Genomic DNA, 113996 nt, shown 5'->3' on the forward strand with positions numbered 1-113996 from the left:
GCTGAAGAGATTCCAAATCGCTACGCTGATAGTGAATCTGCGCGTCATCCGTCAGTTCAGCCGCGCGGGCCAGCATTTTTTCTGAGATATCGACGCCCGTAACGTCGCAAGCGCCCAGCTCGCGCGCCACGCGGCAGAACCAGCCGTAGCCGCAGCCGAGATCGATAACCGATTTTCCGGTTAAATCCGGCAGCATCGCCTTAAGCGCAGGCCATTCCGGCGCGCCGTCCAGCCCCTGCACCGAGCGCGGAAGCTGAGCGTAGCCTTCGAAAAATGCCGGATTATCGTAGATGTTTTGTGCCATGGCAGATCCCTCTTTAAGAATGTGCCTGGCAGTATACTGCATTGTCGGGTGGCGGCTTCGCCTTACCCGACCTACAAAATCTCCGAACCGTAGGCCGGGTAAGCGCAGCGCCACCCGGCTCGCTTTTAGCCAACAACGCCCCAGACAAGGTTCCCCTTGTGGAACGTCGCAGTGCGCGGAGAAATGCGCGCCACCGCCTCGGCGGAGCAGGAGGCGTCCACCAGCACAAAGCTGGCGTCATCCTGCGCTTTCGGCCAGACGCGTTCACCTTTATCGTTCAGCGGCAGCACGTCGCCGGTGGCGATGCCGAGCGTGCGAGAGAGCGTCTGCTCGTTCGGGCGAATATAGAGCTGGGCGTAGAGATTGGCTTTCTCCAGCATGTCCCCGAGACCGTACGGTGACCAGTGGTCGATCACGCTGTCGGTGCCCGTCATCACGAACACGCCCTTCTCCCGCAGCTGCTTCAGCGGCATGTGCAGGGTGCCAATCGGCACGGTGGAGGCGATGGTCACCTGCTGCGCCGCCATGCGGGTGGCTATCTCATCCACCTGCTGCTCGTTGAGCGTCGCCAGTGCGAAGGCGTGGCTGATGGTCAGCTTACCCTTCAGCGCCGGCGTTTTCTCCACGGTTTCCACCATGTAATTCACCGCCGCCACGCCCGCCGGGCTGGTTTCGTGCAGGTGAATATCCACCCCTTTGTCGTAGTCCAGCGCAATCTGGAACATGGTATCGAGCGATTTTTCCATCGCGCCGTCAACGCTGGTTGGGTCCAGCCCGCCCACGTAGTGCGCCCCGGCCTGCATCGCCTCGCGCATCAGCTTTTCAGAGTTGGAGAGCAGCAGACCGTGCTGCGGGAAGGCAACGATTTCGCAGTCGAAACCTGCGCTGCGGCGCGCCAGCACCGCCTGCAAATTCTCCAGGTTTTTCAGGCCGGAAACCGGCTCAATATTGCAGTGGCTGCGGGCAATCGTGGATCCTTTCGACTGGATCAGGTCGATCAGCTTTTCCGCGCGCGCCTGAGTGTAAGGCTGTAACTCCGGCAGCAGCGTCTGCTCCAGGCGGATCATGTCCTGAATAGTGGTGCCCGCCGGGCGGTTGAGCGACCGCCACGGGCCGCCGTAAAAGGTTTTATCCAGATGGATGTGCATGTCGCGCATCGCCGGAAGCATCAGTTTCTTACCCGCGTCGTAGTGCGGCAGCGCGGCGTCGGCGTGGCTGTTGTTATCGCGAAGGGCGACGATTTTACCGTCTTTGATCTCCAGCGTTTTCAGCTCGGTGCGAGTGCTTGTCGCCACGTTGCCGTCGACGTTGAACCCGGCCTCCAGCAGCACGTTGTCCAGATAGTAATGTTTTGCGGTGATGTTCATCGGTTTCCCCGTCTCGCAGGTTGCCTTTGCAGTATCGGCAGCATACGCGACGGAGCCGGTTGCGCCAAACAGCGCGCAGGCGGTGACCATTTTGCCGCTCTGGCTGATAAACTCGCGGCGGCTTTTGTTTTCACTCATCTTATCTTCCTTCATTAACAATGTGGGTACCCGTTTCACCGCGCAGCGCCGCGGGCAGGCAGTCCGGCGAGGTGATGATCACGCGCCTGCCGCCGTGGCGTAAAAACGCCAGCGAGGCGACGATTTTGGGCAGCATGCTGCCCGCCGGAAAGTGACCTTCGTTCATGTAGCGCGTCATCTGCGCCACGCTGACGGTGTCCAGCGCCTGCTGGTCTGGCTTGCCGAAGTTAACGCAGACTTTCTCCACGCCGGTGGTTATCACCAGCACGTCGGCGCAGATCTCACGGGCCAGCAGCGCGGTGGAGAGATCTTTATCGATAACCGCATCGACGCTCTGATAGTCCCCCTGCTCGCTGCGCACTACGGGAATGCCTCCGCCGCCCGCGCCGATGACCACAAAACCCTTCTGCGTTAGCGCCTTAATCGCATCCGCCTCGACGATGCGCAGCGGCTGGGGTGAGGCCACCACGCGGCGATAGCCCCGGCCTGAATCCTCGACAAAATGCCAGTCCGGGTGCGCGAGCTGTAGCTCGTCGCGCTGCGCCTCGCTGAAGAACGCGCCGATCGGTTTTGTCGGGTGCGTAAAGCCGGGATCGTTTTTATCCACCTCCACCTGAGTAACGACCGTGACCGCCTTTTGCTCGCCGCGCGCCGCCAGGCGGTTGTTGAGCGCCTGCTGGATGAGGTAGCCGATACCGCCCTGGGTATCCGCCACGCAGTTTGCCAGCGGGGTCAGCGGCAGCCCTTCCCGCTCGTGGGCGATCTCGGCGCGGCGCAGATCCAGCCCCACCTGCGGACCGTTGCCGTGGGTGAGGACGATGTCATAGTCGGAGGCCAGCATTTCGAGCACCGACTCGGCCACCGCTTTGACCGCCTGCGCCTGATGTTCAATCGACTGGCTGGCGTTGTCTTTGATGATGCTGTTGCCGCCGATGGCGACGACCATAAGCTCTTTCATACGTTTTCCTTCGCAACAGTAACTTCAGCGCTCGCAACTTCACGGCTGTCGAGGACATGCTTCACCACGAACATCCCGCCCATCATCAGGTAGGCCGTGACGAACATCAGGGAACTGCCCTCGGCAAAGCCCACAACCGGCGCGTGGATCACGCCAAACAGCGCCAGCAGCGCCCCACCTGCGGCGGCGACGGCTCCGCGCAGCGGTTTGTTGATGATGGCGAAGATAGCGATACAGCCCCAGTGCATGCTGGCGAGCGGCGCGCCGTTGCCGAGGTGCATCAGCCCCTCGTAGTAAATCCCTTTGCTGTGCAGCACGTCGGTGCCAATTTTCGCCGCGCTGGTTCCCGCCGCGCTCATCACGCTGTTCATCATGGTCAGCGCCCAGTTAGCGATCCACGGGAACAGGCAGATAAAGATGACGGGCACCTCCACTTTCGGCGTTTCCCGCACCACCTGGTTGGCGGTGACGACGCCGATAAACACCAGAATCGGCACGATAGCGGTCATCGGTATGATGGCGAGCATAAAGGCCCCCAGCCCGAACAGCGGCACGATGAACATGGTCACGCCGGACGCCAGCGTGTAGCCGATGCTCGCCCCCATCGCCTTCCAGCCGGGATGGCCCACGTAGACCGTGACCGGGAACGGGTTGCCCATCAGGCAGCCGAGCATGGAAGCCAGGCCGTTTGCCAGCATTACCTTGCGGGTCGGGTACTCATCCCCCGCCGCGTGGGCGCTTTCGATGTTCTCCAGGTCAAAGATGTAGTTCGCCAGCCCCAGCGGCACAGCGGACGCCAGATACGGCAGCGCGTGCGGCAGGCCCTGCATAAAGCTGTCCACGTGAACCTCCGGCGGGTTAAAGCCGAAGGAGGACATAGACGCCTTGATGGCATCCGGGCTTTGCAGTCCGGAAATCCACGCTAATGCCGTTCCGGCAATCAGCAGCAGCAGGCCGGTCGGGATTTTGGCGAAAATCGGCTTTTTACCGAACCAGTTAATGAAGATCAGCAGCAGGACGATGAACGACACGGTGGGCGCTTCGAACGCCTGCAACATTGGGTTCATCGCCAGCAGCAGCAGGCCAAGACCGGACAGGCACGACAGCAGCACGGTACGCGGGATCATCTTGCGAATGGTCTCACCCAGGAACGAGCCGCCCGCGAGGATCATCGCTTCCACAAAGCACCACACCAGGCCAATCTGAATCGCGAAATCCGCATCCCCGGTTTGCTGGTAGACGGGCATCAGCACCAGGAAGGTCACGGTAAAAATCGAGGGTGCGCTCGGGCCGGACGGCAGCGCGGTGACGTCCGTACGTCCGGTGGCGCGCGCCATTTGCAGGCCAAACCATGTGTAGCATAAGCTCGCTACCAGCACCGCCAGCCCGAAGGCCGGCGCGATGCGTCCATAAACAATCTCCTTCGGGATGCCGACGACAAAAATGAGCAACCCCATCATGGTCAGCAAATTGGTCAGGTTGTTGGTCATCAACCCGAAATAGGCCGCCCAGTCACCTCTTTTCCACTCCAGTTTCATGTTTTTCATGGATGCATACCTTATAGAACGTAGCGATCGCGGAAGGTCAACAGCGCATTTTCAAAACAGCTAAACGGCGGGTGAACGATGCCCGCCCCAATCATGCCGATGCCCGCGTCCTTGTGGGCTATGGCGGTATTGATCACCGGCAGAATGCCGCTGCCCGCCACTCTGGTGATGTCGATGGCGGTTGGAATGCCCATAAACGACAGCAGCGGAATGGTGACGTTCGGGTTCTCGCCGAGGGTGATTTCGCGCATCTGGCGGGAGAAGTCGATGGCTTCCTCCACCGTGCCGCCCACCAGCGCAACGATGGCCGGCGCCGTCGCCATCGCAAAGCCGCCGATGCCGAAGGTTTCGGTGATGGCGCTGTCGCCAATGTCCAGTCCGGAGTCTTCCGGCTTATAGCCTGCGAACATCGGGCCAATCACCTGCTGCGCCGGACCGGTAAACCACTGCCCCGGCAGGCCGGAAACGCGCAGGCCGAACTCGTAGCCGTTGCGCGCCATGGTAGTCACGACGGTGCTGTACTCAATGCCGTGGGCGGCATCCAGCGCGGCCTTACACATCGCCATCCACGTCGGGCCGGAGAAGTAGTCGCTGCTGGCGACAAACTCGAACACCTCACGCTGCTGCTCCACCGGATAGCCCGCCTGGATCAGCCCCGGCGTCAGGGCCTGGATCAGCAGCGTGGTGCCCGCGTTGTTGCGGTTGTGGCACTCGTCGCCCATGTGCAGCGCCTGGGCCAGCATCAGGCGCAGGTCGATTTCGCCGATGATGTTCATCGCGTCGCGCAGCATCGGGCCGAGCACGTCGCGCATCCAGTTCAGGCGGTCGATCACGCTCTGGTCGTTGGCGCCCATGCGCAGGATCTTCGCCATCTGCTCGCTGAGGTTGGTGAACGCCCGGTTGCCGTAGGTTTTGTTCTCAACGATGTGCATAAACATCGAGGCGGAGGTGACGCCCGCCATGGAGCCCACGCAGTCGTGCTCGTGGCACGGCGAGAAGGTGATGTCGCCTGAAGCCGCCAGCCTTGCCGCGTCCTCCAGATCCGTCGCCAGCCCTTCAAACACCAGCGCACCGGTAACCGCGCCCTTCATCGCCCCGCACATGTTTTCCCAGGAAACCGGCGGACCGGCGTGCAGAATGGTGGTGCGGGTCATGCCCGGCACCACGTTAATCGCCTGGTCATAGCCCACCAGCACCGGATGGGACTGAATAATGCGCTCAAGGGCGATTTTGTTCGCGGCGGCGATCTTCTCCGCCAGTGGTTTCTCTGCCAGCTGGTCGAGCGCCTCCACCACCTGCATATTGCCCTGCCCCGGCGGCGTCCAGTCGAGCTGGGTCACGGGAACGTGCTGCTTTTTGAGGTCGTCGCTGAACATCGCAATGCCGACGTTAATGACGTTAAGCGGCTGGTTGAATAAAGTGGTCATTATGCTTTCTCCCCTTTGCAGACAAATTCGCGTGCCAGTAATCCGGTGTTGGTGCTGCTGCTGGCCCAGATGACGCCTGCGTCGGTCAGCCGCTGGCACTGCTGCGCCAGCGACTGCGGATCCTGGTCGGTGCCGAGCACGTAGCCGAGGATCTCCAGCGGACGGTTATCGGCTTTCGCAATGGCCTGTGCCTCTTTGATCGCCTCGATCATCACCCCCACCGGATCCTCGTGTGCGCCAAAGCCGAGCACGAAGTCCATGACGATGACGCCCACCTGCGGATCGCGCGCCTCCTGTAGCAGGCGGCTGATGCGGTTGGTCGGGTCAATCATTGGGTGCGGTTTGCCGTTGGTGAAGTCGTCGTCACCGAAGTCAAGGAAGGTGTGGGCCTGGCTGACGCTGATGTCCTTCAGGCGCTTAGCCGGATCGGGCTGGATATTGCTCCAGACATCGTCGAATTTCTCCAGCGCAGCGAACATCGCTTCGTCGCACAGGGTGCCGCCGCAGAACAGGCCGCGAATGTACTTCTGCTGCGGCGTCAGGCGGGCGCGCACCTCTTCAATCAGCGGCCAGTTGAGCGGGTGTAAATCCAGGGCCTCTTTTTTAACGCCGGTAAGCAGCACCGCTTTCAGCGCCGCCTCTTTGGTGCCACGGGCAAACTGCAAGCCGTCTTCATCGGCGGGCGGGTCGTTGCGGCCAAGGAAACAGACGACCACGGGCTTGCGGCAGGCGCGCGCGCGGGCCAGCACTTTCCCGGCCACCGCGGGTGCAGGCGGCTTGGAGATGAGCGCAATCACCTGGGTGCCCTCATCCGCCTCAAGCATGTCAATGGCGTCGAGCATCATCAGGCCGCCGATTTTCTCGCTGAGATCGCGCCCGCCGGTGCCGATCAGCTGCGACACGCCGCCGCCGAACTCGTGAATGCGTACGCTCAGCTCCTGGCTGCCGGTGCCGGAGGCGCCCACAATCCCAATCGGCCCGCGACGTACCGCGTTGGCGAAGCACAGCCCTGCACCGTTGATGATGGCGGTCCCGCAGTCCGGCCCCATCATCAGCAGCCCTTTCTCATGCGCCAGCTGCTTCAGCGCCAGTTCGTCGTCCAGCGACACGTTATCGGAGAACAGCATGACGTTAAGATCGTTTTCCAACGCCTGACGCGCTTCGCGGGCGGCAAAGGTGCCGTTGACGGAAATCACCGCCAGGTTGCTGTCCGGGCGATGGGTTTTGGCGCTGGCAATCGTCGCGTAGCGTGCTTCATGGGCGCCGCTGCTCGCTTTGCGGGTAAATAAGGCTTCTATTTCCGCCAGCGTTTCATCGTTCGCCGCGTCGCCTTTAATCACGATCATCAGGTCGCCATTTTTGGCTTCTGCTAATTCCGGCGTGAGCAGCCCGAGATTTTTCAGAACGCCTTTATTCATTTCCGTCGCCATCGCCACAAATGCCTGTTCGACGCCCGGCAGTTTATTGGCTTTGGTGGAAACCGACATTAAGGAAACCGAATCAAAATACGTGTTCTTTTTTATGACGATTTTGGTTGGCATTATTTTCACCTGTTTAAGATAAAAGGGGGCCGCCGTCGCGCAGAATGCACGTCGGTAAAAAAACTTTTTGAATTAACGGCCAGCCGGAAAAGGCTGGCCAATTGCGCTATGCGCCTGCCGCCAACAGCAGGTCTGCTATCGCGTTGAAGCCTTTTTCCCGCGCCAGTTCGAGCGGGGTTTTGCCGTATTTATCGGTCATGTGCGGATTCGCGCCGTGATCCAGCAGCAGCTTCACAATTTCCTGCTGCTTTGCGCCGCCGTCGTTTAACACGATGGCTTCAAGCAGCGGTGTCCAGCCGACAAAATTGGTGTGGTTGACGTTAATATCGGTTTTTTCCAGCAACTCGCGCACGATTTCAACGTGCCCTTTTTCACTGGCAGGAGTTATACCCACGCCGCCAAAACGCGTCAGACGGTCGAGATCCGGCTCCGCTGGAAGAACAATGCGCAACAGGGTTAAATCATTCGTCAGGCAGCTAATCAGGAAGGGGTTAAAGCAGGTCTGGTCCTGTTTATCAATATCCGCCCCAGCGGCAATTAAAAATTCCACGCAGGCGTAATGCTTTTTCAGGCTGGCAATAATAATGGCGGTTCTTTTCTGGCGGTTGGTCGCGTTAATATCCACGCCTTTCTTCAGGCAGGCTTTTAGCGCATCGATATTGCCCTCTTCTGCCGCCAGCAGAAATTCTGTAACCAGTGCAGTTGCAGACATATTAAGACTCCCTATGTGTCACTTCTGATGACCTGAGAATAGCAACAGGCTGTTCATAAAAGAATCCGCTTAAAAATGATTCATCGACACGCATTTCATTGTTGAGTTAAATTCAACGGTCAGGCAAAAACGTGCGTCTGTGCAACCTTTTTCTTATGTTTTACCGCGTTCAGGCACCTCAGGCTGCATTATCCTTATGGCTGAAAAAACCTTACATGACGCGGCCCTGCGTAAAAAGCCAGAACTGTGACCGGCATCAAATTTGATGTAACGTCGTTGTTAAAATATGTTCAAAACTGATGGTCACCCGGAGCCATAATATGAATTCCATCTTTACCGAAGAGAATTTGCTGGCCTTCACCACCGCGGCGCGTTTTGGCAGTTTTAGCAAAGCTGCTGCCGAGCTGGGCGTGACCACCTCCGCCATCAGCTACACCATTAAACGCATGGAGACCGGGCTGGACGTGGTGCTGTTTGTACGCAACACGCGCAGCATTGAGCTGACCGAATCCGGCTTTTACTTTTATCGTAAAGCGACCGACCTGCTGAATGACTTTCACGCCATCAAGCGCGGGATTGATACCATTTCGCAGGGCATTGAGACGCGGGTGCGCATCTGCATTAATCAGCTTTTGTATACGCCACGCCATACCGCGCGTTTGCTCCAGGTGTTGAAAAAACAGTTTCCCACCTGCCAGATCACGGTGACGACCGAGGTGTACAACGGCGTCTGGGATTCCATCATTAATAATCAGGCCAACATTGCCATTGGCGCGCCGGATACGCTGCTGGACGGCGGCGGGATCGATTACACCGAAATAGGCGCAATCCGCTGGGTATTTGCCATCGCCCCGACGCATCCGCTGGCGTTCGCCCCTGAGCCCATTTCTGAAAGTCAGCTGCGTCTGTATCCCAATATCATGGTCGAGGACACTGCGCACACCATCAACAAGAAGGTCGGCTGGCTGCTTCATGGCCAGGAGGCGATTCTGGTACCGGACTTCAACACCAAATGTCAGTGTCAGATCCTGGGTGAAGGTATTGGATTTTTACCGGAGTATATGACGCGGGAGGCGGTAGAGGACGGGCTGCTGGTGACGCGGCGGATCAATAATCCGCGCCAGGACTCGCGCATGCTGCTCGCCACGCAGCATGCGGCGACCGGTCAGGTCACGCGCTGGATCAAACAGCAGTTTGGCCCCGAGGGCGCGCTGACCCGGATCTACAGTGACTTACTGTGGCGTATTTAGCTTTTCGTCTGAACCCAAAACGCGTGGATAAGGCCCGGGAAGTAACCCAGGATGGTCAGAAGAATATTCAGGATAAACGCCCAGCCCAGTCCCTTGCCAAGCAGCACGCCCAGCGGCGGGAGAATAATCGTAAAAACAACACGCCAAAAACCCATAAAAACTCCGTGCAAGCTAACCAATTGAAAAGTATAAAAGACACAACTCTAAGCGTAGCCAGTTTACGGGTAACTGCCATTCGGCACTCGCGTTTTTACCTGCCTTTACCCTCTTTACACTGGCTTAAACCTTGCCTTAAATGCTCTACTGTTCTGAAAATGACCGTAAGGAAACACAATGTCCCTTCCCCTTATTACGCCCCGGCAGGCAAGCACGATGATTGCAAAGGGCGCTAAACTCATCGATATTCGCGACGCCGACGAATTTGCCCGCGAGCATATTCCGGCGGCGCACTCCATCCCGCTGGATTCGTTACCCGGCGGGCTAAACCCAGCATCGGGAGAAACGGTGATTTTCCACTGTCAGTCCGGCGCGCGAACCTCAAACAATGCCGCTCGTCTTGCCCGGGCAGCGTCCCCTGCAAACGCCTTTGTGGTTGAGGGGGGTATTCAGGGCTGGAAGCAGGCCGGGCTGCTGACCGTTGAAGACAGATCGCAACCCCTTCCGCTGATGCGTCAGGTGCAGATCGCCGCCGGGCTGCTGATCCTCTGCGGTGTGGTGCTGGGCTACAGCGTCTCCAGCGCCTTTTTCCTGCTGAGCGGTTTTGTGGGCGCCGGGCTGCTGTTTGCCGGTGTGACGGGTTTTTGCGGCATGGCGCGACTGCTAAAAGTGATGCCGTGGAACCGGCGTACCTGATAAGGGGTATTTGCAAGATTAAACTGTACCCCGCCCCCGGACGTGGGCTATGGTGAAGATCATAACAACGTTAGGAGGTGCTATGTTTTCTGTCGGCGATTATGTTCAACCGCGTCAGGGCGGTCCGAAACTGAAAGTACTCGAAGTGAATGGTGAAAATATTGTGGCCGTACAGGCCAGCAATGAGCAGGGCGAGAAATATAACCTGAAAGCGGCGGACGTGGTTCTGTACTCCGAAGAAGGTGACTTTGGCGTCTGCTGAGTCAATAACCGGGCGGAATACACCGCCCGAATTATCATCAGATCAGAAAATCGTCCAGAGATTTACCGTTTGCCAGCGCGTTCGCAATGGGCTTTGGCGTACGTCCCTGACCGGTCCACGTTTTCTCTTCACCGTTCGCATCGATGAAACGATATTTCGCCGCACGCGCTTTACGTTTTTTAGCCGGCTGGCCCGCATGAGCCAGTTCACCGCCTAACAGATCGCTCGGGGAAATACCGTCAGCCTTCATCAGTTCCAGCAGAGCATTAATTTTTTCCTGCTGCTCAGCGCGTTGACGCTCTAATTCAGCCTGCTCGCTGCGTTTTTCTTCCGTGACCATCCGGACTTTTTCCAGCATTTCTTCCAGAACATCCATGGATAATTCACGCGCCAGCGCCCGGAGCGTACGGATATTATTAAGATTCTGTAACGTTAAAGCCATAATAATGAGAAACCTTTCTTCGTGTGTATAACATAAATCAGGCAACAGAATAATTGATTTTTGTTCTGATATCTACCCATCCTGTCGTTTTGACATTATTGTAAATGTTTTAGAATATCCCGTTAATATAACCCGGAATTATCCGTCAGTTATAATGCGTAATATATCGTCCTGCACCTGGTCAAAAACGCTTGTTTAAAACCGTTCAAAAAACCGCCCTTAAACGCTCGTACAACAAAGGTTTCACGCGTGCTCAGATAAGCTAATGGATTGATTTCTTTTAACAAAAACGTTGATGGGAAAGAAAATAACGAAGCGCGCAAAAAACAGACGACTTTAGAGAATTTTATGGACAAAGCGCCACTAAATAAAGATTAATCACTACTTGTTAGTTAAAAGCCAGAGAGATACGCTATACACTCAAAACAAACCAACCTAAAGCACTAAACGCCGCAGGTAAAACGCCACTTTTTTGTCCTGTTCGAGGAGTTCAGACATGTTCTCACCGCAGTCTCGCCTGCGCCATGCGGTAGCGGATACCTTCGCGATGGTCGTTTACTGTTCCGTCGTGAACATGCTGATTGAAATATTTCTGTCGGGAATGTCCTTTGAGCAGTCCCTCTCGTCGCGCCTGGTGGCCATTCCGGTGAATATTATGATCGCCTGGCCGTACGGACTGTATCGCGATGCGGTGATGCGTTATGCCCGGCGTATTAGCCCAGCAGGTTGGGTAAAAAACCTGGCTGACGTGCTGGCCTATGTAACGTTCCAGTCCCCGGTGTATGTGGTTATTTTGCTGACGGTGGGCGCAGACTGGCATCAAATTGCCGCCGCGGTAAGTTCGAATATCGTGGTATCAATGCTGATGGGTGCGGTGTACGGTTACTTTCTGGACTACTGCCGTCGCCTGTTTAAAGTCAGCCCCTATAGCCAGGCCAAAGCGTAAGGTGAGGCGACTGGCACGTGCCAGTCGCAGAGTTATTGTACGTCGCCAAACAGCCCTTTCAGGAACCGCTCCAGCGCCATACGCGAGCTGAAACCGTGCGGAATACCATAATGTTCATGCGTCTCGCCGCCTAAATAGAGCGGAAATTGCTGATAATGATCGCAGGTTTTAATATCCGAGGCGGGCTCAGCAAATGACAGGCTTCTGTCTTTTAGTGTCGGGTGAATAATGAGAGCAGTACGCCCCATTCTTGCTTCACGGTTAACGTAAACATAATTCTCGCCACGGCGATATCCGTACGCTTTTGATGTTACCTCATCCATGGTGAACCCTTCTTTTTCAAGAACGCGCGCCACCTCATCGGGTCGTAAATACATATCTCTTCCTCATTATCATACCTGCCGGGCAACCTTACAGTATTCAGCATTAGCAGGGCTTTCAGAATATTCCATAAACTGCCCGATAAGCCGTGACTGGCTTCAGATATTAAATTTCTGAACTAAACTAAACGGGAACACAAATTATGGAGGATCGTATGTTTAACAGACCGAACCGAAACGATATTAACGACGACACCCAGGATATTCGTAATGATGTCAGCCAATTAGCTGATACGCTGGAAGCGGTGCTGAAATCCTGGGGCTCTGATGCGAAGGATGAAACAGATGCCGCGAAACGTAAGGCTCAGTCTCTGCTGCGTGAAACGCGCGCAAGGATGAATGGCCGCTCACGTACCACCCAGGCGGCCTGCGACATGGCCAGCTGCGCCACCACCTTCGTACGTGAAAAACCGCTGTGTACGCTGGGAACGGTGGCGGCGGTCGGTATTTTTGTCGGCGCCCTGCTTAGCCTGCGTAAGTAAGCGCGAGTTCTTAGCCCCGGTTGCCCCTGGCGCCGGGGCTTTTCTTTGCCGGAAAGCCTGAAGAACATGCACAGCCCGCCCTGCCCCGCCGGGCTCATCATTAGGGTCTTATCAATCTAAATTTCCCATATCTTGTGTGGTTGAAACTTATCGCAACTACATCTAGTATTCCCTTTAGACAGATACACACAACATGACGCGTTTACTCGCGCCGTTCTCTCATTCTAAATGGAAATACGAATCATGAGCATTATTATTTACACTCGTAACGATTGTGTTCAGTGCCACGCCACGAAACGGGCGATGGAGAGCCGCGGCGTGGCATTTGAGATGGTCAATCTTGATCAGGTGCCCGACGCGGCTGACATCCTGCGTGCGCAGGGTTTTCGTCAGCTTCCGGTGGTGGTTGCCGGTGATACCAGCTGGTCTGGCTTTCGCCCGGACATGATCAACCGTCTTGCCGCTCAGGCCGTCAGTGCATGAGCAGGCTGGTCTACTTTTCCAGCAGCTCGGAAAACACGCTTCGGTTTATGGAGCGCCTCGGGCTGCCTGCGATACGCATCCCGCTGAACGAGCGGGAGCGTATTCAGGTAGACGAACCTTACATACTGGTGGTGCCGAGCTATGGCGGCGGCGGCACCGCGGGGGCTGTTCCCCGTCAGGTGATCCGCTTTCTGAACGATCCCCATAACCGACAGCTGATTCGCGGCGTGATTGCGGCGGGCAATCGCAATTTCGGCGAGGCCTTTGCCCGCGCCGGGGATGTCATCTCTCAAAAATGCGGCGTGCCGTATCTCTATCGTTTTGAACTGATGGGGACACAGCAGGACGTAGAGAACGTGCGTAAAGGAGTGAACGAATTTTGGCAACGACAACCGCAGAACGCGTGATTCAGGCGACGCCGGATTACCACGCATTAAACGCAATGCTTAACCTCTACGACCGCGAGGGGCGCATTCAGCTTGATAAAGATCGTGAGGCGGTGGACGCCTTTTTTGCCGCCCACGTACGCCCGAACAGCGTTACCTTTGGCAGCCAGCGGGAACGTCTCGACTATCTGGTAAAAGAGGGATATTACGAAGAGCGCGTCCTGACCCGCTACGATGGCGCCTTCGTGGAGGCATTGTTTGCACGTGCGCACGCCAGCGGTTTTCGCTTCCAGACGTTTCTTGGCGCATGGAAGTATTACACCAGCTACACCCTGAAAACCTTCGACGGCAAACGCTATTTAGAAAGCTTTGAAGATCGGGTGGTCATGGTGGCCCTGACGCTGGCGCAGGGCGATGAAGCTCTGGCCGAAAGGCTGACGGAGGAGATCCTCTCAGGCCGCTTCCAGCCTGCCACGCCAACCTTCCTTAACTGCGGCAAAGCCCAGCGCGGCGAGCTGGTCTCCTGCTTCCTGCTGCGTATTGAAGACAATATGGAGTCGATTGGCCGTGCGGTGAATTCGGCGCTACAGCTGTCGAAACGCGGCGGCGGCGTGGCGTTTCTGCTCTCAAACCTGCGGGAAGCGGGCGCGCCAATCAAACGCATCGAAAACCAGTCTTCCGGCGTCATCCCGGTGATGAAGATGCTGGAAGATGCCTTCTCCTACGCCAACCAGCTTGGCGCACGCCAGGGTGCGGGCGCGGTTTACCTGCACGCGCACCATCCGGACATCCTGCGTTTTCTGGATACCAAACGTGAAAACGCCGACGAAAAAATCCGCATCAAAACCCTTTCGCTCGGTGTGGTTATCCCGGATATCACCTTTAAGCTGGCCAAAGAGAATGCCGACATGGCGCTGTTCTCGCCGTATGACGTTGAACGGATCTACGGCAAAGCGTTTGGCGACGTGGCGATAAGCGAGCTTTATGACGAGCTGGTTGCAGACGATCGCATCCGCAAGAAGTACATCAACGCCCGCGATTTCTTCCAGACGCTGGCGGAAATTCAGTTTGAGTCCGGCTACCCGTACATCATGTACGAGGATACGGTTAACCGCGCCAGCCCGATTGCCGGGCGCATCAACATGAGCAACCTGTGCTCAGAGATTTTGCAGGTCAACAGCGCCTCCACCTACGACGAAAACCTCGACTACGCGGACATCGGCAAAGATATCTCCTGCAACCTCGGGTCGCTGAATATTGCCCACACCATGGATTCGCCAGATTTTGGCCGCACGGTGGAGATCGCCGTTCGCGGGCTGACGGCGGTATCGGACATGAGCCACATTCGCAGCGTGCCGTCCATTGAGGCGGGCAACGCCGCGTCGCACGCCATCGGCCTTGGACAGATGAACTTGCACGGCTACCTGGCGCGGGAAGGCATCGCCTACGGCAGCCCGGAAGGGCTGGATTTCACGAATCTCTATTTCTACACCATCACCTGGCATGCGCTGCATACCTCAATGATGCTGGCGCGCGAGCGCAGCCAGCGGTTCGCAGGCTTTGAGCAGTCGCGCTACGCCAGCGGGGAATATTTCAGCCAGTATCTGGAAGGCGACTGGCAGCCGAAAACCGAAAAAGTGCGCGCGCTGTTTGACCGCGCCGGCATTACCCTGCCGACGCGCGAGATGTGGCAGCAGCTGCGCGACGACGTGATGCGCTACGGCATCTATAACCAGAACCTTCAGGCGGTGCCGCCGACCGGCTCTATTTCCTATATCAATCACGCCACGTCGAGCATTCACCCGATCGTGTCGAAAATTGAAATTCGTAAGGAAGGCAAAACCGGGCGCGTCTACTACCCTGCCCCGTTTATGACCAACGACAATCTGGCGCTCTATCAGGACGCCTATGAGATCGGGCCGGAGAAAATCATTGATACCTACGCCGAGGCGACAAAACACGTGGATCAGGGGCTGTCGCTGACGCTCTTCTTCCCGGATACCGCCACCACGCGGGATATCAATAAGGCGCAGATTTATGCCTGGAAAAAAGGCATCAAAACGCTGTACTACATTCGCCTGCGCCAGCTTGCGCTGGAAGGTACCGAAATTGAAGGCTGCGTGTCCTGCGCGCTGTAAGGAGAAAGGATGAAACTGTCACGCGTGAGTGCCGTTAACTGGAACAAGATTCAGGACGATAAAGACCTGGAGGTGTGGAACCGCCTGACCAGCAACTTCTGGCTGCCGGAAAAGGTGCCGCTCTCCAACGATATTCCGGCCTGGCAAACGCTCAGCCACGCCGAGCAGCAGCTGACAATCCGCGTCTTTACCGGCCTGACGCTGCTGGACACGATTCAGAATACCGTGGGTGCCCCCGCGCTGATGAGCGATGCGCTGACGCCGCACGAAGAGGCGGTGATGTCGAATATCAGCTTTATGGAGGCGGTCCATGCCCGCTCCTACAGCTCGATTTTCTCGACGCTCTGCCAGACCAAAGACGTGGACGCGGCCTACGCCTGGAGTGAAGAGAGCGCGTCATTGCAGCGGAAGGCGGAGCTGGTGCTGGAGTATTATCGCGCCGACGAGCCGCTGAAGAAGAAGATCGCCAGCGTGTTCCTGGAATCTTTTCTCTTCTATTCCGGCTTCTGGCTGCCCATGTACTGGTCGAGCCGGGGCAAGCTCACCAATACCGCCGATTTGATTCGCCTCATTATCAGGGATGAAGCGGTACACGGGTATTACATCGGCTATAAGTACCAGAAAGGGCTGGAAAAAGTCAGCGCAGCGAAGCAGGAAGAGCTGAAGGGATTTGCGCTCGATTTGCTGATGGATCTGTACGACAACGAGCTGAGCTATACCGAAGAACTGTACGCCGGAACGGGCTGGGAAGAGGACGTAAAAGCGTTCCTCTGCTACAACGCCAATAAGGCGCTGATGAACCTGGGCTACGAGGCGCTTTTCCCGCCGGAGATGGCGGAGGTGAACCCGGCGATCCTCGCGGCGCTGTCGCCCAACGCGGATGAAAACCACGACTTCTTTTCCGGGTCCGGCTCATCGTACGTGATGGGTAAAGCGGTGGAGACGGAAGATGAGGACTGGGATTTTTAATGAGTGAATTAACGTTCGTTAATTAAATATAAAGTTCATTATTCCCGGCCGAATATTTCACTACGTACTACACTGTAATTTCCACGTCATATTCGCCTGAATCACACCGATTCAGGCGGAATTTCCCCATGCAGCAGCAAAAAATTGAGAAAAATTCAAACCGCCCTCAGCCCTTTATTCATGGGAAATTCAGCCGTTTCGCTTGTGGCAAAATTCCGACCTCATGCCCGCTCAGGGTTGTCTCAGATTCTGAGTATGTTAGGGTAATGCCAGTTAACTATTTACCATGGTAATCATATCGACATAAACAAATAACAGGACACTCTCTATTGCATGGCAATTAAATTAGAAGTGAAAAATCTTTATAAAGTATTTGGCGAGCACCCGCAGCGTGCTTTCAAATATATTGAGAAAGGCCTTTCGAAAGAGCAAATTCTGGAAAAAACCGGGCTATCGCTTGGCGTTAAAGACGCCAGTCTGGCCATTGAAGAAGGCGAGATTTTTGTCATCATGGGATTATCCGGTTCGGGTAAATCCACTATGGTTCGCCTTCTCAATCGCCTGATTGAACCCACCCGCGGACAGGTGCTGATTGACGGCGTGGATATCGCCAGAATCTCAGACGCAGAACTCCGCGAGGTGCGCAGAAAGAAAATTGCGATGGTGTTTCAGTCATTTGCGCTGATGCCACACATGACGGTGCTCGATAATACCGCCTTCGGCATGGAGTTAGCCGGCACGCCCGCTCAGGAACGTCAGGAAAAAGCCCTTGATGCGCTGCGTCAGGTTGGGCTGGAAAATTACGCTCATGCCTACCCGGATGAGCTGTCGGGCGGCATGCGTCAGCGCGTGGGATTAGCCCGCGCATTAGCCATTAATCCAGATATTTTATTAATGGACGAAGCTTTCTCGGCGCTCGATCCCTTAATTCGCACCGAGATGCAGGATGAGCTGGTAAAATTACAGGCCAAACATCAGCGGACCATCGTGTTTATTTCTCACGATCTGGATGAAGCCATGCGTATTGGCGACCGAATTGCCATTATGCAAAATGGCGAGGTGGTGCAGGTTGGTACGCCGGATGAAATTCTCAATAATCCGGCAAATGATTATGTGCGCACCTTCTTCCGCGGCGTGGATATTAGCCACGTATTTAGTGCGAAAGATATTGCCCGCCGAACGCCAAACGGCATTATTCGAAAAACGCCAGGTTTTGGCCCGCGCTCCGCGCTGAAGCTGTTGCAGGATGAAGACCGTGAATACGGTTATCTGGTTGAACGCGGCAATAAATTTGTCGGCGTTGTCTCCATCGACTCTCTGAAAACCGCCCTGAGCGAAAACCAGGGAATCGATGCGGCGTTGATTGACGCTCCGCTTGCCGTGGACGCCGAAACGCCGCTCAGCGAGTTGCTCTCTCATGTGGGTCAGGCGCCTTGCGCCGTGCCGGTTGTCGGGGAAGAACAACAGTACGTTGGCATCATTTCAAAACGGATGTTGCTACAGGCTTTAGATCGCGAGGGGGCAAACAATGGCTGATCAATCAAACCCATGGGGTACCACTGACGCTGCGGACAGCGCGGCGCAATCTGCCGATGCGTGGGGTTCCACGCCCGCACCTGCCGACGGCGGCGGCGCGGCGGACTGGCTCAACAGCGCACCTGCGCCTGCGCCTGAGCATTTCAATATTATGGATCCGTTCCACAAGACGCTGATCCCGCTGGACAGCTGGGTGACGGAGGGGATCGACTGGGTCGTTACCCACTTCCGCCCGGTGTTCCAGGGGATCCGCATCCCGGTGGATTACATCCTGAACGGCTTCCAGCAGCTGATGCTGGGCATGCCTGCGCCCGTGGCGATAATCCTGTTCTCGCTGATCGCGTGGCAGTTCGGTAGCGCGGGGATGGGCGTCGCCACGCTGATCTCTCTGATCGCCATCGGCGCGATTGGTGCGTGGTCTCAGGCGATGATTACCCTGGCGCTGGTGCTGACCGCCCTGCTCTTCTGCATTGTCATCGGGCTACCGATGGGGATTTGGCTGGCGCGCAGCCCGCGGGCCGCGAAAATTATTCGCCCGCTGCTGGATGCGATGCAGACCACGCCGGCGTTCGTTTACCTGGTGCCTATCGTCATGCTGTTCGGTATCGGTAACGTGCCGGGGGTAGTGGTGACCATAATCTTCGCCCTGCCGCCAATTATTCGCCTGACGATCCTGGGCATTAACCAGGTGCCTGCGGATCTGATTGAGGCCTCGCGCTCGTTCGGTGCCAGCCCGCGTCAGATGCTGTTCAAGGTTCAGCTTCCGCTGGCGATGCCGACCATTATGGCAGGCGTGAACCAGACCCTGATGCTGGCGCTGTCCATGGTGGTAATCGCCTCGATGATTGCCGTTGGCGGTTTAGGCCAGATGGTACTGCGCGGTATTGGCCGTCTTGATATGGGGCTGGCGACCGTTGGCGGCGTCGGGATTGTGATCCTCGCCATCATTCTTGACCGCCTGACCCAGGCTGTCGGTCGTGATTCACGCAGTCGCGGCAACCGTCGCTGGTACACCACCGGCCCTGTCGGGTTACTCACCCGCCCCTTTACAAAATAAGGAACAACGATGCGACATAACGTACTTTTTGCCACAGCGTTTGCGACCTTTCTCTCCACCAGCGCGTTTGCCGCTGACCTGCCGGGCAAAGGCATTACCGTGCAGCCGGTGCAAAGCACCATTTCGGAAGAGTCCTTCCAGACGCAGCTCGTCAGCCGCGCGCTGGAGAAGCTGGGCTATACCGTAAATACCGCCAGCGAAGTGGATTACAACGTGGGCTACACCTCGATTGCCTCCGGTGATGCCACCTTTACCGCCGTGAACTGGCAGCCATTGCACGACGATATGTTTGCTGCCGCAGGCGGTGACAAGAAATTCTATCGCGAAGGCACCTTCGTGACCGGCGCGGCGCAGGGCTATCTGATCGACAAGAAAACCGCCGACCAGTACCACATCACCAATATTGAACAGCTGAAAGATCCGAAGATCGCCAGACTGTTCGACACCAACGGTGACGGCAAAGCGGACATGATGGGCTGTTCACCGGGCTGGGGCTGTGAAGCGGTGATTAACCACCAGAACAAAGCGTTCGATCTGGCGAAAACCGTCGACGTGAGTCACGGCAATTACTCCGCGATGATGGCCGACACCATCGCCCGCTTTAAAGAGGGCAAGCCGGTGATCTACTACACCTGGACGCCGTACTGGGTGAGCGACGTGCTGAAGCCGGGCAAAGACGTGGTGTGGTTGCAGGTGCCCTTCTCCTCCCTGCCGGGCGAGCAGAAAGATATCGACACCAAACTGCCGAACGGCATGAACTATGGCTTCCCGGTGAACACCATGCATATCGTGGCGAACAAAGCCTGGGCAGAGAAAAACCCGGCTGCGGCGAAATTGTTCTCGGTGATGAAGCTGCCGCTGGCGGACATCAATGCCCAGAACGCGATGATGCACGCGGGTAAATCATCCGAAGCCGATATCAAAGGCCACGTGGATGGCTGGATCAAAGCCCACCAGCAGCAGTTTGATGGCTGGGTGAAAGAGGCGCTTGCGGCGCAGAAGTAAAAATACAACATAACCTTACCCCTCACCCTAACCCACTCCCCTTTGGGGAAAGGGCTGGGGTGAGGGGGATAACCGCACAAACACACACATAACAATCCCCCAACATTCTCAATCATTGGTTATTATGTTTCCGGAAAATAATCACTTAACTCACAATTCCTGAAACTAATGACAAAAACATCTCAGGGGCTTAGCCCCGCGCTCATCCTTTTAATGTCCGTGGCAACGGGTCTGGCAGTCGCCAGCAACTATTACGCGCAGCCTCTGCTTGATACTATCGCGCGCGCCTTCGATCTTTCCGCCAGCTCCGCCGGCTTTATCGTCACCGCTGCGCAGCTCGGCTATGCGGCAGGGCTGCTGTTCCTGGTGCCATTGGGCGATATGTTTGAGCGCCGGATGCTTATCGTCTCTATGACGCTTCTGGCGGCAGGCGGGATGTTGATCACTGCCAGCAGCCAGTCGTTAACGATGATGATTATTGGCACCGCGCTGACCGGCCTGTTCTCGGTGGTGGCGCAAATTCTGGTTCCCCTCGCCGCTACGCTGGCGTCCCCGGAAAAACGCGGCAAAGTGGTCGGCACTATCATGAGCGGCCTGCTGCTGGGCATCCTGCTGGCGCGAACCGTTGCCGGGCTGCTGGCGAGCCTCGGCGGCTGGCGCACCGTCTACTGGGTGGCGAGCGTGCTGATGGTTATCATGGCGCTGGCGCTGTGGCGCGGCCTGCCGAAAGTGAAGCAGGAGAATCACCTGAACTATCCCCAGCTTCTCGCCTCCGTTTTCAGCCTCTTTACGCAGGATAAACTCCTGCGCACGCGCGCCATTCTGGGGTGTCTTACCTTCGCCAACTTCAGCATCTTATGGACGTCGATGGCATTTCTGCTCGCCGCACCGCCGTTTAACTACTCAGAAGGGGTGATTGGCCTGTTCGGGCTGGCAGGCGCGGCTGGCGCGCTGGGCGCACGCCCGGCCGGTGGGCTGGCCGACAAAGGCAAATCTCATATGACCACCTCCGCCGGGCTGGTGTTGCTCCTGCTCTCCTGGGCGGCCATCTGGTACGGACACGTCTCAGTGCTGGCGCTGATCGTCGGTATTCTGGTGCTCGACCTCACCGTGCAGGGCGTACACATCACCAACCAGACCGTTATTTACCGCGTGAAGCCGGACGCACGTAACCGCCTGACGGCCGGATATATGACCAGCTACTTTATCGGCGGCGCGGCGGGCTCGTTGATCTCAGCCTCCGCGTGGCAGCATGCGGGCTGGACGGGCGTGTGCGCCATTGGCGCCATCGTCGCGGCGATAAATCTGCTGGTGTGGTGGCGCGGCTACCACCGGCAGGAAGCAATTCACTAAGTTTTACATTGCTTTGGGCCCCCTGGGGTGTAAAGGGGACCTGCATCTGTTAATGTAACGGTAATCATTTATCCCAGAAATTTTACTGTGGGTGACATATTTACTACCGGCATGAATAGTTCAGACCCCTGTCCTCACATCCCCTCTTTCGCGGGTATACACCCCACGCTTTCTGTGCTCACCGGGTCACGGATTTACCCGGCGCTTTCTGATGGTGACATTCGTTTGGCGGATATAACCGCACAAATAATTCATTTACATTATTTGTCACTATCGTTACTATATCGGCTGTAATTAATGAGGTTATGCCCAAAATGGATAGTTCGTTTACGCCCATTGAACAAATGCTTAAGTTCCGCGCCAGTCGTCATGAGGACTTCCCGTATCAGGAGATCCTGCTGACCCGCCTGTGCATGCACATGCAGGGTAAGCTGCTGGAAAATCGTAATAAGATGCTGAAAGCGCAAGGGATTAACGAGACGTTATTTATGGCGTTGATTACCCTTGAGTCTCAGGAAAACCACAGCATTCAGCCTTCTGAACTGAGCTGCGCGCTGGGTTCATCCCGTACCAATGCCACCCGTATTGCTGATGAGCTGGAGAAGCGCGGCTGGATCGAACGCCGTGAAAGCGATAACGATCGCCGCTGCCTGCATCTGCAACTGACCGAGAAAGGTCACGAATTCCTGCGCGAAGTGCTGCCCCCGCAGCATAACTGCCTGCACCAGCTCTGGTCCGCCCTCAGCACCGCCGAGCGCGACCAGCTTGAGCACATTACTCGCAAGCTGCTCACCCGTCTGGATCAGATGGATGAAGATGGCGTCATTCTTGAGGCGCTGCGCTAACGCGACGATCCGCTCAACCATCCAGATTTCAAAAGAAAAACTGACAGGCCAGCACGTGAAACTGCTGGCCTTTCTGACAACAGGTCGGCTCAGCCGATGTGAAAATAAAAAGATCGTGGAGAACAACAATGAGCGCAAATGCGGAGAACACTCCCCCGCAGCAACCGGTTAACAAGAAGGGCAAACGTAAGAGCGCCCTTATTCTGCTGACCTTGCTCTTTATTATTATTGCCGTGGCATATGGGATTTATTGGTTTTTAGTATTGCGTCATGTTGAAGAGACAGACGATGCATACGTGGCAGGGAATCAGGTTCAAATCATGGCACAGGTGTCGGGCAGCGTGACGAAAGTCTGGGCTGACAACACCGATTTTGTAAAAAAAGGGGATGTGCTGGTCACGCTCGACCCGACCGACGCCCAACAGGCGTTTGAAAAAGCACAGACGGCGCTGGCCTCCAGCGTTCGCCAGACCCGCCAGCTGATGATCAACAGCAAACAGCTTCAGGCCAGTATCGACGTGCAGAAAACGGCCCTGGCCCAGGCGCAGAGCGACCTCAAGCGTCGTGTTCCTCTCGGCACCGCCAACCTGATTGGCCGTGAAGAGTTGCAGCACGCCCGCGATGCGGTGGCCAGCGCACAGGCGCAGCTGGACGTGGCTATTCAGCAGTACAACGCTAACCAGGCGATGGTGCTGGGCACCTCTCTGGAAAACCAGCCGGCGGTGAAACAGGCGGCGACCGAAGTGCGCAACGCATGGCTTGCCCTGCAACGTACCAAAATCGTCAGCCCGATGACCGGCTACGTTTCCCGTCGTTCCGTACAGCCCGGCGCGCAGATTGGCACCACCACGCCGCTGATGGCGGTCGTTCCGGCGAATAATCTGTGGGTGGATGCGAACTTCAAAGAGACCCAGCTGGCGCATATGCGTATCGGCCAGACCGCAACCGTGGTCAGCGATATCTACGGCGATGACGTGAAGTACACCGGTAAAGTGGTCGGTCTGGACATGGGGACCGGCAGCGCGTTCAGCCTGCTGCCTGCGCAGAACGCCACCGGCAACTGGATCAAAGTGGTACAGCGCCTGCCCGTGCGTATTGAACTGGATGCCAAACAGCTGGCGGACCATCCGCTGCGAATTGGCCTTTCCACGCTGGTGACGGTTGATACCGCCAACCGCGACGGTCAGATCCTCGCAAATCAGGTGCGCAGCACGCCAGCTTATGAAAGTAACGCCCGTGAAATTAGCCTCGATCCGGTTAATAAGCTGATCGATGACATCGTGAAGGCAAACGCCGGTTAATCCGAAGGTGAGCGTTATGCAACAGCAAAAGCCGCAAAAACCGCTGGAGGGGGCGCAGCTGGTCATTATGACCATTGCGCTGTCGCTGGCGACATTCATGCAGGTGCTGGACTCCACCATCGCAAACGTGGCGATCCCAACCATCGCCGGGAACCTTGGCTCATCGCTGAGCCAGGGGACCTGGGTCATTACCTCGTTCGGGGTGGCGAACGCCATCTCCATCCCCATTACCGGCTGGCTGGCGAAGCGCGTCGGTGAAGTGAAGCTGTTCCTCTGGTCGACGATCCTGTTCGTGCTGGCCTCCTGGGCCTGCGGGATGTCCAGCAGCCTGACGATGCTGATATTCTTCCGCGTCATCCAGGGGATTGTCGCCGGGCCGTTGATCCCGCTGTCGCAGAGTTTGCTGCTGAACAACTATCCGCCCGCCAAACGCTCCATCGCGCTCGCGCTGTGGTCGATGACGGTGATTGTCGCCCCGATTTGCGGGCCTATCCTCGGCGGTTACATCAGCGATAACTATCACTGGGGCTGGATCTTCTTCATCAACGTGCCCATCGGTGCGCTGGTGGTGCTGATGACGCTACAGTCTCTGCGCGGTCGCGAAACGCGAACCGAACAGCGGCGGATCGACGGTATCGGTCTGGCGCTGCTGGTGGTCGGCATCGGCAGCCTGCAAATCATGCTCGACCGGGGTAAAGAGCTGGACTGGTTCGCCTCTACGGAAATCATCGTGCTGACGGTGGTCGCCGTGGTCGCCATTAGCTTCCTGATTGTCTGGGAGCTGACGGACGATAATCCGATAGTCGATCTCTCGCTGTTTAAATCGCGAAATTTCACCATCGGCTGCCTCTGTATCAGCCTCGCCTATATGCTCTACTTCGGCGCGATTGTTCTGCTGCCGCAGCTGTTGCAGGAGGTGTACGGCTATACCGCAACCTGGGCGGGGCTGGCCTCCGCGCCGGTGGGGTTAATTCCGGTTCTGCTGTCGCCGATTATTGGCCGTTTCGCCCATAAGCTCGACATGCGCAGGCTGGTGACGTTCAGCTTCATCATGTACGCCGTGTGCTTCTACTGGCGCGCGTATACGTTCGAACCGGGAATGGACTTTGGCGCCTCCGCGTGGCCACAGTTTATTCAGGGCTTTGCCGTGGCGTGCTTCTTTATGCCGCTGACCACCATTACGCTTTCCGGCTTGCCGCCTGAGCGGATGGCGGCGGCATCAAGCCTGTCGAACTTTACCCGTACGCTGGCGGGCTCCATCGGGACCTCGATTACCACCACGTTGTGGACCAACCGGGAATCGATGCACCACGCCCAGCTGACCGAAGCGGTGAACCCGTTCAACCCTAACGCTCAGCAGATGTATAGCCAGCTTGAGGGGATGGGCATGACGGAGCAGCAGGCGTCCGGCTGGCTTGCCCAGCAGATCACCAACCAGGGGCTGATTATCTCGGCAAACGAGATATTCTGGATATCGGCGGGGATCTTTATCGTCCTGCTGGGGCTGGTGTGGTTTGCCAAACCACCGTTTGGTGCCGGTAGCGGCGGCGGCGGTGCGCATTAACCCTGAGAGACGGTTGCTCGATGGCGCTACGCTTACCGGGCCTACGAACGTAGGCCGGATAAGGCGTAGCCGCCATCCGGCAAAAAACCGCACCGTGTCCAACACGCGACAGCGATTGTCAGTTCCGATAAAGCAGCGCGCCTGAAATCGATTCACGATAGTGAAAAGACAACAGGAGCGCATCATGCTGAATACACCCGCCGACAAATACCAGCCTTACCCAACCGTTTCGTTGCCCGATCGCCGCTGGCCGGGGCAACGCATCTCCCATGCTCCGCGCTGGCTCTCGACCGATTTGCGCGACGGCAACCAGGCGCTGGCCGAGCCGATGGACAGCGCGCGCAAGCTGCAATTCTGGGATCTGCTGCTGGCCTGCGGGTTTAAGGAAATAGAAGTCGCCTTCCCCTCCGCCTCGCAGACGGACTTCAACTTTGCGCGTCAGCTGATTGAAGAGAACCGCATCCCGGATGACGTCACCCTTCAGGTTTTAACGCAGGCGCGGGAAGATCTTATCCATCGTACTTTCGAATCCATGCGCGGCGCGAAGCAGGCCACCGTTCACTTGTATAACGCCACCGCCCCGCTGTTTCGCCGTCTGGTGTTCGGCATGGAGAAAGCGCAGATCGTCGAGCTGGCGACGCGCGCCACGCGGCTTATCCGTTCACTGTGTGAAGAAAATCCCGACACCCGCTGGCAGTACGAATACTCCCCGGAAACCTTCTGCTTTACCGAGCCGGCGTTTGCGCTGGAGATTTGTGAAGCCGTTGCGGAGATCTGGCAGCCTTGCGCGGCACGTCCGATGATCGTCAACCTGCCCGCGACCGTCGAAGTGAGCACGCCGAACGTCTATGCCGATCAGATTGAGTATTTCTGCCGCCACTTCAGCCGCCGCAGTGACGTCTGTATCAGCGTGCATCCGCATAACGATCGCGGAACGGGCGTCGCCAGCGCGGAGCTGGCGGTGATGGCCGGGGCCGACCGCGTGGAAGGCTGCCTGTTTGGTAACGGTGAGCGCACGGGCAACGTCTGCCTGGTAACGCTGGCAATGAATCTCTACAGCCAGGGCATTAGCCCCAATCTGGACTTTAGCGATATGAATCGTGTGGTCGAAACGGTAGAGACCTGCAACCAGCTGCCCGTCCATCCGCGCCATCCGTGGGCGGGTCGGCTGGCCTATACCGCCTTCTCCGGCTCGCACCAAGACGCCATCAAGAAAGGTTTCGATGCCCGCCAGCCTGGCGAGCGCTGGGAGATGCCTTATCTGCCCGTCGACCCGCAGGATATTGGTTGTACCTATGAAGCGGTGATCCGCGTGAACAGCCAGTCAGGAAAAAGCGGGAGCGCCTGGCTGATTGAGCAAAATCACGGCCTTAAGCTGCCTCGCGCCCTGCAACAGGATTTTAGCCAGCACGTGCAGCAGGAAACGGATAACCATGGAAAAGAGATGACGCAAAATGCGCTCTGGCAGCTGTTCCGCGCCCGCTACGGCCTGGTGACGCCCCCGCAGCTGGCGCTGCAATCGTACCGCAGCGACAGCCAGCAGGACGGCGAGCTGCGGCTGACGGCAAGCGTCGCTACGCAGGGGGGTACGCGACAGCTGGAAGGTCAGGGAAACGGTCTGCTCTCCGCCGCCGCTCAGGGTCTGAGCCGCTGGATCAACGCCCCGTTTGTGATTAAGGATTACCACGAACATACGTTAGGCGAACGCAGCGACAGCCGCTCGGTGGCCTATATCCGCTGCCTGTTCCAGGACGGCACCAGCCGCTGGGGCGTGGGCATTGACAGCGACGTGGCGCGCGCGTCGCTTCAGGCGCTCTTCAACGCGATTAGTCGTTCTTAAAGTAGTCGCTGGGTGAGAGGCCCATCACCCGGCGAAACATCGCCGTAAAGGCGCTGTGGCTGCCGTAACCCAGATCCAGCGCCACGCGCAGTACCGGCTGGCCCTGCGCCAGCCGCACTAAGGCTTCCAGCAGTCGCGCCCTTCTCACCCACTCGCCGTAGCTCAGGCCCGTCTGCTGCTGAAAATGACGGTTCAGGGTACGCTCGCTCATGCTCATCCTGTTCGCCGCCTGCATACCGCTCCAGCTCTCCCCTGGAGCCTGTTTAATCTGCTGGCAGAGGTGGCGCAGCGGTTCGCTTTCCGGCTCGGGCAGGTGAAACGGCAGCACCGGCATGAGGCGAATCTCATCGAGGATTAGCTCATAGACACGTTCATCGCGGCTTCCGGGCGCGTAAGATTCAGGAAGCGTAAGGGAGGTCAGGATCAGCTCACGCAGCAGGGGCGATATCTGCACGATCTGACAGGTCGCCGGGAGATCGGCGCGCGCCAGCGGATCGATAAACAGCGTGCGGGCGGCAACGTTGCCGGTGATGCGCAGGGCGTGCTGCGTACCCGCAGGTAGCCAGACGCCGCGACCGGGCGGCACCACCCAGCAGCCGGATGCGGTGTCGACCCGCACAACGCCGGTGAGGCTATGCAGCAGCTGCGCGCAGTCATGCTGATGCCACGGCTCGCTATCGCCATGAGCATAATCATGCGAAAACGGCACAAGCGGGCGTTGGGTAAAGGAGAAGGTGGTGGTTGTTGTCATCAGGATTGTAGGCCCGGTCAGCGAAGCGCCACCGGGCATCAACGGGCACAATACTAAATGTGCAGTTCCTGAAGTTTTTCTTTTGGCAGGGCCAACTCGTCGTTGCTGTTTACACGAACATCACGTTCGATGATATGACGGGCAATGTCCTGGGCTTCTTCCAGAGAGTGCATCTGGTAAGTGCCGCACTGGTAAACGTTCAGCTCAGGGATCTGGTTCTGCTCTTTCACCTTCAGCACGTCTTCCATCGCCGCTTTCCACGCATCCGCAACGCGTTTCTCTTCCGGCTGACCAATCAGGCTCATGTAAAAACCGGTGCGGCAGCCCATCGGAGAGATATCGATGATCTCCACGCCGTTGCCGTTCAGGTGGTCGCGCATGAAGCCAGCGAACAGGTGTTCCAGCGTGTGAATGCCTTTCTCCGGCATCACTTCTTTATTCGGCACGCAGAAGCGCAGGTCGAAAACGGTGATCGTGTCGCCGTGCGGCGTGTTCATGGTCTTCGCCACGCGGACTGCTGGTGCTTCCATACGGGTATGGTCGACAGTAAAGCTATCTAATAACGGCATACGTCACCTCCGATAGTGATTTTTTTAAAATAAACTGAACTCTTCTACAGAATGCGCGTCTGAGTATATGAAAGACGCGCATTTGTTATCATCATCCCTGAATTCAGAGATGTATATTTTGGCCACAGCGATGTGGCCTTTTTCTTTTGGTTCAAGCCTGCTTCGCCAGAAACGCCTCAAACGACTCCGTATCCGCCGCTTCGATCGCTTTCTGACGCACAACGGATGCATCGCGCTCTGCCACAAAATCCGCTTCGCTCAGAACCTCTAACGGCTCCTGCATCAGCATCTCACGGTACTCCGCTGACAGTGAACGTCCTGTGCCGCCAATTCCCTGCTCAATCATAGAACGCAGAATGCGTGCCGAGAACGTCAGTTCCGGGTTATCAAAGCTTTCAACCAGTTCGTCGCAGACCTTCTGGTATGCTTCGCCGCCGTACACGCTATCCAGCGTCTGGGCAACGCGCTTCAGGTCCCTGAACAGATCTTTCCCCACCTTAGACAGCGGGAACTGTGCCGTTTCACAGCCAATCCCTAACGTCAGGCCCGGCTTACGCCCTTCCAGAATCACGCGATTCCAGTTGGTACGGGTACACAGCAGCTCGTCGGAACTCATTTCCGGCGCATCCGCCAGGACGCACCAGACCATAAACAGATCGAGGAAGCGAACCTGCTGCTCGTCAACGCCAATCGGCGAGAACGGGTTGATATCCAGCGAGCGCACTTCAATGTATTCAATCCCGCCGCGCTGTAGCGCATCCGACGGCGTTTCACCGCTGCGCGTTACGCGCTTCGGACGAATCGGCGCATACAGTTCGTTCTCAATCTGCAATACGTTGCTGTTGATTTGCAGGCGCTTGCCGTCTTTTTCGAGGCCGATTTTTTCGTACTCTTCAGACGGAGTTTTGATCGCCCGCTTCAAGCCTGCCACATAGTCGTGCAGATCGTTAAACGTAATTCCGAGATTACTTTGCGATTTATTGGTATAGCCAAGGTCGCTCAGGCGAAGAGAGGTCGCGTACGGCAGGTAATACATGCCACACTCGGTCTTCTCGAACGGCAGCGTGGTCGGTTTCCCTTGCAGGAACGATGAACAGATGGCCGGCGACGCGCCAAACAGATACGGAATAACCCAGCCAAAACGGTAATAGTTGCGGATCAGGCGGAAGTAGCCCGCAGAGATCGCGTCTTTATCCGTTTCACCGCATTTCGCCTGCCAGAACGCCATCGGCAGAGAGAAATTGTAGTGCACGCCAGAGATCGTCTGCATCAGTGCGCCGTAGCGGTTTTTCAGGCCTTCACGGTACAGCGTTTTCATCCGCCCCACGTTAGAGGTGCCGTACTGCGCCAGCTCGATATCCTGCCCCTGCTCGATATAGCACGGCATGCTGAGCGGCCACATACGCTCGTCGCCGAGGTTGCGGGCGGTAAAGCGATGCACATCGCGCATGATCGTCAGCATATGATCAATATCACCGTCTACCGGCGTGATGAACTCCAGCAGCGCTTCGGCGAAATCGGTTGTGATCCATTTATGTGTCAGCGCCGAGCCTAACGCCTTCGGGTGTCCCGTTGTCGCTAAGCTACCATCCGCATTTACGCGCAGCGTTTCGCGCTCAAGCCCACGCTGAATCCCCTTCAGTGCCTGAGGGTGGTTTTCCAGCCAGGCCAGCGCCTGTGATACGTCCGGGATCAATTTGACCTCCCGCCTGTCAAAAAATTGTCACTCAGCATAATTGTAATGGTTGACGATTGAAGGTCGCGAATTCATTCCACCAATTAGTGCCACCACGTCATACCCTGTAGTGTTACCCATGCCAATAAAACATAGCGTAACGCCTTGCCAAGGCACAAAAAAAAGAGCACCGGTCCCCAGGAGATGCGCATCCATCCCGCCAGCAGACACAGTAAATCGCCTATTACAGGCATCCAGCTTAATAACAGCGTGGCAGCGCCATAGCGTTTTAGCCAGCCCACTGCCTTTTCCTGCCAGCGAGATTTTTCGCGTAGCGGAAAGAAACGTCCAAGAATAACGTTAGTCAGCCCTCCAAGGCTATTACCCATTGTTGCTATTAAGACCAGCAACCAGGGCTGACTCACGCCGGATAACAGCATCGCCACCAGTACCACTTCCGAATTCCCCGGCAAGAGGGTGGAGCTTAAAAAACTGCTGGCGAATAATGAAGCAAGTGACAGCGCGTCACTCACAGTAAGCGAACGTCCACCGCCGCCATTCCGGCATCACGCGCGGCCTGGAGACCAAAGTCGGCATCTTCAAACACAACGCATTTTGCAGCCGGGACACCCATTAATTCTGCGCAGAGCAGGAAGGTGTCAGGAGCGGGTTTGTGATTTTTAACGTGATCGGCGGCCACGACGGCAGAAAAATAGTGGCGCAGGCCAAGATGGTTGAGTAGCGCTTCAGCAATCGCGCTCTCGCTGCCCGTGCCGACAGACATAGGACGACGCCCGTGCCACGCTTTGACGACGTCAATGAGCGGTAATGGCTGCACGGTGTCCAGCAGTATGGCTTTTACCGCGTCGGTTTTTTCACGCGCGAGCAGGTGCGGGTCGAGATCGGCCTGATTCAGCTCAATCACGGCCTGTGCGATACGCCAGGTGGGCGATCCGTTGAGGGCAATCATCGCCTGTAGATCGAAACGCATACCGTAACGAGCAAGAACGTCGGTCCAGGCCTGGCGATGCGTGGGTTCGGTATCCAGGAGGGTGCCGTCCATGTCGAAGATCAAACCGTCATACTGTGCGTACATCGTGCTCTCGCTAACCGATTAACAAAGCATTACTTTATCGTAAAAGGGGATTTTTGTCGCTGACTGAGAGTGTGATTGCTGACGGAACGTCGAAGGAATAAACAAAGAAGGAGAATATGGTGCATCCGGGAGGATTCGAACCTCCGACCGCTCGGTTCGTAGCCGAGTACTCTATCCAGCTGAGCTACGGATGCATCGGGAAATGCTTTTAGAAACAGTAAATGGTGCATCCGGGAGGATTACTCGGCTGCGCCTCGCCCTTCGGGCCGTTGCTAAAGCAACGTTATCCTCCCTGGTGCTTGCGATTAACTCGCAGACCTTGAAACAACAGCATCGCTGTTATCTCGGAGAATATGGTGCATCCGGGAGGATTCGAACCTCCGACCGCTCGGTTCGTAGCCGAGTACTCTATCCAGCTGAGCTACGGATGCATCAGGGAACTGCTTTCAGAAATAGTAAATGGTGCATCCGGGAGGATTCGAACCTCCGACCGCTCGGTTCGTAGCCGAGTACTCTATCCAGCTGAGCTACGGATGCATCAGGGAACTGCTTTCAGAAATAGTAAATGGTGCATCCGGGAGGATTCGAACCTCCGACCGCTCGGTTCGTAGCCGAGTACTCTATCCAGCTGAGCTACGGATGCATCGGGATTTACTACTGTACTGCTCGATATTCATATCACTTCGAAAGCAATATGAAGTAATAGATGGTGCATCCGGGAGGATTCGAACCTCCGACCGCTCGGTTCGTAGCCGAGTACTCTATCCAGCTGAGCTACGGATGCAAAATGGCGGTGAGGCGGGGATTCGAACCCCGGATGCAGCTTTTGACCGCATACTCCCTTAGCAGGGGAGCGCCTTCAGCCTCTCGGCCACCTCACCACACAACGCCTCTTTCGAGTGCTTCGAGTAACTCGTTAAGAGCTTCTCGTCGCTGCGTGGCGCATATATTACTTTCTGGGACTTATAAGTCAAACAATTTTCCACATGCTTTTTTCGTTTGCACAATTCGCACGCAATTCGCATGTAAAAGCCGCAAAGAGAGTGTTTTATAAGCGGATTTTGCAGGCATCTTCACAGAAATCTGTTGAGAGAAGCGGGTCATTTCGACGAGATAAGATTATGAGAGTGGTCAAAAACGAAGCGTTTGAAATAGAACGGTAACTTTATGCAGGAAAAATAGCAGGAGGGTTGCGTCTCGCCCGACAGCGAGACGCGACAATATCAGTAACTGGACTGCTGGGATTTTTCAGCCTGGATACGCTGGTAGATCTCTTCACGGTGGACAGATACTTCTTTAGGAGCGTTAACACCAATACGTACCTGGTTACCCTTTACCCCTAAAACTGTCACGGTGACCTCATCCCCAATCATGAGGGTCTCACCAACTCGACGAGTCAGAATCAGCATTCTTTGCTCCTTGAAAGATTAAAAGAGTCGGGTCTCTTGTATCCCGGCATTATCCATCATATAACGCCAAAAAGTAAGCGATGACAAACACGTAAAGTGTAAGCAGTCACGGCATCACATTCTGTTAAACGTAAGTTTAGCCGATATACACAAACTCAACCTGACTTTATCGTTATCGATAGCGCAGTGAGCAAGACGCCATAACGTTACCGTTATGGCGTCTGCTTGTGCTTTTTAGTTATTACAGTTTCGCGCTTACCCAGCTTTCAACGCTGGCCAATGCCGCGGGAAGTGCCGCCGCATCCGTACCACCGGCTTGCGCCATGTCCGGACGACCGCCACCTTTGCCACCCACCTGCTGGGCGACCATGCCAATCAATTCCCCTGCTTTAACACGGTCCGTCACATCCTTAGAGACGCCCGCAATCAGAGAAACCTTACCCTCTGCGACCGTTGCCAGCACGATAACCGTTGAACCAAGCTGGTTCTTCAGATCGTCGACCATCGTACGCAGCATCTTAGGCTCAACGCCCGCCAGATCGCTGACCAGCAGTTTGACGCCCTTAATGTCTACCGCTTTGCTGGAGAGGTTTGCGCTCTCCTGCGCCGCAGCCTGTTCTTTCAGCTGCTGGAGCTCTTTTTCCAGGTGACGGGTACGATCCAGCGCGACACGCACTTTCTCGCCCAGGTTCTGGCTATCGCCTTTCAGCAGCTGCGCGATCTCATGCAGCTGGTCGCTCTGCGCGTGCAGGCTGGCGATGGCGCCTTCCCCGGTCACCGCTTCGATACGACGAACGCCCGCCGCGGTGCCTGATTCAGAAACGATACGGAACAGACCGATATCACCGGTGCGCGATGCGTGAGTACCGCCGCACAGTTCGGTAGAGAAGTCGCCCATGCTCAGCACGCGAACGCGGTCGTCATATTTCTCGCCAAACAGCGCCATCGCACCCTTCTTCTTCGCGTCCTCGAGATCCATAACGTGGGTTTCGATTGGCAGGTTACGACGGATCTGCGCATTCACCAGATCTTCCACCGCACGGATTTCAGACGGCTTCATCGCTTCAAAATGCGAGAAGTCGAAACGCAGCATTTTGTCGTTAACCAGTGAACCTTTCTGTGCAACGTGAGTACCCAGCACGTCGCGCAGGGCAGCGTGCATCAGGTGAGTTGCCGAGTGGTTCAGACGAATGCGCGCGCGGCGAGCTTCATCAACGTTGGCCTGAACGCCCTCGCCCACTTTCAGAGAGCCGGAAACCAGTTTGCCCTGGTGACCAATCGCCTGACCGTATTTCTGAGTGTCGCTTACGCTGAAGCTAAAGCCATTGCCCTTCAGTTCGCCTTTATCGCCAACCTGGCCGCCGGATTCCGCATAGAATGGCGTTTTATCCAGGATGACAACCGCTTCCTGGCCCGCGCTAATGCTGTCTACGGCTTTCCCGTCAACAAACAGCGCGGTCACGTTGCTGGTCAGGGCCAGCTCTTCGTAGCCTTTAAATTCAGACGCGCTATCAACGCGGATCATTGCATTGTAGTCTGCGCCAAAACCGCTGGATTCACGCGCACGACGACGCTGCTCTTCCATTGCGGCTTCGAAGCCGGCTTCGTCAACTTTGATGTTGCGCTCGCGGCAAACGTCAGCCGTCAGGTCAACCGGGAAGCCATAGGTGTCGTACAGGCGGAAAGCCGTTTCGCCATCCAGCGTGTCGCCCTTGAGTTTCGCCAGCTCGTCGTCCAGCAGCGCAAGTCCGCGCTCCAGCGTACGGGCAAACTGCTCTTCTTCGGTTTTCAGAACCTGCTCGACCTGCGCCTGCTGGCGTTTCAGCTCTTCGCCGGCAGAACCCATCACGCCAATCAGTGGCCCAACGAGCTTATAGAAGAAGGTGTCCTTCGCGCCCAGCATGTTGCCATGACGGATCGCACGACGAATGATACGACGCAGCACATAGCCACGGTTTTCATTCGACGGGATAACGCCGTCGGCAATCAGGAACGCACAGGAACGAATATGGTCTGCGATAACGCGCAGAGACTTGTTGTTCAGATCGGTTGCGCCCGTCACGTCGGCAACGGCTTTGATCAGGGTGCTGAACAGGTCAATCTCATAGTTAGAGTTGACGTGTTGCAGAACGGCCGCGATACGCTCCAGACCCATACCGGTATCGACGGACGGTTTTGGCAGCGGCTCCATGGTGCCGTCGGCCTGACGGTTAAACTGCATGAAGACGATGTTCCAGATCTCAATGTAGCGATCGCCATCTTCTTCCGCGCTGCCCGGAGGGCCGCCCCAGATATGATCGCCGTGATCGTAGAAGATCTCGGTGCACGGACCGCAAGGGCCGGTGTCGCCCATCTGCCAGAAGTTGTCGGACGCGTAAGGCGCGCCTTTGTTGTCACCGATACGAATGATACGTTCGCGAGGGATACCCACTTCTTTTTCCCAGATGTCGAACGCTTCGTCATCGGTCTCGTACACGGTCACCCACAGACGCTCTTTCGGCAGATTGAACCAGTTTTCACCGGTCAGCAGTTCCCACGCGTATTGAATGGCGTCGTGTTTGAAGTAGTCACCGAAGCTGAAGTTACCCAGCATTTCGAAGAAGGTATGGTGGCGCGCGGTGTAACCGACGTTTTCCAGATCGTTGTGTTTACCGCCCGCACGCACGCAACGCTGTGAGGTTGTAGCGCGGGAATAATTACGCTTGTCGAGACCAAGGAATACATCCTTGAACTGGTTCATCCCGGCGTTGGTAAACAGCAGAGTCGGGTCGTTGTTCGGTACCAGGGAGCTGCTGGCAACAACCTGGTGTCCCTTACTATGGAAAAAATCGAGAAACGCCTGACGGATCTCAGCGGTGCTCTTGCTCATAATTATCCTGAAATCAAGCTAACGAAATGTCGCAGCAGATCTGTATCTGTAAACAGTTGGACGGACCAGCTACTGGAAAAAGTGGGAATAAGATAAGTTTTCTTTAGTGGGAAGTAAAATCCCGCATGCGTTCAATCGGTAAAATTACGCCAGATATCCTGAATATCTTCCATCAGGAAGCCGCGGTAGAGCAAAAAGCGCTGGATTTTAACTTTTTCTGAAAATTCACGCGGCAGCGGCTCTCCGTACTTACGTACTGCCTGTTCGCGCGCCAGTTCGCACCAGTCGATTTCACTTTCACGCATGGCTTTTTCAATCGATTCACGGGCTACGCCTTTCTGGTTCAGCTCCTGGCGGATACGCGCGGGGCCGTAACCTTTGCGGCCGCGGCTGGCGAGAAAGCGAGCGGCAAAATGGCCGTCATCCAGATAGTGATGCTCATAGCACCAGGCAACCACACGGTCATAATCCTCTGCGGTGGCATCAATGTCTTCTGGCCCATTTTTGCTCATGACGGGCGCTGACAGTTTCCGCCGTAGCTCCTGTTCGCTATGGTCACGCACGGCAAGAATTCGCACGGCCCGATCCAGCAAGCGCGCGTAAGCTGGTCGGCGTGATGTCGGTTCACTCATAAAAAACCTGTCGATTCAGAAATGCAAAAAGGGCCGCATCAGCAGCCCTTCATTTTTATCCGAGAGGATTAAAAGTCTTCGTTGGTTTCTTCAGCATCCGCGCCATCGACCACGAAATCAGGTTTGGAGTCCTGGTTGCTCAGCAGGAGTTCACGCACCTTCTTCTCAATCTCTTTCGCCGCCGCCGGGTTCTCCTTCAGCCAGGAGATCGCATTCGCTTTACCCTGACCAATCTTGTCACCGTTGTAGCTGTACCATGCGCCCGCTTTTTCAATCAGCTTCTCTTTCACGCCCAGGTCAACCAGCTCGCCGAGGAAGTTGATACCTTCGCCGTAGAGGATCTGGAACTCAGCCTGTTTGAACGGTGCCGCGATTTTGTTCTTCACAACCTTCACGCGGGTTTCGCTACCGACTACGTTATCACCCTCTTTCACCGCGCCGATACGGCGGATATCCAGACGGACAGAAGCGTAGAATTTCAGTGCGTTACCACCGGTGGTGGTTTCCGGGTTACCGAACATCACACCAATTTTCATACGGATCTGGTTGATGAAGATCAGCAGCGTATTGGACTGCTTAAGGTTACCCGCCAGCTTACGCATCGCCTGGCTCATCATACGTGCCGCGAGGCCCATGTGAGAGTCACCGATTTCACCTTCAATTTCCGCTTTTGGCGTCAGCGCCGCAACGGAGTCGACGATGATCACGTCAACCGCACCTGAGCGCGCCAGCGCGTCACAAATTTCCAGTGCCTGCTCGCCGGTATCCGGCTGGGAGCACAGCAGGTTGTCGATATCAACGCCCAGCTTACGGGCATAGACTGGGTCCAGCGCGTGCTCGGCATCGATAAACGCACAGGTTTTACCTTCGCGCTGTGCCGCCGCAACAACCTGCAACGTCAGGGTGGTTTTACCCGAGGATTCCGGACCGTAGATTTCTACGATACGGCCCATTGGCAAACCGCCAGCGCCCAGTGCGATATCAAGAGAAAGCGAACCGGTGGAGATAGTTTCCACGTCCATGGAACGGTCTTCACCCAGGCGCATGATGGAGCCTTTACCGAATTGCTTTTCGATCTGGCCCAGTGCTGCCGCCAACGCTTTCTGTTTGTTTTCGTCGATAGCCATTATTACTCCTGTCATGCCGGGAGAAGCAACTGCGCTTCACCATGGACTTCTGTTCTGTTGAGGCAATTATACTGTATAGTCATACAGTATCAAGTATTTTGTAGAAATTGTTGCCAGAGCGTTTTTAACGCGTATTCCGTTGCCTGACGACGCACGCTTTCGCGATCGCCGCTGAAGCATTCCCGGCGGGTGATCCCTTCACCTTTTGAGGTGGCAAAGCCAAACCAGACGGTGCCTACAGGCTTCACGTCGCTACCGCCGTCCGGCCCCGCGATGCCGCTGATTGAGATAGCGTAATCTGCGCGCGCCTCTTTCAGCGCGCCAATCGCCATCTCAATCACTACCGGCTCGCTGACCGCGCCATGCTGTTCGAGCGTGGCTTCACGCACGCCAATCATCTGCGCTTTAGCCTCGTTACTGTAGGTCACAAAGCCGCGTTCAAACCAGGCGGAACTGCCGGCAATATCGGTAATCACTTTCGCCACCCAGCCGCCGGTGCAGGATTCTGCGGTCGTGATAGTCGCGCCGCGCTGCTTCAGCGCCAGCCCTACCACTTCGCTAAGCTGCATCAATTCATGGTCAGTCATTCTCGCTCCAGGCCTTAGAAAAACATGCAGCACAAGATAGCACTTTCTCGAAAGATATGGGGATGCGCGTCGGGTTTTACGAGGGGGCTTCAGAAAATAGCCGGTGCGGGCGCACCGGCTGTGGAGAAGGCAATTACTGGCTGAACGGTGACGCCGCCGGCACGCGCGCCTGGGACACCGCCAGGCCCAGCTGCCACACCGCCATCGCATAGTGCGTGCTGTGGTTGTAGCGGGTAATGGTGTAGAAGTTCGGCAGTCCGAACCAGTACTGGTAGCCCGTTCCGACATCCAGGCGCAGCAGGCTCACCTGGTCAACGTTACCCAGCGGCTGCGACGGCGTTAAGCCTGCCGCTGCCAGCTGTGCAACGCTGTATTTGGTCTTAAATCCGTTTTCCAGGCCGAACGCCTCGCCGTTCGCCTGCACCGCCACCTGGCCGCCCGGCGTCCAGCCGTGCGCTTTAAAGTAGTTGGCCACGCTGCCGATGGCGTCTTCGGGATCCCACAGGTTGATGTGACCGTCCCCGTTAAAATCTACCGCGTACTGCTTATAGGAAGACGGCATAAACTGGCCGTAGCCCATGGCTCCGGCAAACGACCCTTTCAGATCCAACGGATCGTCCTGTTCGTCTCGCGCCATCAGCAGGAAGGTTTCCAGCTCGGAGGAGAAATACTCCGCGCGGCGCGGGTAGTTGAAGGAGAGCGTCGCCAGCGCGTCGAGGATGCGGGTTTTGCCCATAATGCGGCCCCAGCGGGTCTCTACCCCAATAATCCCGACGATAATTTCCGGCGGCACGCCGTAGACCTGCCAGGCGCGGTTCAGGGCGTCTTCATACTGATTCCAGAACGCCACGCCGTTCTGCACGTTGTCCGGGGTAATAAACTGTTTGCGGTAGCGCAGCCACGCGCCGTTTGGCCCGCTCGGCACCTGGGCCGACGGTGCCTGCCTGTCCATCAGGCGCAGCACGTAGTCCAGACGCTTCGCCTGAGACAAAATGGCATGCAGCTGCTGGCGGTCAAAACCGTGCTTGCTCACCATTTTATCGATGAACTGTTCGGCCGCAGGGTTATTCGCGAAGTCGCCGCCCATCTGCATCATATTATGCTGTGGTTCCAGCAGGAACCCGCCGGAAGGCGCGCCAGCCGTTGGCTGAACGGCTTCAGTTTTGGGTTTGCTACTACAGGCGGACAGAAGAATAAGCGCAGGTAACAGCGCTGCATAACGACGCTTGAACATGTGGCATCCATTTAACGAGTTCGGTAAGAACCCAGTATGGTAAAGCATCCCCGACTCCTCAAGGAAGCGGTTATATGACCGTAAGCAAAATCTTTATCATTGACCACGGTCTGCGCAGGGAGAATGCATTATGATAAGCGCCCCTTCTGTCAGAGGGGGGGATGGGAACGATCGTAACCGGAGAGAAAAATGAGTGATTTTCTGTTAAACGCAGGCCGTCAGACCCTGCTGCTGGAACTCCAGGAAGCCAGCCGCCTGCCGGAGCGTCTGGGTGAGGATTTTGTTCGTGCAGCCAACGCTATTATCCACTGCGAAGGCAAAGTGATCGTGGCGGGTATCGGTAAATCCGGCCATATCGGCAAGAAGATTGCCGCGACGCTTGCCAGCACCGGCACTCCGGCGTTTTTCGTTCACCCTGCCGAAGCGCTGCACGGCGATCTGGGGATGATCGAAAGCCGCGACGTGATGCTGTTTATCTCCTACTCCGGTTCAGCCAAAGAGCTGGATCTCATCATCCCTCGCCTGCAAGAAAAATCGGTAGCCCTGTTAGCGATGACCGGAAAACCCCGCTCGCCGCTGGCGCTGGCCGCGAAAGCAACGCTGGATATTTCCGTTGAGCGCGAAGCCTGCCCGATGCACCTGGCCCCCACCTCCAGCACCGTCAACACGCTGATGATGGGCGACGCGCTGGCCATGGCGGTGATGCAGGCGCGCGGTTTTAGTGAAGAAGATTTTGCCCGCTCTCACCCTGCGGGCGCGCTCGGCGCACGTCTGCTCAACAAGGTACACCACCTGATGCGCACGGACGATGCCATTCCGCAGGTCAAGCTCGACACCAGCGTGATGGACGCCATGCTGGAGCTGAGCCGCACCGGGCTGGGGCTGGTTGCGGTGTGCGACAACGACCGCCAGGTGAAGGGCGTCTTCACCGACGGCGACCTGCGCCGCTGGCTGGTGGGCGGCGGCAAACTGGAGGCGCGGGTATCCGAAGCAATGACCCGGGGCGGGCTGACGCTGAATGCCGAGAGCCGCGCCATTGAAGCCAAAGAGGTGCTGATGAAGCGTAAAATCACCGCCGCACCGGTGGTGGACGAGCACGGCAGGCTGTGCGGCGCAATCAACCTGCAAGACTTCTACCAGGCGGGAATACTTTAACCCTTAAGCCCCAGACGTTTCGCCAGCCTGTGGAGGTTGGCGACGTCCATCTCCAACGCCCGCGCGCACGCCGCCCAGCTGCGGTTATTCTGCTCTAGCGCGCGGGTAATCATCTGGCGCTGGAACGCGTCCGTCGCCTCGCGCAGGTTTTCGTTCACGCTCTCCGGTAAAACTGGCTTAACGGACGGCGTCGTTTCCTCATGCAATGCAAAATGGCGCGCATGAATAACCACTTCATCCCCCGAACGCGTTGCCCGCGCCAGCACCACCGCACGGTGGATCGCATGTTCCAGCTCACGCACGTTACCCGGCCAGCCGTAGCTCAGAAGGTGCGTCCTCGCACCGGGGCTTAGCACCACGCGGGAGAGCCCCATTTTGAGCCGACACTGTTCGCAGAAAAAGCCCGCCAGCAGCACCACGTCGTCGCCCCGCTCGCGCAGCGGCGGCACCGTGAGCGGGAACACGCTCAGGCGGTGGAACAGATCGACGCGGAAATTCCCCGCCAGCACCTCTTCGCGCAGATCGCGGTTCGTCGCCGCCAGCACGCGCACATCCACGCGTAAGCTGCGATCGTCACCCACGCGTTGAATATCGCCATACTGCAACACGCGCAGCAGCTTGGCCTGGAGCGAAAGGGAGAGCTCGCCAATTTCATCCAGGAACAGCGTGCCGTTGTCGGCCATTTCGAACTTGCCGCTGCGGTTGCTGATCGCCCCGGTAAACGCCCCTTTGACGTGACCGAACAGCTCGCTTTCCGCCACGCTTTCCGGCAGCGCCGCGCAGTTGAGGTACACCAGCGGGTTCACCGCGCGCGGCGAGGCTTCGTGGATCGCTTTCGCCACCAGCTCTTTACCGGTGCCGGTTTCCCCGAAGATCAGCACGTTCAAATCAGACGCGGCGACAATCTCAATCTCTTTTTTGAGCTGCTCCATGCCCGGCGAAAGGCCGATCATCTCGGTGTGCGCCACCTGCTCAAACGCCGTCGGGCTACCGGGAAGAATATTCTGGCTCTCCAGCTGTTCTATTAGCAGTGCATTGTTCAGCGCCCCGGCTGCCAGCGCGGCAATCAGCCGTAGCTCTTCGTCGCTGAAGGTGTCGAACTGATCCGGCGACATGCCGTCGAGGGTTAATGCGCCAATCAGATTCTGGCCTGCGAACAGCGGCAGGCCAATACAGGCGTGCACCTTCAGGCTCTCCTGCCCCGGAATCAGGCCGTCGTACGGATCGGGCAGATCGCTGTCTGCCGGGAAACGCACCACATCGCCCGCGCGGGCAATGGTTTCCAGACGCGGGTGGCCCTCCAGCGTAAAGCGCCGCCCGAGTACGTCCTTCGCCAGGCCGTCGATAGCCAGCGGAATAAACTGCCGCCCTTCGTAACGCAGCAGCGCCGACGCATCGCAATCCAGCACGTGGCGCAACGTGGAGATCAGCCGTTGAAAGCGGTCCTGATGACCAATACCGGTTTGCAGTTCTATGGCGATTTTCGCCAGGACGTCTACGGAAAAGCTCATGTCTGCCTCACTGTCATTTTGACAACACATAATGTCATATTGACAATTTTTAAGATAGTCATAATGACTATCCATTATGGGCCATAAAATAATAAACGCTTAAAATTCAAATATATAAAAAGTTGGCACGCAACTTGATATAAGCAAACCATCTTATTTGAAAACGCTGTATTACGCTGAGGTTGCTATGTCTATTCTGGTTAAAAATAACATTCATTGGGTGGGTCAACGTGACTGGGAAGTACGTGATTTTCACGGCACGGAATACAAAACGCTGCGCGGCAGCAGCTACAACAGCTATCTCATCCGTGAAGGTAAAAACGTCCTGATCGATACCGTCGATCACAAATTCAGCCGTGAGTTCGTGCAGAACCTGCGTGGTGAAATCGACCTGAACGACATCGATTACATCATCATCAACCATGCGGAAGAGGATCACGCCGGGGCCCTGACCGAGCTGATGTCTTATATTCCGGATACTCCGATCTACTGCACCACCAACGCCATTGACTCCATCAACGGTCACCACCACCATCCGGAGTGGAACTTCCACACCGTAAAAACCGGCGATTCGCTGGATATCGGCAACGGCAAGCAGCTGATCTTCGTGGAAACTCCGATGCTGCACTGGCCGGACAGCATGATGACCTACATGACCGGTGACGCGGTGCTGTTCAGTAACGACGCCTTCGGCCAGCATTACTGCGACGAACGTCTGTTCAATGATGAAGTGGATCAGACCGAGCTGTTCGAACAGTGCCAGCGCTACTACGCCAATATCCTGACCCCATTCAGCCGTCTGGTCACGCCAAAAATCACCGAGATCCTCGGCTTCAACCTGCCGGTAGATATGATTGCGACCTCCCACGGCGTGGTATGGCGTGAAAACCCCACCCAGATCGTCGAGCTGTACCTGAAATGGGCGGCGGATTACCAGGAAGACCGCATCACCATCTTCTACGACACCATGTCCAACAACACCCGCATGATGGCGGACGCGATTGCCCAGGGCATCAACGAAGTTGACCCGAACGTGGCGGTGAAAATCTTCAACGTGGCGCGTAGCGATAAAAACGAAATCCTGACCAACGTCTTCCGCTCTAAGGGCGTGCTGGTGGGTACCTCCACCATGAACAACGTGATGATGCCGAAGATTGCCGGACTGGTGGAAGAGATGACTGGCCTGCGCTTTCGTAACAAACGCGCCAGCGCCTTTGGCTCTCACGGCTGGAGCGGCGGCGCGGTAGACCGTCTCTCCACCCGTTTACAGGATGCCGGCTTTGAGATGTCCATGAGCCTGAAAGCGAAATGGCGTCCGGACCTCGACGCGCTGGAAGTCTGTCGCCAGCACGGCCGCGACATTGCACGCCAGTGGGCGCTTGCGCCGCTGCCGCAAACCGCCCCCGCCGCGGCGGTTGCGCCGGAAGCCGTAGCAGAAGCCGCCCCTGCCGCTGCCGACCTCGGCCCTTGCATGCAGTGCAGCGTCTGCCAGTGGATTTACGATCCTGAACTGGGCGAGCCGTTGCAGGATGTCGCGCCGGGTACGCCGTGGAGCGAGGTGCCGGACAACTTCCTCTGCCCTGAATGTTCCCTCGGCAAAGACGTCTTTGATGAACTGGCAACGGAGGCAAAATGAGCCACGGCATCGTCATTATTGGCTCGGGCTTTGCCGCCCGCCAGCTGGTGAAAAATATCCGCAAACAGGATGCTAACGTGCCGTTGACGGTGATCGCCGCCGACAGCATGGACGAGTACAACAAGCCTGATTTAAGCCACGTCATTAGCCAGAATCAGCGCGCCGAAGATCTCACCCGCCAGACGGCGGGGGAGTTCGCAGAGCAATTTAACCTGCGTCTGTTTCCGTACACCTGGGTCACGGATATTGACGCCGACGCCCATGTGGTGAAAGCGAAAGATCATACCTGGCAGTACGATAAGCTGGTGCTGGCGACGGGCGCCTCTGCGTTTGTGCCGCCGGTTGAGGGCCGCGAGCTGATGGTCACGCTCAACAGCCAGCAGGAGTATCAGGCCAGCGAAACCCGGCTACGCGATGCCGCCAGAGTGATGATTGTCGGCGGCGGGCTGATTGGCACCGAGCTGGCGATGGACTTCTGTCGGGCGGGTAAATCCGTCACCCTGGTTGACCACGCGGCCAGCATTCTGTCGGCGCTGATGCCGGCAGAAGTAAGCAGTCGCTTACAGCATCGTCTGACCGACATGGGCGTGCATCTGCTGCTGAAATCGCAGTTGCAGAGCCTGAGCAAAACCGAAACCGGCGTTCTTGCAACGCTCGACCGCAACCGCAGCGTGGAAGTGGATGTGGTTATCGCGGCGACGGGTTTGCGCCCGGAAACCGCGCTGGCGCACCGCGCAGGGGCCGAAATAAACCGCGGCGTGAAGGTAGACAGCTACCTGCAAACCACCCAGCCGGACATTTATGCCCTGGGCGACTGCGCGGAAATTAACGGAAAGGTGCTGCCGTTCCTGCAACCGATTCAGTTAAGCGCCATGTTTCTGGCGAAAAACCTGCTCGGCGGCAGCGCACCGGTGAAATTACCCGCCATGCTGGTGAAAGTGAAAACGCCGGAATTACCGCTGCATCTCGCCGGTGAAACGCAGCGTCAGGATCTGAACTGGCAGATAGCCATTGAGCCTCAGGGCATGGTGGCGCGCGGTACGGATGCTGAGGGTCAGACGCGCGCCTTTGTCGTCAGCGAAGACAGAATGAAGGAGGCCTTCGCGCTGCTGAAATCGCTTCCTGCTTAACCCTCGTAATGCCGGGTGGCGCTCCGCGTACCCGGCCTACTTAACACCATAACGGCAAACCTTGTAGGCCCGCGCAAGCGTAGCGCCGCCGGGCAAAAACAGGGCTGCGTGGTTCAGGACCGCACCACCAGCGCATCATAGCCACGCCAGCGGTAGTTCACCATTGAGATCAGCCAGCAGGCGACAAACAGCCCGACCACCACAAACCCGGCGTCGCCCAGGTTGTCGTTCACCGCGCCAATCAGATCCCACACGCCGCCGCTGAGGGCGAACTTGTCCATCAGCAGACCCAGCGCTTCCAGCCCGCCGATAAACAGCGCCACCACCACCGAGGTGCCGGTGATGGTCATGTTGTAGTACAGCTTGCGCTGCGGCTTGTTGAACGCCCAGCCGTAGGCGCCCACCATCAGCAGGTTATCGAGCGTATCCACCAGCGCCATGCCGCTGGCGAAGAGCGCCGGGAAGATCATGATCGACCACACCGACATCCCGCTGGAGGCGCTGGCGGCGGAGATCCCTAGCACGCCAATTTCGGTGGCCGTGTCGAAGCCGAGGCCAAACAGGAAACCCACCAGATACATCTGCCAGCTTTTATTGACGAGGCGGAAGGTTTTGCCGAACAGCCAGTTCATGACGCCACCCTGCGCAGGCAGCGTAATGTCACCCTGCACGGGCCTGCCGTTTTTCAGCGACTGGAAACTGCGCCAGACGCCGCGCAGGATCACCATATTCACCAGCGCCATCGCCAGCAGGAAGGTGGCGGAGACGGCGGTGCCAATCAGGCTGCCGGTTTCGTGGAACCACGCCATATTTTTTTGAAACGCCGTGGCGGTCGCCGCAATGGCGATGGACGCCAGCACCACAATGGTGGAGTGTCCGAGGGAAAACCATGCGCCCACGCCGGACGGGCGTTTGCCCTGCTGCATCATCTTACGCGTGACGGTATCAATCGCCGCGATATGGTCGGCATCCACCGCGTGGCGCAGCCCGTAACACCAGGCCAGCAGGCTGGCCGCCATCAGCGCCGTACTGCCGCTAAAGGTTTGCCACGCCAGCCCCCAGGCCAGCAGATTAGCCATCACCAGAGCCAGCAGCAGGCACGCTGCACGAGGTTCATTGCGTAAAAGTCGTAACATTTTAAATCCTTTGTGAACATGACCGGGCGGCAGCAACCACCGCCTGCCCGAAGGAGATCGCTCCGTCACCTGCGGGCAGGCGCGAAGGAAACAGAAGCGTGAAATCAGAAAGGTAATGACGAAGGCGCGCGCGCAGCAGGCGGTTGTGAAGGACACCTCCGCTGAAGCACACCGTAGAGAGCGACAGTCGGCGCGCATGCGTTGCCGCCAGTTCACTCAGCCCCTTCGCCAGCGCATCGTGAAATGCCCAGGCGCGCTCGCCGGGTTCCGCCCGCCAGGCTAGCCACTGCTGCCAGAACAGCGTGAGGTTATTCGCCTGTAGCGTCACCGGATGCTCGACTCCCGCGCACCGTTCGGCCAGCGCCTCCAGCCGGCACGCGGCTTCGCCCTCATAGCGCTGCGTTTCAATGCCCAGCGCACAGGCCACGGCGTCGAACAGCCGACCACAGGAAGAGGCCAGCGGCGCATTGATACCGCGTGACACCGCCGTTGCCAGCAGCGGCCAGTTTTGACGCTGTACCGCCTCTGTTTCCGGGTACTGCTGCCAGTCGGGTACGAACGCCAGGCAGTGGGCGAGCAAATTGCGCCACGGCTGTTTCGCTGCCAGATCGCCCCCGGGCAGCGAGACGGCTGGCAGACCGCCCAGCCGTTCGCAGTCGAGATAGTTCACCCGCAGACACTCGCCGCCCCACAGCGCGCCATTCTCGCCCATGCCTATCCCGTCCAGCGTCAGGGCAATAGCATCCCCGCCGTCCAGCGGCCAGCCGTTCTCCGCCAGACACGCTGCCGCATGCGCGTGATGATGCAGCACGGTTGCAACGGGCAGCCCCTGCGCCTGCGCCCACCGTTGGGCGTGATATCCGGGATGGGCATCGCACACCACGCGTTCCGGCTGAAAAGCGTAAATCTGCTGCATCAGCGCCAGCGCCGCGCGCCACTGGACGTCAACGCCCTCGTCGCGAAGGTTGCCAAAATGCTGGCTCAGCACCGCCTGGCTGCCGCGCACCAGGCAGAAGGTATTTTTCATGTCCGCGCCGGTGCACAGCATGGGAGGGATATCGTGAAATCCGGCGGGTAATGTGATGGCATCCGGCACAAAACCCCGCGCGCGACGCAGCATTGCGCCCTCCTGATCCATCACCGAATCATCCATCCGTTGCAGAATGTCGCGGTTGTGCAGCAGGAAACCGTCAGCCACGTCGCGGAGCGCTTCCAGCGCCTGCGGGTTGGTGATGGCGGGCGGGCGACCGCTGAGGTTACCGGAGGTCATCACCAGCGGGCGCCGGCACGCCATCACTAACAAATGCTGGAGCGGGTTCGCGGGCAGCATCACGCCGACCGTATTCAGCCCCGGCGCAATCTCCTCAGGAAACGCGGGAAGAGAGGCTTTTGGCGTCAGCACAATCGGCGCAGCGGAAGAGCGTAACCGCGTCTGAATGGCCTGCGGCAGAGCATCCGCATGGGGGATCATCACCGCCAGCGGCTTCGTCGGGCGCTCCTTGCGTGCCCGCAACGTCTGTACCGCCCGGGGGTTAAGCGCGTCGCAAACCAGATGAAATCCCCCCAGCCCTTTAACCGCCACGATCCCGCCGTTTTTCAGCCTCTCCACCGCCGCGTTTAAGGCCGATTCGCGAGTGGCAACAGTGTCTCCGGCTCGCCACTCCAGCTGCGGTCCACAGTCCGGGCAGGCCACCGGCTGGGCGTGAAAACGGCGATCGGCCGGATTGCGGTATTCCGTTTCGCACGGCGGACAGAGGGGAAATGGGGCCATCGACGTGGCCGGTCGGTCATACGGCATGGCGCGGATGATGGTGAAACGCGGGCCGCAGTGGGTGCAGTTAATAAACGGGTAGCGATAGCGACGTTCGCGGGGATCGCGCATCTCCGCCAGGCATGCGGGGCAGGTGGCGGCATCCGGGACGATTTGCGTGTCCATCGCCCCGCTCTCGCTGTGGCGGATGACAAACGCGTCCGGCAGCGTCGTCCAGCTGAACGGCTGCGTTTCAACGTGATCGATACGCGCCAGCGGTGGGCAATCCTGGCGCAGTCTCGCGGTAAAGTCACCCCCACTGCCCGCGAGACGCACCAGGACCCCCTCTCCGTCGTTGCACACGTCGCCTGTCAGCTTCAGCCGATGCGCCAGCTGCCAGACGAAGGGCCGAAACCCTACGCCCTGTACTTTGCCACGCACCCGAAGCTGTACGCCGTTCACGCGCATTGCAGCTTAAAACAGCAGCGATGACGAGGTGTCGAACGCCGCGCGGCGGCGTTTTTCGGCACTCATCTGTTCGAGCTTGTCGCGATCGACGCAGACCAGCGCATGCGTCGGACAGGCTTCCATACACGCCGGACCGGCGTCCCGGTGGTAGCAGAGGTCACATTTATTGGCTTCGGCTTTCTCCGCGCGCACGCTCAGCCCGATACCGCTGTTGCGCACCACCGGGCGAACCACCACCTCCATCGCGCCATACGGACACGCCACCACGCAGGTTTTGCACCCGATGCAGCGCTCCTGCATCACGTGCACAAAACCTTTCTCGCGCTTAATCGCGCCGTTCGGACAGGCGTTGGCGCACGGCGCATCTTCGCACTGGCGACAGATAGCGGCGGTGGAAATATTCACGCCTTTAATGACGTGAATGCGCGGCAGGAAGGTGTCGGGAGTCAGAGCGGCGCAATCCTGCTCTGCCTGATGGGACACCACGCACGCGACCTCACAGGTACGGCAACCAATGCATTTACTGGCATCGGCCATAATAAAACGGTTCATCTGCTTCTCCGGCATAACTGTTATGCGCGAAGCTATTCATAAACCGTGCCAGTTTTTAATTCATTGATTTAAAAGAAGATAAATAACGTTGGTCGCTGTCATCGTCATTAGTGACGATGACAGATGTCGACGTCAGCGATGCGGGCCGTCAGTAACGGAGTCGCGCAGGACAAGCTCGCCGGAGAAGGTTTGCTGGTATTTAAACTCACCGCCGTCGAGCATGAAAATCAGGCGGCTGATGGTCTCCTGGATCATTGCCGTCACCGGAATGCGCACGCTGGAGAGAGACGGCACGATGTAGGGCGCAATCGCCACGTCGTCAAAGCCGATGACGGACACCGCGTCCGGCATGGCGACGCCGCTCTCGTGCAGCTGCTTGATGGCACCGATCGCCATATCGTCATTGCTCGCCACCAGCGCGGTAAACGCTTCGCCACGGCTGAGCAGCTGTGTGACCGCCGCCGCGCCGCTGGCCGGGCTCCACTTCCCTTCGGCGATCAGCGCGTCGCGCACGGCAATGCCGTGCTGCGCCAGGGCGTCCCGGTAGCCGGAGAGACGCTCCACCCCGGTCGGTGAATCCAGCGAGCCGGTGATAAACGCAATGTCCCGGTGGCCTTTCGCGATCAGCTGCGAAACCGCGTCCTGACACGACGCTTTATGATCGGACCAGACGCTGTGGCTGCTGTTTTTCCGCAAACGGCGGTTGAGCACCACGATCGGCTGCTCGCATTTGTCGATAATCTCGTCCAGCTCTTCCACGCTCAGAAAACGCGGGTAGATGATCACCGCATCGCAGCGCATATCCAGCAGGTACTGGATCGCCTCGCGCTCTTCTTCGGCGCTGTGTTTACCATCCGCCAGGATCAGCTGACGGCCCTTCTCTTCCGTCATCCGCGCGGCGTTAAACAGCAGCTCGCTAAAGTAGACGCCGTGGTAAAGGGTATTCGTCACCACCAGCCCCAGTGTCTGGGTGCGTTTGGTCGCCAGGTTACGCGCCAGCAAATTGGGGCGATACCCGCTCTCTTCAATGGCCTGAAAAACCCGGTCTTTGGTCTCCTGGCTAACGTAGCCGTTTCCCGACAGCACCCGGGAAACCGTCGCTTTCGACACGCCCGCCCGCTTCGCCACTTCCAGCATCGTGGTCATCGTGTTATTCCCTTCAAAACCGATGAGCCGCAGTGTACTTCACCGCAGAAAAATTGTCGCAGCAGCGTTGTCACGCTTTTTACGGCCACGAGTGATCGTCATCACGAAACGAAAAAATGCATAAAAAGCGATCTTGTGCGTTCAAAAGAAACTCATGATGATTATGTGAAACCGGTTTCCTACATTTCACACAACGATAACAGGAACATTTCCGATGGCCAAAAACTACGCCGCGCTGGCAAACGACGTTGTCAGCGCGCTGGGCGGCAAAGACAACATCGTCGCCGTCACCCACTGCATGACGCGCCTGCGCTTCGTTCTGAAAGACGAAAACCTTACCGACGCCGCGCGCCTGAAAAGCATCAGCGGCGTGCTCGGCGTGGTGCGCAACGACAACCAGTGCCAGGTGATTATTGGCAATACCGTGTCCCAGGCGTACCGTGAAGTGGTGAACCTGCTGCCAGCCAACCTGAAACCTGCCGTACCGGAAGGTCCCCAGAAACTCACGCTGCGCCGGATTGGCGCGGGGATCCTCGACGCGCTGATCGGCACCATGTCGCCGCTGATCCCGGCGATCATCGGTGGCTCAATGGTCAAGCTGCTGGCGATGATCCTCGAAATGACCGGCGTGCTGGAAAAAGGCGCGCCGACGCTCACCATTCTGACGGTCATCGGCGACGGAGCCTTCTTCTTCCTGCCGCTGATGGTGGCGGCTTCCGCAGCGGTGAAGTTCAAAACCAACATGTCGCTGGCGATTGCCATTGCGGGCGTGCTGGTTCACCCGAGCTTTATCGAGCTGATGGCGAAAGCCGCGCAGGGCGAGCACGTTGAGTTCGCGCTGATCCCGGTGACGGCGGTGAAATACACCTACACGGTGATCCCGGCTCTGGTCATGACCTGGTGCCTGTCGTATATCGAACGCTGGGTGGATCGCATCACCCCGGCGGTGACGAAAAACTTCCTGAAGCCGATGCTGATCGTGCTGATTGCCGCCCCGCTCGCCATCGTGCTGATTGGCCCGCTGGGGATCTGGATCGGTAGCGCCATCTCGGCGCTGGTCTACACCATCCACGGCTATCTGGGCTGGCTGTCCGTTGCCATCATGGGCGCGCTGTGGCCACTGCTGGTGATGACCGGGATGCACCGCGTCTTTACGCCAACCATCATCCAGACCATTGCCGAAACGGGCAAAGAAGGGATGGTGATGCCGTCGGAAATCGGCGCTAACCTGTCGCTCGGTGGCTCGTCGCTGGCGGTGGCGTGGAAAACGAAAAACCCGGAGCTGCGCCAGACGGCGCTGGCGGCAGCGGCCTCCGCCATCATGGCGGGGATCTCTGAACCGGCCCTGTACGGCGTGGCGGTACGCCTGAAGCGCCCGCTGATTGCGAGCCTGATCAGCGGCTTTATCTGCGGCGCGGTCGCGGGCATGGCAGGCCTTGCTAGCCACTCAATGGCGGCGCCGGGGCTGTTCACCAGCGTGCAGTTCTTCGATCCGGCCAACCCGATGACTATCGTCTGGGTGTTTGGCGTGATGGGGCTGGCGGTCGTGCTGTCGTTTGTCCTGACCCTGCTGTTAGGGTTCGAGGATATTCCGGTTGAAGACGAAGCCGAAAAAGCACGCGCCCTGCAAACTGCACCGGTCCAGAACAAAGCAGCAGAAGCATAAACTGAAAGCGAGGTAAGAATGTCTGTTTTTCCACAAGGATTTTTATGGGGCGGCGCGCTTGCCGCCAACCAGAGTGAAGGTGCTTACCGTGAAGGCGGCAAAGGACTGACGACGGTCGATATGATCCCCCATGGCGCACACCGTCTGGCGGTAAAGGTCGGTAAGGAAAAACGGTTTTCGTTGCGTGACGACGAATTTTACCCGAGCCACGAGGCGATTGATTTTTACCATCGCTACAAAGAAGACATCGCCCTGATGGCGGAGATGGGCTTTACGGTGTTCCGCACCTCGATTGCCTGGAGCCGCCTCTATCCGAACGGCGACGAGCCGCTGCCAAATAAAGAGGGCATCGCCTTCTACCGCGCGGTGTTTGAGGAGTGCAAAAAGTACAACATCGAGCCGCTGGTGACCCTGTGCCATTTCGACGTGCCGATGCACCTGGTGACGGAGTACGGCTCCTGGCGCAACCGCAAAATGGTGGATTTCTTCGCCCGCTACGCCCGCACCTGCTTCGAGGCATTTAACGGGCTGGTGAAATACTGGCTGACCTTCAACGAAATCAACATCATGCTGCACAGCCCGTTCTCCGGCGCGGGGCTGGTGTTTGAGGAAGGTGAAAACGAGGATCAGGTGAAATACCAGGCCGCGCACCACGAGCTGGTGGCGAGCGCGCTGGCGACCAAAATCGCCCACGAGGTCAACCCGGAAAACCAGGTAGGCTGCATGCTGGCGGGCGGCAATTTTTACCCGTACTCCTGCAAGCCGGAAGACGTGTGGACGGCGCTGGAGAAAGATCGCGAGAACCTGTTCTTCATCGACGTGCAGGCGCGCGGCAGCTATCCGGCCTACTCTGCTCGCGTGTTCCGCGAAAAAGGCGTCGTGATTGTGAAAGATCCCGGTGACGACGAACTGCTGAAAAACACCGTCGATTTTGTCTCGTTCAGCTATTACGCCTCGCGCTGCGCGTCGGCGGACATGAACGCGGGCAACACCAGCGCGGCGAACATCGTGAAGTCTCTGCGTAACCCGCACGTTCAGGTAAGCGAGTGGGGCTGGGGTATTGACCCGCTCGGCCTGCGCATCACCATGAATATGATGTACGACCGCTACCAGAAGCCGCTGTTCCTGGTGGAAAACGGCCTCGGCGCGAAGGACGTCATTGATGAAAATGGCGAGATCCACGACGACTACCGCATCAGCTACCTGCGCGAGCATATCCGCGCGATGGGCGATGCAATTGCGGACGGCGTGCCGCTGATGGGCTACACCACCTGGGGCTGCATTGACCTGGTGTCTGCCTCAACGGGGGAGATGAGCAAGCGCTACGGGTTTGTGTACGTTGACCGCGATGACGCCGGCAACGGGACGCTGGAGAGAAAGCGCAAGAAATCGTTCTGGTGGTATAAGAAGGTGATTGCGAGTAACGGGGCGGATCTGGCGTAGCCTGTTGCCCGGTGGCGCTACGCTTACCGGGCCTACGGTTTTGTAGGCCCGGTAAGCGTAGCGCCACCCGGCACTGCTCAGAGCGGAGAAAACCCGCCGTCCCCAACCCACCCCGCCAGCCGCGAATACACCTCCTCCACCGCCGCCTTCACCGGCGGCGTCATCGGGTAATAAAACCCGACAATGTCCGGCTGGATCCCTAAAAACAACACCTCGCCCACGTCACCTTTAATCTGATCGACCAGGTAGTTCAGCGGCATATTGTGGGTGGTCATCATAAACATCTCGGCGATGTCGTCCGGGTCAATCAGGCGGATTTCGCCCGGGTTCAGCCCCATATCGGTGGCATCGACAATCAACAGCCTTTCCGGGTGCAGCTCGCGAATGGCCACCACGTCGTTTTCCGGCGCGCTGCCGCCGTCGATTACCACCCAGTCGCCCTGCGGTTTTGCACCACACATCTCCGCCAGCAGCGGGCCCGCGCCGTCGTCGCCCATCATGCTGTTGCCGACACAGAGTAAAACGTCAGTCACGTAATCTCCTCACCATCAGGTAGATGGCGCTCTCCTGATGAATATCGTGCAGCATGCCGAGCAGCGTTTTGCTCCACGCCTGCTGCGCCGGGGTTTGCCTGCCGAGCGCCGCGTCAAAGGCGTTGGCAAGCATCGTGATATGGTTGGCGTCGATAACGATTTCGCCGTACTTCGGTACGCCCTCCATCTTGCGCCGCGCCGGGCTGCCCTCCTCCAGCGTGGCGATCCACGCCAGATATTCCGGCCACGGGCAGCTGAGCGCCGCCTCAAGGCAGTCGATCACCCCGAGGTGGTGCCCAATCGCCAGGCTGTAATAGACCACCTGCTGCGCCGCATCCGGCGTGGCGTCGTTCTCATCAATAAACTTACGGCTCAGCTGGCTGAACACCACCGTTTCACTCATCGGATACGCGCCTCATCCACAATGCTGTTCAGGTTCGCTACGATCTCATTGAGACGCGGATCGTTTTCCGCCTCCAGCCAGCGCGCCACCTGATGGTCGCCCTGGCTCAGCAGGCGCAGGTAATCGTCGGCAATCTGACGCCCGTATCGGTAGCCCGCCAGCCTGCGCGCCGTGCGGTCCACCTTCACGCGCAGCGGCTGCACCATGTCCGGATGCAGAATGGCCGCAGGCTGGTTGTCGATCTCGCCAGGGGCGCGGGCGTGGATCTTCTGCTCCAGCAGGCCGAGCGCCATCGCAAAGCCGTACAGCGTGGCGGCAGGCGTCGGCGGGCAGCCTGGAATATAGACATCCACCGGCACGATTTTGTCGGTGCCGCCCCAGACGCAGTAAAGATCGTGGAAGATGCCGCCGCTGTTGCCGCAGGCGCCGTAGGAGATGCAGATTTTCGGGTCCGGCGCAGACTGCCAGGCGCGCAGCGCGGGCGATCGCATGGCGCGGGTCACCGCCCCGGTAAACAGCAGAATGTCCGCATGTCGCGGGGACGGCACCACTTTGATGCCGAAGCGCTCGGCGTCAAACAGCGGCGACAGGGTGGCGAAGATCTCGATCTCACAGCCGTTGCAGCCGCCGCAGTCCACGCGGTAAACGTAGGCCGAGCGTTTGATTTTTTTCAGCAGCGACGCCTTCATGCTGGCGATGGACTCCTCCACCGTCAGCGGCACCGGAATACCGTTATCGTCGCGCGGGCCGAGTAAGTTTTCCATCAGCTGGCCTCTCTCATATGGCGGGTTAAATCGATGCGGTCAGACGGCAGCAGGCACTTCTGACGCTTACACTCCGGGCAGGTTTCAAAGCTTTCACGATGCTGCTCCGCGCGGGCGTCGCCGTTGTGCTTCAGCAGCGCGATAGCGTAGTCGATCTCTTTTTGCACGGCGAACGGACGCTTGCAGACGCGGCAGGTGCACAGGGCAAAACGCGACTGCTGGAGAAAATCCTCTTTTTTCCACACCGCCAGCTCGTACTCCTGAGAAAGTCGGATGGCGACGGTCGGGCAGACCTCCTCGCAGCGGCCGCAGAAGATGCAGCGCCCGAGGTTAAACTGCCAGGCCAGCTCGCCGGTTTTGAGGTCCGTTTCCACCGTTAAGGCGTTCGACGGGCAGGCGTTGACGCAGGCCGCGCAGCCGATGCACTGCTGCGGGTTGTGCTCCGGCTTGCCGCGAAAGTTTTTATCCACCGGGATCGGCTCCAGCGGATAGCTGCTGGTCTGCGCGCCGGTTTTGATCGCTTTTTTGATAAAGGTAAACATGGCGAGTCCTTATTTCAGCGGCGAGTTCTTGCGCTCAATGCTGTAACGCTCAAGCTCTTTGTACGGCACCACCTGGCTTTTCTTCTTACGCACGTCCACCACCGTCATGCGGTCGGTGCAGGAGTAGCACGGATCGAGGCTGCCGATGATCAGCGGCGCGTCAGAGACCGTGTTGCCGCGCAGCATATAGCGCAGGGTAGGCCAGTTGGCGTAGGTCGCTGCACGACAGCGCCAGCGGTAGAGCTTCTGATTGTCGCCGGTCATGCTCCAGTGGATATCATCCCCGCGCGGCGCTTCGGCAAAGCCGAGGGCAAAGCGGTTTGGAATATAGGTGAAGCCTTCCACCATCAGCGGACCGCCCGGCAGGTTGTCCAGGCCGAAGTCGATCATGTTCAGGGCGGTGTAGACCTCGTTGATGCGCACCTTGAGGCGAGAAATCACGTCGCAGCCCTGTTCGCTGTGCACGGTCATCGGCAGCAGGCCGTAGCCGACGAACGGGTGATCGGCGCGGGTGTCGCGGGCGTGGCCGCTGGCGCGCACCATCGGGCCGACATTGCTGAAGTCGCGGGCAATTTCAGGATCAAGACGACCAATCCCGACGGTGCGCTGCTCGATGTTTGGCGTGCTGAGCAGCATGTCCACCAGTTCCTGCACGTCGCGACGCATCTGCTGCGCCAGCTGGCGGGTCTTGATCATGTCGTCTTTCAGCAGGTCGCGTCGGATCCCGCCGATCAGGTTCAGGCCGTAGGTTTTACGCGCCCCGGTGAGAATTTCCGCCATTTTCATCGACGCTTCTCGCACGCGGAAAAACTGCATAAACCCGGAGTCAAAGCCGACGAAGTGGCAGGCCAGGCCGAGGTTCAGCAGGTGCGAGTGAAGGCGCTCCACCTCCAGCAGAATGGCGCGGATCATCTGCGCGCGCTCCGGCACCACGATCCCCATGCCGTTCTCAACCGAGGTGGTGTAGGCGGTGCTGTGGGCGAAGCCGCAGATGCCGCACACGCGGTCTGAGAGGAACGTGACCTCGTTGTAGCCCATGCGGGTTTCCGCCAGCTTCTCCATGCCGCGGTGGACGTAGAACAGGCGGTAGTCGGCGTCGATGATGTTTTCGCCGTCAACGAACAGGCGGAAGTGGCCCGGTTCGTCGGAGGTGACGTGCAGCGGGCCGATCGGCACCACGTTGTTCTTCTTGCTGCCCAGCTCGTTGATGAACTCGTAGGTTTCGCTGTCGGTGGTCGGGGCCGGACGCTGGCGGTAATCCATGCTGTCCTTGCGCAGCGGATAGAGTTCATCCGGCCAGTCGTCCGGCAGCACCAGACGACGCTCGTCCGGCAGGCCGACCGGCACCAGGCCGTACATGTCGCGCACCTCGCGCTCACCCCAGACGGCGGCAGGAACGCGCGGCGTCACGGACGGGTATTCCGGCTTATTCGGGTCGACCTCGACGCGCACGGTGAGCCAGCACTTCTCGCCCTGCTCCATCGACATCACGTAATACACCGCATAGTTACCGCACAGCTGGCGCTCGTCGTTACCGAACAGCACCGACAGCCAGCCGCCCTGCTGGTAATAGAGAAACTCCACCACTTCCGGCAGGTAGTTCACCTTCACGGTAATGGTGATCTGATCTTTGGTTTGCCAGGACTCCTCCAGCACCACGCCGGGGAAAGCCTGATGCAACGCGGCGAGATACTGCTGACCTTTCTTTTCTTCAGACATAAATACTCTCTTTAATCACGCCACCAGCAAGGAGACGAACGCTAAAAATGCAAAACCAAAACCGGCCCAGGTGATGCGTGAGGTTGCCGCAAAACGCAGGCGCGCCATGCTGTTCTCAAACAGGGCGATGACCAGCACGCCGATAAGCAGCTTGAGCGCGGCCACCACCACGGCCAGCAGCAGGCCGCCCACAGAGAAGTGCGTCATCTGCCCCCACGGGAAGAAAACGCCCACGAACATCTGCAACACGACGAGCTGCTTAAGGCTGATGCCCCACTTCAGCACCGCAAAGCCGTAGCCGCTGTACTCGGTAAGCGGCCCTTCCTGTAGCTCCTGCTCCGCTTCCGCGAGATCGAACGGCAGCTTGCCCATCTCAATAAACGTGGCGAACGCGCAGGCGCAGAGTGCCAGCACGAGGGGGATGGAGCGGGCCACCGGCCAGTGGTACACGGTGTCGGTGATTAAGCTGATGTGGGTCGAACCTGCAACCTGCGCGGCCACCCACAGCCCCAGCAGCAGGATTGGCTCCACCAGTACCCCGAGCATCGCCTCGCGGCTGGCGCCGATCCCGGTAAACGGGCTGCCGGTGTCCAGGCCCGCAATCGCAAAGAAGAAGCGCGCGATAGCGAAGAGGTAGATAAGCGTGATCAGATCGCCGAGCACCGGCAGCGGCGAGCCTACCGTGATCACCGGCAGCGCGGTGGCGATGGTCAGCATCACGCCGACCATCACAAACGGCGTGAGGCGGAACACCCAGCCTGCGGCATCCGGCGCGACGCTCTGGCGGGAGAGCAGCTTGAAGAGATCGCGGTACTCCTGGAGCACGCCAGGCCCGCGACGGTTGTGCATTCGGGCGCGCGCCACGCGCGTGATGCCCGACAGCAGCGGCGCGGCGGCGAACAGCACCAGCGCCTGAAGAATTGCCAGTAACAGACTCATGTCAGGCTCCTCGTGAAATCACAATCACCACCAGCACCGCCAGCTCGATCAGCGCCAGTCGGCGGAACAGCACGGGCACGGCAGCGCTCTGCCAGCCCGGCACCCAGCCCTGCGGGTTAAGCCACTGGCGCAGCTTCAGCACGGCGGCGAAGTTCTCCTTCACCGGCATGGCAAAACCGTGGGCGGTGATAACCATCGATGGCTCGTGTTCGTAACCGCAGGCCCACGCCGCGCCGCGCGAGCGGGAGGCGAGACGGTCGCGTCTGAAGAACAGCATCAGCACGAACGGCAGCAGCGGTGCGGCAATCAGCAGCAGCGCCATCATCGGCTGGGAGACAACGGTATGCGCCGTCGCCAGCGGCAGCGGAACGGCGTGGCCCAGCAGCGGCAGCAGCCACGGCGCGGCAACCCCGCCCGCGATGCAGCACAGCGCCAGCGCGACCACGCTGGTGGCCATCAGTACCGGGGCGCAGCAGGCGTTTTCCGCTTCGCGGGTGCGCGGCGCGCCGAGGAAGGTGACGCCGTAGACCTTCGCCATGCACATCACCGCCAGCGCGCCGGTGATCGCCAGGCCCACCGCCAGCAGCGGGCCGAGTAAACGCCCGATAAACGCGTCGCTCTGGCCGAGCGCGAAGAAGGACTGGTAAATCACCCACTCTCCGGCAAAGCCGTTCAGCGGCGGCAGCGCGGCCATCGCCATCAGCCCCACCAGCATCGCCAGCGAAATGACGGGCATCTTTTTGCCTATGCCGCCGAGCTTTTCGATATCGCGGTGCCCGGTGCGGAACCAGACGCTGCCCGCGCCGAGGAACAGGGTGCTTTTAAACAGGCTATGGTTGACGAGGTGATACAGACCGCCGATAAACCCGGCGGCAATCAGCGCCGGCTGGTTGAGCGCCAGCCCGGTGACGCCCGCGCCCATGCCGAGCAGGATAATCCCGATGTTTTCCAGGGTGTGGTACGCCAGCAGGCGCTGGATGTTGTGCTCCATCAGGGCGTACAGCCCGCCGACAAAGGCGGTGATCATCCCCGCAATCAGCAGCGCCACGCCCCACCACAGCGGCGGCTGACCGCCCGTCAGGGTTATCATAAGAACGCCGAACAGACCGACCTTCATTACCACCGTCGAAAACAGCGCGGCGGCAGGCGCAGAGGTGTTCGCATGCGCCTGCGGAACCCAGCCGTGCAGCGGGATAATCCCGGCCAGCAGGCCAAAGCCGACGACGCCCAATAGCCAGACGTCGTTGCCCAGCGTCTGGCCGTTAAGCGCGGCAAAGTCCAGGGTGCCGAAACGCTGCCACACCAGCCAGCAGGCCAGCGCCAGCAGCAGCGTGCCGAGGCGTCCGAGCGCAAACCACAGCTTGCCGGAGGCGCTGCATCCGGTCAGGAACACGCCGCACAGCGCCATGATTTCGGCCATCACCACAAGCGAGCCAAGGTTGCTGGCGATAACCGTGCAGACCGCGGCGGCCATCAGCAGGTTAACCAGCAGGCCGTTCGCTTTGGTCTGCTGATGGCGGTGCCAGTCGATATTAAACAGGCTGATAAACAGCCCGCATAGTCCAAAGGTCACCAGCCAGATGGCGTTCAGCGGCGTGAGTTCAACGGCGTGGTGAATCAGCGGAAGGGTTGTGTTGACGGGTTGGCCGTCGATCAGGACAACGCCGCCCGCCGCCAGCGTCATCAGGCTGCCGATCGCCCCGCCGATGCCGGCGATCCAGCCGCTCAGCGTTTTATGGAAGGAGACGATCGGCGCCAGGACAGCGGCGGCGGCAAACCAGGCCACGCCGCTGGTCATCATTACTATCGCGTTCATTTCGCCCCCTCGTTTAGCGCCCGCAGCAGCGAAAGATCGCCGACGTCGGTATTAATGGTCAGCTCGCGCTTACGCTTGCTGGTGCGGGCAATATCGCGAATGTTAACCAGGACCAGCGCCCGTGTCGGGCAGGTCCGCACGCAGGCCGGGCCCTGCTCATCAAAGCTACACAGGTCGCACTTCACCGCGACGGCGCGCACGCCCGGCACCCAGTCCAGCAGCGTGCTCACGCGTGCCGGAGCCGGTGGCGCAGGCGGCGCTTTAGGGGTGTTGGCATTCGCCGGAATATGCAGCGGACGGCTGCCGGAAAATTCAATGGCACCGAACGGACAGGCGATGGCGCACAGCTTGCAGCTCACGCACAGGCTTTCGTTCAGCTGCACTGCGCCATCGACGCGGGTGATGGCGTTGACGGGACAGACGCCCGCGCACGGGGCATCTTCACAGTGGTGACAGAGCTGCGGGGCAGACTCTTTCTCATTACGCATGACGCGCAGGCGCGGCATGGACTGGAGCCCGTGCAGGCGGTGCGTTTCCGAGCACGCCGCCTCACAGGTCCGACAGCCAATACAGACCGTCGAGTCAGCAATTACAAAACGGTTCACCGGGCAATCCTCTGGTGATGGTCATTTTTGACGAAAAAAACTGTCTTATCGACACTTCTCGACACGCGTTTTTCAGGCCACGTTCGCTGAGGATTTTCCGTCGATCAGCTGTTTCAGGTTGATCGGCCGATCATGCTCAACGGCGGCGTAGAGGCCGTTGTAAACCGGCGCGATTTTCTCCAGATAGTGCTCCAGCACCTGCTGGCGATCGCGGTTGCTGACGTGACCGTCCACCATGCCGTCGGCCATCAGCTGCGCCCGGGCGATGCAGTGCCTGTCGCCCTCTTTCGTCTCGACGTAGTACTCAATCGTGTGGCTGTTGAAGGTCTCCGCCAGGGTGACGTAAATCGTAAAGTGACCGAACAGCACAAAGCGCATGTCCCCCTGCGCTGCACAGCTCATGGCGTGATGCAGGTGGGCCTTCGACAGCGTAATCCCCTGGATCAGTGAATTGCAGTACAGGTGCCATTGCTCCTGGAGCTGCTGATGACGTTGCGCGATGTAATCCGCTTTTTCGCTAATTTCCCAAATAGTCATAAAAGGTATCCGGTTAATGGAGTTAGCGGCTGTTAAGCAGATTTCGTGCCACTTTTTAATTGATTGATTTAAATGGATTTTACAGGAAAACATACTGTCATCGCCGCGGTGTCGACGTGTCATTTCGACAGCGTTGACATCGTCACGCCGTAGCCAAAACCAAGCTGGCACCGTTATTGCATTGAAGGGGCAATTCATTAAGGAGGCGTCATGCACGAAATCACCCTCTGCCAGCGGGCCCTGGAACTTATCGAACAGCAGGCTGTGCAGAACCACGCAAAACGCGTGACCGGCGTCTGGCTGAAGGTCGGCGCCTTTTCCTGCGTCGAGACCAGCGCCCTCACCTTCTGTTTTGAACTGGTGTGCCGCGGCACGCTGGCGGAAGGCTGCGCGCTGCATATCGAGGAGCAGCAGGCAGAGTGCTGGTGCGAGCCGTGTCAGCAGTACGTCACGCTGCTTTCATCGAAGGTGCAGCGTTGTCCGCAGTGCCAGAGCAGCGGGCTGCGCATCGTGGCGGATGACGGCATGCAGATCCAGCGCCTCGAAATCGAGAAGGAGTAAGTTATGTGTAGTATCTGCGGTTGCGCCGAAGGCAACCTGTATATAGAAGGGGATGAACACCGTCCTCACTCCGCGTTTCGCTCCGCGCCCTTTTCCCCTGCCCCGCGTCCCGCGGCGGCACTGACCGGCATCACCTTTGCGCCGCAGCGTTCCGACGCGGGCGACCTGCATTACGGCCACGGCGAAGCGGGTACCCACGCGCCGGGCATGAGTCAGCGCCAGATGCTGGAGGTGGAGATCGACGTGCTGGACAAAAATAACCAGCTCGCTGCCCGCAACCGCGCCCGCTTTGCGGCCCGTCAACAGCTGGTGCTCAACCTGGTCTCCAGCCCCGGCTCCGGTAAAACCACCCTGCTGACTGAAACCCTCAAACGGCTGAACCAACGCATCTCCTGCGCGGTGATCGAAGGCGATCAGCAAACCGTTAACGACGCGGCGCGCATCCGCGAAACCGGCACGCCCGCCATTCAGGTTAACACCGGCAAGGGCTGCCACCTGGATGCGCAGATGATTGCCGACGCCGCCCCGCGCCTGCCGCTGGAAGCGCACGGCATTCTGTTTATCGAAAACGTCGGCAACCTGGTGTGCCCGGCAAGCTTCGACCTTGGCGAACGGCATAAAGTGGCGGTGCTCTCCGTTACGGAAGGAGAGGACAAGCCGCTGAAGTATCCGCATATGTTTGCTGCCGCCTCCCTCATGCTGCTGAACAAAGTCGACCTGCTGCCGTACCTCAACTTCGACGTGGATAAGTGCGTGGCTTACGCCCGGGAAGTGAACCCGGTCATTGAGATCCTGCTGGTTTCCGCCACGCGCGGTGACGGGATGGACGCCTGGCTGAACTGGCTGGAGAGCGAACGATGTGCATAGGCGTTCCCGGACAAATTCATTCCATCGACGGCAATCAGGCCAGGGTGGAGGTCTGCGGCATCCTGCGCGATGTCGACCTGACGCTAGTGGGCAGCCACGACGAAACCGGCGCATCGCGTCTCGGCCAGTGGGTGCTGGTCCACGTGGGGTTTGCCATGAGCGTGATTAATGAGGAGGAAGCCCGCGACACGCTGGACGCGCTACAGAATATGTTCGACGTTGAGCCGGACGTGGGGCGCCCTGCTGTATGGGGAGGAACGCTAACACATGCGTTACGTTGATGAATATCGCGCACCTGAGCGGGTGTTGCAGCTTATCGATCGCCTGAAATCTCGCGCGTCGCTGCTGGAGTACACGGCAGACCGGCCGCTGCGGATCATGGAGGTCTGCGGCGGCCACACCCACGCCATCTTCAAATTTGGTCTCGACCAGCTGCTGCCGGAGAACATCGAGTTTATCCACGGCCCCGGCTGTCCGGTGTGCGTGCTGCCGATGGGGCGCATCGACAGCTGTCTCGACATCGCCAGCCGGCCCGGCGTGATTTTTTGCACCTTTGGCGACGCGATGCGCGTGCCGGGGAAAAATGGCTCGCTGCTCCAGGCGAAGGCGCGGGGCGCGGACGTGCGGATTGTCTACTCCCCGATGGATGCCCTGACGCTGGCAGAGGCTAATCCTGACCGCAAGGTCGTCTTTTTCGGGCTGGGTTTTGAAACCACCATGCCCGCCACCGCCATCACCCTCCAGCAGGCGAAAGCCCGCAACGTCACTAACTTTTTCTTTTTCTGCCAGCACATCACGCTGATCCCCACGCTGCGCAGCCTGCTTGACGCGCCAGATAACGGCATCGACGCGTTTCTGGCGCCGGGCCACGTCAGCATGATCATCGGCACAGACGCCTACGGTTTTATTGCTGAACAGTACAATCGTCCGTTAGTGGTGGCTGGATTCGAGCCACTTGATCTACTGCAAGGCGTGACCATGCTGGTTGAGCAGAAAATAGCGGCCCTGAGTGCGGTGGAGAATCAGTATCGCCGCGTGGTGCCCGATGCCGGAAATAGACGGGCACAGCAGGCGATAGCCGACGTGTTTAGCGTGGAAGGCGACGGCGAATGGCGCGGGCTGGGGCTGATTGCGGAATCCGGTGTGCACCTGACGCCTGCGTATCGCGCCTTCGACGCCGAAGCGCATTTCCGCCCGCAGCCGCAGCAGGCGTGCGACGATCCCCGCGCCCGCTGTGGCGACGTGCTCACCGGCAAATGTAAACCTCATCACTGCCCGTTATTTGGCAACGCCTGTAACCCGCAAACCGCGTTTGGCGCGCTGATGGTCTCCTCCGAAGGGGCATGCGCCGCGTGGTATCACTATCGCAACCAGGAGTGTGAAGCATGAACACGGTGGAAATGGCGCACGGAAGCGGTGGACAGGCGATGCAGCAGCTGATTAACCGGCTGTTCATGGAAGCCTTTAATAATCCCTGGCTCGCCGAGCAGGAGGATCAGGCGCGCATCGCGCTCTCAACCCTCACCGCACACGGTGACCGGCTGGCGTTCTCTACCGACAGCTACGTGATTGACCCGCTGTTCTTCCCGGGCGGCGATATCGGCAAGCTCGCCGTCTGCGGCACGGCAAACGACGTGGCCGTCAGCGGCGCCATTCCTCGCTACCTCTCGTGCGGGTTTATCCTCGAAGAAGGATTACCGATGGAGACGCTCGCGGCAGTGGTCAACAGCATGGCGCACACCGCCCGCGAGGCGGGGATCGCTATCGTGACCGGGGATACCAAGGTGGTACAGCGCGGCGCGGCGGATAAGCTCTTCATCAACACTGCCGGCATGGGCGCTATCCCTGCCGACATTCACTGGGGCGCGCAGCGGCTTTCCGTGGGCGACGTGCTGATCGTCAGCGGAACGCTGGGCTGCCACGGGGCAACCATCCTGAACCTGCGCGAAGGCCTGGGGCTGGACGGCGATCTGCGCAGTGACTGCGCGGTCCTCACGCCGCTGATCCAGACGCTGCGAACGGTGCCCGGCGTAAAAGCGCTGCGCGACGCCACCCGAGGCGGTGTCAATGCCGTGGTGCATGAGTTTGCCGCCAGCAGTGGCTGTGGTGTTGAGCTTAACGAGCGCAGCCTGCCCGTCAGGCCTGCCGTTCGCGGCCTGTGCGAACTGCTGGGACTTGACCCGCTTAACTTTGCCAACGAGGGTAAGCTGGTGATTGGCGTGGAACGCCAGTCTGCCGGGGCGGTGCTGGAGCAGCTACGTGCCCATCCTTCAGGGAAAGAGGCCGCCATTATAGGTGAAGTGGTTGAGCGCAAAGGGGTGCGCCTGACCGGGCTATACGGCGTGAAGCGCACGCTGGATCTGCCGCACGCTGAACCGTTACCCCGAATTTGCTAGACCGCGCCAAAAGCGGTCAGCGCTGACGTTTTTTTTGCCAGTTTCTATTGGAAAGCAATAATGCCGTATACACCGATGAGCGATCTTGGACAGCAGGGCCTGTTTGACATCACGCGCATACTTTTACAACAGCCCGACCTTGGCGCATTGAGCGATGCCCTGACCCGGCTGGTCAGGCAGTCAGCGCTGGCGGACAGCGCCGCCATTGTGCTCTGGCATAGCGCAACCCACCGCGCGAGCTATTTCTCAACGCGTGATAACGGCAAAATCTTCGAATATGAAGATGAAACGTTTCTGGCCCACGGCCCGGTGCGGCGTATTCTCTCCCGCCCGGAAGCCCTGCACTGCAATTTTGACCAGTTTCGCCAGGCCTGGCCGAAGCTGGCAGAGAGCAACCTTTATCATCCGTTCGGCCACTACAGCATGCTGCCGCTGGCGGTGGAGGGGCAAATTTTTGGCGGCTGCGAGTTTATCCGCACTACCGACCAGCCCTGGACCGAGGCGGAGTACGAGCGGTTGCATACCTTCACGCAGATTGTGTCCGTCGTGGCAGAGCAGATCCAAAGCCGCGTCACCAATAACGTGGATTACGACCTGCTGAGCCGCGAGCGCGATAACTTCCGCATTCTGGTCGCCATCACCAATGCCGTACTCTCGCGTCTCGATATGGACGAGCTGGTGAGCGAAGTCGCCAAAGAGATCCATCACTATTTCAGGATCGACGCCATCAGCATCGCGCTGCGCGGGAACCGGAAAGGCAAGCTGAACATCTACTCCACCCACTACCTTGATGAAGCTAACCCGGCGCACGAGCAGAGCGAGGTGGACGAAGCGGGAACCTTGTCTGAACGGGTATTTAAAAGCAAAGAGATCCTGCTGTTGAACCTGAGCGAGCAGGATCCGGTAGCGCCCTACGAGCGGATGCTGTTTAACACCTGGGGCAACAAGATCCAGACCCTGTGCCTGCTGCCGCTGATGTCCGGCAACACCATGCTCGGCGTGCTCAAACTGGCGCAGTGCGATGAAGCCGTATTCACCACCGCCAACCTGAAGCTGCTGCGCCAGATCGCCGAGCGTATCTCCATCGCGCTGGATAACGCCCTCGCCTATCAGGAGATCCACCGCCTGAAAGAGCGGCTGGTGGACGAAAACCTGGCGCTGACCGAGCAGCTCAACAACGTGGACAGCGAGTTTGGCGAAATCATCGGGCGCAGCGATGCCATGTACAGCGTGCTTAAGCAGGTGGAGATGGTGGCCCAGAGCGACAGCACGGTGCTGATCCTCGGTGAAACCGGCACCGGGAAAGAGCTGATTGCCCGGGCGATCCACAACCTGAGTAACCGCAACAGCCGCCGGATGGTGAAGATGAACTGCGCGGCGATGCCAGCTGGCTTGCTGGAAAGCGATCTGTTCGGCCACGAGCGCGGCGCCTTTACCGGCGCCAGCAGCCAGCGGCTGGGCCGTTTTGAGCTGGCGGATAAAAGCTCTTTGTTCCTCGACGAAGTGGGCGATATGCCGCTGGAGCTTCAGCCTAAGCTGCTGCGCGTTTTGCAGGAGCAGGAGTTTGAGCGTCTCGGCAGCAATAAGCTGATCCAGACCGACGTGCGTCTGATTGCCGCCACCAACCGCGATCTGAAAAAGATGGTCGCCGACCGCGAGTTTCGCAGCGATCTTTACTATCGCCTGAACGTCTTCCCGATTTGCCTGCCGCCGCTGCGCGAGCGCCCGGAAGATATCCCCCTGCTGGTGAAGGCCTTTACCGCGAAGATTGCCCGCCGGATGGGGCGGAATATCGACAGTATTCCTGCCGAAACGCTACGTACCCTTTCGGCGATGGAGTGGCCGGGGAACGTGCGCGAGCTGGAAAACGTCATTGAGCGCGCGGTACTGCTGACGCGCGGGAACGTCCTTCAGCTCTCTTTGCCTGAGGTCACCCATCAGGAAGCCTCCACGCTTTCGGCAGAAGTCGCGCAGGAAGGCGAAGATGAATATCAGCTGATTTTGCGCGTACTGAAAGAGACCAACGGCGTGGTGGCCGGACCGAAAGGCGCGGCGCAGCGGCTGGGGCTGAAGCGCACCACCCTGCTCTCGCGCATGAAGCGTCTGGGAATTGATAAAGAGAGCCTGATTTAACCCGTCATTCCGGCGCCGTTCATGGCGCCGCCTTTCATTACTCTGCGTAATTGTTCCACATTGACACAATATATTTTCCTCTGTATAAAATTCCGCCTTAATAATGCGTTTCATTTGCATCAACATAATTTTAATGAAGGGTAGCGTTTAATGAAAAAGGTTCTCTGTGCGTTAGGCCTGGCGGTTGCATCAATGAGTACAGCTCTGGCTACCACCTACCCGCTCACGATAGAAAACTGCGGGTATAAAGAGACATTCACCAAAGCGCCCGAGCGCGTCGTTGCCCTGGGTCAGAATACCGTTGAGATTTTGTTGCTGCTGGGTCTGGAAGATAAGGTGAAAGCCAGCGCGTTCTGGCCGACCAAAGTCTTGCCGCAGCTGGCGGAGCAGAATGCCAAAATCAACACCCTGACGGTAGAAATCCCGACCCTTGAATCCATCCTTTCGCAAAACCCCGACTTCGTACCTGCTCAGCTGCCGCTGCTGCTCGGACCGGAAAGCAAGGTTGCCAAACGAGAAGATCTGGCGACCGTGGGGGTAAACAGCTACCTGTCGCCGGGCATGTGCGCCACCAAAAAAGCAGCGGGCGACATGTACGGCAGCCGTCAGATGCTGTGGGACATGACCTACCTTTATAAAGAGATCGAAGATTTCGCTAAAATTTTCAACGTCGAAGCGCGCGGCCAGGCCGTTATCGCCGATTTCAAAAAACGTGAAGCAGACCTGCGCCAGGAATTTGGCAAAAACAAAAAAGACCTCTCCTTTGTTTTCTGGTTCTCAAGCTCCTCGCCTTCGGCTGACGCCTATGTAGGCGGTAAAAACAGTGCTTCCGGCTTTATTGCCAACGTGCTGGGCGGCCATAACGCCATTACTTCTGAAACCGAATGGCCGACCGTGGGCTGGGAAAGCATTATTGCCGCCAATCCGGACGTGATTGTGGTTTCAAGCCTGGATCGCAACCGCTGGGCACTGGATAACGCCGAAGAAAAAATCAAATTCCTGAAAAGCGATCCTGCCGTCAGCCAGCTCGACGCGGTGAAGAAAGGTCATATCGTGATAATGGATGGTCAGGCCATGAACCCGACGATCCGCACGCTTTACGGTGCTGAACAGGTCGGCGAACAGCTCAGAAAACTGGGACTGAACTGATGACCACCGCCGTACTTCAGATGCGTCAGGGCGTATTCCTGACCGCGTCGTGCCTGCTCGCGTTCGTGCTGCTGTTTCTGGCGATCGCCTTTGGCGTGAGCCTCGGCGAGCTGTCTATCCCGCTGAACAACGTGTTCTACGCCATCAGCAATAAGCTGGGGCTGACCGACGTTCCGCTCAACCGCATCTATGAGAGCGTGATCTGGGACTTTCGCCTCAGCCGGGCGCTGGTGGCGGCGTGCTGCGGCGCCGGGTTAGCCATTTGCGGCGCCGTGCTGCAAAGCCTGTTGAAGAATGCGCTGGCGGAACCTTACGTGCTCGGCGTGTCGGCGGGGGCGTCAACGGGCGCAGTCTCGGTCGTCGTGTTGGGTCTCGGCACCGGCGCGGTGTCCCTTTCTGCGGGTGCCTTTGCCGGGGCGTTCGCCGCCTTTGCGTTTGTCGCCTTTCTGACGAACGGCGCGCGCGGCGGCAATGAACGTACCATACTGGCGGGCGTGGCGGCCTCTCAGCTGTTTAACGCCATCACCGCCTATACCATCAGCACCTCTGCCAGCGCACAGCAGGCGCGCGACGTGATGTTCTGGCTGCTGGGCAGCTTTAGCGGCGTACGCTGGCCTGAGTTTCAGCTGGCGCTGGTGGTCGTGCTGGTGGGGCTTGCCGTCTGTCTTTACTACTCCCGCGCGCTGGACGCCTTTACCTTTGGTGATGATGCCGCCGCCTCGCTGGGCATTGCCGTGCCATGGGTGCGCCTGGCCTTGTTCACCACCACGGCCCTGATCACCGCGACCATTGTCAGTATGGCGGGCTCGATTGGTTTTGTGGGGCTGGTCGTGCCGCACGTTATGCGTTTCCTATTCGGGCCGCTACACCGCACGCTGCTGATAGCCAGCGCGCTGGCGGGGGCGATCCTGATGGTGCTGGCCGACATCGCCTCGCGGATGTTGATTGCCCCGCAAAGCCTGCCGGTTGGCGTCGTTACCGCGCTGGTGGGCGTACCGTTCTTCGCCGTGATTATCTACCGCTCAAGGAATAAATGATGAGCATCTGCGCCGACAATATCACCTGGAAGGTAGGTAAAAAGGTTATCGTGAATAATGTTTCGCTGAAGGTTTCCCAGGGCGAAACGGTGGGTCTGCTTGGCCCTAACGGCTGCGGTAAATCCTCGCTGTTGCGCATTCTGGCGGGCCTGCGTCGCCCGGATGCCGGATGCGTAACGCTCGACGGACAGGACATTGCCCGCATCGCCAAAAAGCAGCTGGCGCGCCGCGTGGCGTTTGTTGAACAGCACGGAATGACCGACGCCAATATGCGCGTGCGTGACGTGGTCAAACTGGGGCGTATTCCGCACCACTCCCCCTTCTCGAACTGGAGCGCGCAGGATGACGAAACCGTCACCGCCGCCCTGCAACGCGTGGATATGCTGGATCGCAGCGAACAGGGCTGGCTGAGCTTGTCCGGCGGCGAGCGTCAGCGGGTACATATCGCCCGCGCCCTGGCGCAAACGCCTACCGAGATCCTGCTGGATGAACCGACCAATCACCTGGACATTCATCACCAGATGCAGCTCATGCAGCTCATCAGCGAGCTGCCGGTGACCAGCATCGTCGCCATTCACGATCTTAATCACGCGTCCATGTTCTGCGATTCGCTGATCGTGATGCAGCAAGGGCAGATTGTAGCGACCGGAACCCCGCAGGCCATTTTATCCGAGGAACTCCTCTGGGACGTATTCAGAGTGAAAACCAGAATCGAGATCTCGCCGTACCACGGCAAAAAGCACATTCATTTTATCGTGTAGGGACAAGTTGAAATGATGCCTCTTCGCCCTGCTACCACCCTCTGGCCGCCCGTTCTGCTGGGCAGCCAATTTGTGTTTAATATCGGCTTTTACGCGGTCGTTCCCTTCCTGGCGATCTTCTTACGTGACGATATGCTGCTCTCCGGCGGGCTGATCGGGCTGGTGCTGGGGCTGCGCACCTTCTCCCAGCAAGGAATGTTTATTGTCGGCGGCGCGCTTTCAGACCGGTTTGGCGCGAAGAGCGTGATCCTCAGCGGCTGCATTGTCCGCGTGGCGGGTTATCTGCTGCTGGCCTTTGGGCAATCGCTGTGGCCCATCATTCTGGGGGCCTGTCTGACGGGCATTGGCGGCGCGCTGTTCTCACCGTCAATAGAAGCCCTGCTGGCAAAAGCGGGAACGCAAAGTGAGGCAACGGGTAAACGCAGCCGTGCGGAGTGGTTTGCGCTGTTTGCGGTGTGCGGTGAACTCGGCGCCGTACTCGGCCCGGTGATGGGTGCCCTGCTGACGGGGCTGGGTTTTCGCCAGGTTGCGCTCGCTGGCGCAGGGATATTTATCGTTGCGCTGGTGGTGCTCTTTTTCTGCCTGCCTGCGGCGCCCCACAGCTCGAAGCCGCTGAAAATTCTGCCCTGGTGGACGACGTTCCGTCAGCCGCGTTTCGTCGCCTTTATCATTGCCTACAGCTCATGGCTGTTAAGCTATAACCAGCTTTATCTGGCGCTGCCGGTGGAGATCCAGCGCGCCGGTGGCAGCGAGAAAGACCTGGGACCGCTGTTTATGCTGGCCTCAGTGCTGATTATCGTTCTGCAATTGCCCCTCGCCCGCTTCGCCCGAAAAGTGGGCGCGGTGAGGATTTTACCGGTGGGCTTTTTGCTGCTCTCCGCCTCGTTTGCCAGCGTGGCGCTCTTTGCGGCGACTGAGCCACCGGAAGGCTGGCTGCGCCTGCTGCCCTCCGCAAGCCTCGTCACGCTGTTAACGCTCGGACAGATGTTGCTGGTGCCGTCGGCAAAAGATTTGATCCCATATTTTGCCGAGGAGTCGACGCTTGGGGCGCACTATGGCGCGCTCTCCACCGCCGGCGGCGTTGCGGTGCTGGCGGGGAATTTAGGGTTAGGCAGTCTGCTGGACAAGGCGCTGGTGCCCTCAACGCAAGCCATTTACCCCTGGCTGCTGCTGGCGGTATTTCCGCTGTGTAGCGCCGTCGCCCTGAGCGTGATTTGTCGCCCATTGCAGCGCTGAGTCAATTATTTTTTGGGCCGATACTTTTCCGGTAATTCCGGCACCGGACGGCGATCGTCGATCAGATGACGGATAGTCAGAATCGGATGACGCCATAACATTCGTGGCCCTGCCCAGCGCATCACCTGCTTCATCTCTTCCCGTCTGGCGGGCTGATAGCAGTGTACAGGGCACTGTTTGCAGGCGGGCTTTTCCTCACCGAACACGCATTTATCCAGTCGCTTATCGGCATACGCCTTCAGCGCCTGATAATGTCCTTCTTCCCTTGAAGCCTCAGGACACTGGCGTTCATACAGCGCGATCATTCTGTCGATCGTCTTTTTTTCGCGTGAAATTCGTTTACCGGACATGACGTCGTCCTCACCAATAAAGTGCATTTATAATACCTTTTTATCTGCGCATTTTCAGTCATTGCATTCCAATTTCTGAAGCGTCCTTCCAGAATTACCCGTCCCCCCGCTGCTTTTTACTGGTATTTTATACAGGCATGAAGTACCACCTTTGCCCTGTTCACCGGAGAGCCTATGCAGCAGATCGCGATCGCCAAACCCTATCGTCACTTAAAAGTGGGTTACTTCAGAAAACGCCATGAAGATCGTAAAACGAAAATCCCAAAACGCTACAGCGTACACGCCGCGCTGAGCCTGAAAGGGGACTGGCTTGAAAAGGCGGGGTTTACCACCAACTCTCAGGTTCGGGTGGGCGTCGAGCACGGGAAAATCGTCATTGAATTGATGGCGGAAGAAGCCTCGTAAAGTCGTGACTTTTTTCTGCGCCGCACCTTTTTTTCATGCGACAATAGAAGGAACAATCGGCCATTGAGCCGCTCAAAGCGTAATATTTTCAAAGAAATGGATATCATAACTCCATGAGCACAATCGACAATTTCGACGCACATACGCCGATGATGCAGCAGTATCTGAAGCTGAAAGCACAGCATCCAGAAATTCTGCTGTTTTACCGTATGGGCGATTTTTATGAGCTTTTTTATGACGATGCGAAACGTGCGTCTCAGCTGCTCGACATTTCCCTGACGAAACGTGGCGCATCGGCAGGTGAGCCGATCCCGATGGCGGGCATCCCGCATCACGCGGTTGAAAACTATCTGGCGAAACTGGTGAACCAGGGCGAGTCTGTCGCCATCTGCGAACAAATTGGCGACCCGGCAACGTCGAAAGGCCCCGTTGAGCGCAAGGTCGTGCGCATCGTCACGCCGGGAACCATCAGCGATGAAGCCCTGCTTCAGGAGCGCCAGGATAACCTGCTGGCGGCCATCTGGCAGGACGGTAAAGGGTTTGGCTACGCCACGCTGGACATCAGCTCCGGTCGTTTTCGCCTGAGTGAACCGGCTGACCGTGAAACCATGGCGGCCGAGCTACAGCGCACCAATCCGGCAGAACTGCTCTACGCAGAGGATTTCGCCGAAATGGCGCTGATCGAAGGCCGCCGCGGCCTGCGCCGTCGTCCACTGTGGGAGTTCGAAATTGATACCGCGCGCCAGCAGCTGAACCTGCAATTTGGCACGCGCGATTTGATTGGCTTTGGCGTGGAAAATGCACCGCGTGGGCTGTGTGCAGCAGGCTGCCTGTTGCAGTACGTGAAGGATACGCAGCGTACCGCCCTGCCCCATATCCGTTCCATTACCATGGAGCGTCAGCAGGACAGCATCATCATGGATGCCGCCACGCGCCGCAACCTGGAGATCACACAAAACCTCGCTGGCGGCATTGAAAACACGCTGGCGTCGGTGCTCGACAGCACGGTTACCCCAATGGGCAGCCGTATGCTTAAACGCTGGCTGCATATGCCGATTCGCAATACCGAAACGCTCATTGGCCGCCAGCAAACCATTGCCGCATTGCAGGATCGTTACACCGAGTTGCAGCCGGTACTGCGTCAGGTGGGTGATCTTGAGCGAATCCTTGCACGTCTGGCATTGCGCACCGCGCGTCCACGCGATCTCGCCCGTATGCGTCACGCTTTCCAGCAGTTGCCGGAACTGCGCGCTCAGCTGGAAGAAGTCGACAGCGCGCCGGTGCAAAAGCTCCGCGAAACAATGGGCGAATTTAACGAGCTTCGCGAGCTGCTGGAACGCGCCATCATTGATGCGCCACCTGTTCTGGTGCGCGATGGCGGCGTCATTGCCCCGGGTTACAACGAAGAGCTGGACGAATGGCGCGCGCTGGCCGATGGCGCGACGGATTATCTGGATAAGCTGGAAATCCGCGAGCGTGAACGTCTGGGGCTCGATACTCTGAAAGTCGGCTACAACGCCGTACACGGTTACTATATCCAGATCAGTCGTGGCCAGAGCCACCTGGCACCGATTCACTACGTTCGCCGCCAGACGCTGAAAAACGCCGAGCGCTATATTATCCCCGAGCTGAAAGAGTACGAGGACAAAGTTCTCACGTCGAAAGGTAAAGCGCTGGCGCTGGAAAAACAGCTTTATGACGAGCTGTTCGATATCCTGATGCCGCACCTGGCTGACCTGCAACAGAGCGCCGCCGCGCTGGCCGAGCTGGATGTGCTGGTAAATCTGGCCGAGCGCGCCGAGACGCTGAATTACACCTGCCCAGCCTTCACTGACAAACCCGGCATTCGCATTACCGAAGGCCGACACCCGGTGGTTGAGCAGGTGCTGAACGAGCCATTTATTGCCAACCCGTTGAACCTGTCACCGCAGCGAAGAATGCTGATCATTACCGGCCCTAACATGGGCGGTAAAAGTACCTATATGCGCCAGACAGCCCTCATCGCGCTGCTCGCCTATATTGGCAGCTACGTTCCTGCGCAGAAGGTTGAGATTGGTCCTGTCGACCGAATCTTCACACGCGTGGGTGCGGCGGACGATCTGGCGAGCGGTCGCTCTACCTTTATGGTCGAGATGACCGAAACCGCCAACATTCTGCATAACGCAACAGAGAACAGTCTGGTGTTGATGGATGAAGTGGGACGCGGTACGTCCACCTATGACGGCCTGTCTCTGGCCTGGGCGTGTGCGGAAAGTCTGGCAAATAAAATCAAGGCGCTGACGCTGTTCGCGACTCACTATTTTGAACTGACACAGCTGCCAGAGAAAATGGAAGGCGTGGCTAACGTCCATCTTGATGCGCTTGAGCACGGCGATACCATCGCCTTTATGCACACGGTGCAGGACGGCGCGGCAAGCAAGAGTTATGGCCTGGCCGTCGCCGCGCTGGCGGGCGTGCCGAAGGAGGTGATTAAGCGCGCGCGTCAGAAATTGCGTGAGCTGGAAAGTTTGTCACCGAATGCGGCAGCCACGCAGATAGATGGCACGCAGATGTCGCTGCTGGCGGCCCCGGAAGAGACGTCTCCGGCCGTGGAAGCGCTGGAAAACCTGGATCCGGACTCGCTGACGCCGCGTCAGGCGCTGGAGTGGATTTATCGGCTGAAGAGTCTGGTTTAGTTCTCTGCGGTCTGTTTTGCCGGGTGGCGGCTTCGCCTTACCCGGCCTACAAAACCCGTAGGCCCGGTAAGCGCAGCGCCACCGGGCAGAAGACCGCACAATATTATCGCCCGGTAAGCCTGGCGCCACCGGGCTTTTCCCTTACAGCAGAGGCGGGATCGTCGGCACCTGCGGTGCCTCGTCAATATCCTTCTGCGTCATACGGAATGCTTCAGGATAGTGTTCACGGCTGGTCCGGCGTAGCGGTTCGGTATTGCGCCAGGTATACAGACAGTGCTGACACTGGTATACCGTCCAGACACCTTTCACCGGTGATGTTGCCATCACCTCAATATGTTCATCGGCACAACGTGGACAAATCATTTTTTCCTCCTTATTGACGTGCCGCCAGCATCGCGGTCAGTTTTTCGGCCCAGGCTTTGGTTTCAGGGAGATCCTGTACCGGCTGGCTGTAGTGGCCACGGTTGTCCGGGGCGACAGGCGTGGTGGCATCAATGATCAGCTTGTCAGTGATCCCCGCCGGGCTGGAGCCGGGGTCAAGCTCCAGCACAGACATATTCGGTAGCTGTACCAGATCGCCCGCGGGATTGACCTTCGATGACAGCGCCCACATTACCTGCGGCAGGTTAAACGGATCGACGTCCTCATCCACCATAATCACCATCTTCACGTAGCCCAGGCCGTGCGGCGTGGTCATGGCGCGGAGCCCGACCGCACGAGCAAAACCGCCGTACCGTTTTTTGGTGGAGATAATCGCCAGCAGGCCGTGTGTGTACATGGCGTTAACCGCCTGCACCTCCGGGAATTCTGCCTTCAGCTGCTGATAAAGCGGCACGCAGGTGGCGGGCCCCATCAGATAATCAATTTCGGTCCACGGCATCCCCAGGTAGAGAGATTCGAAAATGGGTTTAGTACGGTAAGACACTTTATCGATGCGCACGACCGTCATGTTGCGTCCACCGGAGTAGTGCCCGGTAAACTCGCCGAATGGCCCTTCAATCTCGCGTTTCCGGCCTTCAATCACCCCTTCCAGGATCACTTCCGACCCCCACGGCACATCGAAACCGGTCAGCGGGGCCGTCGCAATCGGATATGGGCTTTCGCGTAGCGCGCCGGCCATCTCATATTCGGACTGATCGTATTTCAGCGGCGTGGCGCCCATCAGGGTGATGATCGGATCGTTACCCAACGTAATCGCAATGGGCAGATCTTCGCCGCGCTCTTCGGCCTTATGCAGATGCAGCGCGATATCATGCATCGGCACCGGTTGCAGGCCGAGCTTACGCTTGCCCTTCACTTCCATTCGATAAATACCGACGTTCTGCTTGCCGAAGTGATCGGGGTCGAGCGGATCGCGCGAGACAACGCACGCCTTATCAAGATAAAAACCCCCGTCGCCGTCGTTCAGGCGGAACAGCGGCAGAATGTCGAACAGGTTGATGTCTTCTCCGTCAACCGTATTCTCCGCCCAGGCCGGGTTTGCACGACGCTCTGGCGCGACCGGAAATTTGTCCCAGCGACGAATAAACTCGTCGATCTGTTTTTTCACCGGGGTATTCGCCGGCAGCCCCATCGAAATGGCGTGGTTTTGCCACGAGCCGATGGTGTTCATCACCACGCGGGCATCGGTGAAGCCGCGGATATTATCGAACCACAGCGCAGGCGCGCCATCGCCAATGCGCCCGGTAGCGTTGGCGGCCGCCGCCAGATCCGGCTCCGCGTTAACCTCTTCCTCAATTTTCAGCAGCTGCCCTTGCTCATCGAGCGCCTGCAAGAAGCTTCTCAAATCATCAAATGCCATCGTTATTCTCCTGTGAAAAATGTTTCGCTGCCTGCAAACCCTTCCAGCGTCGGGCTTTTTTATGCTCCAGACCAAACTGATCGAGCACCCGGGTCACGATATGCTGGGTGATGTCATCGGCGGTTTGCGGGTGGTTGTAGTACGCAGGCATAGGCGGCACCATCGCCACGCCCATACGTGAAAGGGCAAGCATGTTCTCAAGATGAATAGTGCTGAGCGGCGTTTCACGAGGGACGAGCACCAGCTTGCGCCCCTCTTTCAGCACCACGTCTGCCGCACGCCCCACCAGCCCTTCGGCGTAGCCCGCGCGGATACCCGCCAGCGTTTTCATGCTGCACGGGATGACGATCATGCCGTCGGTGCGAAACGAGCCGGAGGAGATGGTGGCAGCCTGATCGGCAGGGCTATGAACGACATCCGCCAGTGCGGCAACGTCATGCGCGGTGAAGGGGGTTTCCAGCTCAATCGTGGTTTTTGCCCACTTCGACATCACCAGATGCGTTTCCACATCAGGCATTTCCCGCAGCGCCTGCAACAGCGCCACGCCTAATGGCGCACCCGTCGCGCCCGTCATTCCTACAATCAGTCTCATTCAGCACCTCAATAAATTTGTTCGTATACGAACATATTAAGTAAACTACTCCTGGATCCTGCGCCTGACAAGATCGTTCGTACACGATCACACTTATCGCTAAAAACTCTCGCGTTAAAATTCAGGCCGAGAGCGGCTATCATAGAAGGAGTATTTTTCCGTCGGAGTGTTCATGGAGTTAAGACAAGAAGCTTTTCACCTGCTACGCCAGCTTTTTCAACAGCATACCGCCCAGTGGCAGCACGCTTTGCCCGAGCTGACCAAGCCACAATATGCGGTGATGCGGTCGATAGCTGAAAATCCTGGCATAGAGCAGGTTGCACTGACTGACGTCGCGGTGAGCACCAAAGCGACGCTGGCGGAAATGCTGAGCCGTATGGAATCACGCGGTCTGGTCAGGCGCGAGCACGATCCTGCGGACAAGCGCCGTCGCTTTGTCTTCCTGACGGCTGAAGGTGAGGCCCTGCTGGGAAGCAGTAAACCGATTGGAAATAAGGTGGATGAGGCGTTTTTAGGGCGCCTTAACGACGCAGAACGAGAGCAATTTGTAGCGCTCATCATAAAGATGATGCACGATTAACCAGCCCTGACGCGCATGAAATCAATAAACGTGCGCACTTTTGCTGGCACATGCTGGGCATCGGGATAGACGGCATAAATGCCCTGCTGAGCAAACGTATACGCCGGTAACAGCGAGACCAGATCCCCCGCCTCCAGTGCGTTTCGCACCAGCCACTCCGGCAACAGCGCCACCCCACATCCGGCGAGGGCAAAAGCCATCAGCGCCTGGGCACTGTCTGCATACAGGCGCGGTGCTTTTTTGATCTCAAAGGACACCGGATGTCTATCAACGCCTTTCACCTGCCAGCGCAGCGGCGAAGTTAAACGCTCGTGAATAATCCAGTCAGCATCTGCCAGCTGCTCCAGCGATTCAACCGGATGGTTTGCCAGCCAGCCTGGCGTTGCAACGGGCAGGATGGTGAAGGTGGTAATCAATGCGGCGTGATAGCGCGAATCGGCAAGCGTACCCAGCCGAATAGCGACATCGAAGCGCTCCGCGATAAGATCGGCATGCACAGAGGACGAGACATGCCGCACGCGAAGGTCCGGATGCTGCTGGCTAAATTCAGCCAGCAACGGCACCACAACCTGCGAGCCATACTCGGGCGTGGTAGTGATCCGCAGTTCTCCCGTCAGCCCGGCATGGTTGGCGCGAACGTCATCCTGCAATCGCTCGGCATCCCTTAACAGCATCACGCTTCGCTGATGAAAAAGCCTTCCTGCCTCGGTCAGCGTCAGGCGACGGGTGGATCGCAGCAGCAGAGTTACACCCAGCTCCTCTTCAAGCTGACGAATATGGAAACTGACCACCGCTTTTGTCAGCCCCATCGCCTCCGCCGCGGCGGTGAAACTGCCGGTGTCCGCTACGGCGATAAACATCGCCGTTCGCTGTAGATTAAGCATCGCTTGCCTGGCTTACTGTCAAAATAATGTTGACAGTATATCGTGCTTTGTCGCGTTTATCCGTAACGCCGGGGCCGATACGATACGCCACCTCACCGGAGGAACTTCCATGACGTATCGCAGCAAAATCGCCGTTGTCTTTCTGCTCGGCTTTTTCCTTGATTTGATAAACATGTTTATTGCCAGCGTCGCCTTTCCGGCGATGGCCCACGCGTTTAATACCACGCCATCTGCGCTTGCCTGGGTCAGTAACGGATACATTGCCGGGCTGACGTTAGTCATCCCTTTCAGCAGCATCCTGACGCGCCGCGTCGGGCCGAAGCGCGTTATCCTGCTCTCGCTGGCCCTCTTTAGCGCGGCTTCCGTTGCGGCGGGCCTCTCCTCTTCGCTGGAAAGTCTGATTGCATGGCGAGTAGCGCAGGGGGCCGGAGGCGGTTTACTGATCCCGGTTGGCCAGGCGCTGACCTGGCAACAGTTTAAGCCTCACGAGCGGGCCAGACTCTCCTCAGCGGTGATGCTGGTCGCACTGCTTGCCCCCGCCTGCTCACCGGCTGTGGGCGGCATGCTGGTTCAGACATTAAGCTGGCGCTGGATATTTTTTGCCACCCTGCCCGTCGCCATCGTTACCTTTGTTTTGGCCTGCGCGTGGCTTAAAACAGAAGTGTCACCGATAAAAACCACCAGGAGAGTAAATCTGTCTTTGCTGGCGGATCCGCTTTTGCGCTTATCCATGCTCATCTACGTGTGCGTACCCGGCATCTTTATTGGCGTAAACGTAACGGGCATGTATTACCTCCAGAACGAGGCCAATATGACACCCGCCGCAACGGGGATGCTTATGCTGCCGTGGTCTGTGGCCTCATTTTTGGCTATCACCGCGACAGGACGCTATTTCAACCGTATCGGCCCCCGGCCGCTGGTGGTCATCGGTTGCCTTTTGCAGGCGGCGGGCATTCTGCTTTTAATTAACGTCACCTCGGCAATGCTGTTACCTGCCGTTGCGTTTGCGCTGATGGGAGCCGGGGGAAGCCTGTGTAGCAGCACGGCTCAGAGCAGCGCGTTTTTGACGGTGCGGCGGGAAGATATGCCAGATGCCAGCGCGCTGTGGAATCTGAATCGTCAGCTGAGCTTTTTTATGGGCGCGCTGCTGCTGGCCCAGGTGCTGAGCACCATGCAGGCGAATATCGCGCCGCTGGCCGCCTGGCACGGGATGTTTATTTTTGCCGCAGCCATCACCCTGCTGCCCATACTGTACGTCTGTCGTCTTAACAACGCGCAGCTGCTTGCGCATCTGCAACAGGAGCAACCATGACGCATTTCGAACAAGAGATCCTCGACATCCACGTCGCACTTGAAAACTGGTTAGGTGAAGGCAAAGGCGATCCCGATGCCCTGCTCACCCGTTTCCACCCGGACTTTCTTATGGTCACGCCAGGTGGCACACCTTTAGACCATCACACCCTTGCTCAATTTTTAAACGCGCAGCGTGGAGCCCGGCCTGGGCTCAGGATCGGCATTGATGCGTTAAGGACGCTACAGACGTGGGACAACGGCGCGGTGCTTCATTACCGGGAGACGCAAACCCGGCCAGGCCAGCCCGTTAACGTGCGCTGGTCAACCGCGGTGCTCAATCAGGAAGGCGATACCATCAGCTGGCGTTTGCTGCACGAAACGGCGCAATCGTAAGGCATAAAAAAGGCCCGTCTCACGACGGGCCTTTTTCTGACGAATGGTTGCTTACTCGCGGAACAGCGCTTCGATATTCAGACCTTGCCCTTGCAGGATTTCACGCAAGCGGCGCAGACCTTCAACCTGAATCTGACGAACACGTTCACGGGTCAGGCCAATCTCACGGCCGACGTCTTCCAGTGTCGCAGCTTCATACCCCAGTAAACCGAAACGACGTGCCAGCACTTCACGCTGTTTGGCGTTCAGTTCGAACAGCCATTTAACGATGCTCTGTTTCATGTCATCGTCCTGCGTGGTGTCTTCCGGGCCGTTGTCTTTTTCATCGGCCAGGATGTCCAGCAGCGCTTTTTCGGAGTCGCCACCCAGCGGGGTGTCAACCGAGGTAATGCGCTCGTTGAGACGCAGCATACGGCTTACGTCATCAACCGGTTTGTCGAGTTGCTCTGCAATCTCTTCCGCACTTGGCTCGTGGTCCAGCTTATGGGACAACTCGCGCGCGGTACGCAGATAAACATTCAACTCTTTGACGATGTGAATCGGCAGTCGAATCGTACGGGTCTGGTTCATAATAGCCCGTTCGATGGTCTGACGAATCCACCAGGTCGCGTAGGTTGAGAAACGGAACCCGCGTTCCGGGTCAAACTTCTCAACTGCGCGGATGAGACCTAAGTTGCCCTCTTCAATCAGATCCAGCAGAGCCAGACCACGATTGCCGTAACGGCGGGCAATTTTCACGACCAGTCGCAGGTTACTTTCGATCATGCGACGACGCGAGGCAACATCACCACGCAAAGCACGACGTGCGAAATAGACTTCTTCTTCGGCCGTTAGCAGTGGGGAGTAACCAATCTCCCCAAGGTAAAGCTGAGTCGCGTCCAGCACACGCTGTGTGGCACCCTGCGATAACAGCTCTTCTTCAGCCAAATCGTTATCACTGGGTTCCTCTTCTACTAAGGCTTTTTCGTCAAAAGCCTCTGATCCGTTCTCATCAAATTCCGCGTCTTCATTTAAATCATGAACTTTCAGCGTATTCTGACTCATAAAGGTGGCTCCTACCCGTGATCCCTGGACGAGACACCCTGGCTGGCATGCCCCGTCAATTTATCGCTGCGGTAAATATTGCAGCGGGTTTACGGATTTCCCCTTGTAACGAATTTCAAAATGCAAGCGTGTAGAACTGGTTCCGGTGCTACCCATGGTAGCGATTTTTTGCCCCGCCTTAACTTCTTGTTGTTCCCGGACCAGCATCGTGTCGTTATGGGCGTAGGCACTCAGGTAATCATCATTATGTTTGATGATAATAAGATTACCGTAACCGCGCAGTGCGTTACCGGCATAGACAACGCGTCCGTCTGCGGTCGCGATGATTGCCTGTCCTTTACTGCCTGCGATATCGATCCCTTTGTTCCCCCCCTCAGAGGTTGCAAAGTTCTCGATAATCTTGCCGTCAGTTGGCCAGCGCCAGGTATTGATTGACGAGCTGGCATTCTGACTGCTTGCAGTCGGTACAGTAGAGCTAACCACAGGTGCCGTAGTCGGTGCTGTGACAACAGTCGCAGTACCTTTATTATTCGGCAACATTTTGTTAGCACTCTGATCACCTGAATCCTCAGAATACGTAATTACAGGTTGGGAAGCAACCGTCGTGGTGGTTTTTTGTGCAGGGGTAACGCTGTTATTTTGCGCGGTGACGTCGGCAGCCGAAACGGTGTTGCCTGGCGTAAGCGGTGTCCCCGTCGCGTTGCCAACCTGAAGCGTTTGCCCAACTTCCAGAGCATACGGGGCCTGGACGTTGTTTCGCTGTGCCAGATCGCGGAAATCGTTCCCGGTGATCCAGGCGATATAGAACAGCGTGTCGCCGCGCTTCACGGTATAGGTGCTGCCGCCGGTATAGCTACCTTTCGGAATGTTCCCATACTTGCGGTTATACACTATGCGGCCATTTTCGGTCTGAACAGGCTGATCGACTGGCTGAATCTGCGTAGGCTGCGTAACTGGACGCTGAACCGGCTGGATCTGCGGAGTTTGCTGCGCCGTTGAGGTGCCCATTTTAGGCGGAGGCGTGATCAACATTCCGCTGGACGTGTTACCCGAGCCGCTGGTTCCATTCACGGAACTGACGGGCGCAGGCGCGTTATTCGAATTTGAACAGCCTGCCAGCCAGAGCGAAACCAGTGATAATGCCGCAACACGGCTGATGGTGAATTTTGGGCTTCCCGCGCTCATTTATCCCCCAGGAATGTGTTAACTACCAGTGACTTAAAAATAACCGTGATGGCACGAACCTATCGCGCCACACCATACGCTGAATTTGCCTTAATAACCCTGGAAAAATCCGAGTCTCAGGCCAGCTCACCCTTAACCAGGGGCACAAAGCGCACGGCTTCCACGGTATCGATAATATACTCGCCGCCGCGTCGACGAACGCGCTTCAGAAGCTGCTGCTCATCTCCGACGGGCAAAACCAGAATGCCGCCCTCGTCCAGCTGCGAAAGAAGTGCAGCGGGGATTTCAGGTGGCGCTGCCGTGACGATGATGGCGTCAAACGGGGCGCGAGCCTGCCAACCCTGCCATCCATCACCGTGGCGTGTCGATACATTATGTAAATCAAGCTGTTTCAGGCGACGGCGCGCCTGCCACTGTAACCCTTTAATCCGTTCCACCGAACAGACATGGTGCACAAGGTGGGCCAGGATCGCGGTTTGATACCCTGAACCGGTGCCAATTTCCAGCACCCGGGATTCTGGCGTTAACTCCAGAAGCTCCGTCATCCGCGCCACCATGTAGGGCTGCGAAATCGTCTGGCCTTGCCCAATGGGCAGCGCCACGTTTTCCCACGCTTTGTGTTCAAACGCCTCATCTACAAACTTCTCACGGGGAACCTGAGCGAGCGCATCCAGCACCTGCTCGCTGGCGATCCCCTGAGCGCGTAATTGTTCCAGAAGAGTTTGTACACGTTTACTTACCATTGCGCGTTCACTCCGACCCGATCTAACCAGTCCGACACTACATCATGCGCGCTATAAGCGGTTAAATCCACGTGCAACGGCGTAACGGAAACGTATCCCTCATCCACCGCAGCGAAGTCGGTGTCTGGCCCCGCATCGCATTTATCTCCCGGCGGGCCGATCCAGTACAGGGTATTGCCGCGCGGATCCTGCTGGGGAATAACCTGATCGGCGGGATGGCGACTGCCGCAGCGCGTCACGCGGATCCCTTTAATCTCGTCCAGCGGGAGATCCGGCACGTTAATATTGAGGATACGTCCGGTACGCAGCGGCTCGCGGCCAAGCGCACGCAGAAGAGAGCAGGTCACCGCGGCGGCAGTGTCGTAGTGGGTGTGACCGTTTAACGAGACCGCCAGCGCCGGGAACCCCAGGTGACGCCCTTCCATCGCCGCGGCCACGGTACCGGAGTAAATCACATCATCGCCAAGATTTGGCCCCGCATTGATGCCGGAGACCACAACGTCCGGTCGCGGGCGCATCAGCGCGTTCACGCCCAGAAACACGCAGTCGGTCGGCGTCCCCATCTGAACGGCAATATCGCCATTCTCAAAGGTAAAGGTGCGTAGTGAAGACTCCAGCGTCAATGAGTTAGACGCGCCGCTGCGGTTACGATCGGGAGCCACGACCTGCACATCCGCAAATTCACGGAGGTGTTTCGCCAGCGTCTGAATACCTGGCGCATGGATCCCGTCATCGTTACTCAGCAATATTCGCATAATCACCCGACGTGTTGATAAGTTCCCTGACAACACTGGTGGCAAAGCTACCTGCCGGCAGCCAGAAGCGTAACTCGACGGTTACGTCATCCCACCAGTTCCAGCTCAGCTGTTGCGGGTAGAGGAGCATCGCACGGCGTGCCGCCTCGACCTTTTCCCGCACCAGCAATGATTGTAATTCCGGCGCATCCGCCACCGCTGACTCCTCAAAAACCCGCGCCTCGCCCTGGGTTCCCCAGTCGCCTGAGCCCGGCAAGGCGGCGGTGATCATCAGCGCTTTAGCGTCCACGCGCGACTGGACATCGGCCATCTCTTCGGCCGTTGCCACAAACCAGCTTCCGCGTCCCGCTAATTGTAGCGCATCGCCGACAACAACTTGATTCGCGTCCGGTTTTTTCAGCCGTTCGCTCACTATCTGATTAAACAACGTGCTGCGGGCCGCCGACAACCAAAAACTGCGTTTATTACGATCGCGCACCGGTGCATCGCTTTGCGCCCAGCGCAGCGCGCCCAGCAGGTTGCTGCCGCCGATCCCAAAGCGCTGCGCGCCGAAATAGTTCGGCACGCCGCGTTCGTTAATGGCCTTCAGGCGTTTTTCAACGTCTTCGCGGTCGGTCACTTCGCGCAGTACCAGGGTAAAGGCATTGCCTTTCAGTGCGCCCAGACGCAGCTTGCGCTTGTGGCGGGCGTACTCCAGCACCTTACAGCCTTCAAGCTCAAATTTGCTTAAATCAGGCATCGCATTGCCGGGCACGCGGGCGCAAAGCCACTGCTCGGTCACGGCGTGCTTATCTTTCTGCCCGGCGAAGCTCACCTCGCGGGCGTGAATGTTGAGGAATTTTGCCAGCGCGTCCGCCACGAAGCGGGTGTTGCAGCCGTTTTTCAGGATGCGCACCAGAATGTGCTCGCCTTCGCCGTCCGGCTCAAAGCCGAGATCTTCCACCACCACGAAATCTTCAGGGTTGGCCTTCAGCAGCCCATTGCCCTGCGGCTTACCGTGCAGATACGTCAGATTATCGAAATCCGTCATTTGGCCGCCTTCACCAGCAGCGCCACGGCCTCACAGGCAATGCCTTCGCCACGGCCGGTAAAGCCCAGCTTCTCCGTGGTGGTGGCTTTGACGTTGACGTCGTCCATATGGCAGCCCAGATCTTCGGCAATAAACACGCGCATCTGCGGGATATGCGGCAGCATCTTCGGCGCCTGAGCAATGATCGTCACGTCAACGTTGCCGAGGGTGTAGCCTCTGGCCTGAATGCGGCGCCACGCTTCGCGCAGCAGCTCGCGGCTGTCCGCGCCCTTAAAAGCAGGATCGGTGTCCGGGAACAGTTTGCCGATGTCGCCCAGCGCGGCGGCACCCAACAGCGCGTCGGTCAGCGCGTGCAGCGCCACGTCGCCGTCAGAGTGCGCCAGCAGGCCTTTTTCGTAAGGAATACGCACGCCGCCAATGATAATTGGGCCAACGCCGCCAAAGGCGTGTACATCAAAACCGTGTCCAATACGCATTATGCCTTCTCCTGAGAGGTCGTACGGGTAAGATAAAATTCCGCGAGCTGTAAGTCTTCCGGGCGCGTCACTTTTATATTATCAGCGCGCCCTTCAACAAGCGTGGGGTGAAAACCGCAATACTCCAGCGCCGAGGCTTCGTCCGTAATGGTCGCACCTTCTTTAAGCGCACGCGTTAAGCAGTCGTGGAGTAATTCGCGGGGGAAAAATTGTGGCGTCAGCGCGTGCCATAAATCAACGCGCTCAACGGTGTGCGCAATCGCCGGTTTACCCGGTTCGGCGCGCTTCATGGTGTCACGCACCGGCGCGGCCAGAATACCGCCCACTTTACTGGTTTCACTCAGGGCCAGCAGACGCGACAGATCGTCGTGATGCAGGCAGGGACGCGCGGCATCGTGCACCAGCACCCACTGCGCGTGTCCGGCAGCCTGAATGCCCGCCAGAACGGAGTCGGCCCGCTCGGCGCCGCCGTCAACAACGGTAATCTGAGGATGATTTGCCAGCGGAAGCTGCGCAAAACGCGCATCGCCGGGGCTGATGGCAATCACAACGCGCGTCACCCGAGGATGCGCCAGCAGCGCCGCCACGGCGTGCTCGAGGATCGTTTTATCACCAATTGAGAGGTACTGCTTGGGACACTCTGTCTGCATGCGCCGGCCAAAACCTGCGGCCGGCACCACGGCACAGACGTCCGAAAAAGTTGCTGCCATGTCGTAATCCTGGGCCTGATTATCGATTGTTTTGTGCGGAGCCCTGATTGCGTTTAGACGCATCCGGAACCAGACGATAAAACGTTTCGCCCGGCTTAGTCATACTGAGTTCATTGCGTGCGCGCTCCTCAATCGCCTCCTGGCCGCCATTGAGGTCATCAATTTCAGCAAAAAGTTGATCGTTACGCGCTTTAAGTTTGGCGTTTGTCGCCTGCTGTGCCGCGACGTCATCGCTCACCCGGCTGTAGTCGTGCAGTCCGTTTTTGCCGAACCACAGCGAATATTGCAGCCAGACCAGCAAAGCCAGCAACAGCAGCGTTAGTTTACCCATCCTGCCCCCTGAAAAAACGGCATCATCATCCCATAACTTTCCGCTGGACTCTACTGCGGGGTTTTAATTATGCCGTAAGTTAGCCCATCAGCCATAAAAACAGCAGACCAAAGATGACCACAACGGTGGCAATAGTGATGAGGGTACTATACAGGAGCTTGCCGTTGAAAAGGGAGTGCAGCGCAACGCCGACAACCACCGCAACGGGCATCAGCGCGAGGAAGAAAGGCCAGGTATAGAGGAAGAAGAAGAGTGTGTTTCCACCGTAGATCAAAAACGGGATACCCAGCGCCAGTAACCACGACACGAAGCCGACAATCGCCCCAGGAAAGGACCAGGTCGTCTCGTCGTCGGTCGTTAACGGTTCCGACCCGGTGGTAATAATGTAGTTTTCACTGTTGCGCATAGCTAATCCTGTGACCGTGACTCATCGCTCGGGAAGACAGCTCCCGAACGATACCGTCTCAGGATCTGATAATATCGTCCCGTCTGAGCAGGTCTAATAATTGGCTTACTAAATTTGTTACCAATTGTTGGCCTTCCAGATGAATCTCAGGGGATTCAGGCGCTTCGTAAACCGCGTCAATCCCGGTGAAGTTTCGCAGCTCTCCCGCGCGGGCTTTTTTGTACAGTCCTTTTGGATCGCGCGCTTCGCAGATCTCAAGCGGCGTATCCACAAACACCTCAATGAAGCGATTCTGCCCCACGCGCTCACGCACCATCTGACGTTCAGCGCGGTGCGGCGAGATAAACGCCGTCAGCACCACCAGCCCGGCATCCGCCATCAGGCTGGCGACCTCTCCCACCCGACGAATATTCTCTTTGCGGTCGTCATCGCTGAACCCCAAATCACTGCACAGGCCGTGACGCACGTTGTCGCCATCCAGCAGATAGGTGCTTACTCCCTGCTGATGCAACGCCTCTTCCAGGGCGCCTGCCACCGTGGATTTACCGGAGCCAGACAGCCCGGTAAACCACAGCACAACCCCACGGTGACCGTGGAGCTGTTCGCGCTGGGCGACGGTGACCGGATGAGGATGCCAGACGACGTTCTCATCATGGGCAGCCATTACTTGCCTCCCAGCAGATCGCGTGCGCCCCAGTGCGGGAAGTGCTTACGCACCAGCGCGTTCAGCTCCAGCTCAAACGCGCTAAACTCAGAGGCCACGGCAGCCTGCGCGTTTGGCTCGCGCACCATCCCGGCACCGACGGTGACGTTCGTCAGTCGGTCGATGAAGATCAGCCCGCCCGTCACCGGGTTCTGCTGATACGGATCCAGCACCAGCGGCTCGTCGAAGGTCAGGTCCACCAGGCCAATACCGTTCAACGGCAGCTCGCTCACGTCACGGTGGGTCAGGTTGTTGATGTCCACCTGGAACTGAATGCCGTCCACGCGGGCACGGGTTTTCTTCCCGGCAATTTTCATATCGTAGCTCTGGCCTGCGGTCAGCGGCTGTTCCGCCATCCACACCACGTCCACGGACGCGCCCTGCACCGCCGCCAGCGTTTCCTGCGCGTCAACCAGCAGATCGCCACGGCTGATATCAATCTCGTCTTTCAGTACCAGCGTCACCGCTTCACCTGCCCCGGCTTCGTCCAGATCGCCATCAAAGGTAACAATACGGGCAATGGACGATTCCACGCCGGACGGCAGCACCTTCACGCGCTGGCCCACGTTGACGGAGCCGGACGCAATGGTGCCCGAGAAGCCGCGGAAATCGAGATTCGGGCGGTTAACGTACTGCACCGGGAAGCGCATCGGCTGGGTCTCAACCACGCGCTGAATTTCAACGGTTTCCAGCACTTCCAGCAGCGTTGGGCCGCTGTACCACGGCATCTTCGCGCTCTGAGAGGCGACGTTATCCCCTTCCAGCGCCGAGAGCGGCACGAAGCGAATATCCAGGTTGCCCGGCAGCTGTTCTGCAAAGGTCAGGTAGCTCTGGCGGATCTCGTCGAATCGCGCTTCGCTATAGTCCACCAGGTCCATTTTATTGACCGCCACCACCAGGTGTTTGATCCCCAGCAGCGTAGAGATAAAGCTGTGACGACGGGTCTGATCCAGCACGCCTTTGCGGGCGTCGATCAGCAGGATCGCCAGGTCGCAGGTGGAGGCGCCGGTTGCCATGTTGCGGGTGTACTGTTCGTGCCCCGGGGTGTCGGCGATAATAAACTTGCGCTTCTCGGTGGAGAAGTAGCGATAGGCCACATCAATGGTGATGCCCTGCTCACGCTCCGCCTGCAAGCCGTCCACCAGCAGCGCCAGATCGAGTTTTTCGCCCTGGGTACCATGACGTTTACTGTCGTTGTGCAGGGAAGAGAGCTGATCTTCGTAAATCTGGCGCGTGTCGTGCAGCAGACGACCAATCAGGGTACTTTTCCCGTCATCAACGCTGCCGCAGGTCAGGAAACGCAGCAGGCTTTTATACTGTTGGGCGCGCAGATAAGCTTCCACGCCGCCTTCATCGGCAATTTGTTGGGCAATAGTCGTGTTCATGGCGGCTCCTTAGAAATAACCCTGACGTTTCTTCAGCTCCATGGAGCCTGCCTGGTCGCGGTCAATCACGCGGCCCTGTCGCTCACTGGTGGTCGACACCAGCATCTCCTCGATGATCTCCGGCAGCGTCTGCGCGTTCGATTCCACCGCGCCGGTCAACGGCCAGCAGCCGAGAGTACGGAAACGGACCATCTGTTTCTTGATCACTTCGCCCGGCTGTAAATCAATACGATCGTCGTCGATCATCATCAGCATGCCGTCGCGCTCCAGCACCGGGCGCTCGGCGGCCAGATACAGCGGAACGATTTCAATATTTTCCAGATAGATGTACTGCCAGATATCCAGCTCGGTCCAGTTGGAGAGCGGGAAGACGCGAATGCTTTCGCCCTTGTTGATCTGGCCGTTGTAGTTGTGCCACAGCTCCGGGCGCTGGTTTTTCGGGTCCCAGCGGTGGAAGCGGTCGCGGAAGGAGTAGATTCGCTCCTTGGCGCGGGATTTCTCCTCGTCGCGGCGCGCGCCGCCGAAGGCCGCGTCGAAACCGTATTTATTCAGCGCCTGCTTCAGCCCTTCGGTTTTCATGATGTCGGTATGCTTGGCGCTGCCGTGCACGAACGGGTTAATGCCCATCGCCACCCCTTCCGGGTTTTTGTGCACCAGCAGCTCGCAGCCGTAGGCTTTGGCGGTACGGTCGCGGAACTCGTACATCTCGCGGAATTTCCAGCCGGTATCCACGTGCAGCAGCGGGAACGGCAGCGTGCCCGGATAAAACGCTTTACGCGCCAGGTGCAGCATGACGCTGGAATCTTTACCGATGGAATACATCATCACCGGGTTAGAAAACTCTGCGGCCACTTCGCGGATAATATGGATACTTTCCGCTTCAAGCTGCCGCAGGTGAGTCAGTCGTTTTTGGTCCATAACCGTTCCTTAAGCCAAATTGATAACAGAAGACCCGAAGCCTTCTGTGTCGGTTGTGTGCTGGAACCAGGCGAGCGTGCTGTGCAGCTGCACCACTTCTCCCACCACGATCAGGGCGGGCATCGGGGCATCTTTCGCCAGGGTTGCAAGGTCTTGTAATGTGCCGATAGCGACGTGCTGATCGACGCGTGTTCCGCGGGAAATCACGGCTACCGGCGTCGTCGCATCGCGACCGTGCTGAATAAGCTGTTCGCTGATGTCTGCCGCCTTCATCGTGCCCATATAAATCGCCAGCGTTTGTCGACTCTGGGCCAGATGCGACCAGTCAAACGGCGTGCTGTCGGCTTTATAGTGCCCGGTCACGAAGGTTACGCTCTGGGCGTAATCGCGATGGGTTAGCGGAATACCGGCATAGGCGGTGACGGCAGATGCCGCCGTAATGCCGGGGACCACCTGAAACGGAACGCCCGCTTCGGCTGCCGCCTGCAATTCTTCGCCACCACGTCCGAAGATAAACGGGTCACCCCCTTTCAGGCGCACCACGGTCTTGCCCGCTTTCGCGGCGGCAATCAGCATCTGGTTAGTGTCGTGCTGCGGCACGGAGTGCTCGCCGGCGCGTTTGCCGACGCAAATTTGCTCCGCGTCCCGGCGGATCAGCTCGCGGATGCCGTCGGTGACCAGGTGGTCGTAGAACACCACGTCCGCATCCTGAAGCACCTGGAGGCCACGCAGCGTCAGCAGCCCGGCATCGCCCGGCCCGGCGCCCACCAGAATGATCTCCCCGCCCGTACTGCCGGGGTTATCCAGCTCGTCCTCGAGGACTTGCTGCGCCGCCTTCTCGTTGCCGGCATGCATCAGGCTGGCAAAGCGTCCGCGAAAAACGCGCTCCCAGAAGCGGCGGCGTTCCGCCACGCTGGTGAGACGGGTTTTCAGGTGGCTGCGCCAGTAGCTGGCTTTCTCCGCCATGCGTCCGAGGCTGGTTGGCAGCAGCGCTTCGATTTTTTCCCGCAGCACGCGCGCCAGCACCGGTGCGGTACCGCCGGAGGAGATCGCCACCAGCAGCGGCGAGCGATCAACAATCGACGGGAAGATAAATGAACACAGCGGCTGGTCGTCTACCACGTTAACCAGACGGTGACGGGCCTGGGCGGCGTCGGAGATGCGGCGATTGAGCGCCCGATCTTCGGTTGCCGCAATGACCAGCACCACGCTGTCTATCTGTGACGCTTCAAAATCCGCCTCTTCTACGACCTGCACCTGCGCCCCTGCGCGCTGCAAAAACGCGATTTTGCGATCGGCAATTTCACCCGTCCCGACAACCAGTACCGGTCGGTCTTTCAGGGCGGCAAAAAGGGGGAGATAGTCCACAGGCAACAACTCGCTAACAACAAGGAATAAGGGGACTATAGGGGGCGGCTTAGATCGAATGAAATTACGAATTGGAATGAGTAGTTACTCAATGGAATAACGCCGTGGAAAAGCAAATATCAAAAAGTGCTTAACACGCGAAATTTCGGGCATTTAAGAGCAATTCAAATTGTGTCTACCCGATCACAGTTTCATACTATGCGGGTTAAAATTTTGCTCTGTTTTTAAGGACTCACTATGTTTTCCGCAATGCGCCACCGATTCGTTGCCCTGGCGCTCGGCGTTTGCTTTATCCTTCCGGCTCAGGCAAAAAATCAATCTTACGGTGAAATAGCCAGTATGCAGGCACGGCATATTGCGACTGTCTTTCCGGGCCGCATGACCGGCACCCCAGCCGAAATGCTCTCGGCAGACTATATTCGTCAGCAGTTTGCGGATATGGGCTACGAAAGCAACATTCGCGCTTTTCACAGCCGCTACATCTTTACCTCACGGAATAAAACGCAAAACTGGCATAACGTGACCGGCAGCACGGTGATTGCGGCGCATGAGGGGAAAGCGGCTGAGCAGATTATCATCATGGCGCATCTTGATACCTACGCCCCGATGAGCGACGCCGATATTGACAATAACCTCGGCGGGTTGACGCTTCAGGGGCTGGATGACAATGCGGCAGGGCTGGGCGTCATGCTTGAGCTGGCCGAACGGCTGAAGAATATTCCAACGGAATACAGCATTCGCTTTGTGGCGACCAGCGGCGAAGAAGAAGGAAAACTCGGCGCTGAGAATCTCCTCAAACGTATGAGCCCTGCGGAGAAGAAAAATACGCTGTTAGTGATTAACCTCGATAATCTGATCGTTGGCGATAAGCTCTATTTTAATAGCGGACAGAGCACGCCGAGCAGCGTGCGTAAACTCACCCGCGACCGCGCGCTGGCGCTTGCCCGTTCGCATGGCGTCTATGCCGCGACAAACCCGGGCGGTAATCCGGATTATCCAAAAGGCACGGGCTGCTGTAATGACGGTGAAGTGTTTGATAAGGCCGGCATCCCGGTGCTGTACGTCGAGGCGACGAACTGGACGCTGGGCAAAAAGGACGGCTATCAGCAGCGCGCCAAATCAAAGGCGTTCCCGAACGGGACCAGCTGGCATGACGTGCGGCTGGATAATCAGCAGCACATTGATAAAACGCTGCCGCAGCGGATTGAGCACCGCAGCCGGGATGTCGTGAAAGTGATGCTGCCGCTGGTGAAGGAGCTGGCGAAAGCGGGCAAAGCCTGATGTCGTTAAGCCCGGTGGCGGTTACGCCTTACCGGGCCTACGTTTCGTGCCGTTATAGGCCCGGTAAGCGCAGCGCCACCGGGCGAAAAAACATTACCCTTCGTGCAGCCCGCACTCGCGCTTCAGCCCAAAGAATCGCGTCTCTTCTTCGGCCATTCCCGGTTCCCATTTGCGCGTGGTGTGCGTATCCCCCACTGACAGGTAGCCCTGATCCCACAGCGGATGGTACTTCAGCCCGTGTTTTTGCAGGTACTGATACACCGTGCGGTTATCCCAGTCGATGATCGGCAGCACTTTGAACACGCCGCGCTGCACAGCCAGTACCGGTAAGGTTGCGCGGCTCCCGGACTGCTCGCGGCGCAGGCCGGCGAACCAGGTCTGGGCGTTCAGCTCTTTCAGCGCCCGGTTCATCGGCTCGACTTTGTTGATTTCATTGTATTTCTCAATGCCCTCAACACCCTGCTCCCACAGCTTGCCGTAACGCGCCTCCTGCCATGCCGCGCTTTCCGTTGCGCGATAAACCTTCAGGTTCAGCCTGAGCTTGTCCGTCAGCTCGTCGATAAACTGGTAGGTCTCCGGGAACAGGTAGCCGGTATCGGTGAGGATCACCGGAATGTCCGGACGGATCTGATTCACCAGATGCAGGCTGACCGCCGCCTGAATGCCAAAGCTCGACGAGAGCACGTAGTCTCCCGGCAGATTTTCCAGCGCCCAGGCCACGCGCCCTTCGGCGTCGAGCTTTTCCAGCTGGGCGTTGGTTTCTGCCAGGGCCAGAATGCGTTCGACTTTTGGCAGCGCATTCAGGGCGTTTAGATCGAGTACGGACATAAGAACCTCGTTTGCCTGTTTCGCCGGGCGGCACTGCGTTTGCCCGGCCTACAAAACCCGTAGGCCCGGTAAGCGAAGCGCCACTGGGCAAAGGATGGATTACTCCCAGAAATCCCGTGCGGGATCGAGCACCGGGCGAATGATACCCGCGCGTACCGTAAAGTCTCCGAAGCCTTCACCCGCTTCGCGCTCTTTTGCCCAGCGCCCGACAAGCACGTCGAGGGAATCGAGAATTTCCGGCTCGGTGATGTTCTCGCGGAACATACGCGGGATGCGCGTGCCGATACGGTTACCGCCCAGGTGCAGGTTATAGCGACCCGGCGCTTTACCCACCAGCCCCAGCTCGGCCAGCATCGCGCGACCACAGCCGTTCGGGCAGCCCGTCACGCGCATAACAATATGCTCGTCCGGAATGCCGTGTTTTTCCAGAATCGCTTCCACTTTGTCGGTGAATGACGGCAGGAAACGCTCGGCTTCGGCCATCGCCAGCGGACAGGTCGGGAACGATACGCAGGCCATGGAGTTTTCACGCTGCGGCTTCAACGCGTTCATCAACCCGTGCTCGCGCGCCAGCTCTTCAATTCTCGCCTTTTCGCTTTCCGGCACGCTGGCGACGATCAGGTTCTGGTTAGCGGTGATACGGAACTCGCCTTTGTGGATCTTCGCGATTTCCAGCAGGCCGGTTTTCAGCGGACGGCCCGGATAATCCAGAATACGTCCGTTTTCGATGAACAGCGTCAGGTGCCAGTTATTGTCGATGCCTTTCACCCAGCCGATGCGATCGCCGCGGCCGGTAAATTCATAAGGGCGGATCGGCTCAAACGTGATCCCCGCACGACGCTCCACTTCCTCTTTGAACGTTTCAACGCCCACGCGCTCCAGAGTGTACTTGGTTTTCGCGTTTTTACGGTCGGTACGGTTACCCCAGTCGCGCTGGGTAGTGACCACCGCTTCCGCCACGGCCAGGGTGTGCTCCAGCGGCAGGAAACCGAACTCGGTCGCGGTGCGGGCGTAGGTTTTCTTGTTACCGTGCTCGATGGACAAACCGCCGCCCACCAGCAGGTTAAAGCCGATCAGCTTGCCGTTTTCCGCAATCGCCACGAAGTTCATGTCGTTGGCGTGCAGATCGATGTCGTTCTGCGGCGGGATCACCACCGTGGTTTTGAACTTACGCGGCAGATAGGTCTGGCCGAGGATCGGCTCCTCATCGGTGGTGGCGACTTTTTCCTGATCGAGCCAGATCTCCGCGTAGGCGCGGGTGCGCGGCAGCAGGTGCTCGGAAATTTTCTTCGCCCACTCATACGCTTCGGCGTGCAGCTCGGACTCGTACGGGTTCGAGGTGCAGAGCACGTTACGGTTCATGTCGTTGGCGGTCGCCAGCGCGTCCAGGCCCACGGAGTGCAGCATCTGGTGAACCGGCTTCACGTTCTTCTTCAGAATGCCGTGGAACTGGAAGGTCTGACGGTTGGTCAGGCGGATGCTGCCGTAAATCGTGTTGTCATGGGCAAACTTGTCGATCGCCTGCCACTGTTTCGTGGTGATGATCCCACCCGGCAGACGACAGCGCAGCAGCATTGCGTGACGCGGCTCCAGCTTCTGTTCAGCACGCTCGGCGCGGATATCGCGGTCGTCCTGCTGGTACATCCCGTGGAAACGGATCAGCAGGAAGTTGTCACCTTTAAAACCGCCGGTCAGGCCGTCATTCAAATCTTCGGCAATGGTACCGCGCAGGTAGTTGCTCTCTACCTTCATGCGCTCGGCATCAGTCAGTTTGCCTTCGACCACCAGTGGGCCAGGATGTTTTTCGCTCATTAGTAGACATCTCGCTGATAACGGCGCTCTACGCGCAGCTCACTTAAAAATTCATCCGCCGTTTCGGCATCCATACCGCCGAATTCGGCAATCACTTCCAGCAGTGCCTGCTCAACGTCCTTCGCCATGCGATTGGCGTCGCCGCAGACATAAATGTGGGCACCGTCATTGATCCAGCGCCACAGCTCTGCGCCCTGCTCGCGCAGTTTGTCTTGTACGTAGACTTTTTCTTTCTGATCGCGGGACCAGGCCAGATCGATGCGGGTCAGCACGCCGTCTTTGACGTAGCGCTGCCACTCCACCTGGTAGAGGAAATCTTCGGTAAAGTGCGGGTTGCCGAAGAACAGCCAGTTTTTACCCGGTGCGCCGTCTGCCGCACGCTGCTGCATGAAGGCGCGGAACGGCGCGATGCCGGTGCCCGGACCAATCATGATCACCGGCGTTTCCGGGTTCGCCGGCAGGCGGAAGTTGTCGTTGTGCTCGATAAAGACGCGCACCTCGCCCTCTTCTTCCACGCGGTCGGCAAGGAAGCTCGACGCCCCGCCCGCCCGCGCGCGGCCTTCGATATCGTAACGCACCACGCCGACGGTGATGTGGACTTCGCTTTCCACTTCAGCCTGAGAGGAGGCGATGGAGTAAAGGCGCGGCGTCAGCGGACGCAGCAGGCCAATCAGCGCGTCGGCATCCAGCTGTGCCGGGGAGAAACGCACCATATCGACAATCGGGGTTGTCGCGGCGTAATGCTGTAACTTCGCCTTGTCCCCCACCAGCGGCAGGAGGGACTCGCTGCGCGTTAAGGTGGCGTAGTTTTCCACGATGTTAGCGGTATTAACCGTCAGTTCGAAATGCCACTGGAGCGCCTCGGAAAGCGGCAGCGTTTTGCCTTCAACGGAGACCGGCTCGGTGCCTTTCAGCCACAGCAGCTCGACGAGCTCTTGCACCAGCGCCGGATCGTTCTGATACCAGACGCCCAGCGCGTCGCCAGGCTGATAGCGCACGCCGGCATCGCCAAGATCGATCTCAATATGGCGCACGTCTTTTTCCGAATCACGTCCTGTGATTTTCTGGTTCACCGACAGGCTCGCCGTCAGCGGACTCTCTTTGGTGTAAGGGCTGGTGTGGATCTCGTTGACGGTGCCCGCTGCGGTAACGGCAGCCTGCGCCGGCGTCTCTTTCGGGACGCGGGCTTTCAGCACCTCAACGATGCGCGCGCGCCATTCGGCAGCGGCGGCCTGGTATTCCACATCAGCGTCTACGCGATCCAGCAGGCGCTCGGCGCCCAGCTCCGCCAGCTTGCTGTCGAAGTCTTTACCGGACTGGCAGAAGAATTCATAGGACGTATCGCCGAGGCCGAACACGGCAAAGGCCGTGCCCTCCAGCTTTGGCGCTTTTTTCGAGAACAGGAACTTGTGCAGCGCGACGGCTTCTTCCGCAGGCTCACCTTCCCCCTGCGTTGAGGCGACAACCACCAGCAGCTTTTCTGACGCGATTTGTTTGAATTTATAATCCCCGGCGTTCACCAGGTTTACGTTCAGCTTCGCGGCGAGCAGGTCATCACGCAGCGCTTCGGCCACGCGACGAGCATTGCCCGTTTGCGAGGCAGAGATCAGCGTGATGGCAGGAATTTCAACGGCAGTTGGCGGTACGCCAGCCACGGCACCCGGCTGCTGGTTCAGCATTCCCCAGAAATAGCCGGAAACCCAGGCGAGCTGGGTGGGTGAAAAATCGGAAGTCGCGGCCTGTAGGCGCGCCAGCTGCTCCGGGTTTAGGGGAAGCAAATTTGAAGGTGGGGCCTGTGTTGTCATGCGTCGTTATGTTCCAGTAGCAAAGCGGACTTTAAGCGAATAAATCCAAACTGAAGATAAGGTTAACGGCGGGGATAATAACAATTAAAGAAGGGATGGAAATAATAAATAACCAAATGGACTAACCTGTTTTAGTTATCGTTCTTAACGATAAAAGCGATTAAATAAATAATTGAAATAAAAGAACTAAAGCCGATAAACGCCGGGAATACAAGGCGGTGACCGTTCAGAGCCGTTTTAGTTAATGATAAAAATTGTGCTTTCCGGTACTATGCGGCGGTTTTTTCCGCATTCCTGAGAGCTATGATGTCCACCACACTGTTTAAAGATTTCACCTTCGAAGCCGCACACCACCTTCCACACGTTCCTGCCGGGCACAAATGTGGCCGCCTGCACGGACATTCGTTTATGGTGCGTCTTGAAATCACCGGTGAAGTCGATCCCCATACGGGCTGGATCATGGACTTCGCCGAACTGAAAGCCGCGTTTAAGCCGACCTACGATCGTCTTGATCACTACTATCTGAATGATATTCCGGGCCTTGAAAACCCAACCAGCGAAGTGCTGGCGAAATGGATTTGGGATCAGATGAAGCCGCTGGTGCCGCTGCTGAGCGCGGTCATGATTAAAGAGACCTGTACCGCAGGCTGCGTCTATCGCGGGGAGTGAATCTCCTCCGTGTCGCCCTCAAGCGGCACGAGCGGCGTAAACTCGTAGAGCACCAGCGCATTACTCTCCAGTGATTCCGTCATTTGCCAGCCGTCAAAAAGGCGTTCATCGCGTACAGAAAGCGTTGGACGCGCTTTATGGGCTATCCAGCGCCACATCTCTTCGTCAGGGCCGCTTTCGCTGCCGATACCTTCAAGCAATGGATAGAGCGCGCCGTTGTGCCGATCAAAAAGATGGCACTTGATTCGCCATTTCCCGCGCATTCCCTTCAGGTGTAAATGATACTGCTGGCGAAAGCGCTGGATGAAGGCTTCTTCACTGGAAAGGAGCGGATTAAAAACCACCACATTGCGCAGCAGCAGCTGGTAACCATTGTGATGGCGCGTGAGCAGAACACGCCCGTCGTTTACCAGCACCTCGCCCCGCAGACGTTGCCAGAGCCAGAGTACCCAATAAACAGGACGCGGCAGACCATGGTTATACTGTAGCGCAAGGCTTGATGTATCAATAGTGTCGTTCGCGCGGGCTTCGCCCTGAAGACCCGAATCTAGCCAGAATCCCGCCAGCCAGACCTGCTCCGAAAGTCCGATCAGGTTTTGCATCAGCAGCGCCCCCCGAAAAAACCAGCCGTTTGTTGCCCGCGTACTGCCGGTGAGGGTATTCCAGGAGAGAAGCCAGACCGGAAGCGAACATTTGCGCAGGCGAAGGGCGGCGAGGATCTGGCGGATCTTCAGTATCGGGTAATTCTCCGTGGAGGAGAGATCGTTTGGCTCCCCCTGCGCCGGATCGAGAAGTTCATTGGCATCGGCCGAACAGGCAAGAAAATCGGCCTGCATCAGAATGGCTGAGCTGAACAGGGTATCGTCGCCCACGCCCGCGTTGACGGGTGAAAATCGGTGCCATAAACCAAACTTTGCCTGCGGAAGCCAGGTTCGTATTACCTTTTGCTGCGCCAGCCAGACCTGTTCCCGGGCCTCCTCACTCGCCTGGGCTGACCAGTGCATCACAAAGTGCCAGCCCGCGGTGACCTCTGGCGAAAAATGATTAACTGACCGGTGTAAAAAGCGGGTAAGAAGATCGCGACGGGTCGTTACGCCGGTGTGGAGCAGTACCGTCCACTGTTTTTTCGCCAGCCAGGTGAAGATCTGATGCAGATTGTACCAGCAGGCGTAGCCCGCCCGCTGCGCGTCATCCCACCCTGCGGCAAACAGACGGCTGCTCAGAAAAGGCTCGGCGATATCAATGCCCTCAATGGTCAGGGTTTCACCGATGGCCTCCAGATTATGACGAACGTCCTCACGCAGCAAATCGTCGAGCTCGCGCAGGGTAATGACCACCCGCATACGGCGCAGCGAGGCGGAGAGAGGGTTAAGCAGCTCCAGATCCAGCCTCTGCTCCTGCTGCGGGTGAACGATGAGCGGCGAGGATCCCCAGCCGCGCGCCTCCGGTTCATTGAGCAGGCTGAACAGCTTGTCCACGGGGACCGGATGATGCAGCTCACGCCTGTCCGTACGAACGCGTGCGGCCTCCGGGTGCTGGCGTCGGGCCTTACGAAACTCACCCGGGGACATATTGTATGCATGCCGAAACCGATCGCTCATCATGCGCGTGCTGGCGAACCCCTGCTCAAGCGCAATCTGGTGCAGCGGCCGATTGGTCAGGCGCAGAGCATCAGCCGCCTTTTCCAGCCGCAGGGCGGTGATGTACTGCATGAAACTGCTCCCCACCTCCTTTCGAAAGAGACGAGAAAGCCAGGCTTCAGAGACATATTCACTCGCGGCGATTTCCGCAAGCGTAATGCGGCGGGTATAACTGGCATTGATTCGCTCTATCACCCGGGCGATGCGTTTACTGTGCACAGAGGAAAGTTCACGGGGCAGCATACGGGCGGGCTGCTGAAACCGGCTGGTCAGCAACAGTAATATCTCGCTCAGCCAGCGGTACGCCTCCAGCCGGTAGCGGTGCGGATCGTTGATGAGCGTGACCACCAAGAGCTGGCGCAACAGATCGCGAAGTGCATCGCACTGCGGCCAGACGCCTCCGGCTTCTGCCGGTACGGCATAATCATGGGCAAAAAAATCCTTGCAGAGCTGGACGACCCAGCGCCCGGCAAGGGTCACGCGCAGGGTGACGTTGGCCGTTTCACTCGTGAACTGCCAGCGCCGGTGACGGTTGATGATGGCAAGGCTATTGGCCTCCAGGATCTCACGCCCCACATCGGTGCTCAGCTCTGCCCGCCCTTCCAGCACCCAAAGCAACGTCAGCGTATCGCCTTCATCCTCCACGCACTGGCGAATGTCCTGAATCTCTACCCGGAATTCATCTCCCCGCTGCTCCATCCTCTTCCTCACCAAAGACAAATAATGACCTGCTCTTTTTTGTCATAACTGAATTGTATGAAAAACAATCAAAACAAAACCGTCGATTTACAACAAAAAAGGGCATTTTCAGGCGGTACGATCGTCATAGACTCGAAATTATCACCGTTTGGCATAAAAGGGATAACAAAAATGACACATCCAATCATCGAAGCCCTGCGCGGCAATGAAGCTCAGTTCACTGAACTACGCCGCTATTTTCATCAGCATCCTGAAATTGGTTTTGAAGAGCGCAACACCAGCGATCGCGTGGCGGCGCTGCTCCAGGAATGGGGTTATGAGGTCCATCGAGGCCTGGCCAAAACCGGCGTGGTCGGCACGCTGAAGGTGGGTAACGGGCATAAACGCCTGGGCCTGCGCGCCGATATGGACGCACTGCCAATGCAGGAAAACAGCGGCAAGGCGTGGAGCAGCACCGATGAAGGTAAGTTCCACGGCTGCGGTCATGACGGCCACACCACTACGCTCCTGTATGCAGCGGAGTACCTGGCGCGCACCCGCAATTTTAACGGCACGCTGCACCTTATTTTTCAGCCGGCGGAAGAGCTTCTGTATGGCGGACGCGTCATGCTGGAGGATGGCTTGTTTGACCTGTTCCCCTGCGACCATATTTTTGGCCTTCACAATATGCCGTCACAGCCCGTCGGAAAAATTGGTCTGCGCGATGGCGCCATGATGGCCTCTTCCGACACCCTACATATTGAGGTTAACGGCGTGGGTGGTCACGGCGCGGTGCCAGAACATACCGTTGATGCCACTCTGGTTGCCTGCCATATCACTGTCGCTTTGCAGTCGGTTGTTTCGCGCAACATCACCCCCTTCCAGCCTGCCGTCGTTACCGTAGGCAGCATTCAGGCCGGGCACGCGCCCAACATTATCAACGACAAAGTATTGATGAAACTGACCGTGCGCACGCTGGATGAACGCGTGCGGCAAACCGTGCTACAGCGCATCCACGATATTGCCGTTGCGCAGGCAGAAAGCTTCAATGCTACGGCCACCATCCGTCACATTAACGGCAGCCCGGTGCTGAAAAACAATCCGCAAGCCAACGAGATGGTGCGCAGCGTCGCCACCGATCTGTTCGGTCAGGATTCCGTCGCGGAGGTGAATGCGTTTATGGGCAGCGAGGACTTTGCATTCATGCTCGAGAAAAATCCCAATGGGTGCTATTTCACGCTTGGCGCCGGGGATGAGCCTGACCGCTGCATGGTGCATAACCCGGGCTACGACTTTAACGACAACATTCTCCTCACCGGCGCGGCGCTGTGGGCCGCACTGACCGAACACTATCTGCGCTGATTCGCACCTTCCCGGGAGGGCACATTATGAGTACCGTTTCCCTGACAGGCACCTCCGCCTACGCCGGTAACGATCGGCTGCTGGCCGGTATCGTCATGAGCGTTCTGACATTCTGGCTCTTTGCCCAGTCAGTTATCAACGTTGTTCCGGCCATGCAGAATAGCCTCGATATTGCCCTCGAAACCCTCACGCTCGCCGTCAGCCTGAGCGCGTTGTTCAGCGGCTGCTTCGTCGTTGCCTGCGGTGGGTTTGCCGATAAGTTTGGGCGCGTGCGCCTGACCATGACGGGCCTGTTCCTGAGCATTATCGGGAGCGGTCTGCTGTTCATTTCATGGGAGCCCGTCCTGTTTCTGTTGGGAAGAGCGATACAGGGGCTGTCAGCGGCCTGCATCATGCCCGCCACGCTGGCGCTGATTAAGACCTGGTATGACGGTAAAGCACGCCAACGCGCCATCAGCTTTTGGGTTATCGGCTCCTGGGGCGGCAGTGGCCTGAGCTCGTTTGTGGGGGGTGCCATCGCCACCACGCTGGGCTGGCGCTGGATTTTTATTTTCTCCATGGTGGTGGCTCTGGCCGCGCTATTGCTTATCCGCGCCACCCCGGAAAGCCGCAGCCCTGATGCGTGTCGACACAAGCTGGATATCAGCGGCCTGGTGAGTTTTGTTCTTATGCTGGTGCTCTTTAATCTGTTTATCAGCAAAGGACACGGCTGGGGCTGGAGCAGTGGTGTATCGCTTCTGGTGCTGTCTGGCGCAGTGATTGCACTGATGTGCTTTGTCATTACCGGACGACGGAAAGGCGATGCGGCGCTGATTGACTTTGCCCTGTTTAAAAACCGGGCCTACAGCGCCTCGGTATGCTCAAACTTCCTGCTCAACGGCTGCATTGGCACCATGATGATCGCCAGCATCTGGTTACAGCAAGGGCATCATCTGTCACCGCTACAGACCGGCATGATGACGCTGGGGTATCTGGTCACCGTACTGGCGATGATCCGGGTGGGTGAAAAATTGCTTCAGCGCTACGGCGCGAGGCTGCCGATGATGACCGGCCCGCTGCTGACCGCAACGGGTATCACGTTAATTTCATGCACCTTTTTAAGCAAAGAGGTCTACATCGTCACCGTTTTTCTGAGCAACATTTTATTCGGGCTGGGGCTAGGATGTTACGCCACGCCCTCAACGGACACGGCGGTGATGAATGCGCCTGAAAATAAGGTGGGCGTAGCTTCAGGGATCTATAAGATGGGCAGCTCTCTGGGCGGGGCTATGGGTATTGCGGTCACCGCATCGCTGTACGCCCTGTGGCTGCCGATGGGAGCGGCCAGCGCCGCGCAGTATGCCTTACTTTTCAACAGTGCGATTTGCCTTGGGTCGGCCGTCGTGACCTGGGCATTACTGCCAAAGTCAAAAGCCCCGCGTTAAGCGGGGCCACGGAAACATCAGGCAATGTTCAGATATTTGTGCGTCTGCATCGACAGCCGCCAGTTGCGGGCGATACAGGTTTCAATGCACAGACGGGTCGCATCGTCTTTCTGGCTGATGGGCTGAAGCGCAATCACGCGCTGCTTTTCGTCCGACAGCGTTGCCAGCAGTTCATCCAGCGCCTCAATGTCGCGCACCCGCCCTACCGGGTGCTTAATTTCATCTGCGCGCTCAAGCGCCTGCGACAGCACGTCGTAACCGCCGCGCATATTCACCTTCGGTGAAACCGTTACCCACGTTGAATGGGAGCAGCGCACTTCATGGGTGCCGCTGGTTTCGATCTGGCAGCTATAGCCGTTCTTTTCGAGCAGCTCGGTGAGCGGCATCAGATCGTGAATGCAGGGTTCCCCGCCGGTGATGACGACGTGGCGCGCCGTCCAGCCCTGACGACCAATAATGGTCAGCAGATCTTCCGCACTGCCCGCCCCCCATTTATCGCTCTCTTTGGTTTTCGCCAGAATGCTGAACAGCGACACTTCCCGATCTGCGAGCTTATCCCACGTATGTTTGGTATCACACCAGGCGCAGCCAACCGGGCATCCCTGTAAACGAATAAAAATAGCGGGAACGCCGGTAAAGTAACCCTCGCCTTGCAGGGTCTGGAACATCTCGTTAATCGGGTACTGCATAATCTTCTCAGTTAAGGGGATAAACGATAAGTATCGCAGATCCCCGCCGGATGATCATGCTCCATCGGTGCTTTGCGCGCCTATCGCTGCCATAAAACGCCCAGTGATTTGCTGTGGCCGGGTGATTGCGCCCCCGACAACCACCGTATGCGCCCCCAGCGCCAGGCATTTTGCCGCACGCTCTGGAGTGTCCACGTTGCCCTCCGCAATCACCGGAACCGTAACGGCCGCCAGCACCGCTTTCAGAAACGCGCAGTCATTCTCCGGAAGCGAATGGCCCGCCGTTTCCGCCGTGTAGCCGTAGAGCGTGGTTCCGATGCAGTCAAAACCAAGCGCCTGCGCGGTCACGGCCTCCTGCACGGTGGAAATATCAGCCATCAGCAGCAGCGAGGGATAACGGGCGCGGATCTGCCCGATCAGCGCCTCCAGAGTCTCCCCGCCGGGACGGTTACGGGCGGTCGCGTCCAGCGCGATGATGTCCGGCGCGACCGCCATCAGCTCATCCACCTCTTTCATCGTCGCGGTGATAAACACCTCGCTATCGGGATAGTCCCGCTTGATGATGCCGATCACCGGCAGCGAAACCAGCCCTTTGATCGCCTCAATGTCCACCACGCTGTTGGCGCGGATCGCAGCGGCCCCGCCCTGCGCCGCCGCCAGCGCCATTCGCGACATAATAAACGGGCTGTGTAAGGGTTCGTTTTCCAGCGCCTGACAGGAGACAACCAGCTTCCCCTTCAGGGTATTCAGTACAGTTTTCATTACGATAACATCTCTTCCACTTCGTTCCTGATGATGGTGACGTGCGGGCCATAGATGACCTGAACGCCGTTACCTCGTACGATGACGCCGCGCGCGCCGGTCGCTTTCAGGGCCGCTTCATTCACCCTGCTGCCCTCTTTTACCGTGACGCGAAGCCGCGTGGCGCAGCAGTCAACGTCCTCGAGATTGTCTTTGCCGCCCAGCCCGGCGATCACCGCTGCGGCGCGCTCGCTTTGCGGTAAGGCTTCGGCGTCGGCCACCGCTTCCCTTTCACGGCCCGGCGTGGCGAAATCAAAGCGGTTAATCAGATAGCGGAAGGTAACGTAGTAGAGGAAGAACCACGGCACGCCCACCAGCGGGACGAACATCCAGTTGGTTTTCGCCTCCCCCTGCAAAATGCCGAACAGCACAAAGTCAATAAAGCCGCCGGAGAAGGTTTGCCCGATGGTGATATGCAGCATGTGCGCGAGCATAAACGCCAGCCCGTCAAACAGCGCATGAATGACGTACAGCACCGGCGCAATAAACAGGAATGAGAACTCGATGGGCTCGGTAATGCCCGTCAGGAAAGAGGTTAACGCCGCTGACAGCAGCAGCCCGGCAACGCGCTTTTTGTTCTCGGGTTTAGCCGTGTGGTACATCGCCAGGCAGGCGCCGAGCAGGCCAAACATCATCGTGATAAAGCGCCCGGACATGAAGCGCGACGTGCCCTCATAGAAGTGCTGGGTGTTCGGGTCGGCGAGCTGAGCGAAGAAGATCCGCTGCGTCCCCTCAACCAGGTGTCCGTTAACGATTTCACTGCCGCCAAGCGCGGTGGTCCAGAACGGCAGATAAAAGATGTGGTGCAGACCAAACGGGCCAAGCATGCGCAGGATAAAACCGTACAGCAGGGTGCCCAGATAGCCGGTGGCGTCCACCAGACCGCCGAGGCCAAAGATCAGCTTCTGGAAGTGCGGCCAGACAACGGTCATGAGCGCCCCGACGAGTATCGCCGCCAGCGAGCTGATAATCGGAACAAAGCGCGAGCCGCCAAAGAAGCCCAGGAACTGCGGAAGCGCGATTTTGTTAAACCGATGGTGCAGCGCGCAAGTTACCAGACCAATAACCACGCCGCCAAACACGCCGGTTTCCAGCGTCTGAATGCCCAGCGTCATACCCTGCCCTGCGGCACCCGGATTTTCAAGGGCCAGCTTTCCGGTCAGGATCAGCAGGGCGTTGATGGTGGCGTTCATCACCAGAAACGCGAGCAGGGCCGCCAGCCCCGCCGTGCCTTTATCGTTTTTCGCTAACCCAACGGCAACCCCAACGGCGAACAGTACGGACAGGTTCGCAAACACAATCGAACCCGCACTGCTCATGATGGTGAAGATGGCCTGTAGCCAGCCCACGTTTAAAAATGGGTAGGCCGTGAGGGTATTGGGGTTCGACAGCGCACCGCCGATCCCCAGTAATAGCCCCGCCGCCGGCAAAACGGCGATGGGCAGCATAAACGATTTGCCGAAGCGCTGCGCTTTTTCAAACCATCCGCCGGAAGAAGCGCCGCTGAACATGTGCATCATTTTTTTCATCCCCTGGTGTAATGATGAAAATTTTTATCACAATAAAAATTAAAAGTGAAAATTATCATCACAAATCCAGGAGGCGGATCATACTTTTTCGAAATCGCTGGCATCTCTCCCCCGCTTTCCGCCACACTAGTCGACAGAGAAACGCATTAAGGATCTAGCATGTCAGACCATGAAAACCTGCTGCTGAAGTTACGCCAGGAGGCTTCCGGGTACAGCCCGACGCAACAAAAGCTGGGGGAGTTTGTTCTTAACGATCCTGCGCGGGTGCTGTATTTGACGATCACCGAGCTGGCGCGCGAAAGTCACACCAGCGAAGCCAGCGTGACGCGCCTGTGCCGGACGCTGGGCTGTAAGGGATATAACGAATTTAAAATGGCGCTGGCGCTGGATATTCAGCAGGGCCAGCCCGCACGTCAGGCCGGGGATGAAATCGATAACGTCGTGGATGAATCCGTGCAGGCGCTACAGGATACCGCCAGGCTCCTCGACAGAGCGCTGCTGGAAAAGTCCGCGCAGGCGCTGCATCAGGCGCGGTCGGTGCAGATTTACGGGGTGGCCGCCAGCGCGATCCTCGGGGAATATCTGCATTACAAGCTCCTGCGGCTGGGCAAACCCGCGCAGCTGTTTAGCGATATGCATCGCGCGGCCATGAATGCGGCAACGCTGTCTGACGAGACGCTGGTGGTCGCTATCTCAAGTTCGGGATCGACCCGCGATTTACTCCATGTCGTGAAGCTAGCCCGCAAGCGCGGCGTGCAGGTGCTGGCGCTCAGCAATACGCCACGCAGCCCGCTGGCGTCCCTCAGCGATATGCAGCTGGTTGCGGCAAAGCCCGAGGGGCCGCTGAGCGCGGGTGCGCTGAATGCCAAAGTTGGCGTCATGCTGCTTATCGAGCTGCTTACCACTTCCCTTATCGCCATCGATGGCCGTTACGGCGAGGTGAGTCAGCAAACGGCCAGCGCAACGCTGCCGCTTCTGTTATAGAAAACAAAAAACCCGCCGAAGCGGGTTTTTTTATTGAAATGAAAGCTCGGGCTTATGCCTGACCTTTGATCTCTTTACGGCCGTTGTATGGTGCTTTTTCGCCCAGCGCTTCTTCGATACGAATCAGCTGGTTGTATTTAGCAACACGGTCAGAACGGCTCATAGAACCGGTTTTGATCTGGCCAGCAGCGGTACCCACAGCCAGGTCGGCAATGGTCGCGTCTTCAGTTTCGCCAGAACGGTGAGAGATAACAGCGGTGTAGCCAGCGTCTTTCGCCATTTTGATCGCAGCCAGCGTTTCGGTCAGAGAACCGATCTGGTTGAATTTGATCAGGATGGAGTTAACGATGCCTTTCTCGATGCCTTCTTTCAGGATCTTGGTGTTGGTTACGAACAGATCGTCACCAACCAGCTGGATTTTGTCGCCCAGTACTTTGGTCTGGTATGCGAAACCATCCCAGTCAGACTCGTCCAGACCGTCTTCGATAGACACGATTGGGTACTGTTTGGTCAGGTCTTCCAGGAAGTGAGTGAACTCTTCGGAGGTGAACGCTTTGTTGCCTTCGCCAGCCAGAACGTATTTACCGTCTTTGTAGAATTCAGATGCTGCACAGTCCATCGCCAGGGTGATGTCTTTGCCCAGCTCGTAGCCTGCTGCTTTAACCGCTTCAGCGATAACAGCCAGCGCTTCTGCGTTAGAACCCAGGTTTGGCGCGTAGCCACCTTCGTCACCAACAGCAGTGTTCATACCTTTAGCTTTCAGAACTTTAGCCAGGTTGTGGAACACTTCAGAACCCATACGAACCGCTTCTTTCAGGGTTTTCGCGCCAACTGGCTGAATCATGAATTCCTGAATATCAACGTTGTTGTCTGCGTGCTCACCACCGTTGATGATGTTCATCATTGGTACAGGCATGGAGTATTTGCCTGGGGTGCCGTTCAGTTCAGCGATGTGCTCGAACAGTGGCATACCTTTAGCAGCCGCGGCTGCTTTGGCGTTCGCCAGGGAAACCGCCAGGATTGCGTTCGCACCGAAGTTAGATTTGTTTTCAGTACCGTCCAGATCGATCATGATCTTGTCGATGCCAGCCTGATCTTTGGCATCTTTGCCAATGATAGCCTGAGCAATAGGACCGTTAACAGCGCCAACCGCTTTCAGTACGCCTTTGCCCATGAAACGGGATTTGTCGCCATCACGCAGTTCCAGCGCTTCGCGGGAACCTGTAGAAGCACCTGATGGAGCTGCTGCCATACCGACGAAACCACCTTCCAGATGAACTTCGGCTTCAACGGTCGGGTTACCACGGGAGTCGATGATTTCACGACCGATGACTTTAACGATTTTGGACATTAGATTTTCCTCAGTACAAGTTAAACTAAAACTCCAGACAAACAACGCGTACCAGGGGTACGCGTTGCCGTTCTAACTTTTTTTACTTCGCCTGACGCTTCTGGTACTCGCTGGCGGCTTTCACGAAGCCGGCAAACAGCGGATGTCCGTCACGCGGCGTTGAAGTAAATTCCGGGTGGAACTGGCAAGCAACGAACCACGGATGGTTAGGCACTTCGATGATCTCGACTAACTGATCGTCCCCGGAGCGGCCCGCAACACGCAGGCCCGCAGCTTCAATTTGTTTCAACAACATGTTGTTGACTTCATAGCGGTGACGATGGCGCTCGGTGATGACCGGCTCGCCGTACAGCTGGCGAACTACGCTATCGTCGGACAGCTGGCAGGCCTGTGCGCCAAGACGCATAGTGCCACCCAGATCGCTCTTCTCGGTACGGACTTCGACGTTACCGTCTTCGTCGCGCCATTCCGTAATCAGCGCCACGACAGGGTACTTACAGTCTGGCACAAATTCCGTAGAGTTCGCGTTTTCCATTCCCGCTACGTTGCGCGCAAATTCAATCAGCGCAACCTGCATACCCAGGCAGATGCCGAGGTATGGAATATTGTTTTCACGCGCATAGCGTGCAGTGGCGATCTTGCCTTCAACACCGCGGTAGCCGAAGCCGCCAGGGATGAGGATAGCGTCCAGATCTTTCAGAATTTCGACGCCGCGCGTTTCAACATCCTGCGAATCAATCAGCTTGATGTTCACGGAGACGCGATTCTTCAGACCACCGTGCTTCAGCGCTTCGATAACTGACTTATAGGCGTCCGGCAGTTCAATGTACTTACCGACCATACCGATAGTCACTTCGCCGCCCGGATTGGCTTCTTCGTAAATCACCTGCTCCCATTCAGACAGGTTAGCTTCCGGACAGTTCAAGCTGAATCGTTTACAAATATAATCGTCCAGACCCTGAGATTTCAACAGGCCCGGGATTTTATAAATGGAATCGACGTCTTTCATTGAAATAACGGCTTTTTCAGGCACGTTACAGAACAATGCAATTTTCGCACGTTCGTTCGCCGGAATCGCGCGATCGGAGCGGCAAACCAGGATGTCTGGCTGAATACCGATAGAGAGCAGCTCTTTAACGGAGTGCTGAGTCGGTTTGGTTTTCACTTCACCCGCGGCTGCCATGTATGGCACCAGCGTCAGGTGCATGAACAGCGCGTGTTCGCGTCCAATATCTACCGCCAGCTGACGAATCGCTTCGAGGAACGGCAGGGATTCGATATCCCCTACGGTACCGCCGATTTCAACCAGCACAACGTCGTGCCCTTCGCCACCGGCAAGGACGCGTTCTTTGATAGCGTTAGTGATGTGTGGGATAACCTGCACGGTTGCGCCCAGGTAGTCACCACGGCGCTCTTTACGCAGCACGTCAGAGTAGATACGGCCAGTCGTGAAGTTGTTACGACGGGTCATTTTGGTACGGATGAAACGCTCGTAGTGGCCAAGATCCAGATCGGTTTCAGCGCCGTCTTCAGTAACGAACACTTCCCCGTGTTGGGTTGGGCTCATGGTGCCAGGATCGACGTTGATGTACGGATCCAGTTTCATCATGGTCACATTGAGGCCACGGGCTTCAAGAATGGCTGCGAGGGAGGCTGCGGCAATGCCTTTACCCAGAGAGGATACGACCCCGCCGGTCACAAAAATATAGTTCGTTGTCATGCTGAACCTGAGAAGTTAGGGTGAAACGATGGAATAACCAGGACGGGAAAGTAGTATACCCGAACACGACGAGCGCCACAAACTTTCATTCTCCGTCTCCTTCCCAGGCCATGACAAACATAAGGAGTGAGAAAATAGCCCCTTTTGGGTAAATGTTTTTGACGCAAATCAAGCGCTTGTCATTTAAAAAATCACACAAATTGCGCTTGATCGCAAAATTTCGTTAGAGATCATGTTCCTGGCGTTTTACTTCCTGCCAGACTTCTTCCATCGCCTCAAGGTCAATGCCGCTCATTTCCAGGCCGCGCGAGGCCACAATCCTCTCCACTTCGCGAAAGCGTCGTTCGAATTTAATGTTCGCTTTTTGCAGCGCCGTTTCCGCTTTTACCCCTAAATGGCGCGAAAGATTGACGGTCGCAAACAGCAGATCGCCCATCTCCTCTTCCAGCTTTGCTTCATCCACAACGGCCTGCTGCGCTTCGTGCATCACTTCGTCGATCTCTTCGTGCACTTTTTCCAGCACCGGGCCAAGAGAGTGCCAGTCAAATCCTACCGCCGAGCAGCGCTTTTGAATTTTGTGGGCGCGCATCAGCGCGGGCAGGCTCAGGGGAATGTCGTCCAGCGCCGAGTGCTGAGATTTTTCAGCGCGTTCGGCGCTTTTAATCTGCTCCCAGCGCGCCAGCACTTCCGCACTGTTGCCTGCGGTGGCGTCGCCAAAGATATGCGGATGACGACGCTCCAGCTTGTCGCTGATAGCGGCGCAGATATCGTCAAAGTTAAAGCGCCCCTCTTCCTGCGCCATCTGGGCGTAGAACACCACCTGGAACAGCAGGTCGCCCAGCTCGCCGCGCAGGTCGTCGAAATCTTCGCGCGAAATCGCGTCCAGCACTTCGTAAGTCTCTTCCAGCGTGTAAGGCCCGATGGTGGCGAAAGTCTGCTCTTTGTCCCACGGGCAGCCGTTTTCCGGGTCGCGAAGACGCTTCATGATGCCGAGCAGGCGGTCGATTTGAGTCATAGTTCTGTCCTGATGTCAAAATGCCGGGTGGCGGCGAAGCCTTGCCCGGCCTACAGAAGAGGATGTTTAGCCGCCGTGCAGACGACGCGCGTCAATCACATCCGGCACCTGGTTCAGTTTGCCGAGCACGCGGCCCAGCACCTGAAGGTTGTAGATTTCGATGGTCATATCGATAGTGGCAAGCTGCTCGCGGGTATCGCTGCGGCTGGCAACACCCAGCACGTTGACCTTCTCGTTAGCGAGAATAGTGGTGATGTCGCGCAGCAGGCCGCTGCGGTCGTTGGCGGTAACGCGCACCACCAGCGAGTAGCCGGCCGAGTAGCTTTCCCCCCAGACGGCTTCCACAATACGTTCCGGCGCATGCGATTGCAGCTCTGCAAGCTGGTCACAGTCGGAGCGGTGAATCGAGATCCCGCGCCCCTGCGTGATGAAGCCGACAATATCGTCCCCCGGGATAGGCTGGCAGCAGCGGGCAATATGGTGCATCAGGTTACCCACCCCTTCGACCACCACGCGGCCATTATCCTTGCTGCGCTGCTGCGGAGCGTAGGTTTTCTGCTGGAGCTGCTTCAGCGCTGCGGCATCCTGCTCTGCCGCGCTTGGCTTGTTGAACTGCGCTTGCAGGAAGTTCACCATCTGGTTCAGGCGAATATCACCTCCGCCAATGGCCGCCAGCAGCTCGTCCAGCTCGTTGAAGTTGTAGCGCGGCAGCAGGAATTTCTCCGCCTCTTTCAGGCTTATCCCGATATGCTCCAGCTCGTCGTCAAGGATCTGGCGACCAGCAAGGATATTCTTGTCCCGATCCTGCTTGCGGAACCAGGCGTGAATTTTAGAGCGCCCGCGGCTGGTGGTAACGTAACCGAGGTTCGGATTAAGCCAGTCGCGGCTTGGGTTTGGCTGCTTCTGGGTGATGATTTCAATCTGGTCACCCATCTGTAGCTGGTAGGTAAACGGTACGATGCGCCCGCCGATCTTCGCCCCGATGCAACGGTGCCCCACGTCGCTGTGAATGTGGTAGGCGAAATCGAGCGGCGTGGAGCCTGCTGGTAAATCAACAACATCCCCTTTAGGGGTAAAGACGTAGACGCGATCGTCGAAGACCTGGCTGCGCACTTCATCGAGCATTTCGCCAGAGTCGGCCATCTCTTCCTGCCACGCAATCAGCTTACGCAGCCAGGCGATACGATCCTCGTGACCGGAGCGACCGCCGCCGGAGGTGCCCTCTTTGTATTTCCAGTGCGCCGCCACGCCCAGCTCGGCGTCTTCGTGCATCTGTTTGGTACGGATCTGAATTTCCACCGTTTTGCCGCCAGGGCCGAGCACCACGGTGTGGATGGACTGATAGCCATTCGGTTTCGGGTTCGCGACATAGTCGTCGAACTCGTCCGGCAGATGACGGAAATGGGTGTGCACGATCCCCAACGCGGCGTAGCAGTCCTGCAAACGTTCCGCCACGATACGTACGGCGCGCACGTCGAACAGCTCGTCAAAGGCGAGGTGTTTCTTCTGCATTTTGCGCCAGATGCTGTAGATGTGCTTCGGACGCCCGTAGACCTCGGCGCGCACATTCTCCTCTTTCATCGACTGGCGCAGCCCGCTGACAAATTCATCGATATAGTGCTCGCGGTCGATGCGGCGTTCGTGCAGCAGTTTTGCAATGCGTTTGTATTCCGCCGGATGCAGGTAGCGGAAGCAGTAATCTTCCAGCTCCCACTTCAGTTGCCCGATCCCCAGACGGTTCGCCAGCGGCGCATAGATATTCGTACACTCTTTGGCGGCGAGGACGCGCTCGTCTTCCGGCGCATCCTTCACTTCGCGCAGATGAGCTACCCGTTCCGCCAGCTTGATCACCACGCAGCGGAAATCATCCACCATCGCCAGCAGCATCCGGCGGACGTTATCCACCTGCTCGGAAGAGACAGAATCCGTTTGCGCGGCCTTCAGTTGACGGATGGCGGCCATATCGCGCACGCCGTGGATGAGCGCCACGACGGACTGGCCGACGCTTTCACGCAGCACGTCTTCCGTCACCACGTTCGCATCCGCCAGGGGGAACAGCAGTGCGGCCTGTAGCGTTTCGATATCCATGTTCAGCATGGACAGAATTTCGACCATCTCCACGCCGCGCCACAACAGCAGTTCAGCGTCCGGATGCCCCTGCGTTGTGCGTAAACAATAGGCCCAGGTTTCGGTTAAGCGTTCACACGACTGCTGGCTGGAAATCCCCAGACTTGCGATCCATTTTTGAGGGTCAAACTCACCAGCTTTATTTAAATGTGCACTTCTTACCGCAACCATCGTCCTCTCCTTTAGGGACAAGGGCCTGTCGAAGTCGACAAGCCAAACTCATTAGATGTGCTCGAACAACACCATCGATTCCAGATGTCCAGTGTGCGGGAACATGTCCAGCATTGCCAGACGCCGAATCTGGTAACCCCCGCTCAATAATGCTTCACTGTCACGGGCGAGCGTCGCCGGATTACAGGAAACATAGACCACGCGTTCAGGCGCGAGTTTAATTATATGTTGCATCACGCCCGGCGCACCCGCGCGCGCCGGATCGAGCAGGATCTTATCAAAGCCCTGCTTAGCCCACGGTTGCCGCGTGACATCATCCTCAAGATTTTGATGAAAGAATGTCACATTTTGCAAGCCGTTCTGCCTGGCGTTCTCCTGGCCTTTCGCCACCAGCGCCTCAACGCCCTCCACGCCGACCACGCTTGCTGCTTTGCGGGCCAGCGGCAGGGTAAAGTTCCCCATACCGCAGAACAGATCGAGCACCCGATCGGTGGGCTGGACGTCAAGCCATGCCAGCGCATTCGCCACCATCTGCTGGTTTACGCCATCGTTGACCTGGATAAAATCCCGTGGGCTGAACGTTAAGCGTAGTCCGTCTGACGCATACCAGGGCGCTTCTCCGCTGACCTGCTCAAGTATCTCGCTTTGCGGCGCAAGGAAAAGCGCAAGCTCATGAGGATGCGAAAAGCGTTCCAGTTTTTCGCGATCTTCCGGTGAGAGCGGTGCGGTGTGGCGCAACACCATCAGCGGGCCGCTGTTAGCCAGCACCAGTTCGACATGCCCCAGCGAACGCACCCCGTCCAGCGATGCAAGACAGTGGTGCACAGCCGGGAGCAGCGCCTCAAGTTGGGGCACCAAAACAGGGCACTGCGTGATGGAGACGATATCGCTGGAGCCAGCCTTGCGAAAACCCATCTCCAGCCGTTCGGTTTTTGGCTGATAGCTGAGGCTCAGGCGAGCGCGGCGACGGTAGCCCCACGGCTGGTCAGCCACAATGTCACTGACGTCATGTTTTAGCAGGCGGGCCAGCGCGCTGCTTTTACTTTTTTGCTGTAATTCTGTGCTGGCATGCTGTTGCTGACAGCCACCGCAGACGCCAAAATGGGGGCAGCGAGGCGTCACGCGTTCCCGGCTATCGTTAAGACGGCGCTTAACCTGGCCGCGTGCATACTGACGTTTGTCTTCCGTCAGCGTAATGTCTGCGCGCTCTCCGGGCAGCAAACCGGTGATAAACAGCGTCTTGCCGTTATGACGCGCCACCCCCTGACCGAAAGGATCGAGGTCCGTGGCTTCAACAGTTATGATCTGACGCGTCGTCACGCGTCGTTTTGCAGAGTAGAATTGCGCCATCGCCGAGATTGTTCTCAAATAAACATAATTAGCCTGATTGTCCCATAACGGAACTCCATGACCAACTACAGCCTGCGCGCACGCATGATGATTTTGATCCTCGCTCCT

The 113996-nt window shown here is 57.9% G+C and carries 107 protein-coding genes, 6 tRNA genes and 1 pseudogene (2 of these 114 cut by a window edge); 43 read left to right on the top strand and 71 right to left on the bottom strand.

Annotation, left to right across the window (positions count from 1 at the left end; translation table 11 throughout):
* The 7 genes from DBR02_RS04630 to DBR02_RS04660 all read right to left on the bottom strand — a co-directional run.
* On the bottom strand, positions 1 to 304 hold the beginning of the coding sequence (locus DBR02_RS04630) for a class I SAM-dependent methyltransferase (protein ID WP_107533577.1). It extends 428 nt beyond the left edge of the window; 304 of the gene's 732 nt are visible here — the first part of the coding sequence; the start codon lies at positions 302 to 304; its stop codon lies beyond the left edge, outside the window.
* A 125-nt stretch (positions 305 to 429) separates the two neighbouring features.
* Positions 430 to 1809, bottom strand: a complete 1380-nt coding sequence (locus DBR02_RS04635; protein WP_107533578.1) for an amidohydrolase family protein — start codon at positions 1807 to 1809, stop codon at positions 430 to 432.
* Between the two features lies 1 nt (position 1810).
* Positions 1811 to 2767, bottom strand: coding sequence for a carbamate kinase family protein (locus tag DBR02_RS04640; RefSeq protein WP_107533579.1), 957 nt, complete (start codon positions 2765 to 2767; stop codon positions 1811 to 1813).
* Positions 2764 to 4314 carry a xanthine permease gene (locus DBR02_RS04645; protein ID WP_107533580.1) on the bottom strand — a complete coding sequence of 517 codons (1551 nt, stop codon included), beginning with the start codon at positions 4312 to 4314 and terminating at the stop codon, positions 2764 to 2766. Before DBR02_RS04645 ends, DBR02_RS04640 begins: the two co-directional genes overlap by 4 nt.
* Positions 4315 to 4325: 11 nt before the next feature.
* Positions 4326 to 5741 carry a DUF1116 domain-containing protein gene (locus DBR02_RS04650; protein WP_173937187.1) on the bottom strand — a complete coding sequence of 472 codons (1416 nt, stop codon included), beginning with the start codon at positions 5739 to 5741 and terminating at the stop codon, positions 4326 to 4328.
* The gene (gene fdrA, locus DBR02_RS04655; protein ID WP_107533581.1) at positions 5741 to 7282 is read right to left on the bottom strand and encodes an acyl-CoA synthetase FdrA; all 1542 of its coding nucleotides are present in this window, start codon (positions 7280 to 7282) and stop codon (positions 5741 to 5743) included. The genes DBR02_RS04650 and fdrA overlap by 1 nt, the downstream gene beginning before the upstream one ends.
* 106 nt (positions 7283 to 7388) lie before the next feature.
* Positions 7389 to 7994 carry an ankyrin repeat domain-containing protein gene (locus DBR02_RS04660; RefSeq protein ID WP_063869464.1) on the bottom strand — a complete coding sequence of 202 codons (606 nt, stop codon included), beginning with the start codon at positions 7992 to 7994 and terminating at the stop codon, positions 7389 to 7391.
* 320 nt (positions 7995 to 8314) lie between these two features.
* Here DBR02_RS04660 and DBR02_RS04665 point away from each other — a divergent pair, with 320 nt between their 5' ends.
* Complete coding sequence (locus DBR02_RS04665; protein WP_063869462.1) at positions 8315 to 9244, top strand: LysR substrate-binding domain-containing protein; 930 nt, start codon at positions 8315 to 8317, stop codon at positions 9242 to 9244.
* Here the strand turns inward: DBR02_RS04665 and DBR02_RS04670 are convergent.
* A complete protein-coding gene (locus tag DBR02_RS04670; protein WP_003862203.1) occupies positions 9241 to 9399 on the bottom strand; it encodes a YqaE/Pmp3 family membrane protein in 159 nt (52 codons plus the stop codon). The genes DBR02_RS04665 and DBR02_RS04670 overlap by 4 nt on opposite strands.
* 178 nt (positions 9400 to 9577) lie before the next feature.
* Here DBR02_RS04670 and DBR02_RS04675 point away from each other — a divergent pair, with 178 nt between their 5' ends.
* Complete coding sequence (locus tag DBR02_RS04675; protein ID WP_107533582.1) at positions 9578 to 10096, top strand: rhodanese family protein; 519 nt, start codon at positions 9578 to 9580, stop codon at positions 10094 to 10096.
* Positions 10097 to 10178: 82 nt separating this feature from the next.
* Positions 10179 to 10358, top strand: coding sequence for a hypothetical protein (locus DBR02_RS04680; RefSeq protein ID WP_063451827.1), 180 nt, complete (start codon positions 10179 to 10181; stop codon positions 10356 to 10358).
* 37 nt (positions 10359 to 10395) lie between these two features.
* Here the strand turns inward: DBR02_RS04680 and stpA are convergent, their stop codons facing one another.
* Positions 10396 to 10800, bottom strand: coding sequence for a DNA-binding protein StpA (stpA, locus tag DBR02_RS04685; protein WP_063869457.1), 405 nt, complete (start codon positions 10798 to 10800; stop codon positions 10396 to 10398).
* Positions 10801 to 11296: 496 nt separating this feature from the next.
* On the opposite strand from stpA, the gene alaE reads away from it, so the two are divergent.
* Positions 11297 to 11746, top strand: coding sequence for an L-alanine exporter AlaE (alaE, locus tag DBR02_RS04690; RefSeq protein WP_063869455.1), 450 nt, complete (start codon positions 11297 to 11299; stop codon positions 11744 to 11746).
* Between the two features lie 32 nt (positions 11747 to 11778).
* Here the strand turns inward: alaE and DBR02_RS04695 are convergent, their stop codons facing one another.
* Entirely contained in the window at positions 11779 to 12123 is a 345-nt protein-coding gene (locus DBR02_RS04695) for a DUF2002 family protein (RefSeq protein ID WP_006811693.1), read from the bottom strand.
* Positions 12124 to 12281: 158 nt separating this feature from the next.
* Between DBR02_RS04695 and DBR02_RS04700 the strand changes: the two genes are divergently transcribed.
* The 13 genes from DBR02_RS04700 (at position 12282) to leuA (ending at position 27085) form a co-directional block, all read left to right on the top strand.
* On the top strand, positions 12282 to 12608 hold the full coding sequence (locus DBR02_RS04700) for a DUF883 domain-containing protein (protein ID WP_063869453.1): 327 nt from the start codon (positions 12282 to 12284) through the stop codon (positions 12606 to 12608).
* Between the two features lie 243 nt (positions 12609 to 12851).
* Positions 12852 to 13091: a glutaredoxin-like protein NrdH gene (gene nrdH / locus DBR02_RS04705; protein WP_063451831.1), complete on the top strand. Its 240-nt coding sequence runs from the start codon at positions 12852 to 12854 to the stop codon at positions 13089 to 13091.
* Positions 13088 to 13498 carry a class Ib ribonucleoside-diphosphate reductase assembly flavoprotein NrdI gene (gene nrdI, locus DBR02_RS04710; RefSeq protein ID WP_063869450.1) on the top strand — a complete coding sequence of 137 codons (411 nt, stop codon included), beginning with the start codon at positions 13088 to 13090 and terminating at the stop codon, positions 13496 to 13498. Before nrdH ends, nrdI begins: the two co-directional genes overlap by 4 nt.
* Positions 13471 to 15615 (top strand): class 1b ribonucleoside-diphosphate reductase subunit alpha, encoded by a 2145-nt coding sequence (gene nrdE, locus DBR02_RS04715; RefSeq protein ID WP_107533583.1) that lies wholly within the window; start codon positions 13471 to 13473, stop codon positions 15613 to 15615. Before nrdI ends, nrdE begins: the two co-directional genes overlap by 28 nt.
* A 9-nt stretch (positions 15616 to 15624) precedes the next feature.
* Positions 15625 to 16584, top strand: coding sequence for a class 1b ribonucleoside-diphosphate reductase subunit beta (nrdF, locus tag DBR02_RS04720; protein ID WP_064909824.1), 960 nt, complete (start codon positions 15625 to 15627; stop codon positions 16582 to 16584).
* A gap of 333 nt (positions 16585 to 16917) precedes the next feature.
* A complete protein-coding gene (gene proV, locus DBR02_RS04725; protein ID WP_063869443.1) occupies positions 16918 to 18120 on the top strand; it encodes a glycine betaine/L-proline ABC transporter ATP-binding protein ProV in 1203 nt (400 codons plus the stop codon).
* Positions 18113 to 19177, top strand: coding sequence for a glycine betaine/L-proline ABC transporter permease ProW (gene proW / locus DBR02_RS04730; RefSeq protein ID WP_063869441.1), 1065 nt, complete (start codon positions 18113 to 18115; stop codon positions 19175 to 19177). The genes proV and proW overlap by 8 nt, the downstream gene beginning before the upstream one ends.
* A 9-nt stretch (positions 19178 to 19186) precedes the next feature.
* Positions 19187 to 20182, top strand: a complete 996-nt coding sequence (gene proX / locus DBR02_RS04735; protein WP_107533584.1) for a glycine betaine/L-proline ABC transporter substrate-binding protein ProX — start codon at positions 19187 to 19189, stop codon at positions 20180 to 20182.
* Positions 20183 to 20350: 168 nt separating this feature from the next.
* Positions 20351 to 21535 carry an MFS transporter gene (locus tag DBR02_RS04740; RefSeq protein WP_107533585.1) on the top strand — a complete coding sequence of 395 codons (1185 nt, stop codon included), beginning with the start codon at positions 20351 to 20353 and terminating at the stop codon, positions 21533 to 21535.
* 314 nt (positions 21536 to 21849) lie between these two features.
* A complete protein-coding gene (gene emrR / locus DBR02_RS04745) occupies positions 21850 to 22380 on the top strand; it encodes a multidrug efflux transporter EmrAB transcriptional repressor EmrR (protein WP_017694792.1) in 531 nt (176 codons plus the stop codon).
* A gap of 128 nt (positions 22381 to 22508) precedes the next feature.
* Positions 22509 to 23681, top strand: a complete 1173-nt coding sequence (gene emrA / locus DBR02_RS04750) for a multidrug efflux MFS transporter periplasmic adaptor subunit EmrA (protein ID WP_064909826.1) — start codon at positions 22509 to 22511, stop codon at positions 23679 to 23681.
* 16 nt (positions 23682 to 23697) lie between these two features.
* Complete coding sequence (emrB, locus tag DBR02_RS04755) at positions 23698 to 25245, top strand: multidrug efflux MFS transporter permease subunit EmrB (protein WP_006811709.1); 1548 nt, start codon at positions 23698 to 23700, stop codon at positions 25243 to 25245.
* A 184-nt stretch (positions 25246 to 25429) separates the two neighbouring features.
* The gene (gene leuA, locus DBR02_RS04760) at positions 25430 to 27085 is read left to right on the top strand and encodes a 2-isopropylmalate synthase (protein ID WP_107533586.1); all 1656 of its coding nucleotides are present in this window, start codon (positions 25430 to 25432) and stop codon (positions 27083 to 27085) included.
* Here leuA and DBR02_RS04765 read toward each other — a convergent pair.
* From DBR02_RS04765 to mltB, 17 genes are all read right to left on the bottom strand, one after another.
* On the bottom strand, positions 27072 to 27836 hold the full coding sequence (locus DBR02_RS04765) for an AraC family transcriptional regulator (RefSeq protein ID WP_107535617.1): 765 nt from the start codon (positions 27834 to 27836) through the stop codon (positions 27072 to 27074). The genes leuA and DBR02_RS04765 overlap by 14 nt on opposite strands.
* Before the next feature lie 53 nt (positions 27837 to 27889).
* A complete protein-coding gene (luxS, locus tag DBR02_RS04770; RefSeq protein ID WP_063451839.1) occupies positions 27890 to 28405 on the bottom strand; it encodes an S-ribosylhomocysteine lyase in 516 nt (171 codons plus the stop codon).
* 151 nt (positions 28406 to 28556) lie between these two features.
* A complete protein-coding gene (gene gshA / locus DBR02_RS04775; RefSeq protein WP_107533587.1) occupies positions 28557 to 30101 on the bottom strand; it encodes a glutamate--cysteine ligase in 1545 nt (514 codons plus the stop codon).
* A gap of 83 nt (positions 30102 to 30184) precedes the next feature.
* The gene (locus DBR02_RS04780) at positions 30185 to 30613 is read right to left on the bottom strand and encodes a YqaA family protein (protein ID WP_017692791.1); all 429 of its coding nucleotides are present in this window, start codon (positions 30611 to 30613) and stop codon (positions 30185 to 30187) included.
* Positions 30610 to 31176 carry a fructose-1-phosphate/6-phosphogluconate phosphatase gene (gene yqaB, locus DBR02_RS04785; RefSeq protein ID WP_063451841.1) on the bottom strand — a complete coding sequence of 189 codons (567 nt, stop codon included), beginning with the start codon at positions 31174 to 31176 and terminating at the stop codon, positions 30610 to 30612. The genes DBR02_RS04780 and yqaB overlap by 4 nt, the downstream gene beginning before the upstream one ends.
* Positions 31177 to 31293: 117 nt before the next feature.
* Positions 31294 to 31370: transfer RNA gene (locus DBR02_RS04790), tRNA-Arg, on the bottom strand.
* Between the two features lie 160 nt (positions 31371 to 31530).
* Positions 31531 to 31607 (bottom strand) — tRNA-Arg (locus DBR02_RS04795).
* 29 nt (positions 31608 to 31636) lie between these two features.
* Positions 31637 to 31713, bottom strand: a tRNA-Arg gene (locus DBR02_RS04800).
* 29 nt (positions 31714 to 31742) lie between these two features.
* A tRNA-Arg gene (locus DBR02_RS04805) sits at positions 31743 to 31819 on the bottom strand.
* Between the two features lie 64 nt (positions 31820 to 31883).
* Positions 31884 to 31960 (bottom strand) — tRNA-Arg (locus DBR02_RS04810).
* 4 nt (positions 31961 to 31964) lie between these two features.
* Positions 31965 to 32057, bottom strand: a tRNA-Ser gene (locus DBR02_RS04815).
* A gap of 342 nt (positions 32058 to 32399) precedes the next feature.
* A complete protein-coding gene (gene csrA / locus DBR02_RS04820) occupies positions 32400 to 32585 on the bottom strand; it encodes a carbon storage regulator CsrA (protein WP_000906486.1) in 186 nt (61 codons plus the stop codon).
* Between the two features lie 241 nt (positions 32586 to 32826).
* The gene (gene alaS, locus DBR02_RS04825) at positions 32827 to 35454 is read right to left on the bottom strand and encodes an alanine--tRNA ligase (protein WP_107533588.1); all 2628 of its coding nucleotides are present in this window, start codon (positions 35452 to 35454) and stop codon (positions 32827 to 32829) included.
* A gap of 131 nt (positions 35455 to 35585) precedes the next feature.
* Positions 35586 to 36086, bottom strand: a complete 501-nt coding sequence (recX, locus tag DBR02_RS04830) for a recombination regulator RecX (protein ID WP_107533589.1) — start codon at positions 36084 to 36086, stop codon at positions 35586 to 35588.
* A gap of 68 nt (positions 36087 to 36154) precedes the next feature.
* Positions 36155 to 37213: a recombinase RecA gene (gene recA / locus DBR02_RS04835; protein WP_022649140.1), complete on the bottom strand. Its 1059-nt coding sequence runs from the start codon at positions 37211 to 37213 to the stop codon at positions 36155 to 36157.
* An 89-nt stretch (positions 37214 to 37302) separates the two neighbouring features.
* On the bottom strand, positions 37303 to 37800 hold the full coding sequence (pncC, locus tag DBR02_RS04840) for a nicotinamide-nucleotide amidase (RefSeq protein WP_063869426.1): 498 nt from the start codon (positions 37798 to 37800) through the stop codon (positions 37303 to 37305).
* Positions 37801 to 37933: 133 nt separating this feature from the next.
* Positions 37934 to 39034 (bottom strand): lytic murein transglycosylase B, encoded by a 1101-nt coding sequence (gene mltB / locus DBR02_RS04845; RefSeq protein ID WP_173937188.1) that lies wholly within the window; start codon positions 39032 to 39034, stop codon positions 37934 to 37936.
* 189 nt (positions 39035 to 39223) lie between these two features.
* Between mltB and gutQ the strand changes: the two genes are divergently transcribed.
* Positions 39224 to 40189, top strand: coding sequence for an arabinose-5-phosphate isomerase GutQ (gene gutQ, locus DBR02_RS04850; protein ID WP_063451846.1), 966 nt, complete (start codon positions 39224 to 39226; stop codon positions 40187 to 40189).
* Here the strand turns inward: gutQ and norR are convergent.
* Complete coding sequence (gene norR / locus DBR02_RS04855; protein ID WP_107533590.1) at positions 40186 to 41700, bottom strand: nitric oxide reductase transcriptional regulator NorR; 1515 nt, start codon at positions 41698 to 41700, stop codon at positions 40186 to 40188. The two genes, gutQ and norR, sit on opposite strands and share 4 nt — an antisense overlap.
* A 187-nt stretch (positions 41701 to 41887) precedes the next feature.
* On the opposite strand from norR, the gene norV reads away from it, so the two are divergent.
* Both norV and norW read left to right on the top strand, forming a co-directional pair.
* Positions 41888 to 43336, top strand: coding sequence for an anaerobic nitric oxide reductase flavorubredoxin (norV, locus tag DBR02_RS04860; RefSeq protein WP_107533591.1), 1449 nt, complete (start codon positions 41888 to 41890; stop codon positions 43334 to 43336).
* Positions 43333 to 44466, top strand: a complete 1134-nt coding sequence (norW, locus tag DBR02_RS04865; protein ID WP_107533592.1) for an NADH:flavorubredoxin reductase NorW — start codon at positions 43333 to 43335, stop codon at positions 44464 to 44466. The genes norV and norW overlap by 4 nt, the downstream gene beginning before the upstream one ends.
* 113 nt (positions 44467 to 44579) lie before the next feature.
* On the opposite strand, the gene DBR02_RS04870 is transcribed toward norW, so the two are convergent.
* The 4 genes from DBR02_RS04870 to DBR02_RS04885 form a co-directional block, all read right to left on the bottom strand.
* Complete coding sequence (locus DBR02_RS04870) at positions 44580 to 45602, bottom strand: HoxN/HupN/NixA family nickel/cobalt transporter (RefSeq protein WP_107533593.1); 1023 nt, start codon at positions 45600 to 45602, stop codon at positions 44580 to 44582.
* 1 nt (position 45603) lies between these two features.
* Positions 45604 to 47820: a carbamoyltransferase HypF gene (gene hypF, locus DBR02_RS04875; RefSeq protein WP_107533594.1), complete on the bottom strand. Its 2217-nt coding sequence runs from the start codon at positions 47818 to 47820 to the stop codon at positions 45604 to 45606.
* Between the two features lie 6 nt (positions 47821 to 47826).
* On the bottom strand, positions 47827 to 48372 hold the full coding sequence (gene hydN / locus DBR02_RS04880) for an electron transport protein HydN (protein ID WP_107533595.1): 546 nt from the start codon (positions 48370 to 48372) through the stop codon (positions 47827 to 47829).
* A 132-nt stretch (positions 48373 to 48504) separates the two neighbouring features.
* Positions 48505 to 49518 (bottom strand): LacI family DNA-binding transcriptional regulator, encoded by a 1014-nt coding sequence (locus DBR02_RS04885; protein ID WP_107533596.1) that lies wholly within the window; start codon positions 49516 to 49518, stop codon positions 48505 to 48507.
* Between the two features lie 214 nt (positions 49519 to 49732).
* On the opposite strand from DBR02_RS04885, the gene ascF reads away from it, so the two are divergent.
* Entirely contained in the window at positions 49733 to 51184 is a 1452-nt protein-coding gene (gene ascF, locus DBR02_RS04890) for a PTS cellobiose/arbutin/salicin transporter subunit IIBC (RefSeq protein WP_107533597.1), read from the top strand.
* Positions 51185 to 51202: 18 nt separating this feature from the next.
* A complete protein-coding gene (locus tag DBR02_RS04895; protein WP_107533598.1) occupies positions 51203 to 52627 on the top strand; it encodes a 6-phospho-beta-glucosidase in 1425 nt (474 codons plus the stop codon).
* Positions 52628 to 52704: 77 nt separating this feature from the next.
* Here DBR02_RS04895 and hycI read toward each other — a convergent pair whose 3' ends face one another.
* From hycI to hycA, 9 genes are all read right to left on the bottom strand, one after another.
* On the bottom strand, positions 52705 to 53160 hold the full coding sequence (hycI, locus tag DBR02_RS04900) for a hydrogenase maturation peptidase HycI (protein ID WP_107533599.1): 456 nt from the start codon (positions 53158 to 53160) through the stop codon (positions 52705 to 52707).
* Positions 53153 to 53563, bottom strand: coding sequence for a formate hydrogenlyase maturation HycH family protein (locus tag DBR02_RS04905; RefSeq protein ID WP_063869405.1), 411 nt, complete (start codon positions 53561 to 53563; stop codon positions 53153 to 53155). Before DBR02_RS04905 ends, hycI begins: the two co-directional genes overlap by 8 nt.
* Positions 53560 to 54327 carry an NADH-quinone oxidoreductase subunit B family protein gene (locus DBR02_RS04910; RefSeq protein WP_028014210.1) on the bottom strand — a complete coding sequence of 256 codons (768 nt, stop codon included), beginning with the start codon at positions 54325 to 54327 and terminating at the stop codon, positions 53560 to 53562. The genes DBR02_RS04905 and DBR02_RS04910 overlap by 4 nt, the downstream gene beginning before the upstream one ends.
* Positions 54327 to 54869 (bottom strand): formate hydrogenlyase complex iron-sulfur subunit, encoded by a 543-nt coding sequence (locus DBR02_RS04915; RefSeq protein WP_063451859.1) that lies wholly within the window; start codon positions 54867 to 54869, stop codon positions 54327 to 54329. The genes DBR02_RS04910 and DBR02_RS04915 overlap by 1 nt, the downstream gene beginning before the upstream one ends.
* A 9-nt stretch (positions 54870 to 54878) precedes the next feature.
* Positions 54879 to 56588, bottom strand: coding sequence for a formate hydrogenlyase subunit HycE (gene hycE, locus DBR02_RS04920; RefSeq protein WP_041908476.1), 1710 nt, complete (start codon positions 56586 to 56588; stop codon positions 54879 to 54881).
* A gap of 15 nt (positions 56589 to 56603) precedes the next feature.
* Positions 56604 to 57527, bottom strand: a complete 924-nt coding sequence (locus DBR02_RS04925) for a respiratory chain complex I subunit 1 family protein (RefSeq protein WP_063869403.1) — start codon at positions 57525 to 57527, stop codon at positions 56604 to 56606.
* Between the two features lies 1 nt (position 57528).
* Positions 57529 to 59343 (bottom strand): formate hydrogenlyase subunit 3, encoded by a 1815-nt coding sequence (hycC, locus tag DBR02_RS04930; protein WP_107533600.1) that lies wholly within the window; start codon positions 59341 to 59343, stop codon positions 57529 to 57531.
* Positions 59340 to 59948, bottom strand: a complete 609-nt coding sequence (locus tag DBR02_RS04935) for a 4Fe-4S dicluster domain-containing protein (RefSeq protein WP_063451863.1) — start codon at positions 59946 to 59948, stop codon at positions 59340 to 59342. The genes hycC and DBR02_RS04935 overlap by 4 nt, the downstream gene beginning before the upstream one ends.
* 72 nt (positions 59949 to 60020) lie before the next feature.
* A complete protein-coding gene (gene hycA / locus DBR02_RS04940) occupies positions 60021 to 60485 on the bottom strand; it encodes a formate hydrogenlyase regulator HycA (RefSeq protein WP_063451864.1) in 465 nt (154 codons plus the stop codon).
* A gap of 210 nt (positions 60486 to 60695) precedes the next feature.
* Here hycA and hypA point away from each other — a divergent pair, with 210 nt between their 5' ends.
* The 10 genes and pseudogenes from hypA to DBR02_RS04995 all read left to right on the top strand — a co-directional run bounded on the left by hypA (position 60696) and on the right by DBR02_RS04995 (position 70625).
* Positions 60696 to 61046 (top strand): hydrogenase maturation nickel metallochaperone HypA, encoded by a 351-nt coding sequence (gene hypA / locus DBR02_RS04950; RefSeq protein ID WP_063869397.1) that lies wholly within the window; start codon positions 60696 to 60698, stop codon positions 61044 to 61046.
* Positions 61047 to 61049: 3 nt separating this feature from the next.
* Positions 61050 to 61913 carry a hydrogenase nickel incorporation protein HypB gene (hypB, locus tag DBR02_RS04955; protein ID WP_107533601.1) on the top strand — a complete coding sequence of 288 codons (864 nt, stop codon included), beginning with the start codon at positions 61050 to 61052 and terminating at the stop codon, positions 61911 to 61913.
* A pseudogene (locus tag DBR02_RS04960) lies at positions 61904 to 62177 on the top strand (HypC/HybG/HupF family hydrogenase formation chaperone). The gene hypB and the pseudogene DBR02_RS04960 overlap by 10 nt, the downstream one beginning before the upstream one ends.
* A 3-nt stretch (positions 62178 to 62180) precedes the next feature.
* Positions 62181 to 63302 carry a hydrogenase formation protein HypD gene (gene hypD, locus DBR02_RS04965; protein ID WP_107533602.1) on the top strand — a complete coding sequence of 374 codons (1122 nt, stop codon included), beginning with the start codon at positions 62181 to 62183 and terminating at the stop codon, positions 63300 to 63302.
* A complete protein-coding gene (hypE, locus tag DBR02_RS04970; protein WP_063869390.1) occupies positions 63299 to 64309 on the top strand; it encodes a hydrogenase expression/formation protein HypE in 1011 nt (336 codons plus the stop codon). The genes hypD and hypE overlap by 4 nt, the downstream gene beginning before the upstream one ends.
* Before the next feature lie 60 nt (positions 64310 to 64369).
* Positions 64370 to 66442, top strand: a complete 2073-nt coding sequence (gene flhA / locus DBR02_RS04975) for a formate hydrogenlyase transcriptional activator FlhA (RefSeq protein WP_107533603.1) — start codon at positions 64370 to 64372, stop codon at positions 66440 to 66442.
* Between the two features lie 150 nt (positions 66443 to 66592).
* Positions 66593 to 67591, top strand: a complete 999-nt coding sequence (locus DBR02_RS04980; RefSeq protein WP_107533604.1) for an ABC transporter substrate-binding protein — start codon at positions 66593 to 66595, stop codon at positions 67589 to 67591.
* On the top strand, positions 67591 to 68628 hold the full coding sequence (locus DBR02_RS04985; protein ID WP_107533605.1) for a FecCD family ABC transporter permease: 1038 nt from the start codon (positions 67591 to 67593) through the stop codon (positions 68626 to 68628). The genes DBR02_RS04980 and DBR02_RS04985 overlap by 1 nt, the downstream gene beginning before the upstream one ends.
* Positions 68628 to 69389, top strand: coding sequence for an ABC transporter ATP-binding protein (locus DBR02_RS04990; protein ID WP_102750418.1), 762 nt, complete (start codon positions 68628 to 68630; stop codon positions 69387 to 69389). The genes DBR02_RS04985 and DBR02_RS04990 overlap by 1 nt, the downstream gene beginning before the upstream one ends.
* Positions 69390 to 69404: 15 nt before the next feature.
* On the top strand, positions 69405 to 70625 hold the full coding sequence (locus DBR02_RS04995; protein ID WP_107535618.1) for an MDR family MFS transporter: 1221 nt from the start codon (positions 69405 to 69407) through the stop codon (positions 70623 to 70625).
* A gap of 5 nt (positions 70626 to 70630) precedes the next feature.
* Here DBR02_RS04995 and DBR02_RS05000 read toward each other — a convergent pair whose 3' ends face one another.
* Positions 70631 to 70975 carry a nitrous oxide-stimulated promoter family protein gene (locus tag DBR02_RS05000; RefSeq protein ID WP_173937206.1) on the bottom strand — a complete coding sequence of 115 codons (345 nt, stop codon included), beginning with the start codon at positions 70973 to 70975 and terminating at the stop codon, positions 70631 to 70633.
* Between the two features lie 174 nt (positions 70976 to 71149).
* On the opposite strand from DBR02_RS05000, the gene DBR02_RS05005 reads away from it, so the two are divergent.
* Positions 71150 to 71380, top strand: coding sequence for a SymE family type I addiction module toxin (locus tag DBR02_RS05005; RefSeq protein WP_063869382.1), 231 nt, complete (start codon positions 71150 to 71152; stop codon positions 71378 to 71380).
* A 113-nt stretch (positions 71381 to 71493) separates the two neighbouring features.
* Positions 71494 to 74055, top strand: a complete 2562-nt coding sequence (gene mutS / locus DBR02_RS05010; RefSeq protein WP_107533607.1) for a DNA mismatch repair protein MutS — start codon at positions 71494 to 71496, stop codon at positions 74053 to 74055.
* Between the two features lie 141 nt (positions 74056 to 74196).
* Here mutS and DBR02_RS05020 read toward each other — a convergent pair whose 3' ends face one another.
* Genes DBR02_RS05020 through DBR02_RS05030 form a run of 3 tightly spaced genes read right to left on the bottom strand, consistent with a single transcriptional unit; the run spans position 74197 to position 76448 of the window.
* Positions 74197 to 74418, bottom strand: coding sequence for a non-oxidative hydroxyarylic acid decarboxylases subunit D (locus DBR02_RS05020; protein WP_033146398.1), 222 nt, complete (start codon positions 74416 to 74418; stop codon positions 74197 to 74199).
* Between the two features lie 10 nt (positions 74419 to 74428).
* The gene (locus DBR02_RS05025) at positions 74429 to 75856 is read right to left on the bottom strand and encodes a non-oxidative hydroxyarylic acid decarboxylases subunit C (protein WP_063451877.1); all 1428 of its coding nucleotides are present in this window, start codon (positions 75854 to 75856) and stop codon (positions 74429 to 74431) included.
* Entirely contained in the window at positions 75846 to 76448 is a 603-nt protein-coding gene (locus tag DBR02_RS05030; protein ID WP_107533608.1) for a non-oxidative hydroxyarylic acid decarboxylases subunit B, read from the bottom strand. Before DBR02_RS05030 ends, DBR02_RS05025 begins: the two co-directional genes overlap by 11 nt.
* Positions 76449 to 76620: 172 nt before the next feature.
* Between DBR02_RS05030 and DBR02_RS05035 the strand changes: the two genes are divergently transcribed.
* Positions 76621 to 77028: a MarR family winged helix-turn-helix transcriptional regulator gene (locus DBR02_RS05035; protein ID WP_063451879.1), complete on the top strand. Its 408-nt coding sequence runs from the start codon at positions 76621 to 76623 to the stop codon at positions 77026 to 77028.
* On the opposite strand, the gene DBR02_RS05040 is transcribed toward DBR02_RS05035, so the two are convergent.
* The gene (locus tag DBR02_RS05040; RefSeq protein WP_107533609.1) at positions 77025 to 77912 is read right to left on the bottom strand and encodes a LysR family transcriptional regulator; all 888 of its coding nucleotides are present in this window, start codon (positions 77910 to 77912) and stop codon (positions 77025 to 77027) included. The two genes, DBR02_RS05035 and DBR02_RS05040, sit on opposite strands and share 4 nt — an antisense overlap.
* Before the next feature lie 109 nt (positions 77913 to 78021).
* Here DBR02_RS05040 and DBR02_RS05045 point away from each other — a divergent pair, with 109 nt between their 5' ends.
* Complete coding sequence (locus DBR02_RS05045) at positions 78022 to 79224, top strand: MFS transporter (protein ID WP_107533610.1); 1203 nt, start codon at positions 78022 to 78024, stop codon at positions 79222 to 79224.
* Entirely contained in the window at positions 79221 to 79598 is a 378-nt protein-coding gene (locus tag DBR02_RS05050; RefSeq protein WP_107533611.1) for a DUF4440 domain-containing protein, read from the top strand. The genes DBR02_RS05045 and DBR02_RS05050 overlap by 4 nt, the downstream gene beginning before the upstream one ends.
* 51 nt (positions 79599 to 79649) lie before the next feature.
* On the opposite strand, the gene rpoS is transcribed toward DBR02_RS05050, so the two are convergent.
* From rpoS to cysG, 13 genes are all read right to left on the bottom strand, one after another.
* Positions 79650 to 80642, bottom strand: coding sequence for an RNA polymerase sigma factor RpoS (gene rpoS, locus DBR02_RS05055; protein ID WP_022649182.1), 993 nt, complete (start codon positions 80640 to 80642; stop codon positions 79650 to 79652).
* 60 nt (positions 80643 to 80702) lie between these two features.
* On the bottom strand, positions 80703 to 81827 hold the full coding sequence (gene nlpD, locus DBR02_RS05060; protein ID WP_063869369.1) for a murein hydrolase activator NlpD: 1125 nt from the start codon (positions 81825 to 81827) through the stop codon (positions 80703 to 80705).
* 116 nt (positions 81828 to 81943) lie between these two features.
* On the bottom strand, positions 81944 to 82570 hold the full coding sequence (locus DBR02_RS05065; RefSeq protein WP_063451884.1) for a protein-L-isoaspartate(D-aspartate) O-methyltransferase: 627 nt from the start codon (positions 82568 to 82570) through the stop codon (positions 81944 to 81946).
* Complete coding sequence (gene surE, locus DBR02_RS05070) at positions 82564 to 83325, bottom strand: 5'/3'-nucleotidase SurE (protein ID WP_006811764.1); 762 nt, start codon at positions 83323 to 83325, stop codon at positions 82564 to 82566. Before surE ends, DBR02_RS05065 begins: the two co-directional genes overlap by 7 nt.
* On the bottom strand, positions 83306 to 84355 hold the full coding sequence (gene truD, locus DBR02_RS05075; protein WP_107533612.1) for a tRNA pseudouridine(13) synthase TruD: 1050 nt from the start codon (positions 84353 to 84355) through the stop codon (positions 83306 to 83308). Before truD ends, surE begins: the two co-directional genes overlap by 20 nt.
* Complete coding sequence (ispF, locus tag DBR02_RS05080; protein ID WP_063451887.1) at positions 84352 to 84831, bottom strand: 2-C-methyl-D-erythritol 2,4-cyclodiphosphate synthase; 480 nt, start codon at positions 84829 to 84831, stop codon at positions 84352 to 84354. The genes truD and ispF overlap by 4 nt, the downstream gene beginning before the upstream one ends.
* On the bottom strand, positions 84831 to 85541 hold the full coding sequence (gene ispD / locus DBR02_RS05085; protein ID WP_064909830.1) for a 2-C-methyl-D-erythritol 4-phosphate cytidylyltransferase: 711 nt from the start codon (positions 85539 to 85541) through the stop codon (positions 84831 to 84833). Before ispD ends, ispF begins: the two co-directional genes overlap by 1 nt.
* Before the next feature lie 19 nt (positions 85542 to 85560).
* Entirely contained in the window at positions 85561 to 85872 is a 312-nt protein-coding gene (ftsB, locus tag DBR02_RS05090) for a cell division protein FtsB (RefSeq protein ID WP_003862095.1), read from the bottom strand.
* Between the two features lie 79 nt (positions 85873 to 85951).
* A complete protein-coding gene (locus tag DBR02_RS05095) occupies positions 85952 to 86278 on the bottom strand; it encodes a DUF3561 family protein (protein ID WP_063869363.1) in 327 nt (108 codons plus the stop codon).
* Between the two features lie 58 nt (positions 86279 to 86336).
* Positions 86337 to 86942 carry an adenylyl-sulfate kinase gene (gene cysC, locus DBR02_RS05100; RefSeq protein ID WP_063451890.1) on the bottom strand — a complete coding sequence of 202 codons (606 nt, stop codon included), beginning with the start codon at positions 86940 to 86942 and terminating at the stop codon, positions 86337 to 86339.
* Positions 86942 to 88366, bottom strand: coding sequence for a sulfate adenylyltransferase subunit CysN (cysN, locus tag DBR02_RS05105; RefSeq protein WP_107533613.1), 1425 nt, complete (start codon positions 88364 to 88366; stop codon positions 86942 to 86944). The genes cysC and cysN overlap by 1 nt, the downstream gene beginning before the upstream one ends.
* A 9-nt stretch (positions 88367 to 88375) precedes the next feature.
* Complete coding sequence (gene cysD, locus DBR02_RS05110; RefSeq protein WP_008499613.1) at positions 88376 to 89284, bottom strand: sulfate adenylyltransferase subunit CysD; 909 nt, start codon at positions 89282 to 89284, stop codon at positions 88376 to 88378.
* Positions 89285 to 89293: 9 nt separating this feature from the next.
* Positions 89294 to 90652, bottom strand: coding sequence for a siroheme synthase CysG (gene cysG / locus DBR02_RS05115; protein ID WP_107533614.1), 1359 nt, complete (start codon positions 90650 to 90652; stop codon positions 89294 to 89296).
* Between the two features lie 237 nt (positions 90653 to 90889).
* On the opposite strand from cysG, the gene DBR02_RS05120 reads away from it, so the two are divergent.
* A complete protein-coding gene (locus DBR02_RS05120) occupies positions 90890 to 91933 on the top strand; it encodes an aminopeptidase (RefSeq protein ID WP_107533615.1) in 1044 nt (347 codons plus the stop codon).
* Positions 91934 to 92026: 93 nt separating this feature from the next.
* Here DBR02_RS05120 and cysH read toward each other — a convergent pair whose 3' ends face one another.
* From cysH to cysJ, 3 genes are all read right to left on the bottom strand, one after another.
* Complete coding sequence (cysH, locus tag DBR02_RS05125; RefSeq protein WP_003862694.1) at positions 92027 to 92761, bottom strand: phosphoadenosine phosphosulfate reductase; 735 nt, start codon at positions 92759 to 92761, stop codon at positions 92027 to 92029.
* A gap of 99 nt (positions 92762 to 92860) precedes the next feature.
* Positions 92861 to 94573 (bottom strand): assimilatory sulfite reductase (NADPH) hemoprotein subunit, encoded by a 1713-nt coding sequence (cysI, locus tag DBR02_RS05130; protein WP_107533616.1) that lies wholly within the window; start codon positions 94571 to 94573, stop codon positions 92861 to 92863.
* Positions 94573 to 96378: an NADPH-dependent assimilatory sulfite reductase flavoprotein subunit gene (gene cysJ, locus DBR02_RS05135; RefSeq protein WP_107533617.1), complete on the bottom strand. Its 1806-nt coding sequence runs from the start codon at positions 96376 to 96378 to the stop codon at positions 94573 to 94575. Before cysJ ends, cysI begins: the two co-directional genes overlap by 1 nt.
* 303 nt (positions 96379 to 96681) lie before the next feature.
* Here cysJ and queD point away from each other — a divergent pair, with 303 nt between their 5' ends.
* Positions 96682 to 97047 carry a 6-carboxytetrahydropterin synthase QueD gene (gene queD / locus DBR02_RS05140; protein WP_006811776.1) on the top strand — a complete coding sequence of 122 codons (366 nt, stop codon included), beginning with the start codon at positions 96682 to 96684 and terminating at the stop codon, positions 97045 to 97047.
* On the opposite strand, the gene DBR02_RS05145 is transcribed toward queD, so the two are convergent.
* Entirely contained in the window at positions 97032 to 99386 is a 2355-nt protein-coding gene (locus DBR02_RS05145) for a helix-turn-helix domain-containing protein (protein WP_107533618.1), read from the bottom strand. The genes queD and DBR02_RS05145 overlap by 16 nt on opposite strands.
* 171 nt (positions 99387 to 99557) lie before the next feature.
* Here DBR02_RS05145 and DBR02_RS05150 point away from each other — a divergent pair, with 171 nt between their 5' ends.
* On the top strand, positions 99558 to 100727 hold the full coding sequence (locus tag DBR02_RS05150; RefSeq protein ID WP_107533619.1) for a M20 aminoacylase family protein: 1170 nt from the start codon (positions 99558 to 99560) through the stop codon (positions 100725 to 100727).
* Positions 100728 to 100753: 26 nt separating this feature from the next.
* Positions 100754 to 102151, top strand: coding sequence for an MFS transporter (locus DBR02_RS05155; RefSeq protein WP_107533620.1), 1398 nt, complete (start codon positions 100754 to 100756; stop codon positions 102149 to 102151).
* 17 nt (positions 102152 to 102168) lie between these two features.
* Here the strand turns inward: DBR02_RS05155 and queE are convergent, their stop codons facing one another.
* The 3 genes from queE to DBR02_RS05170 are packed head-to-tail and all read right to left on the bottom strand — an operon-like array spanning position 102169 to position 105161.
* The gene (gene queE, locus DBR02_RS05160; protein ID WP_107533621.1) at positions 102169 to 102840 is read right to left on the bottom strand and encodes a 7-carboxy-7-deazaguanine synthase QueE; all 672 of its coding nucleotides are present in this window, start codon (positions 102838 to 102840) and stop codon (positions 102169 to 102171) included.
* A gap of 54 nt (positions 102841 to 102894) precedes the next feature.
* A complete protein-coding gene (locus DBR02_RS05165; RefSeq protein WP_107533622.1) occupies positions 102895 to 103602 on the bottom strand; it encodes an N-acetylmannosamine-6-phosphate 2-epimerase in 708 nt (235 codons plus the stop codon).
* Entirely contained in the window at positions 103602 to 105161 is a 1560-nt protein-coding gene (locus DBR02_RS05170) for a PTS transporter subunit EIIC (RefSeq protein WP_063451901.1), read from the bottom strand. Before DBR02_RS05170 ends, DBR02_RS05165 begins: the two co-directional genes overlap by 1 nt.
* Before the next feature lie 168 nt (positions 105162 to 105329).
* Here DBR02_RS05170 and DBR02_RS05175 point away from each other — a divergent pair, with 168 nt between their 5' ends.
* Complete coding sequence (locus tag DBR02_RS05175) at positions 105330 to 106154, top strand: MurR/RpiR family transcriptional regulator (protein ID WP_107533623.1); 825 nt, start codon at positions 105330 to 105332, stop codon at positions 106152 to 106154.
* A gap of 52 nt (positions 106155 to 106206) precedes the next feature.
* Here the strand turns inward: DBR02_RS05175 and eno are convergent, their stop codons facing one another.
* The 5 genes from eno to rlmD all read right to left on the bottom strand — a co-directional run bounded on the left by eno (position 106207) and on the right by rlmD (position 113888).
* On the bottom strand, positions 106207 to 107505 hold the full coding sequence (eno, locus tag DBR02_RS05180) for a phosphopyruvate hydratase (RefSeq protein ID WP_013098515.1): 1299 nt from the start codon (positions 107503 to 107505) through the stop codon (positions 106207 to 106209).
* An 82-nt stretch (positions 107506 to 107587) separates the two neighbouring features.
* Positions 107588 to 109225: a glutamine hydrolyzing CTP synthase gene (gene pyrG / locus DBR02_RS05185; RefSeq protein ID WP_063451903.1), complete on the bottom strand. Its 1638-nt coding sequence runs from the start codon at positions 109223 to 109225 to the stop codon at positions 107588 to 107590.
* A gap of 223 nt (positions 109226 to 109448) precedes the next feature.
* Entirely contained in the window at positions 109449 to 110240 is a 792-nt protein-coding gene (mazG, locus tag DBR02_RS05190) for a nucleoside triphosphate pyrophosphohydrolase (RefSeq protein WP_107533624.1), read from the bottom strand.
* 66 nt (positions 110241 to 110306) lie between these two features.
* Positions 110307 to 112538: a GTP diphosphokinase gene (gene relA / locus DBR02_RS05195; protein WP_063451905.1), complete on the bottom strand. Its 2232-nt coding sequence runs from the start codon at positions 112536 to 112538 to the stop codon at positions 110307 to 110309.
* A gap of 51 nt (positions 112539 to 112589) precedes the next feature.
* The gene (gene rlmD / locus DBR02_RS05200) at positions 112590 to 113888 is read right to left on the bottom strand and encodes a 23S rRNA (uracil(1939)-C(5))-methyltransferase RlmD (protein ID WP_107533625.1); all 1299 of its coding nucleotides are present in this window, start codon (positions 113886 to 113888) and stop codon (positions 112590 to 112592) included.
* Between the two features lie 57 nt (positions 113889 to 113945).
* Here rlmD and barA point away from each other — a divergent pair, with 57 nt between their 5' ends.
* A protein-coding gene (gene barA, locus DBR02_RS05205; RefSeq protein ID WP_107533626.1) for a two-component sensor histidine kinase BarA crosses the window boundary here: on the top strand, positions 113946 to 113996 show its 5' portion. Its footprint extends 2709 nt past the window's final position; only the first 51 of its 2760 coding nucleotides appear in the window; its start codon is at positions 113946 to 113948; its stop codon lies off the right edge, out of view.

The organism is Enterobacter cloacae complex sp., assembly GCF_900322725.1.
GTDB lineage: Bacteria > Pseudomonadota > Gammaproteobacteria > Enterobacterales > Enterobacteriaceae > Enterobacter > Enterobacter quasihormaechei.

Coding starts and splice junctions, on each gene's coding strand:
- DBR02_RS04635 (WP_107533578.1), bottom strand. CDS start 1,809: ATGAGTGAAAACAAAAGCCGCCGCGAGTTTATCAGCCAGAGCGGCAAA.
- DBR02_RS04640 (WP_107533579.1), bottom strand. CDS start 2,767: ATGAAAGAGCTTATGGTCGTCGCCATCGGCGGCAACAGCATCATCAAA.
- DBR02_RS04645 (WP_107533580.1), bottom strand. CDS start 4,314: ATGAAAAACATGAAACTGGAGTGGAAAAGAGGTGACTGGGCGGCCTAT.
- DBR02_RS04650 (WP_173937187.1), bottom strand. CDS start 5,741: ATGACCACTTTATTCAACCAGCCGCTTAACGTCATTAACGTCGGCATT.
- fdrA (WP_107533581.1), bottom strand. CDS start 7,282: ATGCCAACCAAAATCGTCATAAAAAAGAACACGTATTTTGATTCGGTT.
- DBR02_RS04660 (WP_063869464.1), bottom strand. CDS start 7,994: ATGTCTGCAACTGCACTGGTTACAGAATTTCTGCTGGCGGCAGAAGAG.
- DBR02_RS04665 (WP_063869462.1), top strand. CDS start 8,315: ATGAATTCCATCTTTACCGAAGAGAATTTGCTGGCCTTCACCACCGCG.
- DBR02_RS04670 (WP_003862203.1), bottom strand. CDS start 9,399: ATGGGTTTTTGGCGTGTTGTTTTTACGATTATTCTCCCGCCGCTGGGC.
- DBR02_RS04675 (WP_107533582.1), top strand. CDS start 9,578: ATGTCCCTTCCCCTTATTACGCCCCGGCAGGCAAGCACGATGATTGCA.
- DBR02_RS04680 (WP_063451827.1), top strand. CDS start 10,179: ATGTTTTCTGTCGGCGATTATGTTCAACCGCGTCAGGGCGGTCCGAAA.
- stpA (WP_063869457.1), bottom strand. CDS start 10,800: ATGGCTTTAACGTTACAGAATCTTAATAATATCCGTACGCTCCGGGCG.
- alaE (WP_063869455.1), top strand. CDS start 11,297: ATGTTCTCACCGCAGTCTCGCCTGCGCCATGCGGTAGCGGATACCTTC.
- DBR02_RS04695 (WP_006811693.1), bottom strand. CDS start 12,123: ATGTATTTACGACCCGATGAGGTGGCGCGCGTTCTTGAAAAAGAAGGG.
- DBR02_RS04700 (WP_063869453.1), top strand. CDS start 12,282: ATGTTTAACAGACCGAACCGAAACGATATTAACGACGACACCCAGGAT.
- nrdH (WP_063451831.1), top strand. CDS start 12,852: ATGAGCATTATTATTTACACTCGTAACGATTGTGTTCAGTGCCACGCC.
- nrdI (WP_063869450.1), top strand. CDS start 13,088: ATGAGCAGGCTGGTCTACTTTTCCAGCAGCTCGGAAAACACGCTTCGG.
- nrdF (WP_064909824.1), top strand. CDS start 15,625: ATGAAACTGTCACGCGTGAGTGCCGTTAACTGGAACAAGATTCAGGAC.
- proV (WP_063869443.1), top strand. CDS start 16,918: ATGGCAATTAAATTAGAAGTGAAAAATCTTTATAAAGTATTTGGCGAG.
- proW (WP_063869441.1), top strand. CDS start 18,113: ATGGCTGATCAATCAAACCCATGGGGTACCACTGACGCTGCGGACAGC.
- proX (WP_107533584.1), top strand. CDS start 19,187: ATGCGACATAACGTACTTTTTGCCACAGCGTTTGCGACCTTTCTCTCC.
- DBR02_RS04740 (WP_107533585.1), top strand. CDS start 20,351: ATGACAAAAACATCTCAGGGGCTTAGCCCCGCGCTCATCCTTTTAATG.
- emrR (WP_017694792.1), top strand. CDS start 21,850: ATGGATAGTTCGTTTACGCCCATTGAACAAATGCTTAAGTTCCGCGCC.
- emrA (WP_064909826.1), top strand. CDS start 22,509: ATGAGCGCAAATGCGGAGAACACTCCCCCGCAGCAACCGGTTAACAAG.
- emrB (WP_006811709.1), top strand. CDS start 23,698: ATGCAACAGCAAAAGCCGCAAAAACCGCTGGAGGGGGCGCAGCTGGTC.
- leuA (WP_107533586.1), top strand. CDS start 25,430: ATGCTGAATACACCCGCCGACAAATACCAGCCTTACCCAACCGTTTCG.
- DBR02_RS04765 (WP_107535617.1), bottom strand. CDS start 27,836: ATGACAACAACCACCACCTTCTCCTTTACCCAACGCCCGCTTGTGCCG.
- luxS (WP_063451839.1), bottom strand. CDS start 28,405: ATGCCGTTATTAGATAGCTTTACTGTCGACCATACCCGTATGGAAGCA.
- yqaB (WP_063451841.1), bottom strand. CDS start 31,176: ATGTACGCACAGTATGACGGTTTGATCTTCGACATGGACGGCACCCTC.
- csrA (WP_000906486.1), bottom strand. CDS start 32,585: ATGCTGATTCTGACTCGTCGAGTTGGTGAGACCCTCATGATTGGGGAT.
- alaS (WP_107533588.1), bottom strand. CDS start 35,454: ATGAGCAAGAGCACCGCTGAGATCCGTCAGGCGTTTCTCGATTTTTTC.
- recX (WP_107533589.1), bottom strand. CDS start 36,086: ATGAGTGAACCGACATCACGCCGACCAGCTTACGCGCGCTTGCTGGAT.
- recA (WP_022649140.1), bottom strand. CDS start 37,213: ATGGCTATCGACGAAAACAAACAGAAAGCGTTGGCGGCAGCACTGGGC.
- pncC (WP_063869426.1), bottom strand. CDS start 37,800: ATGACTGACCATGAATTGATGCAGCTTAGCGAAGTGGTAGGGCTGGCG.
- mltB (WP_173937188.1), bottom strand. CDS start 39,034: ATGTTCAAGCGTCGTTATGCAGCGCTGTTACCTGCGCTTATTCTTCTG.
- gutQ (WP_063451846.1), top strand. CDS start 39,224: ATGAGTGATTTTCTGTTAAACGCAGGCCGTCAGACCCTGCTGCTGGAA.
- norR (WP_107533590.1), bottom strand. CDS start 41,700: ATGAGCTTTTCCGTAGACGTCCTGGCGAAAATCGCCATAGAACTGCAA.
- norV (WP_107533591.1), top strand. CDS start 41,888: ATGTCTATTCTGGTTAAAAATAACATTCATTGGGTGGGTCAACGTGAC.
- norW (WP_107533592.1), top strand. CDS start 43,333: ATGAGCCACGGCATCGTCATTATTGGCTCGGGCTTTGCCGCCCGCCAG.
- DBR02_RS04870 (WP_107533593.1), bottom strand. CDS start 45,602: ATGTTACGACTTTTACGCAATGAACCTCGTGCAGCGTGCCTGCTGCTG.
- hypF (WP_107533594.1), bottom strand. CDS start 47,820: ATGCGCGTGAACGGCGTACAGCTTCGGGTGCGTGGCAAAGTACAGGGC.
- hydN (WP_107533595.1), bottom strand. CDS start 48,372: ATGAACCGTTTTATTATGGCCGATGCCAGTAAATGCATTGGTTGCCGT.
- DBR02_RS04885 (WP_107533596.1), bottom strand. CDS start 49,518: ATGACCACGATGCTGGAAGTGGCGAAGCGGGCGGGCGTGTCGAAAGCG.
- ascF (WP_107533597.1), top strand. CDS start 49,733: ATGGCCAAAAACTACGCCGCGCTGGCAAACGACGTTGTCAGCGCGCTG.
- DBR02_RS04895 (WP_107533598.1), top strand. CDS start 51,203: ATGTCTGTTTTTCCACAAGGATTTTTATGGGGCGGCGCGCTTGCCGCC.
- DBR02_RS04905 (WP_063869405.1), bottom strand. CDS start 53,563: ATGAGTGAAACGGTGGTGTTCAGCCAGCTGAGCCGTAAGTTTATTGAT.
- DBR02_RS04910 (WP_028014210.1), bottom strand. CDS start 54,327: ATGGAAAACTTACTCGGCCCGCGCGACGATAACGGTATTCCGGTGCCG.
- DBR02_RS04915 (WP_063451859.1), bottom strand. CDS start 54,869: ATGTTTACCTTTATCAAAAAAGCGATCAAAACCGGCGCGCAGACCAGC.
- hycE (WP_041908476.1), bottom strand. CDS start 56,588: ATGTCTGAAGAAAAGAAAGGTCAGCAGTATCTCGCCGCGTTGCATCAG.
- DBR02_RS04925 (WP_063869403.1), bottom strand. CDS start 57,527: ATGAGTCTGTTACTGGCAATTCTTCAGGCGCTGGTGCTGTTCGCCGCC.
- hycC (WP_107533600.1), bottom strand. CDS start 59,343: ATGAACGCGATAGTAATGATGACCAGCGGCGTGGCCTGGTTTGCCGCC.
- hycA (WP_063451864.1), bottom strand. CDS start 60,485: ATGACTATTTGGGAAATTAGCGAAAAAGCGGATTACATCGCGCAACGT.
- hypA (WP_063869397.1), top strand. CDS start 60,696: ATGCACGAAATCACCCTCTGCCAGCGGGCCCTGGAACTTATCGAACAG.
- hypB (WP_107533601.1), top strand. CDS start 61,050: ATGTGTAGTATCTGCGGTTGCGCCGAAGGCAACCTGTATATAGAAGGG.
- hypD (WP_107533602.1), top strand. CDS start 62,181: ATGCGTTACGTTGATGAATATCGCGCACCTGAGCGGGTGTTGCAGCTT.
- hypE (WP_063869390.1), top strand. CDS start 63,299: ATGAACACGGTGGAAATGGCGCACGGAAGCGGTGGACAGGCGATGCAG.
- flhA (WP_107533603.1), top strand. CDS start 64,370: ATGCCGTATACACCGATGAGCGATCTTGGACAGCAGGGCCTGTTTGAC.
- DBR02_RS04980 (WP_107533604.1), top strand. CDS start 66,593: ATGAAAAAGGTTCTCTGTGCGTTAGGCCTGGCGGTTGCATCAATGAGT.
- DBR02_RS04985 (WP_107533605.1), top strand. CDS start 67,591: ATGACCACCGCCGTACTTCAGATGCGTCAGGGCGTATTCCTGACCGCG.
- DBR02_RS04990 (WP_102750418.1), top strand. CDS start 68,628: ATGAGCATCTGCGCCGACAATATCACCTGGAAGGTAGGTAAAAAGGTT.
- DBR02_RS04995 (WP_107535618.1), top strand. CDS start 69,405: ATGCCTCTTCGCCCTGCTACCACCCTCTGGCCGCCCGTTCTGCTGGGC.
- DBR02_RS05000 (WP_173937206.1), bottom strand. CDS start 70,975: ATGTCCGGTAAACGAATTTCACGCGAAAAAAAGACGATCGACAGAATG.
- DBR02_RS05005 (WP_063869382.1), top strand. CDS start 71,150: ATGCAGCAGATCGCGATCGCCAAACCCTATCGTCACTTAAAAGTGGGT.
- mutS (WP_107533607.1), top strand. CDS start 71,494: ATGAGCACAATCGACAATTTCGACGCACATACGCCGATGATGCAGCAG.
- DBR02_RS05020 (WP_033146398.1), bottom strand. CDS start 74,418: ATGATTTGTCCACGTTGTGCCGATGAACATATTGAGGTGATGGCAACA.
- DBR02_RS05025 (WP_063451877.1), bottom strand. CDS start 75,856: ATGGCATTTGATGATTTGAGAAGCTTCTTGCAGGCGCTCGATGAGCAA.
- DBR02_RS05030 (WP_107533608.1), bottom strand. CDS start 76,448: ATGAGACTGATTGTAGGAATGACGGGCGCGACGGGTGCGCCATTAGGC.
- DBR02_RS05035 (WP_063451879.1), top strand. CDS start 76,621: ATGGAGTTAAGACAAGAAGCTTTTCACCTGCTACGCCAGCTTTTTCAA.
- DBR02_RS05040 (WP_107533609.1), bottom strand. CDS start 77,912: ATGCTTAATCTACAGCGAACGGCGATGTTTATCGCCGTAGCGGACACC.
- DBR02_RS05045 (WP_107533610.1), top strand. CDS start 78,022: ATGACGTATCGCAGCAAAATCGCCGTTGTCTTTCTGCTCGGCTTTTTC.
- DBR02_RS05050 (WP_107533611.1), top strand. CDS start 79,221: ATGACGCATTTCGAACAAGAGATCCTCGACATCCACGTCGCACTTGAA.
- rpoS (WP_022649182.1), bottom strand. CDS start 80,642: ATGAGTCAGAATACGCTGAAAGTTCATGATTTAAATGAAGACGCGGAA.
- nlpD (WP_063869369.1), bottom strand. CDS start 81,827: ATGAGCGCGGGAAGCCCAAAATTCACCATCAGCCGTGTTGCGGCATTA.
- DBR02_RS05065 (WP_063451884.1), bottom strand. CDS start 82,570: ATGGTAAGTAAACGTGTACAAACTCTTCTGGAACAATTACGCGCTCAG.
- surE (WP_006811764.1), bottom strand. CDS start 83,325: ATGCGAATATTGCTGAGTAACGATGACGGGATCCATGCGCCAGGTATT.
- truD (WP_107533612.1), bottom strand. CDS start 84,355: ATGACGGATTTCGATAATCTGACGTATCTGCACGGTAAGCCGCAGGGC.
- ispF (WP_063451887.1), bottom strand. CDS start 84,831: ATGCGTATTGGACACGGTTTTGATGTACACGCCTTTGGCGGCGTTGGC.
- ispD (WP_064909830.1), bottom strand. CDS start 85,541: ATGGCAGCAACTTTTTCGGACGTCTGTGCCGTGGTGCCGGCCGCAGGT.
- ftsB (WP_003862095.1), bottom strand. CDS start 85,872: ATGGGTAAACTAACGCTGCTGTTGCTGGCTTTGCTGGTCTGGCTGCAA.
- DBR02_RS05095 (WP_063869363.1), bottom strand. CDS start 86,278: ATGCGCAACAGTGAAAACTACATTATTACCACCGGGTCGGAACCGTTA.
- cysC (WP_063451890.1), bottom strand. CDS start 86,942: ATGGCTGCCCATGATGAGAACGTCGTCTGGCATCCTCATCCGGTCACC.
- cysN (WP_107533613.1), bottom strand. CDS start 88,366: ATGAACACGACTATTGCCCAACAAATTGCCGATGAAGGCGGCGTGGAA.
- cysD (WP_008499613.1), bottom strand. CDS start 89,284: ATGGACCAAAAACGACTGACTCACCTGCGGCAGCTTGAAGCGGAAAGT.
- DBR02_RS05120 (WP_107533615.1), top strand. CDS start 90,890: ATGTTTTCCGCAATGCGCCACCGATTCGTTGCCCTGGCGCTCGGCGTT.
- cysH (WP_003862694.1), bottom strand. CDS start 92,761: ATGTCCGTACTCGATCTAAACGCCCTGAATGCGCTGCCAAAAGTCGAA.
- cysI (WP_107533616.1), bottom strand. CDS start 94,573: ATGAGCGAAAAACATCCTGGCCCACTGGTGGTCGAAGGCAAACTGACT.
- cysJ (WP_107533617.1), bottom strand. CDS start 96,378: ATGACAACACAGGCCCCACCTTCAAATTTGCTTCCCCTAAACCCGGAG.
- queD (WP_006811776.1), top strand. CDS start 96,682: ATGATGTCCACCACACTGTTTAAAGATTTCACCTTCGAAGCCGCACAC.
- DBR02_RS05145 (WP_107533618.1), bottom strand. CDS start 99,386: ATGGAGCAGCGGGGAGATGAATTCCGGGTAGAGATTCAGGACATTCGC.
- DBR02_RS05150 (WP_107533619.1), top strand. CDS start 99,558: ATGACACATCCAATCATCGAAGCCCTGCGCGGCAATGAAGCTCAGTTC.
- DBR02_RS05155 (WP_107533620.1), top strand. CDS start 100,754: ATGAGTACCGTTTCCCTGACAGGCACCTCCGCCTACGCCGGTAACGAT.
- queE (WP_107533621.1), bottom strand. CDS start 102,840: ATGCAGTACCCGATTAACGAGATGTTCCAGACCCTGCAAGGCGAGGGT.
- DBR02_RS05165 (WP_107533622.1), bottom strand. CDS start 103,602: ATGAAAACTGTACTGAATACCCTGAAGGGGAAGCTGGTTGTCTCCTGT.
- DBR02_RS05170 (WP_063451901.1), bottom strand. CDS start 105,161: ATGATGCACATGTTCAGCGGCGCTTCTTCCGGCGGATGGTTTGAAAAA.
- DBR02_RS05175 (WP_107533623.1), top strand. CDS start 105,330: ATGTCAGACCATGAAAACCTGCTGCTGAAGTTACGCCAGGAGGCTTCC.
- eno (WP_013098515.1), bottom strand. CDS start 107,505: ATGTCCAAAATCGTTAAAGTCATCGGTCGTGAAATCATCGACTCCCGT.
- pyrG (WP_063451903.1), bottom strand. CDS start 109,225: ATGACAACGAACTATATTTTTGTGACCGGCGGGGTCGTATCCTCTCTG.
- mazG (WP_107533624.1), bottom strand. CDS start 110,240: ATGACTCAAATCGACCGCCTGCTCGGCATCATGAAGCGTCTTCGCGAC.
- relA (WP_063451905.1), bottom strand. CDS start 112,538: ATGGTTGCGGTAAGAAGTGCACATTTAAATAAAGCTGGTGAGTTTGAC.
- rlmD (WP_107533625.1), bottom strand. CDS start 113,888: ATGGCGCAATTCTACTCTGCAAAACGACGCGTGACGACGCGTCAGATC.